The organism is Rapidithrix thailandica, assembly GCF_039710355.1.
Classification (GTDB): Bacteria; Bacteroidota; Bacteroidia; order Cytophagales; family Flammeovirgaceae; genus Rapidithrix; species Rapidithrix thailandica.
Map to the genome: position 1 here is coordinate 1 of NZ_JBDKWZ010000017.1, position 115,343 is coordinate 115,343.

The 115,343-nt window shown below is 40.4% G+C and carries 87 protein-coding genes, 1 tRNA gene and 1 pseudogene (1 of these 89 running past the window's edge); 44 read left to right on the forward strand and 45 right to left on the reverse strand.

From position 1 onward, the window contains the following. Nucleotides 1-756: phage integrase SAM-like domain and Arm DNA-binding domain-containing protein (locus AAG747_RS22975; RefSeq protein ID WP_346823587.1), on the reverse strand; the 756-nt coding region annotated here is incomplete at its 3' end. A gap of 946 nt (nucleotides 757-1,702) precedes the next feature. On the opposite strand from AAG747_RS22975, the gene AAG747_RS22980 reads away from it, so the two are divergent. From AAG747_RS22980 to AAG747_RS23000, 5 genes are all read left to right on the forward strand, one after another. Continuing rightward, on the forward strand, nucleotides 1,703-2,746 hold the full coding sequence (locus tag AAG747_RS22980) for a hypothetical protein (protein WP_346823588.1): 1,044 nt from the start codon (nucleotides 1,703-1,705) through the stop codon (nucleotides 2,744-2,746). Nucleotides 2,747-2,896: 150 nt separating this feature from the next. Beyond that, a complete protein-coding gene (locus tag AAG747_RS22985; protein WP_346823589.1) occupies nucleotides 2,897-3,736 on the forward strand; it encodes a hypothetical protein in 840 nt (279 codons plus the stop codon). A 204-nt stretch (nucleotides 3,737-3,940) separates the two neighbouring features. Beyond that, entirely contained in the window at nucleotides 3,941-4,723 is a 783-nt protein-coding gene (locus AAG747_RS22990; RefSeq protein WP_346823590.1) for a hypothetical protein, read from the forward strand. Between the two features lie 879 nt (nucleotides 4,724-5,602). Beyond that, a complete protein-coding gene (locus tag AAG747_RS22995; protein WP_346823591.1) occupies nucleotides 5,603-6,589 on the forward strand; it encodes a DJ-1/PfpI family protein in 987 nt (328 codons plus the stop codon). A 34-nt stretch (nucleotides 6,590-6,623) separates the two neighbouring features. Next, a complete protein-coding gene (locus tag AAG747_RS23000; protein ID WP_346823592.1) occupies nucleotides 6,624-7,166 on the forward strand; it encodes a 2OG-Fe(II) oxygenase in 543 nt (180 codons plus the stop codon). A 340-nt stretch (nucleotides 7,167-7,506) separates the two neighbouring features. Here AAG747_RS23000 and AAG747_RS23005 read toward each other — a convergent pair whose 3' ends face one another. The 3 genes from AAG747_RS23005 to AAG747_RS23015 form a co-directional block, all read right to left on the reverse strand. Further along, a complete protein-coding gene (locus AAG747_RS23005) occupies nucleotides 7,507-8,301 on the reverse strand; it encodes a class I SAM-dependent methyltransferase (protein ID WP_346823593.1) in 795 nt (264 codons plus the stop codon). A gap of 132 nt (nucleotides 8,302-8,433) precedes the next feature. After that, nucleotides 8,434-10,146, reverse strand: coding sequence for a M43 family zinc metalloprotease (locus AAG747_RS23010; protein WP_346823594.1), 1,713 nt, complete (start codon nucleotides 10,144-10,146; stop codon nucleotides 8,434-8,436). A gap of 1,266 nt (nucleotides 10,147-11,412) precedes the next feature. After that, nucleotides 11,413-15,513: a zinc-dependent metalloprotease gene (locus AAG747_RS23015; protein ID WP_346823595.1), complete on the reverse strand. Its 4,101-nt coding sequence runs from the start codon at nucleotides 15,511-15,513 to the stop codon at nucleotides 11,413-11,415. A 1,462-nt stretch (nucleotides 15,514-16,975) separates the two neighbouring features. Between AAG747_RS23015 and AAG747_RS23020 the strand changes: the two genes are divergently transcribed. Next, on the forward strand, nucleotides 16,976-17,389 hold the full coding sequence (locus tag AAG747_RS23020) for a GxxExxY protein (RefSeq protein ID WP_346823596.1): 414 nt from the start codon (nucleotides 16,976-16,978) through the stop codon (nucleotides 17,387-17,389). Between the two features lie 87 nt (nucleotides 17,390-17,476). On the opposite strand, the pseudogene AAG747_RS23025 reads toward AAG747_RS23020, so the two are convergent. Next, nucleotides 17,477-18,733, reverse strand: a pseudogene (locus tag AAG747_RS23025) (aminotransferase-like domain-containing protein). Nucleotides 18,734-19,271: 538 nt separating this feature from the next. Here AAG747_RS23025 and AAG747_RS23030 point away from each other — a divergent pair. After that, a complete protein-coding gene (locus AAG747_RS23030) occupies nucleotides 19,272-20,168 on the forward strand; it encodes an aldo/keto reductase (RefSeq protein ID WP_346823597.1) in 897 nt (298 codons plus the stop codon). A 246-nt stretch (nucleotides 20,169-20,414) separates the two neighbouring features. Continuing rightward, nucleotides 20,415-22,247: a DUF885 domain-containing protein gene (locus AAG747_RS23035; protein ID WP_346823598.1), complete on the forward strand. Its 1,833-nt coding sequence runs from the start codon at nucleotides 20,415-20,417 to the stop codon at nucleotides 22,245-22,247. 79 nt (nucleotides 22,248-22,326) lie between these two features. Here the strand turns inward: AAG747_RS23035 and arsC are convergent, their stop codons facing one another. The 7 genes from arsC to AAG747_RS23070 form a co-directional block, all read right to left on the reverse strand. Then, entirely contained in the window at nucleotides 22,327-22,665 is a 339-nt protein-coding gene (arsC, locus tag AAG747_RS23040) for an arsenate reductase (glutaredoxin) (RefSeq protein WP_346823599.1), read from the reverse strand. 57 nt (nucleotides 22,666-22,722) lie between these two features. Next, nucleotides 22,723-24,471 carry a tetratricopeptide repeat protein gene (locus AAG747_RS23045; RefSeq protein ID WP_346823600.1) on the reverse strand — a complete coding sequence of 583 codons (1,749 nt, stop codon included), beginning with the start codon at nucleotides 24,469-24,471 and terminating at the stop codon, nucleotides 22,723-22,725. An 11-nt stretch (nucleotides 24,472-24,482) separates the two neighbouring features. Next, a complete protein-coding gene (locus AAG747_RS23050; RefSeq protein ID WP_346823601.1) occupies nucleotides 24,483-25,529 on the reverse strand; it encodes a PorP/SprF family type IX secretion system membrane protein in 1,047 nt (348 codons plus the stop codon). Between the two features lie 145 nt (nucleotides 25,530-25,674). Then, on the reverse strand, nucleotides 25,675-26,859 hold the full coding sequence (locus AAG747_RS23055; RefSeq protein ID WP_346823602.1) for a T9SS type B sorting domain-containing protein: 1,185 nt from the start codon (nucleotides 26,857-26,859) through the stop codon (nucleotides 25,675-25,677). A 6-nt stretch (nucleotides 26,860-26,865) separates the two neighbouring features. Further along, on the reverse strand, nucleotides 26,866-28,530 hold the full coding sequence (locus AAG747_RS23060) for a tail fiber domain-containing protein (protein ID WP_346823603.1): 1,665 nt from the start codon (nucleotides 28,528-28,530) through the stop codon (nucleotides 26,866-26,868). A gap of 300 nt (nucleotides 28,531-28,830) precedes the next feature. Next, nucleotides 28,831-30,879 carry a sensor histidine kinase gene (locus AAG747_RS23065; protein WP_346823604.1) on the reverse strand — a complete coding sequence of 683 codons (2,049 nt, stop codon included), beginning with the start codon at nucleotides 30,877-30,879 and terminating at the stop codon, nucleotides 28,831-28,833. 208 nt (nucleotides 30,880-31,087) lie between these two features. Next, entirely contained in the window at nucleotides 31,088-33,220 is a 2,133-nt protein-coding gene (locus AAG747_RS23070) for an adenylate/guanylate cyclase domain-containing protein (protein ID WP_346823605.1), read from the reverse strand. Nucleotides 33,221-33,737: 517 nt separating this feature from the next. On the opposite strand from AAG747_RS23070, the gene lacZ reads away from it, so the two are divergent. Further along, nucleotides 33,738-36,911, forward strand: a complete 3,174-nt coding sequence (gene lacZ / locus AAG747_RS23075) for a beta-galactosidase, LacZ type (protein ID WP_346823606.1) — start codon at nucleotides 33,738-33,740, stop codon at nucleotides 36,909-36,911. 187 nt (nucleotides 36,912-37,098) lie between these two features. Here lacZ and AAG747_RS23080 read toward each other — a convergent pair whose 3' ends face one another. After that, entirely contained in the window at nucleotides 37,099-38,442 is a 1,344-nt protein-coding gene (locus tag AAG747_RS23080) for a Gfo/Idh/MocA family protein (RefSeq protein ID WP_346823607.1), read from the reverse strand. 318 nt (nucleotides 38,443-38,760) lie between these two features. On the opposite strand from AAG747_RS23080, the gene AAG747_RS23085 reads away from it, so the two are divergent. Further along, nucleotides 38,761-39,270 (forward strand): outer membrane beta-barrel protein, encoded by a 510-nt coding sequence (locus AAG747_RS23085; RefSeq protein ID WP_346823608.1) that lies wholly within the window; start codon nucleotides 38,761-38,763, stop codon nucleotides 39,268-39,270. Between the two features lie 180 nt (nucleotides 39,271-39,450). On the opposite strand, the gene AAG747_RS23090 is transcribed toward AAG747_RS23085, so the two are convergent. After that, nucleotides 39,451-41,037, reverse strand: coding sequence for a SulP family inorganic anion transporter (locus AAG747_RS23090; protein ID WP_346823609.1), 1,587 nt, complete (start codon nucleotides 41,035-41,037; stop codon nucleotides 39,451-39,453). 500 nt (nucleotides 41,038-41,537) lie between these two features. Continuing rightward, nucleotides 41,538-43,508 (reverse strand): retaining alpha-galactosidase, encoded by a 1,971-nt coding sequence (locus AAG747_RS23095; RefSeq protein ID WP_346823610.1) that lies wholly within the window; start codon nucleotides 43,506-43,508, stop codon nucleotides 41,538-41,540. Nucleotides 43,509-43,835: 327 nt separating this feature from the next. Between AAG747_RS23095 and AAG747_RS23100 the strand changes: the two genes are divergently transcribed. Then, nucleotides 43,836-44,441 carry a hypothetical protein gene (locus AAG747_RS23100; protein WP_346823611.1) on the forward strand — a complete coding sequence of 202 codons (606 nt, stop codon included), beginning with the start codon at nucleotides 43,836-43,838 and terminating at the stop codon, nucleotides 44,439-44,441. 47 nt (nucleotides 44,442-44,488) lie between these two features. After that, nucleotides 44,489-45,013 (forward strand): hypothetical protein, encoded by a 525-nt coding sequence (locus AAG747_RS23105; protein ID WP_346823612.1) that lies wholly within the window; start codon nucleotides 44,489-44,491, stop codon nucleotides 45,011-45,013. 72 nt (nucleotides 45,014-45,085) lie between these two features. On the opposite strand, the gene AAG747_RS23110 is transcribed toward AAG747_RS23105, so the two are convergent. Further along, nucleotides 45,086-45,682: a Crp/Fnr family transcriptional regulator gene (locus AAG747_RS23110; protein WP_346823613.1), complete on the reverse strand. Its 597-nt coding sequence runs from the start codon at nucleotides 45,680-45,682 to the stop codon at nucleotides 45,086-45,088. 186 nt (nucleotides 45,683-45,868) lie between these two features. Here AAG747_RS23110 and hmpA point away from each other — a divergent pair, with 186 nt between their 5' ends. Further along, on the forward strand, nucleotides 45,869-47,092 hold the full coding sequence (gene hmpA, locus AAG747_RS23115) for an NO-inducible flavohemoprotein (protein WP_346823614.1): 1,224 nt from the start codon (nucleotides 45,869-45,871) through the stop codon (nucleotides 47,090-47,092). A 107-nt stretch (nucleotides 47,093-47,199) separates the two neighbouring features. Here hmpA and AAG747_RS23120 read toward each other — a convergent pair whose 3' ends face one another. Beyond that, nucleotides 47,200-49,206 (reverse strand): alpha-ketoacid dehydrogenase subunit alpha/beta, encoded by a 2,007-nt coding sequence (locus AAG747_RS23120; RefSeq protein WP_346823615.1) that lies wholly within the window; start codon nucleotides 49,204-49,206, stop codon nucleotides 47,200-47,202. Between the two features lie 134 nt (nucleotides 49,207-49,340). Between AAG747_RS23120 and AAG747_RS23125 the strand changes: the two genes are divergently transcribed. Next, nucleotides 49,341-49,874 carry a GNAT family N-acetyltransferase gene (locus tag AAG747_RS23125; protein ID WP_346823616.1) on the forward strand — a complete coding sequence of 178 codons (534 nt, stop codon included), beginning with the start codon at nucleotides 49,341-49,343 and terminating at the stop codon, nucleotides 49,872-49,874. A gap of 475 nt (nucleotides 49,875-50,349) precedes the next feature. Here the strand turns inward: AAG747_RS23125 and AAG747_RS23130 are convergent, their stop codons facing one another. Both AAG747_RS23130 and AAG747_RS23135 read right to left on the reverse strand, forming a co-directional pair. Further along, entirely contained in the window at nucleotides 50,350-52,083 is a 1,734-nt protein-coding gene (locus AAG747_RS23130) for a SulP family inorganic anion transporter (protein WP_346823617.1), read from the reverse strand. A gap of 163 nt (nucleotides 52,084-52,246) precedes the next feature. After that, entirely contained in the window at nucleotides 52,247-52,879 is a 633-nt protein-coding gene (locus AAG747_RS23135; protein ID WP_346823618.1) for a Crp/Fnr family transcriptional regulator, read from the reverse strand. Between the two features lie 330 nt (nucleotides 52,880-53,209). Here AAG747_RS23135 and hisB point away from each other — a divergent pair, with 330 nt between their 5' ends. Then, nucleotides 53,210-54,310, forward strand: coding sequence for a bifunctional histidinol-phosphatase/imidazoleglycerol-phosphate dehydratase HisB (gene hisB, locus AAG747_RS23140; protein ID WP_346823619.1), 1,101 nt, complete (start codon nucleotides 53,210-53,212; stop codon nucleotides 54,308-54,310). Nucleotides 54,311-54,408: 98 nt separating this feature from the next. Then, nucleotides 54,409-54,954 (forward strand): DUF2911 domain-containing protein, encoded by a 546-nt coding sequence (locus tag AAG747_RS23145; RefSeq protein WP_346823620.1) that lies wholly within the window; start codon nucleotides 54,409-54,411, stop codon nucleotides 54,952-54,954. A gap of 97 nt (nucleotides 54,955-55,051) precedes the next feature. On the opposite strand, the gene AAG747_RS23150 is transcribed toward AAG747_RS23145, so the two are convergent. Together AAG747_RS23150 and AAG747_RS23155 are read right to left on the reverse strand one after the other, a co-directional pair. Further along, the gene (locus tag AAG747_RS23150; RefSeq protein WP_346823621.1) at nucleotides 55,052-55,651 is read right to left on the reverse strand and encodes a tetratricopeptide repeat protein; all 600 of its coding nucleotides are present in this window, start codon (nucleotides 55,649-55,651) and stop codon (nucleotides 55,052-55,054) included. A 275-nt stretch (nucleotides 55,652-55,926) separates the two neighbouring features. Beyond that, complete coding sequence (locus AAG747_RS23155) at nucleotides 55,927-56,229, reverse strand: FtsB family cell division protein (RefSeq protein WP_346823622.1); 303 nt, start codon at nucleotides 56,227-56,229, stop codon at nucleotides 55,927-55,929. A gap of 172 nt (nucleotides 56,230-56,401) precedes the next feature. Between AAG747_RS23155 and AAG747_RS23160 the strand changes: the two genes are divergently transcribed. Next, complete coding sequence (locus tag AAG747_RS23160; RefSeq protein WP_346823623.1) at nucleotides 56,402-56,761, forward strand: CoA-binding protein; 360 nt, start codon at nucleotides 56,402-56,404, stop codon at nucleotides 56,759-56,761. A 38-nt stretch (nucleotides 56,762-56,799) separates the two neighbouring features. Further along, entirely contained in the window at nucleotides 56,800-57,702 is a 903-nt protein-coding gene (locus AAG747_RS23165; RefSeq protein ID WP_346823703.1) for a histone deacetylase family protein, read from the forward strand. A 98-nt stretch (nucleotides 57,703-57,800) separates the two neighbouring features. On the opposite strand, the gene AAG747_RS23170 is transcribed toward AAG747_RS23165, so the two are convergent. Continuing rightward, nucleotides 57,801-59,333 (reverse strand): FAD-binding oxidoreductase, encoded by a 1,533-nt coding sequence (locus AAG747_RS23170; RefSeq protein WP_346823624.1) that lies wholly within the window; start codon nucleotides 59,331-59,333, stop codon nucleotides 57,801-57,803. Continuing rightward, nucleotides 59,282-59,986, reverse strand: coding sequence for an N-acyl amino acid synthase FeeM domain-containing protein (locus tag AAG747_RS23175; RefSeq protein WP_346823625.1), 705 nt, complete (start codon nucleotides 59,984-59,986; stop codon nucleotides 59,282-59,284). Before AAG747_RS23175 ends, AAG747_RS23170 begins: the two co-directional genes overlap by 52 nt. 646 nt (nucleotides 59,987-60,632) lie before the next feature. Between AAG747_RS23175 and AAG747_RS23180 the strand changes: the two genes are divergently transcribed. Next, on the forward strand, nucleotides 60,633-61,073 hold the full coding sequence (locus AAG747_RS23180; protein ID WP_346823626.1) for a hypothetical protein: 441 nt from the start codon (nucleotides 60,633-60,635) through the stop codon (nucleotides 61,071-61,073). 83 nt (nucleotides 61,074-61,156) lie between these two features. Here the strand turns inward: AAG747_RS23180 and AAG747_RS23185 are convergent, their stop codons facing one another. After that, entirely contained in the window at nucleotides 61,157-62,158 is a 1,002-nt protein-coding gene (locus AAG747_RS23185) for a TRAP transporter substrate-binding protein (protein WP_346823627.1), read from the reverse strand. 389 nt (nucleotides 62,159-62,547) lie between these two features. Here AAG747_RS23185 and AAG747_RS23190 point away from each other — a divergent pair, with 389 nt between their 5' ends. Beyond that, a complete protein-coding gene (locus AAG747_RS23190) occupies nucleotides 62,548-63,054 on the forward strand; it encodes an META domain-containing protein (RefSeq protein ID WP_346823628.1) in 507 nt (168 codons plus the stop codon). 60 nt (nucleotides 63,055-63,114) lie between these two features. Here AAG747_RS23190 and asnS read toward each other — a convergent pair whose 3' ends face one another. The 6 genes from asnS to AAG747_RS23220 all read right to left on the reverse strand — a co-directional run bounded on the left by asnS (nucleotide 63,115) and on the right by AAG747_RS23220 (nucleotide 68,996). Next, nucleotides 63,115-64,554 carry an asparagine--tRNA ligase gene (gene asnS / locus AAG747_RS23195; RefSeq protein ID WP_430300669.1) on the reverse strand — a complete coding sequence of 480 codons (1,440 nt, stop codon included), beginning with the start codon at nucleotides 64,552-64,554 and terminating at the stop codon, nucleotides 63,115-63,117. A gap of 148 nt (nucleotides 64,555-64,702) precedes the next feature. Next, nucleotides 64,703-65,407 (reverse strand): hypothetical protein, encoded by a 705-nt coding sequence (locus AAG747_RS23200; RefSeq protein ID WP_346823629.1) that lies wholly within the window; start codon nucleotides 65,405-65,407, stop codon nucleotides 64,703-64,705. A 225-nt stretch (nucleotides 65,408-65,632) separates the two neighbouring features. Continuing rightward, nucleotides 65,633-66,088 (reverse strand): hypothetical protein, encoded by a 456-nt coding sequence (locus tag AAG747_RS23205; protein ID WP_346823630.1) that lies wholly within the window; start codon nucleotides 66,086-66,088, stop codon nucleotides 65,633-65,635. Between the two features lie 109 nt (nucleotides 66,089-66,197). Next, entirely contained in the window at nucleotides 66,198-67,166 is a 969-nt protein-coding gene (locus AAG747_RS23210) for a calcium/sodium antiporter (protein ID WP_346823631.1), read from the reverse strand. A gap of 127 nt (nucleotides 67,167-67,293) precedes the next feature. Further along, nucleotides 67,294-67,938 carry a uracil phosphoribosyltransferase gene (gene upp, locus AAG747_RS23215; protein ID WP_346823632.1) on the reverse strand — a complete coding sequence of 215 codons (645 nt, stop codon included), beginning with the start codon at nucleotides 67,936-67,938 and terminating at the stop codon, nucleotides 67,294-67,296. A gap of 95 nt (nucleotides 67,939-68,033) precedes the next feature. Continuing rightward, nucleotides 68,034-68,996, reverse strand: a complete 963-nt coding sequence (locus tag AAG747_RS23220; protein WP_346823633.1) for a zinc dependent phospholipase C family protein — start codon at nucleotides 68,994-68,996, stop codon at nucleotides 68,034-68,036. A 529-nt stretch (nucleotides 68,997-69,525) separates the two neighbouring features. Between AAG747_RS23220 and AAG747_RS23225 the strand changes: the two genes are divergently transcribed. From AAG747_RS23225 to AAG747_RS23250, 6 genes are all read left to right on the forward strand, one after another. After that, nucleotides 69,526-70,035 carry an RNA polymerase sigma factor gene (locus tag AAG747_RS23225; RefSeq protein WP_346823634.1) on the forward strand — a complete coding sequence of 170 codons (510 nt, stop codon included), beginning with the start codon at nucleotides 69,526-69,528 and terminating at the stop codon, nucleotides 70,033-70,035. A 160-nt stretch (nucleotides 70,036-70,195) separates the two neighbouring features. Next, nucleotides 70,196-71,458: a 3-deoxy-D-manno-octulosonic acid transferase gene (locus tag AAG747_RS23230; protein ID WP_346823635.1), complete on the forward strand. Its 1,263-nt coding sequence runs from the start codon at nucleotides 70,196-70,198 to the stop codon at nucleotides 71,456-71,458. A gap of 35 nt (nucleotides 71,459-71,493) precedes the next feature. Further along, nucleotides 71,494-72,420: a ribosome small subunit-dependent GTPase A gene (rsgA, locus tag AAG747_RS23235; RefSeq protein ID WP_346823636.1), complete on the forward strand. Its 927-nt coding sequence runs from the start codon at nucleotides 71,494-71,496 to the stop codon at nucleotides 72,418-72,420. Between the two features lie 69 nt (nucleotides 72,421-72,489). Further along, nucleotides 72,490-72,756 (forward strand): KTSC domain-containing protein, encoded by a 267-nt coding sequence (locus tag AAG747_RS23240; RefSeq protein ID WP_346823637.1) that lies wholly within the window; start codon nucleotides 72,490-72,492, stop codon nucleotides 72,754-72,756. 665 nt (nucleotides 72,757-73,421) lie between these two features. Beyond that, a complete protein-coding gene (locus AAG747_RS23245) occupies nucleotides 73,422-75,614 on the forward strand; it encodes a TonB-dependent receptor plug domain-containing protein (RefSeq protein WP_346823638.1) in 2,193 nt (730 codons plus the stop codon). A gap of 15 nt (nucleotides 75,615-75,629) precedes the next feature. Beyond that, complete coding sequence (locus tag AAG747_RS23250) at nucleotides 75,630-78,368, forward strand: SpoIIE family protein phosphatase (RefSeq protein WP_346823639.1); 2,739 nt, start codon at nucleotides 75,630-75,632, stop codon at nucleotides 78,366-78,368. Between the two features lie 252 nt (nucleotides 78,369-78,620). Here AAG747_RS23250 and AAG747_RS23255 read toward each other — a convergent pair whose 3' ends face one another. Next, a complete protein-coding gene (locus AAG747_RS23255) occupies nucleotides 78,621-78,830 on the reverse strand; it encodes an alkylphosphonate utilization protein (protein ID WP_346823640.1) in 210 nt (69 codons plus the stop codon). A 441-nt stretch (nucleotides 78,831-79,271) separates the two neighbouring features. Here AAG747_RS23255 and AAG747_RS23260 point away from each other — a divergent pair, with 441 nt between their 5' ends. From AAG747_RS23260 to AAG747_RS23280, 5 genes are all read left to right on the forward strand, one after another. Further along, a complete protein-coding gene (locus tag AAG747_RS23260) occupies nucleotides 79,272-80,201 on the forward strand; it encodes a helix-turn-helix domain-containing protein (protein WP_346823641.1) in 930 nt (309 codons plus the stop codon). Nucleotides 80,202-80,299: 98 nt separating this feature from the next. Beyond that, a complete protein-coding gene (locus tag AAG747_RS23265; protein ID WP_346823642.1) occupies nucleotides 80,300-81,460 on the forward strand; it encodes an alkene reductase in 1,161 nt (386 codons plus the stop codon). A gap of 343 nt (nucleotides 81,461-81,803) precedes the next feature. Continuing rightward, complete coding sequence (locus tag AAG747_RS23270) at nucleotides 81,804-82,973, forward strand: alkene reductase (RefSeq protein WP_346823643.1); 1,170 nt, start codon at nucleotides 81,804-81,806, stop codon at nucleotides 82,971-82,973. Nucleotides 82,974-83,001: 28 nt separating this feature from the next. Beyond that, nucleotides 83,002-83,904: an NAD-dependent epimerase/dehydratase family protein gene (locus AAG747_RS23275; RefSeq protein ID WP_346823644.1), complete on the forward strand. Its 903-nt coding sequence runs from the start codon at nucleotides 83,002-83,004 to the stop codon at nucleotides 83,902-83,904. 44 nt (nucleotides 83,905-83,948) lie between these two features. Then, on the forward strand, nucleotides 83,949-85,298 hold the full coding sequence (locus AAG747_RS23280; RefSeq protein ID WP_346823645.1) for a serine hydrolase domain-containing protein: 1,350 nt from the start codon (nucleotides 83,949-83,951) through the stop codon (nucleotides 85,296-85,298). 189 nt (nucleotides 85,299-85,487) lie between these two features. Here the strand turns inward: AAG747_RS23280 and AAG747_RS23285 are convergent, their stop codons facing one another. Next, entirely contained in the window at nucleotides 85,488-86,639 is a 1,152-nt protein-coding gene (locus AAG747_RS23285) for a hypothetical protein (RefSeq protein ID WP_346823646.1), read from the reverse strand. 232 nt (nucleotides 86,640-86,871) lie between these two features. Continuing rightward, nucleotides 86,872-87,870, reverse strand: a complete 999-nt coding sequence (locus AAG747_RS23290) for a GlxA family transcriptional regulator (RefSeq protein ID WP_346823647.1) — start codon at nucleotides 87,868-87,870, stop codon at nucleotides 86,872-86,874. A 163-nt stretch (nucleotides 87,871-88,033) separates the two neighbouring features. Here AAG747_RS23290 and AAG747_RS23295 point away from each other — a divergent pair, with 163 nt between their 5' ends. Next, nucleotides 88,034-88,402, forward strand: a complete 369-nt coding sequence (locus tag AAG747_RS23295) for a VOC family protein (protein ID WP_346823648.1) — start codon at nucleotides 88,034-88,036, stop codon at nucleotides 88,400-88,402. A 73-nt stretch (nucleotides 88,403-88,475) separates the two neighbouring features. Here AAG747_RS23295 and AAG747_RS23300 read toward each other — a convergent pair whose 3' ends face one another. Next, nucleotides 88,476-89,270, reverse strand: a complete 795-nt coding sequence (locus AAG747_RS23300) for a DUF4382 domain-containing protein (RefSeq protein WP_346823649.1) — start codon at nucleotides 89,268-89,270, stop codon at nucleotides 88,476-88,478. 561 nt (nucleotides 89,271-89,831) lie between these two features. Here AAG747_RS23300 and AAG747_RS23305 point away from each other — a divergent pair. Beyond that, nucleotides 89,832-90,632: a hypothetical protein gene (locus tag AAG747_RS23305; RefSeq protein WP_346823650.1), complete on the forward strand. Its 801-nt coding sequence runs from the start codon at nucleotides 89,832-89,834 to the stop codon at nucleotides 90,630-90,632. An 82-nt stretch (nucleotides 90,633-90,714) separates the two neighbouring features. On the opposite strand, the gene AAG747_RS23310 is transcribed toward AAG747_RS23305, so the two are convergent. Beyond that, nucleotides 90,715-91,560: a DUF3108 domain-containing protein gene (locus AAG747_RS23310; RefSeq protein WP_346823651.1), complete on the reverse strand. Its 846-nt coding sequence runs from the start codon at nucleotides 91,558-91,560 to the stop codon at nucleotides 90,715-90,717. A 593-nt stretch (nucleotides 91,561-92,153) separates the two neighbouring features. Between AAG747_RS23310 and AAG747_RS23315 the strand changes: the two genes are divergently transcribed. The 7 genes from AAG747_RS23315 to AAG747_RS23345 all read left to right on the forward strand — a co-directional run bounded on the left by AAG747_RS23315 (nucleotide 92,154) and on the right by AAG747_RS23345 (nucleotide 96,814). After that, nucleotides 92,154-92,921, forward strand: coding sequence for a TatD family hydrolase (locus AAG747_RS23315; RefSeq protein WP_346823652.1), 768 nt, complete (start codon nucleotides 92,154-92,156; stop codon nucleotides 92,919-92,921). A 173-nt stretch (nucleotides 92,922-93,094) separates the two neighbouring features. Beyond that, the gene (locus tag AAG747_RS23320; RefSeq protein WP_346823653.1) at nucleotides 93,095-94,168 is read left to right on the forward strand and encodes an asparaginase; all 1,074 of its coding nucleotides are present in this window, start codon (nucleotides 93,095-93,097) and stop codon (nucleotides 94,166-94,168) included. A gap of 209 nt (nucleotides 94,169-94,377) precedes the next feature. Beyond that, nucleotides 94,378-94,467, forward strand: a tRNA-Ser gene (locus tag AAG747_RS23325). Nucleotides 94,468-94,550: 83 nt separating this feature from the next. Then, nucleotides 94,551-95,396, forward strand: a complete 846-nt coding sequence (locus tag AAG747_RS23330) for a MotA/TolQ/ExbB proton channel family protein (RefSeq protein WP_346823654.1) — start codon at nucleotides 94,551-94,553, stop codon at nucleotides 95,394-95,396. 19 nt (nucleotides 95,397-95,415) lie between these two features. Next, complete coding sequence (locus tag AAG747_RS23335) at nucleotides 95,416-95,751, forward strand: hypothetical protein (RefSeq protein WP_346823655.1); 336 nt, start codon at nucleotides 95,416-95,418, stop codon at nucleotides 95,749-95,751. Between the two features lie 5 nt (nucleotides 95,752-95,756). Continuing rightward, entirely contained in the window at nucleotides 95,757-96,308 is a 552-nt protein-coding gene (locus tag AAG747_RS23340; RefSeq protein ID WP_346823656.1) for an ExbD/TolR family protein, read from the forward strand. Nucleotides 96,309-96,355: 47 nt separating this feature from the next. Next, entirely contained in the window at nucleotides 96,356-96,814 is a 459-nt protein-coding gene (locus AAG747_RS23345; protein ID WP_346823657.1) for an ExbD/TolR family protein, read from the forward strand. 255 nt (nucleotides 96,815-97,069) lie between these two features. Here AAG747_RS23345 and AAG747_RS23350 read toward each other — a convergent pair whose 3' ends face one another. The 3 genes from AAG747_RS23350 to AAG747_RS23360 all read right to left on the reverse strand — a co-directional run bounded on the left by AAG747_RS23350 (nucleotide 97,070) and on the right by AAG747_RS23360 (nucleotide 101,891). Further along, a complete protein-coding gene (locus AAG747_RS23350) occupies nucleotides 97,070-97,849 on the reverse strand; it encodes an RDD family protein (protein WP_346823658.1) in 780 nt (259 codons plus the stop codon). A gap of 185 nt (nucleotides 97,850-98,034) precedes the next feature. Continuing rightward, the gene (locus AAG747_RS23355) at nucleotides 98,035-100,827 is read right to left on the reverse strand and encodes a T9SS type B sorting domain-containing protein (protein ID WP_346823659.1); all 2,793 of its coding nucleotides are present in this window, start codon (nucleotides 100,825-100,827) and stop codon (nucleotides 98,035-98,037) included. Nucleotides 100,828-101,405: 578 nt separating this feature from the next. Next, nucleotides 101,406-101,891 (reverse strand): DUF6702 family protein, encoded by a 486-nt coding sequence (locus AAG747_RS23360; RefSeq protein ID WP_346823660.1) that lies wholly within the window; start codon nucleotides 101,889-101,891, stop codon nucleotides 101,406-101,408. A gap of 622 nt (nucleotides 101,892-102,513) precedes the next feature. Between AAG747_RS23360 and AAG747_RS23365 the strand changes: the two genes are divergently transcribed. Next, nucleotides 102,514-104,943 (forward strand): penicillin acylase family protein, encoded by a 2,430-nt coding sequence (locus AAG747_RS23365; protein WP_346823661.1) that lies wholly within the window; start codon nucleotides 102,514-102,516, stop codon nucleotides 104,941-104,943. After that, nucleotides 104,940-105,287 carry a hypothetical protein gene (locus AAG747_RS23370; protein WP_346823662.1) on the forward strand — a complete coding sequence of 116 codons (348 nt, stop codon included), beginning with the start codon at nucleotides 104,940-104,942 and terminating at the stop codon, nucleotides 105,285-105,287. The genes AAG747_RS23365 and AAG747_RS23370 overlap by 4 nt, the downstream gene beginning before the upstream one ends. A gap of 189 nt (nucleotides 105,288-105,476) precedes the next feature. On the opposite strand, the gene AAG747_RS23375 is transcribed toward AAG747_RS23370, so the two are convergent. The 6 genes from AAG747_RS23375 to AAG747_RS23400 all read right to left on the reverse strand — a co-directional run bounded on the left by AAG747_RS23375 (nucleotide 105,477) and on the right by AAG747_RS23400 (nucleotide 112,202). After that, nucleotides 105,477-107,018, reverse strand: a complete 1,542-nt coding sequence (locus tag AAG747_RS23375) for a polyamine aminopropyltransferase (protein ID WP_346823663.1) — start codon at nucleotides 107,016-107,018, stop codon at nucleotides 105,477-105,479. Nucleotides 107,019-107,217: 199 nt separating this feature from the next. Next, on the reverse strand, nucleotides 107,218-108,090 hold the full coding sequence (locus AAG747_RS23380) for a hypothetical protein (RefSeq protein WP_346823664.1): 873 nt from the start codon (nucleotides 108,088-108,090) through the stop codon (nucleotides 107,218-107,220). A 608-nt stretch (nucleotides 108,091-108,698) separates the two neighbouring features. Continuing rightward, nucleotides 108,699-109,430 carry a hypothetical protein gene (locus tag AAG747_RS23385; RefSeq protein ID WP_346823665.1) on the reverse strand — a complete coding sequence of 244 codons (732 nt, stop codon included), beginning with the start codon at nucleotides 109,428-109,430 and terminating at the stop codon, nucleotides 108,699-108,701. Nucleotides 109,431-109,913: 483 nt separating this feature from the next. Continuing rightward, a complete protein-coding gene (locus tag AAG747_RS23390; protein ID WP_346823666.1) occupies nucleotides 109,914-110,639 on the reverse strand; it encodes a hypothetical protein in 726 nt (241 codons plus the stop codon). A gap of 112 nt (nucleotides 110,640-110,751) precedes the next feature. Next, entirely contained in the window at nucleotides 110,752-111,300 is a 549-nt protein-coding gene (locus AAG747_RS23395; RefSeq protein WP_346823667.1) for a DUF4178 domain-containing protein, read from the reverse strand. 122 nt (nucleotides 111,301-111,422) lie between these two features. Next, a complete protein-coding gene (locus AAG747_RS23400) occupies nucleotides 111,423-112,202 on the reverse strand; it encodes an NRDE family protein (RefSeq protein ID WP_346823668.1) in 780 nt (259 codons plus the stop codon). A 166-nt stretch (nucleotides 112,203-112,368) separates the two neighbouring features. Here AAG747_RS23400 and AAG747_RS23405 point away from each other — a divergent pair, with 166 nt between their 5' ends. After that, nucleotides 112,369-113,019, forward strand: coding sequence for an ABC transporter ATP-binding protein (locus tag AAG747_RS23405; protein ID WP_346823669.1), 651 nt, complete (start codon nucleotides 112,369-112,371; stop codon nucleotides 113,017-113,019). A 17-nt stretch (nucleotides 113,020-113,036) separates the two neighbouring features. Here AAG747_RS23405 and AAG747_RS23410 read toward each other — a convergent pair whose 3' ends face one another. Continuing rightward, on the reverse strand, nucleotides 113,037-113,678 hold the full coding sequence (locus AAG747_RS23410; RefSeq protein ID WP_346823670.1) for a response regulator transcription factor: 642 nt from the start codon (nucleotides 113,676-113,678) through the stop codon (nucleotides 113,037-113,039). An 820-nt stretch (nucleotides 113,679-114,498) separates the two neighbouring features. Here AAG747_RS23410 and AAG747_RS23415 point away from each other — a divergent pair. Beyond that, nucleotides 114,499-115,343, forward strand: the 5' portion of a protein-coding gene (locus AAG747_RS23415; RefSeq protein ID WP_346823671.1) for a SusC/RagA family TonB-linked outer membrane protein. 2,197 nt of this gene lie beyond the right edge of the window; only the first 845 of its 3,042 coding nucleotides appear in the window; it begins with the start codon at nucleotides 114,499-114,501; its stop codon lies beyond the right edge, outside the window.

The following is a 115,343-nucleotide window of genomic DNA, read 5'->3' on the forward strand; positions in this document are numbered from 1 at the left end:
GAAATTGATTCCCCGGCAGTAATAGGAAAACAAAAATAAATTGCGCATTTCCCAGGCCTTACTCCAAGGCTGTAAGGGAAGCTGTTCGATGGCTTTGATATGTTCTTTTTTCAAGGCCCGTTTGGGAGTGGCATTTTTCAACCTACTTACCTTATACCCTTCAAAAGGATAGTACTTTTTTTCTACCAATTCCTCTTTTATCGCACGGTTATAAATGGCCCGTAGCGCCCTCATATAGATACCAATGGTGTTCATACTCAAGCCCTTTCCCAACAACTGCTCTTCCATTTTCTTCAAAAACACGTAATTCAATTCTTGAAAGGAAAGTTTGGGTTGATTGCCGGCTATTTGTCGAAGCGAACGTAAGGCATCTTTATAGGTATCTGCCGTTTTAATCTTCCCCAAATCGATTTTGTCTTGGATTACTTTCTCGGCAAAAGTAAACAGATCAATGGTTTCCCGTTCTCCTTTGACAAGACGTTCAAAGTCCTCAAAGGAGAAAATACCTCCTTCTTCATTGCATTTATGAATGGCTTTCTTGACCTTGGCAATGGTATGATTCAGGTATTCATCGATCAACAAGTATTCAGGGTGCTTTTTCCTTGGACACTTCCGCTGGCTGTCCCAGTGTTTGACACTACTATGAAAACCCGTAGCCACATACTTTACTTTTCGGTGGAGGATATAACGCAGCATGATGGGATGCTCCCCGTTTTGCAAGGTTTTGGATTTGAATAGGACTCCCTGAACTGACATGATGTTTAAACCGGTTTAAACATAGTTTAAACAAAAATAACAAATAAGTACAATGAATGGAAAAAATCAGCAAAGAAAATAATTTACAATGCACTAATAATCAAGTATTTGCAAGTAATTCAATACAATCAGCATACAAGAAAATGCTATCTTACAAGCAGGGGGTCACTGGTTCGAATCCAGTAGGTCCCACGCTGATTATCAAGCAGTTATCTATTTATAGGTAACTGCTTTTTTTATTTGCATACAATTTCACATACAAATACCCGCTTTTCTCCAAGAAAAACACCTTTCCAAAAGACATTCAAAAAACGTCATTTTTACAATGCTAGAAATCTATAAAATGAGGTTGGTCTTTTCTCCATCAATTACATGAAGGCTTGCACGGCTTTTCGTTCAAAGGGCAGGAGATTACAATCACAATTCCTTTCCCAAGAAAAACCGCTTGGAAGCTGTTAAAAACCCGACCTAATCAGATAAGAAATGCATAACCCGTCGAAAAAATATGCCTTCACCGGTGGAATATTACGGCTAGGTATGAGATCTGATTTACATTACTTGGCCATAAAATGTTAGAAAGGCTTCGGTAATATTTCAAAATTTACTGGCCAAAAGAATTCCTATTTGAAGGCAAAAAGAGCAATATTCTGCAACAAGTATCCTTAAAACTATCGCTTTGGCTGCCCTAAAAGCCAAAATCAACAAAAAAGTATGAGGCATAACTTTGTGACCGCAGAGGCGTATATCCCATTTGCTAGAGGACAGTACAGACTTAAGGTATGTAAAAGGCATTGCATAAAAGCAGCAAAACCACAGAAATATACAAGCAAGCAGTTATTAAAATCAGAAGAAAATAAAAAATTTGCTAGATTAGTAGTGAAAATATAGTGTAAATAAACACTACTAGTGGTGTTTATTTGGTTGTTGTGCACAATAATGCCAAACCATGAGCTTACAGATAGTTAACGAAATAATAGGACAATATCAGATAGCAAAAGGAATCACTAAAAATGACCTTGAAAGATTAGCTAACAATCCAAGAACTAAGACTATTCAATTTGTCGATCCTTTAGATAACACGGAAATTGACTTATTGGAAAGAATAGTTTTTTCTAAAAGACCCGATATAACTCTCAGAATTTATGGACATACTTGTGATTTGACTAAATATATTGATAATATCCCATCTCTGAGAAATATTTCAGCTGATTGCTTAATGGATGCGAAAGGTATTGAATCTGTTATAAGATTAAGAAACTTAGAGACCTTAGGTGTTGGGATTTTTAATCTTGACAATTTTGATTTTCTGAATGATATCAATCCAAATATTAAAGCACTATATCTTCATCAAACACGAAGTAAGAAGCCGAAGATCGAATGTATAAATAGATTTACGGATTTGGAATATCTTTATCTGGAAGGGCAACAGAAAGGATGTGAATCAATTAATCAATTGAAAAAGCTTAAAAAAGTTATTTTACGTTCAATTTCAACTCCGAATCTGGACTATTTGCAAGGATTAAAAGAATTATGGTCAGTTGATATAAAACTTGGTGGAATTAAGAATTTTGATGCTTTAAAAACATTGCCAAATTTGAAATACTTGGAATTATGGCAAGTGAGAGGTTTAGGTGATTTATCATTTATTTCAGATTTAATGAGTCTTCAAAATCTATGCATTCGATCACTTAAGCAAGTTCAAAAGCTTCCAGTGCTGGAAAATTCTAGTGCACTTCGTAGAATTTATTTAGAGAATCTTAAAGGATTAAAGGACCTTTCAAGTGTAAAATCAGCACCTGCTCTTGAAGAATTTATATATGTATTAGCCCAAAACCAAGTTCCGGAAAAACTGATCCCTATTCTTGGAAATTCTAAGTTAAAAAGCATCTTTTGTAGATTTGGGAGTATTAAAAAGAATGATGCATTTGATGCTGTGGCATTGAAATATGGAAAACAGATTTATAAATATAATGAATTCAAATACAAATAATTACTGTACACAATACATGGGATAGTGCATGTGGGTTTCAGAGGTTTTCGAGCGCTTGTGGCTCGAAAAAAAGGTCAGTATATCTTGACAGGAAAACGCCTCGTAATCCCGTACGGCACCATACCGCCACCGTTAGGGTCAATTAAGCCAATGAGACAGATTTTCATTCTAACCATACTATTAGCGACTAACCCAATTCTTTTTGCGCAGAAACTTCCAAAGTTCATCCAAGAAAGAATTGAGTTTTGTGACGCCAATTTCTCAGATAACCAAGCAATTCAGCTTCGAAAGGAGCTAAATGAACTTGAAGATTACTTTGTGAAAAAAGGACTTTTAACTGATAAAGCTGGAAAGAGCTACCGGGCTGTCTATGAACGAATAGCGAAAGAGAATGATCTGAACTTTGAAATTGATACAACTTTTGAACTGTTAGCCGCTCTTGAATTTGAAGTCTATACAGGCTGTTTTTACAAAGTGCTAAGCCCTGAACAACTATCCGAACTGACTTTTAAAGATCAGGAAGCTGCAGAGCGAATAGCAGAAGGTTATGAAGGTGATGTTACTCCAGGAATAGTTGCTCAAAGAATTATTGATAATTTAACCGTTGATGACTTTAAACTCGAGTTCTATAAGGTGTCCTCACTCCTGACTTTTTACCGAATTGCCCATCCAGCGCCAACGTTGGACTTCGGATTACTAGAATTCAGCAAGAACATGGATTCGAATATCAAAACAATTGAAATCGTTTTGAATGAAAATAATAGTATTAAGATTGGTAATAGCACTATGAGCCTTGATGAAGCAAAGCAAAGAGTCTTTCAATTCTTATTAACTGACCCGAATAAAAAAGGAGTGGAATTATCAGTATCAAGAGATGCGTCTTATGAGTCTTATATGGAATTGATTGAAATGCTTAACTCTGTTTATTCGGAATTAAATAAGAAATTTGACAATGTGGCTAAAAACATTATAATCAATGAACCAAAATGAAAAGGCCCTAACATTTGCTATTAGTCATGGGGTTTCCATGAGGTTGGATAGTTGAGTGCCGGTTGTAAATTTCTGAGCAATCTTTAGCTTTAGTAGATAAAAATCTCCACGCCTAATAACTAGGTGTTGTGCTTAATGATGAAGAACATAATCTACATATTAGGAATCTTATTGATTTCTTGTAATTCAAGTCCCAAAAATGACGTGTCTGAAATAGCCAAAAAAGGCATTAGTGAAACTGATAGCATCAACATTACTAAATCCGAATTTGACCTAAATGGCACTTGGGGTTTGACAAACTATTTCGATACAATTATTGAAAGTAAAGAATTAGCTAAGTATCGACTTCAATCACCTACTTGGTTCGCAATACTATTAGAAATAGAAAACGATTCACTTAAAAGTTTCGGCTCAATTGTCAATGACCAATATTTGATTAAAAGAGCAACAGATACTCTAACAACTTTGATGTCTAATGTATCGGGTGACAAGTGGTTTCTAGTTCTTAAAGAACCTGAATTAAAACTGATTCAGTATCCTAATTCGGAAAGGGTTGACTCGATAGTTTACACTTTCAGAAAAAGAGATGACTTAAGTTATTTCTCGAAATTCAACAAGGATTTCTTTATAATTGGTAATAATGTAATCGACTATTTCAACAAACAATTATTCGAAGGAAAGTACATTAATACAGGGACAAATAAAGAAATTGTATTTGGTGAAAATGGACAATTAATAGGAATTGATGGATTTGATTCATATGAAGTACGAAACTACTTTGGAACTTTACATATGCATAGAAACCTTGACGTCATTACATTTAAGAACAAACATAATAACAAGTATAAACAATATAATTGGGTGTTTTCAGATGATGAATTGCTTCTGACCGAATTTGTTTATGAGAAAGTAACTTATGATGGAAAAACCTATAATGGAGACTACTTGGTTTTAGGAAAGGAGGAAATAAAGTTGAAAAAACATTAAGCACATAAACTGCATTAAAACGCAGTTTGGTTCGCTTAATTTGCAATAGTTATGACTTCATCTGACAACTTAAATGTTTCAAGGATATACTTATTTAATCTATCCTTGAACTCTTTTAATGCGCCATAACGTATGATGCAACAGATGCCCCGAAATCAAATTCTATCATTAAACAACTGAGCTTTCAATGAGCGATAGTTCAGTTTTTAATTTGATTGATGTTTTTACTGATACATGGGTATTAATTTCAGTGGTTCGATTTTCGGCATCCCGGTGGCCGGCATTCCGGTGGCCGGCATTCCGGTGGCCGGCACCCCGGTCAAATAGTCCCACTATTTTCCTAAATGTAGAACCTCCGAAAGTCGGACCTCGCAACAATGACCTTCTGAGGTTCCTGAAATGAAAATTTGCAGCCCAAAAGGATGAAATTTAAATATGCTCTTATTTATCCGGCACTCTTTCTTTGGGAGGTATTATTGCGGTACGTATATTTAGTGGTGAAAACCCTTGGGGATGAGCCTCAACTATTTTATCTTCAAATACCAATTTTAAAATACGATTCAGCTGTGAAAACTAGCTCTGGATTGTTTGTTTAGCATGTGAAAATAGGAGGAGAGAATTGGCCTGTAGACATAGGGGCGAACATCACATGTAGGGACTAGTTATTAGATTTAAGCAAAAGGTTGTATGTAGTTGCAAGGTATGGAAGCTAAATATTTCTAGAAAAGAATGGCCTTACAGAGTCATATTATCACAACCTGACCGGTATCAACGTAAATTATGGTGAACTGAGGCTTTTGAAATGGGGACTTTCAAGACAAAGAATGGGACTTAAACGTACTCTAAATAGTTTTTTGAAATTTTATTAATACTGTAACTATGAACAAAGTATTTTTTTGCTTATCAACCATCTTGAGTTTATATACATTTTCACTTTCGGCACAAAGTAAAGAAGCAGTTGTTTTATTGGAGGGGTTTGATCCTGTTTTACTGGTGGATGGAAAAAATAAAAGGGGGCTGGATGATAAATTTGTAGTCCGGGGAGGCTTCAAATACCTTTTTTCAAGCGAGAAAAATAAGAAAACGTTTGAAGAAAACCCGGGTCTTTACGAGGTACAAAATAACGGAGAGTGTACGTTTATGCCCGGTATCCAAGGAAATCCTGGGATTTGGAAAGTATATCAGAAAAAAATCTACTTGTTTGGAACTGTTCTTTGCCGGGAAAGATTTAATTTGGCGCCAGAGGCCATTCTTCATCCTGAAAAATGTAAGAAGGTCAAGAAAAGAAATGTTGCTATTGTTCTTTATGAAGGAGTGGAATTGTTGGATTTTGCGGGTCCGGGGGAAGTGTTTGCCGCAACACAGACGGTGGACGGACAGTTTGCTTTTAATGTCTTCACTGTAGCGGCATCCACCCAACCGATAGTGAGTCAAGGATTTCTATCTGTTCAACCGGAATATTCATTTGCCAATGCTCCCCAGCCGGATATCATTGTTGTGCCGGGAGGAGATATCCAAAACCTGATGAAGGATGAAAAAGGTATGACATGGGTAAAAATGATTTCTATCAAGGCTGAAATAGCGATGTCAGTGTGTAATGGGGCATTTGCATTTGCAAAATCCAAATTACTGGAAAATAAAAGTATCACAACTCATTGGACGGCAATCAAAGACTTGCGGAAGCAGGTACCGAGTGCAAAGGTTTTTGAGGAGGTAAGGTATATGGATAATGGCCAAGTTGTAACCACTGCGGGTGTTTCGGCCGGAATTGACGGGGCCTTGCATATCGTCGAAAGGTTGTTAGGACTTTCCACTGCAAAATTTACTGCAAGGTATATGGAGTACGATTGGGAGCCGGGTTTATAGTACCATATTTAATAAAACATTCAACAACGTCAAAATGAAATTACAACAACACACTGCTAAAATTTGGAGTATCGAAGGTTTTTTGTCCTCCGGTGAGTGTAAAAAATTAATTGAGCTGAGTGAACAACAGGGGTACGAAGAGGCCAAAGTGAGTATGGAGTCAGGACCTAAGATGATGAAAGGCCTGCGGAATAATTACCGGTTGTTGTATGAGGACCCTCAAATGGCTCATGAACTATGGCAAAAACTGGCTCCTTTTTGTCCTGAAGTGATCGAAGGCTGGGAGGCGGTAGGTTTGAATGAGGTGTTTCGCTTTTACCGTTATGATATCGCTCAACGGTTTAAGCGGCATATTGACGGAAGGTTTAAGAGAAACTCATATGAAGAAAGCCGGGTGACTTTTATGATTTATCTGAATCATGATTTTGAAGGTGGAGAAACCAAGTTTGATGAGGTGACGATTGTTCCTAAGGAAGGGGATGCGTTGTGCTTTATCCATGAGCAAAAACATGAAAGTACACCTTTAAAAAACGGACTGAAATATGTACTCCGGACTGATGTGATGTACCGCAGCTAAAATCAACCTTTTTGCGTTTTTTTATATTGAAGTGAATTAACCTTTTTCTTTTTCCTAAAAAATGTTTCAAAAAGTGCCTTGATGAGCCGATTTTGATTTCATGTTCGGTCAAAAACTATATGTTTAAACCACTTCATTTTTCAGAGATAAATATTTCAGGTGTTAGCCGATTTATCAATTAACATAAATGATTGAAAATACTTTTGTCTGAAACCAGGTTTTGTGAGTGTCAAACCAATAAATTATTTGGAATACAAATGTTTATTCTACCCACAAGAGATGTTGTATTATATTCAATAAGAACCCGCTATCCAAATTAATGGCGGGCTCTTAGGGTTCTTTAGTGGTGGGATTTTTGGGCAACTACAGAATACAGCATGGGGATTTTTTGCTCCAGCCCTTTGATTTGAAATTTCCCTTTTTCAATTTCTATTGTATTGTCAAAGCAATCATAAGGAGAGTAGTCCCACTCTTGAAAATGCCGGATACTGAGTCCCGTTTGAATCAAGGCATTGAGAACCTTTGCCAAACCATGATTCCATGAGACGGATTTTCCTTGAATTTCGGCTTGGGGGTTTGCATAAGTGCCCTGGGTTTCTTCAATAATCGGTTGGGAGTCGGAATAGTGATATTCTATTTTTTGGAAGTCATTACTAAACATCCATACCACAGGGTGAAATTCGACCATGATAAAACTTCCGCCTGGTTTCAAAAAATGCCGGATGGTGTTGGCCCATAAGTCCATATCAGGAAGCCAGCCTATTACCCCGTACGAAGTATATACGATGTCGAACTGTTCATCAAGTAGTTCATGAAGGCTATAGATATCACTTTGGATAAAGCGTGTGTTTGTTCCGAGTGTTGACTGTAAATGTCGTGCCTTTTCAATGGCTTTTTCCGAAAAATCCACCCCGGTGGCTTCTGCTCCATGCCTGGATAGAGAAATGGTGTCCATTCCGAAGTGGCATTGCAAATGAAGGATCTTTTTGTCTTTGATATCCCCTAATAAATCCAATTCAATACTGTTGAGGGCATCTTGCCCCTTCAAAAAAGCGTCTACAGCATAAAACTCCGATTGAAAATGGAAATCGGTTTTATCGTTCCACAGTTGTTTATTGATTTGAAGGTAGTCCATGGTTTTATTCATTTTATCGTGATTGACGGAAATATCAAAAATAAATAAAAGAGCAATTTCCACAAATATGAAAACCCATTGAACATGTTGATTCTGCTCAATGGGCCAGGTATTAAACTTATGATAATTATATTACTCAATCAAAAACTTGTTAGTGATCGTTTGACCTTGTACTTCTGATTTGATCAAATACATCCCTTTGGGATAATTGTTCAAGTCTAGTTCCAATTGCTTTTGAGGACTGGCCACTTCCAACATCTGTTGAGATATCTGCACACCACTTGCATTAAGAATGGTGATAAGAACTTGCTGGGTGCCCTGTAGCCCTTCTAAATATAAAGTTGCTGATTCTCCTCCTTCCAAAGGGTTGGGATATATTCTTGAGGTCAATTGTACTTTGTCTGGCTTCGTGACGGTACCCGAATAGCTAGTGCTATGCAAACGGTTGAGGTTGTTGAGGCTGTTGAGAATAAAAACAGTGTAATCTTCCACTTCACTAAAATACTCATTTCCACAAGGAGTAGGGGTCGCTCCATACACGGTTCTGATCCTCATTCGTGTACTGTTTACGGCTGAAGCTGGGGGAGTCACTTGGGCCGTGTAGGAAGATGCCTGCCCTGTAGCACTTAACACTTCTTCGTTACTGCTGAAAGTCCCATCTCCATTCCAATCAATCCAAGCTTTAAGAGCCGTTCCGGCCCAGGAGGCGTGGAGGGTAATACTCAAGTTCTCACTGGTATTTATCGAAAGTTTTGCTTTTAAATGCGTAAAATCCGAATATCCATTTGTTTCATACCCGGAATTGGTATTTTGTAAATTACCTAAACTGACAGATTGGATGTATTGGCCATTGGGGGCCCCGTTACTCACAGAACAATAAGCCGGAGGAGCCGTGCCAGTCGCAATTAAATTGGCCGGTTGCCAAAGAGGTTCCCGGCTGGGGTGTTGCAGGGCGGCCAGCATCCGGTCCACTTGACCTTCGGTAAACATGCGGTAACATTCGCTATAGTCCATATAGTTTTCCCCGTTGGGAACTCCGGCTCCCGGACAACGTTCCGTATTGGTATTGCAAAAGCCAAAGTTATTTGTTGTGGCAGGAGTATCGTCTACATGGTCTCCGGGAGCATTACATCCAGTGTCAAACGTATGGACTAAGTTCAACCAATGGCCAAATTCATGGGTCAAAACACTGCGAAAGTTTTCATCGGTATTATAGCCCAGAAATCTACCGTTATAGACGACCCGGTCCAGATTGTTGTCGGATCTAAAGGTATCGGGATACCAAGCTACTCCAGAGTTATGGGTACTCCCATCATCGTACAAATCCAACATGACGTAGATGTTCATGTATTTGTAATTGTCCCAGGCATACTGTTGGATTTTTGCGTTATACCCCCATCCATTTCCAAACCCTGCTTCTACTGGGTTAAATGTAATTCCATTGGTAGGATTGCCTTGAGGGTCTAAGCGGGCCAGTTTAAATTCTATATTTAGGGTTTGTTTAATGAGGGAAAAAGGAGCAGCAATCTGATTCCAATCCTCATTTAAACCGTTAAAGTCCTCGTTCAGCTTGTGTAAAGCGTTCTTGATGACATCTTCATCCACTATACTTCCTCCTTGATTTACCCCAAAAACATGGAAGACTACAGGAATGATATAGGTTACCTCTTGAGCCTGTTGCTTTGAAAGGGATTGTATGAAGTTTTGGCTAAATAGCTCAAACTGTGCGGCATTCTCTTTTGCTTCAGGGTGTCGGAGGTAAAACTTTTCCATTGCTTCGTCTGTACCGCACTTGATCTTATCCTGAGCAAAGGCGATGGAATGGAGCAAGAGTACTGTTGTCAATAAAAAGCCGAATCTCTTTGAGAAAGCAAGAAGAGGTAGTATAACAAGTTTTTGTAGATTTGGAAGACGTTTATTTTTCATGATTGATTTTTTAAAAGTTTAAGATGGTAGTGTTCAACATACATAGCCATTCTAAGGCAATGTTGAAAAGTGATTTTGCCTGTAATATGATGCGTAATAGGAGTGATATAGCAGTTATAAGTAAATTAATGTAACTGTATGGCCATAAGTTGGGTGGTTTTTGGGGTTGTGTTAGTAGTAAGTATTTTGAAATGCAATACAGGTGTTATTTGATGAATACGTGAAATAACGTACTGCTCTGAACAGTAGAAAGCTTGTAAGTCCTCGAGGATAAATTAATACCTCAAAATAAACAATACCTATTTTGTGGTATTGTTTATTTGTGCAAAATAAAGAAATAACTGGAATTGTAGTAAAATAAATATCTTTATTTTTGTTGTTTGTTGTTCTGTGTCTGTAAAGGCTTATGAATGTGTTTAATATTTTTTTGTAAAAGATATTGATAATGAAGTGCTTATATCTGTTAATTGACTTCTATGAATATTTTTTGCAAAACTTAGGATGTCAAACTTCCATGTTCTCCCATTTCCTTTGCAGAGGGGGCCTTCACTAAAAAATAAAAAGACCCTTATTCATGCAACAAAAACCGAAGTAGAGTCAAAAGATCCATTTCGGTTTTTATTTATAATTGTATAATTATTCAAAGGTATTAAGGGTATGTTTTAATTTCATCCTTTGGGCCAGAAGCTCCCATTTAAGGAACCTCAGCTCATTATTTTGAGTGGCCAGCATCCCGGTGGCCGGCATCTCGAAAGTCGGACCAAAAAATCACTATGATGAGAACTCTAAACTGAGAATTTTTACCCTCAAAAGGGCGGTTTCTCAAGGGAGAACCTCCCGCGGGGCGGCCCCCGCAATGAATTTTAAACATGCTCTTAGTTGAGGTTGTGTTTGGGTTTTATAATTCAAAATTCCACAACCTTTTTTCCTTCCAAAAGCGTTTCACCCATTTTATTATAGGTGTTTTGTTCAATTTGTTGATTCATAGAAAGTTATGGTATAAATAAACCCCGAAGCAACTAAGCTTCGGGGTTAGTGATCAATTTTGGATATTGTTTTAGTTGAAAACTATTTTTCTGGTGTCTACTGATTGACCATAAATACTATATTGAGAAGCCTGAAGTGGGCATTTTCAATCCAAAGGTCAAAATTTAGACATGCTCTTAAGTCACTTCAATGTTTTAACTATTCGATCAAAAACTTTTTAGTAGTCATTTGCCCTTGAACTTCCGATTTGAGCAAATACATCCCTTTAGGATAATTTGATAAATCTAATTCCAATTGCTTTCTTGTTTCGTTTGTATCCAGTGTTTTTTGTAAAAACTGTTTACCTTGAGTATTGAGAATGGTAATCAATATTTTGTCATCATTTTGCAGTCCTTCTAAATTGAGGCTGATGTGTCCTTTGGAAGGGTTCGGGTAAATGAGCAATTGTAAAGAAGCTTTTTCCGAAAAACCTGAAAGGCCGGAATGTGCTATTTTACCACTATTGCCACTAATGGAAATAGTATAATCTTCCACTTCACTAAAATACTCATTACCACAAGGAGCCGGAGTATTTCCGTACACAGTTCTGATGCGCATACGGGTGGCATTGACAGACGAAGCGGGTGGAGTCACTTGTGCCGTATAGGTAGTACCTTCGCCATTGGCACTCAACACTTCCTCTGCATTGGAAAAATTGCCATCACCATTCCAATCGATCCAGGCTTTGAGGGCTGTTCCTTCCCATGAGGCATGCAAAGTAATGTTCAGTGTTTCACTGGCAGCCGGAGAAAGGTTTGCAGTGAAATGAGTAAAGTCAGAATAGCCGCTTTCCTCATACCCGGAATTGGCATTTTGTAAATTACCTAAACTGACAGATTGGATGTATTGGCCAATCGGTGCTCCATTGCTTACATTACAATAAGATACGGATTTTACATTGATTGTATAGTCTTCCACTTCACTAAAATATTCATTACCACAAGGAGTCGGAGTGTTCCCGTATACGGTTCTGATTCGCATGCGGGTGGTATTGACAGCCGAAGCGGGAGGGGTCACTTGTGCCGTATAGGTGGGTCCTTCGCCATTGGCACTTAACACTTCCTCCGTATTGGAAAAATTGCCATCACCATTCCAATCGATCCAGGCTTTGAGGGCTGTTCCTTCCCATGAGGCATGCAAAGTAATGTTCAGTGTTTCACTGGCAGCCGGAGAAAGGTTTGCAGAGAAGTGAGTAAAGTCGGAATAGCCGCTTTCCTCATACCCGGAATTGGCATTTTGTAAATTGGCAAAACTGACAGATTGGATATATTGACCATTGGGGGCTCCATTGCTCACTTCACAATAGGAGCTGTCGGGCAGGGGGTTTACAGTAATGTAATCCACTTTGGTTTTGGTGGCAGTTCCTTGTGAGTTACTTACTGTTAAGGAGACAGGGTAAACGCCCGGAACAGAGTAAATAACTTCAGGGTGTTGTACCGCGCTTTGTTCTGGTGTTCCTCCGGAAAAAGACCAAGCCCATGAATTGGGAGAAGCGCTGGAAAGGTCCGTAAAATACACCGTATCTCCTACACTAACGGTAGTGGCATTTGCCTGAAATTCAGCTTCGGGTGCTTCGGGGCTTTGATCAATTTCTTTTTGACCTGCCAGGATCGGGAAACCGGGGCCTTGGTGAAATGCATAATCATGTAAGGAATATTCCGTACCGGAGGCATTTACCGAAATCCGGAACCATCCATATTGAGATTTCCCTTTTTCATTGGTAAAATGAAAACCCATGTAGCCTGTTTTTCCATCCCATAGAGTATAGTCGCTTGTGCGGATATTGTGTTCATCCGGGTATTCTCCTCCGTCTACCCAATTGTTCTGATCGGAAATGGTATCATTATATTGTAATAAGGAGATATTACGGTCTTCGCTTTGACAGACCATCGGTTTGGTATAAGTTTCAAACCGCAAATTCCCGTTGTCTACCCAACAACCAAAAGCCGTATTTGAACCCGCTACTACAAAACGTTTCCAGGTATTTGTACTGTTGACGGTGATGTCTTCAATATCAGTGTATACGATTTGATAAGGATTGTTGAAGTTCAGTTTTATTGTTTGTTTTCCTTGACGAATAAGATCCGAAACCTGCCCTCCTTCGATGACAGCATCTAAAAATTCGATTGTACCATTTGTCACACTGCTTGCTGCGTTATGAGAAAGGGCTTGACCTTGGAAAGAGAGCGTAGCCTTATTAGGAGTATTGACGGTAATTTGTACTTGCAGGCCTTCCGGAATGTTGGAAGTTGTGAAATGCGTTCCTTCAACCAAATTGCCTGTTACTGCAAAGGCAGCTCCACCTTCGGCCGTGATAGATGTAGTGGAGTTAATACTACCGTCATTGATATCATCTTCTTCAAATTTGGAGGTCAGGTATAACAGGGCAGGGCCAAATTCGCTGATTTCTCTTTGTCCTGCAAGTATTGGAAAGTTAGGCCCTTGATGGAAGGCATACTCGTGTAAAGTGTATTCCGTACCGGAAGCATTGACCGAAATCCGGAACCAACCATAGAGTGTTTTGCCTTTGTCATTTGTAAAACTAAATCCCATGTAACCAATATTTCCGTCCCATGTTGTGTAGTTATCTGTCCGGATATTATGTTCGTTCGGGTAGGAGGCTCCCTCCACCCAATTACTTTCGATGGAGATTGTATCGTTGAATTGCAAAAAGCTAATGTTGCGATTCTCATTTTGACAGACCATCGGTTTGGTATACGTTTCCAGGCGCAACTTCCCATTGTCGTACCAACAACCGTAATCTATATCGGTACCTGACAGCACAAAATACTCCCAAGTATTATTACTGTTGACCGTAATGTCGTCAATGTCAGTATATACGATTTGATAGGGGTTGTTGAAATTCAACCGGATTGTTTGTTTTCCTTGGTTGAAAAGGCCTGAAGTTCCACCCGTTATGGCAGCATTTTGAAACGCAATAATGCCATTGTCGATGCTATTGGACAGTTGGTGAGAAGTCGCATTTCCTTGAAATGAAACTGTGGCAGTGGTAGCACTATTCACAGTGATTTTTACTTGCAAGCCCTCCGGAATATTGCTGGTAGTGTAATGCGTTCCTTCTGTTAAAGTACCTGTTACTGCAAATGTGGCCTCTTCTTTAGCAACTATTTGAGCCGTAGTGCCAATGCTTCCGTCATTGATATCCGCTTCTTCAAATTTTGCATTAGAGTATAAGAGATGAGGACCCAAGTTTTCCAAAGTACCTGTGGCAATCAAATTGCTCTCCTGCCAGAGAGGTTGCCGGGTAGGGTGTTGAAGTGCTGCTTTCATTCTGTTTACTTGACCTTGCGTAAACATGCGATAGCATTCGCTGTAGTCCATAAAGTTTTCACCGTTGGGAATTCCGGCCCCTGCACAACGTTCAGTACTGGTATTGCAAGTCCCCGAATTGGCAGTAGTGGCCGGGGTATCGTCCACATGATCTCCTGGAGCATCACAACCATTGTCAAATGTATGTGCTAAATTCAGCCAATGGCCAAACTCATGAGTCAATACTCTACGGAAATTTTCATTGGTATTGTATCCCAGATATCGCCCGTTGTAGACCACCCGGGCCAGGTTGTTGTCCGACATATAGGTGTCGGGATACCAGGCTACTCCTGAGTTATTGGTAACACCGTTGTTGTACAAATCCAGCATGATGTATACATTCATGTACTTGTAATTGTCCCAGGCATATTGTTGGATTTTTGTATCATACCCTCCTCCGTTGCCAAAACCGGCTAATACTGGATTCAGGGTGATTCCGGTAGTGGGATTACCCTGCGGATCGATGCTTGCAAGCTTAAACTCTATGTTCAATGTCGCTTTAACGGGTTCGAATAAACCGGAAACCTGGTCCCAGTCATTATTCAAACCTTTAAAATCTTCATTTAACTTTTGCAAAGCATATTTCACCGTATTTTCATCTACCGTGCTACCCAATTGATCCGTACCAAAAATATGAAAGACAACAGGAATAATATACGCCTCTTCTTGGGTTTGTTGTTTGAAAGTGGATTGGATGAGTTTTTTACTAAACTGTTCAAACTGTTTTGCTTTTTCTTTGGCTGCGGGATGTTGGCGATAAAGCTCTTGCATGACTTGGTCCGTCCCACATTTTACCCCTTCTTGTGCGTGAGTAATCAAAAAACTAAAGCAAAAAAATAAGGTGAGAAGCAGGCAATAGGTCTGTGTATAGGAATACAGAAAATAAGACACGGTCAACCTCTGTTGAAGTGTACAACATTCATTGTTCATATTTACATTTTATTTATAAAGTGAAAATGATAGTTCAATAAAGGCACAATAAGGCCCTGGGGCAAAGCTTTGAAAGCATGCCTAAATACAAATAATTGTAACAAAAAGGGGAACGACCAAAACACAAAGTTCAGGCTGTACCTTGTTTTATACCGGTATTTTGTAATTTACAACTAATAACTGTTTGGTTATGGTGAAGCTAAATGTGTTAGCAAAGTACGCTTTTAATTTAGTCGTTCAAGGTATAGCTAATATGTCTTGTCGAAAGCCGGTTGAGCTATTTAAGAGGTTTGCAGAAGATATCTTCTTTAAAGTAATGGAGTGTTAAAATTTTTTCGTGTGAAAAGGTTTGAGTAAAAGTAGTGAATAGATAAATACAGGGTTGATAAGATTTTAACCGATTTCTGTAGGATTTTGCTCTTTTAGTAGTAATAGGGATGAAATAAGGTGAAGTCGTTGTGTTTTGTAGTGTTAAAAATGAACCAAAGTAGGTGCATCGTTTACATAGTAGTTTGTTGTTTATCAGGGTTTTAATGTTATGTTTTCTAATGTTTCTATGTGGTTTAAAAATAATTGAACCACAGTAGGCACATAGTAGTTTGTTGTCTATCAAGGTCTTAATGCTACGTTTTCTACTGTTTCTATGTGGTTTAAAAATAATTGAACCACAGTAGGTACATAGAGCACATAGTAGTTTATTGTCTATCAGGGTCTTAATGCTATGTTTTCTATTGTTTCTATGTGGTTTTAAAAATTGAACCACAGTAGGTATATAGAGTACATAGTAGTTTGTTGTTTATCAAGGTTTTAATGCTATGTTTTCTAATGTTTCTATGTGGTTTAAAAACTGAACCACAGTAGGTACATAGATCACATAGTAGTTTGTTGTCTATCAAGGTCTTAATGCTACGTTTTCTACTGTTTCTATGTGGTTTAAAAATAATTGAATCACAGTAGGTACATAGTTCACATGGTAGTTTGTTGTCTATCAGGGTCTTAATGCTATGTTTTCTATTGTTTCTATGTGGTTTAAAAACTGAACCACAGTAGGTACATAGAGCACATAGTAGTTTGTTGTCTATCAAGGTCTTAATGCTATGTTTTCTATTGTTTCTATGTGGTTTAAAAAATGAACCAAAGTAGGTGCATCGTTTACATAGTAGTTTGTTGTCTATCAGGGTTTTAATGTTATGTTTTCTATTGTTTCTATGTGATTTTAAAAATAATTGAACCACAGTAGGTACATAGAGCACATGGTAGTTTATTGTCTATCAGGGCCTTAATGCTATGTTTTCTATTGTTTCTATGTGGTTTAAAAATAATTGAACCACAGCAGGTACATAGAGCACATAGAAAGTTTTTATACATAAAAATTCTGATCTCTTTGAGTGATCGTGAATAAACATATATACCTCATATAGGTTAAAAAAATATAAGGTTTGTAAAAGCAAAATTGATTGTTATGGTAACGAAAAAGTATCTGAAACAACTGACATATGATGTATTAGGAGCAGCGATTGAAGTGCATAAACATTTAGGGGCAGGTTTGTTAGAAAGTGTTTATCATAAATGCCTTCTTAAAGAATTTATTGAACAAAGTATTCCTTTTCAAAGTGAAGTAAATGTACCGGTTCAGTACAAGGGACTTGAAGTATCCACAGACTTACGTTGCGATTTTTTTGTACAGGATATTTTAGTCGTTGAGTTAAAAGCCGTAGACAGCATTTTGCCGATACATGAAGCTCAACTTTTAACCTATATGAAACTTTTGAAAGCCCCAAAAGGAATACTATTGAACTTTAATGCTGTCAATTTATTCAGGTGTGGTCAGAAAACATTTGTAAATGAATATTTTACCTCACTTATAGAGGGATAATGATATATATATAGAGAGAGAGAGAGTTTTAAAAAAAGAAACTTTGAAAAGGGTGCCGGCAATATGCCGGCACCCTATATATTTTCATTAGCTTTTGATAGCCGTTTGTATCACTTTTCCCAAGCGTTGAATACCTTCTTGTATATCAGTTTCTTGGGCATTGGAAAAATTAAGACGGAAGGTGTTTTTTCCAGTATTATCCAAATAGAAAGTGCTTCCGGGAACAAACAATACTTTCTTACGAACGGCTTTTTGCACCAGGCTTTCTGTGGAAAGGTGGGAAGGGAGAGTAGCCCATAAAAACATTCCCCCGGATGGGTCCGTTATTTCTACCTCTTTGGGAAAGTATTGTTGAATGGCGGTTTGCATCACTTCTTTTTGGCGATGGTATTTCTCACGGATGATCTGCAAATGACTGTCAAGATCATTGGATATCAAGTATTCGTGAATCACTCTTTGAGAAAGATTATTACTGTGTAAATCAGAAGCTTGTTTCGCAGTCGTGAGTTTTTTGATAAACGATTTGTTTGCTACCATCCACCCCAATCGCAATCCGGGAGCGACAATTTTGGAGAATGAACCCAACAGAATGCCTTTATCTCCAAGATATTTTTTGATCGGTATTAAGTCCGCAGGGTTTTCAAAATACAACTCGGAGTAGGGGTCGTCTTCCACTACCAGCATGGAATGTTGCTTTACAAGCTTGGCCAAGCCTTTCCTTTTAGCAAGTGAATAAGAGATACCGGAGGGGTTTTGGAAAGTAGGCAATGCATACATTCATTTTATAGGTTGGTGAGCCAATAACTTTTCGGTGGCAGATAGGTCAATGCCATCCTTCTGCATATTGATGGTATGAAATTGAGGTTGATAGGTTGAAAATGCTTGAATAGCGCCTAAGTAACTAGGTCTTTCGAATAGTACCGGATCGTCAGGGTTGATAAAAACCTTGCCGATTAAGTCCAGCGCTTGTTGTGAGCCGTTAGTGATTAATACTTCCTCAGGGCTAATTTCCATTCCAAACCGTTGAGCATAACGTTGGCAAATCCATTCCCGCAAAGGGTAATGTCCTTCGGAGATCCCATATTGTAAAATAGCTCCTGGATCTTTCCTGAGTACTTTTTCCGTGGCTTGTTGAATGGCTTTGGTAGGGAAAAAGTGAGGGTTAGGCAATCCTCCTGCAAAGGAAATCATGGAAGGGTCGGCAGTTACTTTCAGGATTTCGCGGATAAAAGAAGCCGGGATTTGTTGGATACTTTTTGAAAAATAACATTCCGGTTCGAATTCTGTAAGGGCCTCCATTTGTTTAGATGTGTTTGGGTTTAAAATAAAAAAGGTCCTGTTCATGCGGGGTGAACAGGACCTTAGCGTTGGAATAATTTGCTGATATCAGTCGGTTCACCCCGGGGCATATCCTGCCACGGCTGCTGCTACGACTAGAGCGACCAGTAGAAGGGCCAGTAGAGAAATATGGAAGGTGAATACTAACATCTTGATTTGAATTATTTTATACTGTTTTAATATGACTTCTTAAATAGGGTAATATACTTTTCTTATCATTTATAAATAAAAAAAGCCGACCCTTTTTGGGGCCGGCTCAGAATCTCAAATTCCTTTATGATTAACAATACCATCCCCCTTTACTCTTGAAGAGTACTGCGACTACCACTGCGGCCAGGACGATATGTAAATTTTGCATTGTCATTATTTGTAGCCGCAAGTAACATATAATTTTTGGAAAATAAAATGAAGAGTAAGAAAATTTAATGAAGAACGATTAGCTCCTTTACTACTTTTCCTTAGGAAGTCAGTGTAGGTTCCGGAAAGTTTTATCCTTTTCAAAAGGATTTTTACCTTTACTTAAAATGAAATAAAGGAATCTGATATGAACTATAATACTTTAGGAAAATCCTCATTGGAAGTAAGCGAAGTCAGCTTTGGCTGTATGTCTTTGGGCGATGATCACCGGGAGAATATATTGCTTTTGCAAAAAGCGTTGGATCAAGGAATTAATTATTTCGATACGGCGGATATTTATCAGAAAGGGGAAAATGAAGTATCCTTAGGCAAAGCGTTTAAGGAAAAAAGAGAGCAAGTCATTATTGCTACCAAAGTAGGCAACCAACCCCGGCCTGATGGGCATGGTTGGGATTGGAACCCTTCCCGTGATTATATTTTAAAATCAGTGGAAGAGAGTCTGGAAAGGTTACAAACAGATTATATCGATCTTTATCAACTGCATGGGGGCACCCTGGAGGACCCGATAGATGAGACAATTGAGGCGTTCGAACGCTTGATCGAGCAAGGTAAAATCCGTTACTACGGCATTTCTTCGATTCGACCGAATGTTATCCGGGAGTATGCGGAACATTCCAATATAGTCAGTGTCATGATGCAGTATAGCTTGTTGGACAGGCGGCCGGAAGAAACCTGTTTACCTTTATTGGAACAAAAACAAATCAGTGTGGTGACCCGGGGAAGTTTGGCCAAAGGCTTATTGGTTGACAAAGAGCCGGCTCCTTATTTACATCATACTTCTTCTGATGTGCAAAAGGCAGCTGAAGCAGTACAAGCATTAACCGATGAAAAAAGAGGTGCTGCCCAAATAGCTTTGAAATTTGTATTACAACATCCTGCGGTTGCTTCTGCCGTAGTGGGCATCCGTACTTTGGAACAATTGGAAGATGCATTGAAAGTAACACAGTCGGAAGGGCTGTCACAACAAGAACTGCAACAGTTACAAGAGGCCATCAAGCCTAGTCTCTATGAACTGTACCGTTAGTTAAGTTTGCGAGAATTAGCATATTATACAGAATTAGTTGGATTTAGTATTTACAGGTAGTAAATAGCAAATTATACATAATGATCGTATATTGAGCTGAACTTGAATTTTTGAATAACATATTGCGATATGAATTGATGAATTTGTATTCTACTTAAAAGCGTATGTACCTTCCTGCTTAATCCATATTTTTAATGTCAGGGAGATAGCACCGTATTAACCATTTCTAACTACAAAAAATAAACAATGGGAAAAACCAAACTATTTTATGCTTTACTCATGAGTGGGCTCACCGTGGGAGCTTGTACCACTACTTCGTCAGAAAAGGAGAAAGCATATACGAAAGAAGATATTGCTGCAGAATCGAAGAAAGCCAATGATTTCTTTGAGAAAAGTTTTAATGAAAAAGTAGACAGAAGTCCTACTTTTCAAACGTATTTAGGTATTAAAAAAGATTATGACAAATGGGATGCCTTGACTGAAGAAAAGGAACAAGAAGAGCTGGAAATTACTAAGAAAGAGCTGACCTACTTAACGGATTCTATTCATTTCGAAGGGCTTGATGCCCAAACTCAATTGAGTTATAAACTATTTAAGTTGAATGCCGAAAAGGAAATTGAAGGGTTTAAATACCGGCATCATTCCTATCCGGTCAATCAAATGTTTGGGTGGCATTCGCAAGTGCCTTCTTTGTTGATCAATATGCATCAAATTACCAATGCTAGTGATGCTGAGGCCTATATTACCCGGCTGCAAGGTGTATCGACTTTGTTTGATCAACTTATTGAAAGCCTTAGAATCAGAGAAGAAAAAGGGATCGTTCCTCCTAAGTTTGTATTCCCAATGGTGATTGATGATTCCAAGAACATCTTGAGAGGAGAGCCTTTTGAACAGGGGGAAGCCAGTACACTTTGGGCTGATTTTTCCAGAAAAATGGAACAGTTGGATATGGATAAAGGAGAAAAAGGCAAGTTGATGGATGCGTGTAAGGAGGCTTTGGTGAATGATTTGAAGCCTGCGTATGAAAAGCTAATTGCCTTTTTGGAAGAGCAAGAAACCCGTGCAACTACCGAAGACGGGGCTTGGAAATTTCCGGAAGGAGAAAGTTTTTACAATTTTGCTTTGGGTAAAACCACTACCACCAATCTTACAGCCGAAGAGATTCATCAGACCGGTTTGAAAGAGGTGGAGAGGATTCATGGTGAAATGCGCGAAATTATGAACAAAGTAGGCTTTGAAGGAGATTTACAGGCCTTTTTTGCCTTTATGAAAGAAGATGAGCAGTTTTACTATCCTAATACCGATGCCGGGAAGCAGGAGTATCTGGATAGTGCCAAAACAATTATTGATAAAATGGAGGCACGGCTTGACGAGTTATTCTTGACCCGCCCGAAGGCAAGAATGGTGGTCAAAAGAGTGGAGGCTTTCAGAGAAAAATCTGCCGGTAAAGCTTTTTATCAAGCCCCTGCACCGGATGGTTCCAGACCCGGAACTTATTATGCTAATTTGTATAACACGAAGAATATGCCCAAATATGAAATGGAAGCCTTGGCCTTTCATGAAGGCATTCCCGGGCACCATATGGATCGTACCATTTCGCAAGAGCTTACCGGAATTCCCAAATTCAGAAAGTATGGCGGATATACAGCTTATGTAGAAGGATGGGGCCTGTACTGTGAGTTTATTCCTAAAGAGATGGGTTTCTATCAAAACCCTTATTCGGATTTTGGCCGGTTAGCGATGGAGTTGTGGAGAGCTTGCCGTTTAGTAGTGGATACGGGTATCCACACAAAAAGATGGACCAGAGAACAAGGAATTGAATATTATATGACAAACACTCCTGGTAGTGAGCGGGAATGTGTACGAATGGTGGAAAGACATATTGTGATGCCCTCTCAAGCTACAGCCTACAAAATTGGCATGTTGAAAATCTTGGAATTGAGAAAATCGGCTCAGGATCAATTGGGTGATAAATTCGATATTCGGGAGTTTCACGATGTGGTACTAACCAGTGGTGCCGTGCCTTTGAATGTATTGGAAGATTTGGTAAATGATTGGGTAGCTTCTAAAAAAGCGTAATTGAAATTACACTGAAAACAAATAAAAAACCACTCTGTTTGATTTTTTTTACAGGGTGGTTTTTTTGATAAAAAAATTATTACAAAAGTTCAGAGACTTTTTCCGGAGGTCTGGCTACTACGGCTTTTTGTTCCGTAATGACGATAGGCCGTTCGATAAGACGTGGAGTATTTACCAATATTTCAATCCACTCTTCATCGGTAAATTCTTTTCCTTTATAGTGTTCTTTGAATTCCGCTTCCCCTTTCCGGATGATTTCCTGAGGAGAGAGATTTAGTTTTTTCAAAACTTGTGTTAGCTCTTCTTTGGTAGGTGGAGTTTTCAGGTATTCGACTACTTCGAGCTCAATACCTTTTTCTTGCAAAATATTTAAAGCTTGCCGGCTTTTGGAGCAACGAGGGTTATGATATATCTTCATTGTAGTTTGTGCTTTTTGCAAAGAAACTAAATATGCAGAAGCTGTCAAAATTGGCGGTTAATAAGAGAATAAAGTCAGACTGACTCTGAATGCCAAAATCCGGTCGAATCGAAACTTATCCGTATTGTCAAGGCTGTTATAAAACTGAGCATCGATGGGATGCAGGTTTAATTTTTTTTGAGGAGATTTTAATTTGGTCATAATATTATGAGCAATCCGGTCAATGCTTTTCCGGGCAAAGAGAGGCAAGTTATTATAAAACAGTTCGTCTTCCTTTCGAATATCATCTAATTCTCTACTGGAATACAGTGAAATGGACGTTTCAATTTTGTTAAGAAGGTTCTTTTTTTGTTGTTCATCAATTCTTTGATAATACACCTCATCGTTGGCAATATAAGGTAGCTTTACACCATAGATACGGGCCGCCGTTGCGTATGATATTAACCGGTGGTGGTAATCATCGGAAAATACCAATAAGTCATCCTGAGGTTTTTTCGCAACTTCTTCCTGTATTTGATTGATAATTTTGAAAGAATAGATATCAAACTTTCCCAGACTACCCGGTCTATTGGAGGTGACAAATCCTAACTGATCGCCTTCAATGTAAAAGCAATCGTCATAAGAAGAATTAAAAGGGGGACCTAAATTTTCAATGTTCTTTTGGAGTACATTGTATTGATAGATATCATAGCCCCCAATACCTTTATGACCGTTAGAGGCAATAAACAAATCTCCATTTGTAGAAACAAACGGGGAGATTTCATTAAACCTTGTATTGACGGTATTCCCCAGGTTGGTAGGTTCACCCCATTGACCTTTTTCATTTTTTGTGCTGAACCAAATATCAAAACCTCCATACCCCCCTGGACGATCAGAACTAAAATATAATGTATCAGCTGTAGCATTAAGTGAAGGGTGTTTTGAACTGGTTTTTGGAAGATTAATCCACCGGTTCAATGCCAAGGGGGTTGTCCATTTGCCATTGATAAAACTGCTTTTGTATATTTCACAGCCTCCGCCGTCTTGTCTGCAACTTGTTAAGTAGAATTCATTATAAATGGCGTCATAAAACCCGGCACCTTCCTCGTACTCACTGTTCAAAGCATTTAACATATCATGTTGATGAGATATTTGCCAATGTGAAGTGTCAATGGCTTGTACAAGGTGGAATTCGCTGAAGTGATCACCGTATTTATTTATTGTTTGACTCTCATTATTTGAAAACCTTCCGGAGCTAATAAAAAAAATAGAATCCCCCTGATATAAAGTCACTGAATAATCATTAAACTCGGAGTTGATAGTTTCCGGTAGTCTTTGGAATTCGTGCATTGTTGTTTCGTTAGCCAAAAGCTTTTTGACCCAACCGGCATTAGATACTTTTAATTTGGCTTGCTCCAGGTATGATTGAAAGTGGATACTGTCTTGCTTTAGTAGTTGTGCCTTATAGCTTATGAATTTTTCAAAATAAAATACAGCCCGGTCAATGTTTCCGAGTTGTTCACTCATTAAGCCTGTATAGTAATAATTCAAATGATTTATAGGATTAAGAGAGGTTGCTTTTTTATAGTGTTCGAATGCCTGGTGGTATTGAAACAATACTCTGTAACATTCCCCTGATTTAAAATAGGCTTGAGCATTTAGGGAATCTAATTCTAGCACTCTTTGGTAAACCAGTAGAGATTTTTGATAATCCTCATCTGAAAAATACTGATCTGCTTGTTTAAAATAAGATTTGAAATGTTGAGCTTTTGCACTCAAGCTTATCATATACAAAGCAAATGAAAAGAGAAGAACGATCTTTTTCATAAAGATGTCAACTATAAAAATGGGGTTGAAAATTTAATGGGTTTGCCTTTCCTTAGTTTATAAGACAATGAAAATTCGAAGGTGTTGCCGTTGGAATAATATTTTAATGAGGAAATGTTTGCGTCATAAGAAACACCGAAGGTAAAGTTGTCCCATTGTAGTCCTGCCGAAATAATATATGCGTCTTTGATCCGGTGCCATGCCCCTAGGGAAAGCAATATTCCGGGGGAATCCATATTTAGCACTTCGTCTCTTAACTGAACACTCGCGTAACAACCTAAATCCAATTGAGAAAGCCGGTCCTGATATTGCAATAAGAAATTCGGACTAAGGATCAGTTGATAATCCGCTATGGAGAAGTTGATTCCTCCATGGTGCTTCCATTTAATGGGCATCCTTACAGGAGTACCCTCTTCAAAAAGCGATTCGTTAGGGCGGTTAAGGTTCGAGAGTGCTATTCCCAAATAAGCACTAAATTCAGTTTTGTAATCATCAGGATTGCTATCATATAGCCAAAATAGTCCTGTATGAAACAATGGAATAGTCGTTTTAGCTTGAATAAAATTAATGGAGGGAGCTATGCTTTGATCAAAACCTATGGAAGGGACATATTGTGAGCCCCAATTAAAATCATCAATTTTATATTGTCTTTGTAATATTCCTCCTTGCATACCGAATGCCAGTTGGTGAGTGGCTGTTTTGTTTAACAACAATTTACTCGAAGTCGAAATTAAAACAGCGGTTGAGGTAAATTTACTTGTAGAGCCTGTAGATTGGTTTAACAAACTTAATCCGATACTTCCCAGATGATTTTTAAAAGTAGTTTTCTTATTGTAAAGAGGAAGAATAACGTTGGCTTGAGTACTTTGGGTGGTAGTATGAAAATCCCGTTGGTCATTTCTGTAATTTACACCCAAATAAAGGTCTTTTTCTAAACCTGCTAAGGCGGGATTTAAATAAACAGAAGATGCATAAAACTGAGAAAAATTGACATCCTGAGCATTTGCATTACAAAAACATGATACCACTACAAGAAAAAAAGAAACTACTGTTTTCAAAATACCTCCAGGTTAAGGGTGATTGTATGCAAGTTGTGAAGAAAAAGAAATATTTTCTTGAGGGAAAATCATCAATTTTTTGATACTTCCCACTACCTGGTCTAGGCATTTGTACCTAAAGGTGGTTATGTAATATTTTTGCCACTCAACGAATGACTGTGACCTTGCCCGCTTTTGAAAATTTATCTCCGTATACCGTGCCTTGAATCACATAATGATAGACTCCCGGACTCAAGTATTTTCCGCTATGAATATTGATACCGTCCCAACCTTCTTCATTCATCTGGTGAAACGAATTTGAGTAGAACACAATGATTCCTCTATGGTCAAATACTTTAAAATGAAAATCATCCGGAATTAACCTGTTTACAAATACCTTTACTACTTGGTCTTCCGGATGTGGAGCCAAGGGGGAGAGAGCATTGGGAATGAATAGGGTTATATCTGTAGATGGAATGCCCAATGTAAAGAATGATTCATCGGATATTCTTATTTGAGAAGTGATCAATGCAGACGTTAAATCTCCTTCATGGCTGCCTCCTAAATTTCGAAAGCCTATTGTTTCGTCCAAACCCGCTACCACCAGATCTTGTATTTGCTTGGGTAGTAGGCTTTCATCCGGTTGATAGTTTAAGGTTAAAGTGGCTGAATCGAGGTTTCCCCCAATGATGAATTTCTCCCAATAGTATTGCGTTGATATTTTTTTTAATTCTTTAGATTCATTCGTAAACGAATTCGGTTGGTGAATTTCAAAACCCAATACAGGGTTATTTCCTAAAATGTTGCTTAGATATACAGGCGAGTACATTCCGTTGATTCCTATTGGATAGAACTTATCCGTAGTCCCTTCATGAAAAAGTATGCCTTCCACATATGATTCCTCATCACCACCTTCGATGATGATGGCATCGGATAGAATCAACCTAGCACCCGTGTCCGGTCGAACAATTCCTTTTAAGAGCTTCAAAGAGTTGTTGACAAAGACTTGTCCCCGGAAGTATTTGTGACCTACACCGTTAACCTCTATTTCATGTATTGTATCTTTTTTAAAATCAATACTTTGATCAGTATCGCCATGAATGACGATTGAGCCTGATTGAGCATTGAAAATTCCTTGGTTAATGAAATTATTATTGACGTATATTTTGCCCGAGTTGTGGAGGGTTCCCTCATTTAAAACATTGCCTTTGGCGCTTAAAACGGCATCGGGGCCAATTGTAATTTCAGCACGATTTACAAAGTCATTTTCTTGAGAGAAGCATTTATACGAAAAAAGTGAACCAATAAAGGTCAGTATAAAAATTATAGAAAAAACTGAATTCGAATTCATGAAGATTTATTTTTTTGCCTGGGAGCCTGTCATCCCTATGTAAGCCTTTATTTTTTCCAGTTCATTTTTCAATTGGGTATTTTCTTCTTGTAATTGGCGAATGGTTTCATTGGTTACTTTTTCCATTTGATCATTTTGTGCCTTAAGCGATTCGATGATGACCGGAATCAACCCTATATAATTTACCGTTTTAAATCCGTTGGAATGTGTTTGTACAAATTCAGGAAAGACCTTTTCAACTTCTTGAGCAATAAGGCCTGTTTGCATTGTTGGGTCTTGTAAGCTGGATTGTATTCCATCTTTCCAATGGTAATGAACCCCATTCAAAAGGAGTAATTTGTTTAATGCATTTTGAATAGGGTGAATATCTTTTTTGAGCCGGAAGTCGGAAGACATAGACAAGTTTCCACAATAGATGGTATTGCCTACATAAAAGTTGTCATTAATATACCCGTCTCCATTAACGGCTAAGATTAAATTAGAAGGGTTTACTGGTGGGGTCGCAATATTTACTCCGGTAGCATCAAGTTTGGCAGAATTCCCGTTGTGATTGAAATTGGCAGGCCAGGTAGCGTAGCCAATGGCTATTCGGTTGGCATTGAATTTATCAAACTGACCTAAATTAAAAAGGGTATCTAGTTTAACCTTGGTTAAGGTAGCTCCTGAAGCAGAGTACACCGGCAAAAAGTCCTCTCCCGTAGGAGAAATATTTTCCGAAAGCCCGTTAATATCTACAAACAGGCTGTTATCAGAATCGAAAGCCAAACCGGCATTGCTTTTAATGATATTGTGATGAAGCATTGCATTTTCAACGGCATTGTTGGATAAAGAAAGTTCTCCCAGGCCGTTTAAGCTTGCATCTCCGGTGATTGATACTGTGTTTAAGGTGCCTCCATTGGAGATTAAGATTGCACCATTAGAACCTCCTGAATAATTCAGGTCGAGTAGTTTTGCTGTGGTTAATAGCGGTATATCACTGGCAATGAGTGAGCCTCCAGCTACAACTCTTCCTTTCGCATTCACAGTTACTTTGGTATAGGAGTTTGGGGAAATACCTGTGTCGGTGAGTTCTAGCTCAGGAAAAGTTCCGGTCAAGTCGCCTGTAGCTGTGGTAGAGGTAGTGATTGCGGAATTTAATTTAGCTCTTTCTGCATCCGTCATGATTTTTCCACTTCCTATATCCGTGATATCGATGATTTTACTACTGGTTAATACAGGAATGTCAGCAGCCGATAAGCCACTGCCTGCTAAGGCTCTTCCTTTTGCATCAAGGGTCAACTTGGTATAAGTGCCTGGGGTAATACCCGTAAGTTTTAATTCCGGGTTAGGTAAATTGCCTGTGAGGTCCCCGTCAACAGGTATGTTTAATTCTTGGTTAATGATTTCCAACCATTGTCCGTCATGCCAGTAATAAAACTTCCCTTCATCAGTATCAAACACTAACATGCCGTTTTCCAGAGAAGTAAAACTGGTAGAAACTTTTTGACTTGTAGTCAGTCTTGGCACTAATAGCCCCTGGCTTCCGGAGGGTGAAACTAATTCCAATACGGCATTTTCATTAGGGGAAGTTGTATTGATCCCAACCGAGCTTTGACCAAAGACATTTACATGGCCAATGGCTGTAAAAAGAAAGAAAAGTATATAGGGGACTTTGTATGTATGAACCATCATTGTTTATAATTAAAAAATCATTTGGTTAACCTCGATGCTTTATTAGAGTAACGTTCAAAAATCCTTTTTACATGAATGCTCCCTATAAATATTAGAGTTGTCTAAAAGCAACTTTTCAACGGTTTGTTTTGTCTTCTTTAAATAATTATATCAGGATTTTATATCTTTATACTCAAGGGTTTATGTCTATTTCTTATAAAAGAGAATATTGTTTCTGACTAAAAAGGTATACGTCAAAAACAAAAAAAGCCACCCTACTTGTTTGTAGGATAGCCGAAAATATTTGAAAAATTCAATTCTCTATTTGGATAAACTATGTTCAACTTTTTTGGGTAATGAAATAATGAATTCGGTTCCTTTACGCTTTTCACTTTTTACTTCTATGCTACCGTGCATCTGGTCAATAAGCATTTTTACAATAGATAAGCCCAGGCCTGTTGAGCTTTCTCCCCCGGTAGGTCGAGTGCTTAATTTTTGAAATTTTTTGAACAATAATTTCTGCTCATCTTTACCGATGCCTTCCCCTTGGTCTTTTACGGAAATGACGAGATATTCTTTTTTCTCCCAGATGTATAATTGAATTAATTTGTTTTTAGGAGAGTACTTTACCGCATTTGAAAACACATTATCAACAATCCGTGTGAGCTGATTAGGGTCTGTATATATTTTTAAATTAGGGTTTTGTAGACTTAGGTTTAATGAGAGTTCCTTGCGTTTCAAGTCATTGTCATACCCTTTCACCAAGGTGTTAATAAAGTCAGCGACTACAATTTCCCTTATTTTAATATCCTCAAAGCCTTGCTCTAACCTGTTCCAGTCCAATATATTTTTCACAATGTATTTTCCTTCCTTGACTACATTGTTGATCATACTGGTATATTGCGACTGTTCTTCATTGAGGTTGCCGACTAACGGCATCAATTGCATCAAGCCTTCCACTTTTGCCAAAGGAGCTTTCAAATCGTGAGCAACAACTCCCATCAAGCTGTTTTTTTCCTCGATCAACTCTTCCAGTTTTTCATTGTTCGCTTTTATTTCAACATTTTTCTGGTGTACTTCTTCTATAGTGGAAGCCAATTGTTTATTCAAATATTCTACTTGTTCTTTTTGCTTTCGAATCTTATTTGCTAAGCGGTAGTAAACAATAACAATGACTAATAACAAGAGAATGATCAGTGTTGCCAATTTCATTGTTTGATAGAACTTCTTTCTATCTTCCATATTCTGTTGTAATAGCTCTTGGTTTTTTGCCTCGGCCCTGTCCAGTCGTTCTTGTGTAACGGTATTGATAGAATCCTTTGCAGAAATCAGGAGTTTTAAATTTTCGATTAATTGGTTGGTTTGAACTACCGACTCATTGAACGCATTTTCATTTTCTTTGATTAATTTTTCTACCGAACTGAGATACACAGAAAGGTATTCCTTATTCTCAGGGCTGAGCTCCTGTTCTTTTTCAATTTTATTGGTCACGCGCTCCAGTTCTTTTTTGAGGGTAGAGTTTGTGCTTAAGTATTGGTCCCGGGCATTTTTAAGCTCTGAAGCAATCTCTTGAAAATCCAGGCTGTCCAATTGTGTTTGAACAAGTAATGGAGTCTCTTTGGTCAGTAGTTTTAATGTAATCCGGTTATATGTGTGGTCCAGGGTCAATATATTGTATTCTGAAGAGGAAAACTGGTCAATCTTATCAAAGAATAGGGCTTTAAATGTGCCTTTGTTATCTGTTATATAACGTTTCCGGTTTAACTCCAACTGTATGCCGGGTAAAGGCTTATTTTGATTGTCAGTGACTTGTACGGTAATTAACTTTCGCTCCTGTGCAGCTTTGTTTACTGAGTTACTCAATCGAAAGGTTAAAGCTTTTCCTTCATTGCCGATTTCTATATTTTCTTTTGCTATTTGTTGGTTTTTAATCTTGAAAATAAAAGAATCTTTATGAAGGGGAATATTTTGTGGAACATTCAAAGAAAATTTTCCAAAACGATCGGTTTCGCTGGAAAATTTTATAGAGTTTGTTCCCACAATCACCACGGTTTCAAACCGGATTGGGGCGTCTTTTTTGTCATAAGCTTCACCCTGGATGACATATCCGGAGGTCCAGGTTTGAATAAGTAAATGCTTTGTTGAAGTGTCCAAAGTCCAGTCCATAACCGCATAGCCTTTCCGGTCGATGGTAATTTGACGGATAGAGTCTGCAGTATTGGGCAGTTGAAATGTGAATTTACCAGTTTTATCACTTTGTACTGTGATGTTCTGTTCTAAGGTAATTTGAGAGTGTACGGGTAAATTAAAATTATCAATAATTTCTCCCGTGTATTCAACTTGCGATTGTCCGGCTCCTTTCATAGGCATGCACAAAAGAATACCAATAGTTAGTAGAAGGACCTTATTGGACTTTCGTAGGATATTTGTGAATATGTTAATTTTGCTCGTCATTATTAAAAAAAAAATTAGGCCATACTGGTAAAAGAAAAAGGGTTATTTAGGATTTAACGGCTAATAGATGAGTTAGAGTTTTCACTTTTACATTGTCGAGTTGTTTGTGTTTAGTCGTTTGAAATTATTTAAGCTTTAAGGCCTTTTCTACAAAAAACATGTCGACAAGGCCTTTATTTTTTGCCTCGATTTTTCCTCGATAGGTACATTGAAAAAAGTCCTGGATGTACTGATACGTTTCTCCTGAAATGTTCACTTTTCCAGTTTCACTTGATGATTCCATCCTGCTGGCTACATTCACCGTATCTCCCCATATATCGTATACGAACTTTTTCTTGCCGACTACCCCTGCTATCAGAGGGCCTGTATGGATGCCGATTCTGACTTCAAAACTTAGGCCATCAGGCAAATTCTTTTCTTTTTCTTTATTTTTCATAAATTGTTGTATTTCCAGACCGGCAAGTACCGCATCAATGGGGTTGCTCGGGTTCTGATCCGGAAGCCCTCCGGCACACATATAAGCATCTCCGATGGTTTTAATTTTTTCCAAATGGTGCTTTTCGATAATCTCATCAAAGGCAAAAAAGTATTCGTTCAATTCGGCAATTACTTCTTCCGGCCTGAGCTTCTCCGCGATTTTAGTAAAGCCTCTTATGTCAGCAAACATCACTGTGGCTTGTTCATAAAATTTCGGAGTGGCTTTCCCTTTTTCTTTTAACTCAACGGCAGTGGTTTTGGGCAGAATGTTCAAAAGCAAATCATCAGATTTTTTCTTTTCCAATTCCAGTACCTTATTCTGATATTCGATTTGCTCTTTTTGCTGATGAATTTCCTGACTTTTACTTTGAATTTCTTTTAATTTATACGACAGTTCAATAGTGGCCTCTTCCAGTTTGTTGTTTGCGTGTTGCAATTGATTTTTTTGTCGTTTGATTTTTTTGGCTGACCTGAAATACACCAAAGCCAGTAAGGATATCAAACCTGAAAAAGAAAGGGCCAACATCAAGCGGTTTCGAAACTCCCGTTCAGCAGCTTCTTTTTCTTTTTGTAAGGCGATATTTTTAGCCGTCATTTCATTCAACCTCTTGTTGGCCAACAGGTTTAATGAATCCTTTTCCAATATGATGGCCTTTAACTGAGAGATCAGGTCATTGGTTCTGTTCTTTGATTTTTCAAAAGCCTTTTCATTGTTTTTGGCCATCCCCTCTAACGACCATAAATACTCTTTTAAATATGCCCTCCGGGTATCTGTAATCGTATCTTCTTGAACCAACTTATCTTTCACCCTTTGAATCTCCTCACTCAAACGTTCGTTTTTCTCTATCAACAGATCCTTGATTGTGGTCATCTCCGCAGCAATCTGCTCAAAATCCTTCCGGTCTTCGGCCATCAGGTGTTGCAACGTATCTCCGTAAAGAAGCAAATTGCCATGCAACTTGCGGGAAACCTTTAACAGTACCTCAGAGTCTTTCCGCTCAACTTGTTCTAATGCAAAGCCCGAAACAATAAATTTCTGGTCGTTTTGATAGAGTTTGCCCGGCAAAGAAAACTGTCCTTTATAATCTGTTAAATACACATTGCGGTTATACACTACCGCAATATCAGGGACCTGTTCCTCGCGTTCATTAAACACTTTTACGGTGACCTGAGTCAATAACTCCGGTTGTTTATTGGAAACCAATACTTTGCTATCATGAGTATTGGTCGCAGCGCGTTGAAAAGTGATTTTTACAAAACCGTAATCAGGCCGGAAACGCAAATCTTGTAAGGCTATTCTGCGGTCATCCACATAAAAGGAATGCTCTTCCGTTACCTTGGTGTTTGGGGGAATACTTACTGTAAATTTCCCATGTTGGTCTGTAGTTGTATGAAATGTCGAGGAATGTCCTGTGATCGTAACAGGGAAATAGGTTACCGGGCTATCTTGGCGATCTGTAACTTCTCCTCTCAACAAATATCCGGAAGACCAAAGGATGATTTCTAAAAAAGCTTGCTCTTGGCTATAATTATAATTCATCAGTTTATAGCCTTCTATTTCTACTCGTACCTTGGATTCTTTTTTTCGAAACGTATAGTCATTCACTAGTTTAAACAAACCATTGTCATCACTTACTGATTGTACCCCATCTATATGGATATGTACATTTTTGACCGGTAAACCAAATTGGTCAATTACCTGCCCTGTAAGAGATTGCCCAAGAGCAACATTAGCGAATATTACCCCAAATAATAGGAGAATAAAGGATTTGGTTTGCAATTTTTTCTCTTTGGTTTAATCAAAAAAGTTAATGCCTGATAGTCAGGTGTATTTTTTTTGTAAAAAATGAGAAAGGTAATTGAGCAACGAATAAAATTGGAGGTTCTTATTGAGTAAATAATTATGCTCAAGGAACATACCAATTTGAGTAAGAAAAAATAATGTTGGGAAAGAAGGCTCAACGAACTTATTTAAAGTTCGTTGAGGGGCTACTCTTTTGGTGATAAAAAAATCTCAGTTTAGAGTTCTTAGAAGATCATTTCGGTGGTCCGACACTTCGGTGGTCCGACACTTCGGTGGATCAAAATGTCTGGTCACTCAAAATCCTGCGCTGAGGCTCTTGAAATGGGAGTTGTTGATCTAAAGAATGAGTTTTAACTATGTTCTTATACGAGGAGGGGCAGACAAAAAACAGTTCAAAAAAACAAGGCTTTATGTAACAAGTCCTCTCCGTTTCAATATCTTAGCATTTATTGAAAAATACATACACAATTTACTACTACAAACTCATTACAAAATGAAAACAAACGCAAGTTTACACTTACTATTATTCATGCTATTATGCTTTTCGCATATGCTAAATGCTCAAGAACAACCTGATTGGGAAAATCCTAAAATCTTTAGGGTAGGTACTGAAAAGCCTCATGCTACAGCCATTCCTTTTCCGGAAGTACAAACACTATTCTCAAGTAAAAGAGAGCACTCTCCTTATTACAAATCTTTGAATGGCACCTGGAAGTTCAACTGGGTGCGCAAGCCGGCAGACCGGCCCAAGGACTTTTATAAAGAAGGATATGATGTGTCCGGTTGGGACAATATTCCTGTGCCTTCAAATTGGGAAATGCAGGGATATGGCATCCCGATTTATGTAAATGTCCAATATCCTTTTCCGAAAAATCCTCCGTATATCCCTCATGAATACAACCCGGTGGGGTCATATAAGCGGACGTTCACGGTCCCTAAAGGTTGGGAAGGTCGTGAAATTTTTCTACACTTTGGTGCCGTGAAATCAGCAGCTTACTTTTGGGTGAACGGACAGAAACTCGGGTACAGTCAAGGGGCAAAAACGCCAACGGAATTTAACATTACTCCTTATTTGAAAGAGGGGGAGAACACCTTGTCCGTGGAAATTTATCGATGGTCGGATGGCTCTTATCTCGAAGATCAGGATTTCTGGCGTTTAAGCGGTATTGAACGGGATGTGTATTTATGGTCTGCTCCAAAAGTTCATATTCGCGACTTTTTTGTAAAAGCCAATCTGGTAGACAATTATTCAAATGGCCAACTTAATGTAGAAGTAGAGTTGAATAATTATCATCAGAAAAAGAAAATTAAAAATTACCGGTGTACACTGCAACTGTACGACCCGCAACAAAAATTGGTAGGGGAGAGTAGTCAGTCTTTTTCTCTCAAGAAAAACGCTAATACACAGTTATCTTTCTCACTGGCAATTGATAACCCAAAGAAGTGGTCGGCCGAAACGCCTCATTTATACCAAACCGTACTGATTGTAAAAAATGATGAGGGTGGTATTGAAGAAGTTATCGGGTGTAAATCAGGTTTCCGTTCGGTAGAACTCAAAGGTGGACAGATGTTGGTCAACGGAAAGCCTATTTTGCTCAAAGGGACCAACCGCCACGAACACGATGAGTTTAGAGGGCATGTAGTGTCTGAGGAAAGTATGATTGAGGACATTCGCTTGATGAAGCAATTTAACATCAATGCCGTGCGGACCAGCCATTACCCTAATGACCCGCGCTTTTATGAACTCTGTGATGAATATGGCTTGTATGTATACGATGAGGCAAATATAGAGTCGCATGGTATGGGCTATGGAGAAGAAAGTATAGCCAAATTTCCGCTCTGGAAAGAAGCCCATCTCGACCGTGTTTACAACATGTTGGAACGGGACAAAAACCACCCTTCGATCATCGTTTGGTCAATGGGAAATGAAGCCGGTAACGGTGTAAACTTCGAAGCTTGTTATGATTGGATGAAGGAGAGGGATAATACCCGTCTGGTACACTATGAGCGCGCCATTTACGACCGTAATACGGACATTATCGGTTTGATGTACTCCGGAATTGATTACATTGAAAAATATGCCCAAAAAGAACAGGACCGTCCTTTTATCTTGTGTGAATATGCGCATGCGATGGGTAATAGTACCGGAAATTTACAAGAGTATTGGGACGTGATTGAGAAGTACAAGCACTTACAAGGCGGTTTCATTTGGGATTGGGTGGATCAAGGAATTGCGCAATATACACCAAGTGGTGAAAAGTACTGGGCCTTTGGTGGAGACTTCGGGCCAAAAGATGTTCCTAGTGATCAGAATTTTTGTATGAATGGTCTGGTATTTCCCGATCGCAGTATTCACCCTGGAATTTGGGAAGTGAAAAAAGTGTATCAGTATGTGAAAATCAAAGCGGTAGACTTGGCAAACGGAAAAGTGGAAATCAGCAATGCTTATGATTTTATATCTTTGAAAGGGTATGATATTCACTGGTCTGTGAAAGCCGATGGGAAAGTGATTCGTTCGGGTGTACTTGAATCTCCTTCGGTGCAACCGGGACAAAGCAAAACATTTGATATTGCTTATGGTGCTATTCAGCCGCAATCAGGCGTGGAATACTTTTTACATTTCAGTGTAAAACAAAAGGAAGAAGCTCCTTTGGTTCCTGCCGGATTTGAAGTGGCTTCCGAACAATTAAAATTACCTTTCGAAAAGAAAGTAACTCCGGTTCAAATCGCTTCTTTGCCTACATTGACCTTGGAAGATGCCGGTGAACAAAGTATTATTCGTGGCGAAGAGTTTACCATCGTAGTGGACAAAGCTAAAGGTCAATTGGTTTCTTATAAATACCAAGGCACCGAACTGATCAATGCGGCTCCTGCTCCTAACTTCTGGAGAGCTCCAACGGACAATGACTTTGGTAATAACCTGCATAAACGCGCAAATATGTGGAGAACTGCCGGGAAAAATCGAGATTTATCTAACTGCACAGTAGAGCAAATCAGTCCTCAACAGGTTACGGTATCAACAGCATTCGAATTACCGGAGGTGAAATCAACCATAACTGTACGATATACGGTGTTTGGCAATGGAGAAGTTGAAATCTATAACGATTTGAAAATCGGAAAAGAGGACTTACCCGAACTACCAAGGGTAGGGAATTTAATGCGTTTGCCTTTGTCTTTTGAAAAGATGGAGTGGTTTGGCCGTGGACCATTTGAAAACTATTGGGATCGTAAAACTGCTGCTTTTGTAGATCACTATCAAAGTACGGTATCTGAGCAATACGTTCCTTATTCCAGCCCTCAGGAAAACGGAGGGAAAGAAGATATTCGTTGGGTGGCATTTGAAAATCCCGAAGGCATCGGCATCCTGTTTACAGGAGCTCCTTCTTTTAGTGTCACTGCCATGCATTATACCCCGGAAGACCTTACGCAAGAATCCAGAGGAGTGAAGCATACGTATGATCTGAAAAAGAGAAACTTTATTTCCTTAGCCATTGATTATAAACAAATGGGTGTTGGAGGAGATGACTCATGGGGAGCCCGCACCCATAAAGAATATACCTTGCCTGCCCAAGATTATTCTTATTCGTACCGGATGCGTCCGTATTCCAGAGGAATGGAACCTATGCAACTATCCAAAACGGTATACCCTTCAGGAGATAACCAGTAATTGATTTCTATGTATATAAAATAGAAAGAGGCTGTTCCGGAGATTTTCCGGAACAGCCTCTTATTTATTTCAGTTCAGTTGAAAAACGAACTGAGAAAGTATAGAAATTGACTTCTTTTCTCAATCCTTGAACTCTTCTATTCTTCAATCCTTCTATCCTTCAACTTTCCAATCCCTCTACCTTAGATTAATACCTGGGTTCCCAACCTTTTTCATAGGTTCTGCCCCACATTTGCATGGCTTCTCCGTCTCCTAAAATTTTTCCGGTGTTCGGATCAATCAGAAGGTTACGGCCAACCTTTTGTGAAATATTTCCTAAGTGGCAGAGCAAGTTACTCTTATACCCTTCATCAATAGGGGAGTTTTGCTGTTTGCCCTCCCGGATGGCATCCAAGAAATTACTCATATGTTTTACATCCAGACTTCCTCTGCCGACCGTGTCTGTGGTGGCACTGGCATCATTTTCCGTAATTTCTTTAAGTTTATTGCCATCCAAATCCCAGGCAATATAAATATTACGGTCGAGTAGGATGGTCCCTTTAGTTCCATGAATAGTAGCACCTCTGCCCCGGTTGTGATATTTAGACGGGTTACAACTTTTACCTTCCCATGTAATCATTTTTCCTCCCTCAAATTCAAAGTTGGCGACTTGGGTATCGTAAAATTCCCAGTCATCGTCAAAGTGGTACCTTCCTCCGTTGGAAGTTACCTTAGTCGGATATTTTACGCCCAAGGCCCAACGGCAAATATCGATTTCGTGGGTACCGTTGTTATTGATTTCGCCGGTGCCCCAATGCCAGAACCAGTGCCAGTTGTAATGCACCCAGATATCTTGGAAATCCCTGCGTGGAGCCGGGCCTTGCCATAAGTCCCAGTTGAGCCATTCGGGGGTAGCTACTTTTTTACCTGTACCAATGGTTCCCCTTTTGTTAGAATACCAGGCTTTGCCAAAATACACCTCACCGATCAAGCCCTCCTGAATATCCAGCATGGCTTGGATGGAAGTAGGAGCAGAGCGCTGTTGGTTGCCCATTTGCACCACTTTTCCATGCTTTTTTTGCGCTTCTACCAGCCATTCTCCTTCCTGTGGGTTGTGGCAACAAGGTTTCTCTACATATACGTGTTTACCTGCTGCAACTCCTGCAATGGCCATCGGAGCGTGTAAGTGGTCCGGCGTAGCGATGGCAATGGCATCTACATCTTTAATTTCTAACAGTTTGCGGAAATCCTCTTCGGTTTTAGGTTTTTTGCCAGTCCTTTCGGAAAAGAGTTGAATGCCCTTTTCCATCGCCCGTGTATCCACGTCACATAAATAACCGAGGGAAGTGTTTTTAGAGTCGGCAATCGCGTGTGTCAAAGCCTGTCCCCGGCCATTGATCCCGATGACAGCAAAATTAACCCGGTCATTGGCTCCTAAAATATTGGCATATGATTTCGCTGAAAACGAAAACGCCAATCCCATGCCTCCAATGGCCGATTTTTTCAAGAAATCTCTTCGCGCGTTAGTCGTACTTTTCTTTAATTTTTTCATTTTTAATTGACTAGATTATTGAATATGATCCTTCAAAGGTTAATGTTACTACAGTGCTCACTAAAAAACAAACGATTGTCAAAATAAACTTCCCAGTATATAGTTGTTGGCCTGTCAATATCTTACATTATGTTTTTTCTTCCTAAAATTTGGGATAAATGCTTATAAGTGTCTGATTATTATGACTTATACGTTTTGTTTGTCGCCTTGTAAAAAGCTTAAATGAAATTTTGCAATAGTGATTTTGTGTGAAATTTTTATAACCAATTAAAAACTTACGCGTATCAGAGATTAAAACTAAACTAAAACAAAAAACGCATGAAAAAATTAATCACAACTTTTGTTCTGGGGTCTTTATTTGCCATCTCAACAGCTTTTGCACAACAAGGTGTCATCAATGTAGGGGGTGGACTGGTTTACGGTTCGGAAATCGAAAACTTGGGCCTTGGAGTGAATGGACAGTACTTTTTTACGGATAATATAGCGGGGCAGGCAGAAATCAATTTCTTCTTCCCGAAAGAACAAGGCGCTATCAAAAGCTCACTATGGGACATAAGCTTGAATGCCAATTATGTGTTTGATACGGACATTGCTGTCAAACCTTATCTGTTAGGCGGATTAAATATAGCTTCGGCAAAAGTGAAAGCAGAATCCATTTATGGGGATTTCACGAGTACCGATACAAAAGTTGGTTTAAACATTGGGGGAGGAGCCGATTTTGACATTGGAAAGGCCGTGACTCCTAATGCACAGCTCCGTTATGTGATCGGTGATTATGATCAATTGGTCCTTTTATTAGGAGTGAAATTAAATATCGGAAGATTATAAACCCATAGGAAATATAAGAACAAAGCCCTGGCAATCTTTGACTGCCAGGGCTTTGTTGTTCCTTTAATTCAAATCGAAAGAAAGGCTTCGGTCCTTTACCTCCCTAATCCTTCATCCCTCAATCCTCCATTCTTTCCTTCCTCCAACCCCTCATCCCTTCAACCCTTCATTCCTTCAAAATTAAGTAGGGTCTTGCATCACAAAGTAGCGAGGGTCATCGGCTTCTTCAATGATTTTTACATTGACAAGTTGATTGGCTTTCTCCAATAAATTCCGACAATCTTGACTCAGGTGTTTAAACTCTACCTTTTTCCCGACTTTGGCATAGCGTTCACTCAAGGTATTGAGCGCTTCAATGCCGGAGTGGTCCGCTACTCTGGATTCCAGGAAGTCAACGATAACATGATCAGGGTCGTTTTGCGGATCAAATTTGGTTTGGAATAAAGTAGTGGATCCAAAGAATAGAGGTCCCCATACTTCGTAATGTTTGATGCCTTGTTTGTCAACCTTCTTTCTGACACGGATTCGTTTGGCATTTTCCCAGGCAAAGGCCAATGCGGAAACAATTACACCGGCAAATACTGCAATGGCCAAATCAAAGATAACCGTTAAGGCAGAAACCAACACAATGACTAAAGCATCGGTTAAAGGTACCTTATTTAAGGTTTTGAAAGAAGACCAGGCAAAGGTGCTGATGACCACGACAAACATCACCCCTGTGAGGGCTGCAATAGGGATCATTTCGATTAATGAAGAACCTACTAAGATAAATACCAAGAGGAATAAAGCGGCTGAGATGCCGGAAGTACGTCCTTTCCCTCCCGAATTGACATTGATCATACTTTGTCCGATCATGGCACATCCACCCATACCACCAAAGAAACCCGTGATGATATTAGCCGTTCCTTGGGCCACACATTCTTGATTACTGTTGCCACGGGTTTCGGTTAACTCATCAATTAGCGACAAGGTCATTAATGATTCGATCAAACCGATGGCCGCCAGGATGGCTGCATAAGGAAAGATAATTTTTAAATTTTCCCAAGTAAGATCCACCATCGGGATATGAAAATCAGGGAAACCACCTCCTACGGAAGCTTTGTCTCCTACGGTAACGGTATTAAGGTTAAACCCGATGACAACCAATGTAACGAATACAATGGCGACAAGCGAGGACGGAACAGCTTTGGTGAGCTTGGGAAACAAATAGATGATGGCCATCGTCAAGCACATAAGCCCTATCATGATTAGTAAGTCTTCACTCACCATGATGTGAGAAGTCCAAAGTGAATAGAAGGATAGGTCTAATTGGAATAGGACTTCTGCATTTGGTATTTTAAAAGAATCCAGTTGTGCTACAAAAATTACAATGGCCAAACCGTTCACAAACCCAAGCATTACCGGATGAGGAATGAGACGGACGAATTTTCCCAAGCGCAACAAGCCGGCACCAATCTGCAAGATTCCCATTAGCACGACCGTAGCAAACAAATATTCTACACCATGATCAGCCACCAAAGATACCATTACGACAGCCAATGCCCCGGTGGCTCCGGAAATCATACCGGGTCTGCCTCCAATCAAAGCAGTAACCAAACCTACAATAAATGCTGCATACAAGCCGACCAGGGGCTCTACATCCGCCACAAAAGCAAAGGCCACCGCTTCCGGTACCAGTGCCAATGCAACCGTCAGGCCAGACAGTAGGTCATCTTTGAGGTTTGCAGGTTTTCGAACTTCAATGTTGAAAAACTTCGGTTCTTTCATAGTTTGTATTAATTCTCAATAAGTAAGTAATTGTTCACCTTTCAGTCTACCTGTTACCCGTAAACAGTTATATAGCGTTGGGTAGCGATAGCCATTATAAAAAAAACAGGTAGCCGTTCGCCACTACGAACGGCTACCTGTTTCATATTTACCAATGATCTTGTCAATGTTAGTGTTGATTCCGGAGCACGATTTTCCGGTGCTTTCCAATCCCTTCAAATTGTCTTTTCTTTTGTGATCGCATGTTTGCGAAGGCATCCAAAGCCATTCAAACATGCTCTTAGTCAATCAAATGAATCTGCAAAAGTAACAGGATTTTAGAAAAAAACTACTAGAGGTAATAGATATCATTAAGGGTAGGGAGGGATTTTGAAAAGCTGGTAATGAATCAAACTACAAACTTCCCAAAGTTTAATTCCCTCCCTTTTAACTTACATTTCTCTATGCCTCAGCTCTTCAACCCTTCCCTCATTCCTTCAACCCTTCATTCCTTCAACCCTTCAATCTTTTCTAAGCCTGGCTACCCAACCTCCCCCAGGAGCAAGGTGAATGTTTAATTTGGAATTTTTAGTAACCGTTTTACGGGTTTTCTTATAATCTTGTGCATTGCGGTCAGCATTGATTCCATCCTGATAGATATCCATTTGGTAAGTTTCCCCCTCCGGCAAAAAGGAAAAATCCACTTCCAAATCCCGGGCAGTCCAATTGGTCATGGCTCCCATATACCATTCTTCCCCATGTTGGCGAGTGATTAATACGTAATTACCCACTTTGGCATCCAAGACTTTGGTGGCATCCCATACCACCGGTACTGCTGAGAGAAACTCCATACATTCCGGTTCTTTACGGTAGTGTGTAGGGTTGTCAGCCAACATTTGCAAAGGGCTTTCGAAGACGACATACATGGCGAGCTGATGACAACGGGTGCCTTGGCTCATCGGTTTGTTAAACACGGGTTTAAAGTTCTGCTTGGTAGCATTGAGCATGGCCCCGGGGGTATAGTCCACCGGGCCGGCTACCATCCGGGTAAACGGAATGACCAGGGCATTTTGAGGGTCTGCCGTTTCTCCCCACTTACTTTGTTCCAAACCTTTTACTCCTTCACGGGTAATTACATTCGGATATGCCCTCCGGATTCCCGTAGGTTTATACGATCCGTGAAAATTGACCAACAGTTTCCGTTTGGCGGCTTCCTTGGCTACTCTATGGTAGTAGTTGACAATTTTCTGATCGTCACGTTGCATAAAGTCTACTTTGATACCTTTCACACCCCACTTTTCAAACTGGTTTAAGGCCTCTTCCAGTTGATCGTCCAGCGTTTTCCAAACAACCCAAAGGATAATAGCTACATTTTTTTCTTTGCCATAGGCAATCAATTCCTCCATATCAATTTCAGGAACCACACTCATTAAGTCACCTAACTTGTACCAACCCTCATCCAGGATAATGTACTCCAAGCCATAGTCTGAGGCAAAGTCGATAAAATATTTGTACGTTTCCGTATTGACCCCGGCCCGGAAATCCACTCCCGAGATGTTATTGGCATTCCACCAGTCCCAGGCTACTTTTCCGGTTTTGATCCAAGAAGTATCCTCGAGTTGAAGGGGTTTGGCCAGCTGATACACCAGTTGGCTTTCAATCAGGTCTCCGTCCTCTTCCGCGATGATCAGTACACGCCAAGGAAAACTGCGCTCACCTTGTGTTTTTGCCATGTAGTCAGCGCGTTGTTCCACTTTTACATCCCGGTCATTGGTTTGTTTTTCCTCTAAAGCTACCTTCGGGAAAATGCCTTGAAATCCGTGTGAGGCATTGTCATTGTTTTTTAAAAACATACCGGGATAATCTTCCAGATCAGCTTCCGTAATCAATACTTTAGGACCGTTGTCGATTTCGACTAAAGCGGGAATGGAGCAAAATCGCTTTCCGTTAACTTCACTCATAGGCAAATGCAGATAGGTACGTTCCATATGTGTCATCATATCCGTTTCTTCAGGAAAGTACATGGAGTGATCTGCATTGAAGTTAAATTCCACTTGTTCATTGGTTACTGTGAGGGCTTCTTTCCGCGAAGTGGTGAAACGGTATGCAACACCGTCATCATATGCCCGGAATACCAGTGTATAATCTCCCCGGAATTGTAAGGTCATTTCTTCGAAGCGGTCGCTGATGGTGGCGCTTTTTTGGCGGATGACAGGCGCCAAGCTCCGGTTGACAGATTGTCTTTTTACTTTTCTTACTTTCGGGTGGGTGCCCAATACTTCCCCCCCTTCCAAAGCCATGGAAATGCCCGAGGGCGAAAGCAAGAGCTCTCCGTTAAAGTGCACCTGGTAACGGATGTCTTCCTCTACACTGATCTTTACTTCGATTTTTTGATCCGGTGATTGTAAAACATACTCCTTGCCCATACTTGGTAAGGTTGCAAGAAACATCAGGCAGGAAAGAAGCCCTGCCAGAACATTCATTTTTTTCATTGTTTAAATTACGAATAGTGAAACCATTTATCAATACCTCTTGGGTAATGATGATTATTTAAGTGAATCACAAAGAAATAGAATGACAGGGATAAACAAAAGGTTGATAAATGATTGAATGTGGCTTTTTGAAAACGATTGGGTATAAAGTGATTCTGTCTTTTTAAGAAAACCGGATTTTGATAAAAAAATGCTGCTTGCAAGAATAAGAAAGCTTGGAGAGCTTAAAACGAGGTATTTTTCCGGTGTGAAAAACAGACCGGTTATGATCTTCATTATTGAAACATATTTGCTATTATTGGTCTTCTTTACAAACCTATCTCCTAAATGATAAGATTATCGACAATGTTTATGACTTTTTTCTTGTGTACTTTATGCACCTATGCACAGGAATCTCCTACGTATTTAAAATTCAAGAAAAAGAGAGACTATTTTGAAGGATATATTCTTACCAAAGATTCTGTAAAGTACAAGGGCTTAATTCAGGACTTATTTTCGGAAAAAAAGAAGAAGGCCAATGAAGTAGTATTTATTACCAAAAAGGGGATGAAGCAAAAATATGGTCCGGAAGGATTACTTGAGTGCGGCTACTTATCCAAAATATTTGTATCGGATGAGAGCAGTTTTTATGAAGTGGTGCATAATGGTCCTCGCTTGGTTTTATACAGAAAGTATAATGTGTTTATTTATGGATATGGAGCAGGTCAACGATCATTACATGTGAGTGATAAAAAAGACTTTTATCTCAAAAAACGATCAGAAAAGAAATTTATAATTATCACAAAGAAAAACTTTACAAAAGAGCTAAGTGAATATTTGCAGGATTGTCAAGCTCTAATCTCCAAAATTAATAGCAAGACCTATACTTTTAACGATTTGGAGAAAGTCGTTAGAGATTATAATTGGTGTCGTTTTTTTCGAAATACGGATTAACCTCAGGTTTTACTACTTTTGTAAGACTATCATAAAATCCAAAACGTATGAGATTTTCAGCAATCGCAAGTTTACTCCTTGCCTTGGTGTGTACGGCTTGTTTTGAAAAAAACAGGGAAGCCAAACGGCAAAAAGCCGAGTTGGAATGCACCACCAAAACAAAGATCGATGGATTTAATATCCTTTTTATGGGCTATTTTCCGGAAGATGCCAGCGAAATAAATGTACGAATCAAAAGAGGAAACACATTGGTAAAACAGTATTCGGATACTATACCCTTGGTCATTGATGACTCCCTCCGCCACAGCAGGTGGTACCGTCTGAACCAGGAAATCCTTTTAACCGATACGGTTTTACTATCCATCGACAATGGAGAAACCAAAAAGGTGTATGATTTTGAATATACGGTGCGGCCTTTATTTACCATGTTGAGTCAAAACTGGGCATGCCTGTTTGATCGTTTGACGGTGGATGGCAGTGTAGAAGAGGGGGGAGCCGTTATATTTGAAAAAGAGGGCTGGAAGATACTGGACCGGGAAGATTTTGAGATATATTACAAACAAAAAAGATGAAAAACACATAGACCAAGCCGTTACAGGTATTCTCCTCTTTTCAGTATAAAACTTTCGTCCTCTAAACTTGCATTAATAATAAATTTTTCGTTTGACGATCCGGATAGTGCCTTTTTGTTGTAAGGCTTTGACCGTACGGATGACCGTTTCTACCCGGAGGCCTATCAAATCGGCAATTTGCTGCCGGGTGAGATCTACTTTAAAGGTAAAGGTGCCTTCTATCTGATAGACTTCTTCTTTTAGGTATCTCAACAAATTGAGAATGCTGTATTCCGGAGATTGGGAGGTGATACTGTTGGCGATAATGGCTTTGTAATAAAGCCGTTCGGAAAGACTTTTCATGATATCGATCAGTACATCCTGTTGGGCATGGATCATGTCAAAAAAGCGGTTTTTGGGAAGCCGGATCAATTGACTGTCTTTCAATGCAATGGCATTGGCCGGATAGGGTAGGTCATTGATTAAAGGAGGCTCCCCAAAGCTTTTTTTAAACCCGAAAATCCCTTGGATAAACTCATTGCCGTGGGCGTTGTAGTGGTTCATCTTTATTGCCCCTTCTTTGATTTGGAAATAGTACCGCGGAGAATCTCCTTTTCGGAAGATATACTCGCCTTTTTGAATTGTTAGTACCGAGGCTCCGTATTCCGACAATAATTCTTCACTGATCATACTACAAATTTCCGTAATAAAATATGGAAATACGCGGCTCTTCAAACTTATTTTGAAAGGTGAAAAATACCATTATGATTAGGATCATAAAAATAGGCTACCGGGACAAATAGATTTGCCAATATGAATTAAAAGCACTCAGAGACATTGGCTTGATTTTTTTGTTGAATTGTAAATTTTAATCCAATGGCAAGTACCAAAACGATACAAATCGTCAAACAGACAGAACCTGTGTTAGCCAAATACAAAGAGGACATTACCAGTACATTTTATAAAAACTTATTTGAGCAACACCCTGAGCTGAAAGATATTTTTAATATGACACATCAGGCAAATGGACTACAAGCCAAAGTGTTGGCCAATGCCATTTTCCATTATTCAAAATACATAGATCAATTGGAAATGCTGTCAGGTGCTGTAGAGCAAATTGCGCAAAAACATGCGAGTTTGGCAATTAGCCCTGAAATGTATGATATCGTAGGAGCAGGGTTGTTAGAAGCCATCAAAGAGGTGTTAGGCGAAGCAGCCACTCCGGAAATTATCGAAGCCTGGGCGGAAGCTTATGGAGACCTGGCGGGTATTTTTATTCAAAGAGAAGAACAAATTTATAAAGACTTTGAAGTCAAGCCCGGGGGGTGGAGAGGTTATAAGTCGTATGCCGTAGTGAAGAAGGAGGTGGAGAGCGAAACCATTACGTCTTTTTATCTGAAACCTTGTGATGGCAAAGGCTGCCCGGAGTTTCTTCCCGGTCAATATATTTCCGTACGGGTTAAAGGTGATGCCCATAGCCACACACGCAATTATAGTTTGTCTGACTCCCCGGGTAAGGATTATTTAAGGATAAGTATTAAAAAAGAACCGGCCGTAAAAGACTTTGCTCAAGGGGTAGTTTCCAATTACTTCCATAAAGAAGTGGAAGAAGGAAGTTTGATCAATCTGGGAATTCCTTCCGGAGAATTCACCTTGAAGCCCGGAGATAAACCTGTGGTGTTGTTGAGCGGTGGAGTAGGAGTGACTCCTTTAATGAGTATGTTAAATGCCTTGATGGAGCAAGGAAAAAGAACTGTATATTTTTTACATGCCGCTAAGAATAGCGGTACCCATGCGTTTGCTTCTCATGTACGGCAGTTGAGTGACCAGTCCGGACTGCTAAAAAGTTATGTATTTTATGACGAGCCTTTGGAAAAAGACCTTTGTGGAAAGGATTATGACTATCAAGGATTGGTGAGCGAGACCGTATTGCGAAGTATTTTACCTTCTGTAGAAATGGATTTTTACTTTTGCGGCCCTACTCCTTTTATGCAAAATATTTTAAGTATACTCCGGGAATTAGGCGTAGCGGAATCCAACATTCATTACGAATTTTTCGGTCCTTCGGAAGAGCTGAATGCCGTGCCTTCTGTGGAATAAAATCTCTGAGAGGCTTATAAAAAAATCTCTTGTTCATCTATTGTGAACAAGAGATTTTTATCTGTTTTGAAACCGCAACAACAAATTTGACGGAACCGGTTCTTGTTTCAATATTCCCGTAAGGTTTTGAGTTTTTCGCGGATACGGTTTTTCGGTAAAAAATTTTCTTCCAGGTTTTTGGAAAAGGGAACCGGAGTATCCAGGCTGCCTTCGCGCATTACCGGGGCATCCAGCCATTGAAAACAATTTTCACCGATCCAGGCGGCAATTTCACTTCCAATGCCTCCAGTCAGACAGTCTTCATGACAAACCAATACTTTATTGGTTTTGCGAACACTTTCCATCACCGCTTCTTTGTCCCAGGGCAGCAAGGTACGTAAATCCAGGATATCGGCTGCAATGCCCAGCGCTTGCGTAAGTTCCAGCGCCCAGTGTACCCCCATACCATAGGTAATCACCGAAAGCTCATCTCCTTGAGCAACTAAGCGGGCTTTACCGATTGGCAGGTTGTAATAGCCTTCGGATACGCTTTCAGTCATAGAACGATACAAGGCTTTGTGTTCAAAATAAAGTACGGGATTGGGATCTTCGAAGGCAGCGGTCAAAAGCCCTTTGGCATCCTCCGGAGAAGACGGGTATACGATTTTCAAACCGGGCGTATGAAAAAACCATGCTTCGTTGGATTGGGAGTGATAAGGGCCGGCACCCACGCCCGCACCGGTAGGCATCCGGATCACGACATTGGCCTTTTCGCCCCAACGGTAATGGGATTTTGCCAGGTTGTTGACAATTTGGTTAAACCCGCAAGAGACAAAATCCGCAAATTGCATTTCGACCATGGATCTGTGGCCCGAAATGGACAGTCCCAGACTCAAACCTAAAATGCCGGATTCGCACAAGGGAGTGTTGCGTACCCGTTGTTTGCCAAATTCTTCCACAAACCCTTTGGTTATTTTGAACACACCTCCGTACTCAGCAATGTCTTGTCCCATCAGTATTAAGTTGGGAAAACGTTTCATACTTTCATAAAGCCCTTCCGTAATTGCATCAACAAAGCGAATTTCTTTCTTTTGAGTAGCGAAGGGCACCGGGATATAGTGAAAAGGGGCGTAACAGTCTTGTAGCTCTTTGGTGGTATGGGCCGGTGGTAAGGGTTCGGCAAAAGCTTCTTGTAAAGCTTCGGCGATTTCGGATTTGATTTGCCGGCTGGTTTCTTCTTTTTGCGAAAGGGTTAATGCTCCTTGGTTGAACAGGTATTCTTCATAGCGAAGTACCGGGTCTTTTTCTTGCCATTTTTCAAATAATTCCTGAGGGACATAGGCGGTGCCGGAGGCTTCTTCATGTCCTCGCATGCGAAAGGTCATGGCTTCGATCAGTACCGGACGGGGATTTTCCAGGATGCTTTTCCTGTAGTGTGAAACGGTATGGTATACCTCCAGTATATTGTTGCCATCAATTTGGACAGCATCCATTCCATAACCAATGCCTTTGTCAACCAAGGAGGTACAACGATATTGCTCCTTGGTAGGAGTGGAAAGACCGTACCCGTTGTTTTCAACCAAAAAAATGACAGGCAGGCCCCATACGGCAGCAATGTTCATGGCCTCGTGAAATTCGCCTTCGGAAGTGGCCCCCTCACCGGTAAACGCCAAGGTGACCTTGGGAGCCCCTTTAAGTAAACTGCCCAAGGCGATGCCATTGGCAACAGAAAGCTGCGTGGCCAGGTGTGAGATCATACCAACGATATGGTGTTGTTTGCTGCCAAAGTGAAAGGAACGGTCCCGGCCTTGCGTAAAGCCTGAAGTTTTCCCTTGAAACTGTCCGAATAATTGCCTGAGTTTTACCTCCCGGGAGGTAAACACGCCCAGGTTCCGGTGCATAGGAAGAATGTACTCATCCGCTGCCATGGCCTCTGTAGCGCCCACGGCAATGGCTTCTTGCCCGATGCCTGCAAACCATTTGCTGATTTTTCCTTGCCGGAGGGTTTTGAGCATTTTTTCTTCAATCATCCGGGGCTTTATAAGGGCCTTGTACAGCCGGAGTAAAGTGGCAGCCTCATAGGAATATTTTTCAAAATTAACGGGTAGTGGGACGGTTGTGTTTGAGCTGTTCATTGGTAGAAGTGCTAAGTTTAGGAAGAAAAAGAATATACTTCTTTTTACTGAGAATTCCTGTAAATTAGAAGTGGTAATCAGGTGTTTTTACTGAAATTTGAAGGTACGGAAAAATCAATGAAGAAAAAAGTCATATGATACTTCAAATAACTCTGGATCTTCGACTCCGGCCGCTTTGTTTTGAGGACCACCGGGAAATGGCGCGGCTGGCGAACAACCGGAAAATCTGGCGGAATTTACGGGATTTGTTTCCTTCTCCTTATACCGAGGAGGATGCCAAAGAATTTATTGCGATTTATCAAGGGGAACGAATGCCTCCTACGTTTGCTATTGAGTATCAAGGCAACTTTGCCGGTGTGGTAGGCCTGGTCCCTCAGTCGGATGTATATAAAAAAACTGCCGAAGTCGGTTATTGGTTGGGAGAGCCGTATTGGGGAAAAGGTATCATGACTCAGGTGGTAAAGCAAATTGTACGGTATGGCTTTGAACAATTGGGCTTCTTACGTATATTCACCGGCGTTTTTGCTTATAACCTGGCCTCACAACATGTACTGGAAAAGGCGGGTTTTGTGAAAGAAGCGGTGTTTAAGAACGCCATCTTTAAAGACGGACAGGTTACTGATGAGGTGAGATATGGAATTTGGAAAGAAAGCGATATCTCCGAATAAAAAACTCCGGTAGCCAGTAGAGCCCCGGAGTTAGTATTTTATTTAATTTAGCCGATTATATAATTGTTAATAGATGTGGTTCAACGTTTGGCGTAATGTTATGATGAATACTTAAAAAGATACCGTCAGTGTTTTGGGGCTGCCTCTTGCAGTTCAGCTCTTGCACTGACGGTACTACATCAATAAAACATTAACATTCTCATAAGTATCCCCCCTTCATAGCTGGTTAAAAGTTTGACGATCTTCGAATATTAAGTATAGTTGGAAGTGTCAGGGTTTGATACTTTTTAAAACAAAAAACACTTGCATTCTTCTGCTTTCATAAATAAGACAGCCCAAAACCTCGGAAAGACAATTTGCTCTACGTTAAATTATGTTAAAAGTCTAAAGTGTGGAGTGTTTTGGCTAGAAAAACAGCTTGAAGTTGATGCGTATTGTTGCATGAGGAAGCACTCGCCTTTAAAACCGTACCCTGTTATTTTTTATGGGTATTGGTCTGTAAGGCAAGTTTTTGTTTTTCACTAAGGGGGGCGCTGACATGGTGATCAAAGTGATCGATGGCATCCTGAATATTCATAAATACGGCATCTTTGCCAATTAACTCAATCAGACCACTTTTAAAAAATACATCTCTGACAGGACCAATTACTTTGGAAAAGTAAATACGGATCCCTTGATGTTGCAAATCTTTGACCAACTCTTTCAACATAAACACAGCACTGGAATCCAAGGCGCTGATAGGCTCAGCATGGAGGATGATCAGGCGGAGCTTCCCTTCTTTTTTTTCAAGCAATTGATAAATCCGGTCTCTGAAATAATTAGCATTGGCAAAATAGATAGGAGCGTCAAAGCGGAAGACCAGAAGATCTTCCCGTTCCAAGGCCTCCGGGTAGCGATCCACATTGCGGTAGTAGTCGGTGGTGCCGATTTTTCCCAGGACGGCAGTATGCGGATAAGCGCTGCGGTAAATAACCATTGCCAATGACAAAACCACCCCGGTGGCAATACCTTCCTTTATACCAAAGGTCAAAGTAACCACAAAGGTCAAAGCGAGCATAAAAAAATCGGTCCGGTCACTTTCCCATAAGTTTTTCGCTTCTTTAAAATCTATCAAACCCCAGACGGACACTATAATGATAGCTGCTAAAACGGATTGAGGTAAATAATAGAACAATGGGGTTAAAAACAATAGTGTTAAGGCTACTACAGCGGCACTGATCAAAGAGGCTATTCCGGTTTTTGCTCCTGCCTGGTCATTGACAGCCGAGCGGGAAAAACCTCCGGTAGTTGGAAATGCCTTAAAAAAAGAGCCGGTTATATTGGCCATTCCCAAGGCGATGAGCTCTTGATTCGGGACGATTTCGTAACTTTTGTGTTTCGCTTGCAAGGCTTTGGCCACCGAGATGGCTTCCATAAAAGCGATGATGGCAATGGTAACGGCAATGGGAAATAGTTGTGTGAGGTTTTCCCATTGTAAATTGGGGAGGCTGGGAGAGGGAAGTCCTTTGGGCACATCTCCTACAATGGCAAGACCATAAGTTTGTAAGTGAAAGGCATACACCAGTATACTCCCGGTAACAACGGCCAGAACGGCTCCGGGTAATGAAGGGGCCACTTTTTTAAGTAATCTGATCAAGAAAATAGCCCCAAGTCCTAGCAAGAAAGTCGGCCAGTGAATATGAGATATGTGTTCGAATAAGTAGGTGACAATGACATGCACCTGATTACTTCGAGGCATTTCGATGCCCAACAAATGTTTCAACTGGCTCATCCCGATGATGATGGCTGCGGCTGAAGTAAATCCGCTGATGACGGGCCGGGAGAGAAAGTTGACCAAAAAGCCCAAACGTAAGATTCCTAAAGTCAACTGAATGGCTCCTACCATCAGGGCCAGTGTAATGGCTAATTGAATATAATTGTCCGAACCGAGCACTGCCAGTTGTCCAACCCCTGCCGCGATCAGTAAGGAGTCCGTAGCGATCGGAGCAACGGAAAGTTGGCGGGAAGTGCCCAGAAGAGCATAAATTCCAAGGGGAAATAAAGAAGCGTATAATCCGTAAATGGGGGGCATACCGGCTAACATTGCATAGGCCATTCCTTGTGGAATTAATAGTATGCCCACGGTCAATCCGGCACTGACATCTCCTTTTAAATTCCCTTTTTGATAGCGTGGTAACCAGTCTAGTATAGGGATGAATTTCTTCAGCATAATTTATTCTCTTGCTCAGGTACCCTGCAAAGGTAGTGGGAGGACAGAGCCAGGTCAGTAACTTTTGTTACAAAGTAGGGAGTTGGTTTTGACCGGTGACAAGACACTTTTTCCTAAGTGCCTTAGCTTCCTATGGTTATAGGATTTAAACTTTGTAAAAGAACTATAGTTTTAATAATTCGAGTTTATTTCTGGAAAGCCGGATATACCCCTGTTTTTCCAACTGTTTTAGCAACCTGGAAATCACCACTCTGGAAGTGTTGAGTTCATAAGCAATTTCCTGATGCGTGTAATGGATTGTGGTGCTTTTGATGACCATCGCCTTGTCCTTGAGGTATTTCAACAGCCTTTCATCCATCTTTTTGAATGCGATGCTATCAATCGTTTCGAGCATTTCATCCAAACGGAGATTATACGATTGAAAAATAAACCTTCGCCAGGAAGGGTACAGGGTGAGCCAGTGATCCATATAATGTGTCGGAATCATCATTAACTCGGTATTGTCTTCGGCTACGGCCCGGATTTCACTTTTCTTTTGTGCAATACAACAGGTAAGCGACATGGCACAGGTATCCCCTCCTTCCAGGTAATATAAAAATAGCTCATTGCCTTGTGCATCTTCCCGGATAATTTTGATGGCCCCGGTCAATAACAAAGGAATGCTTTTAATATAATCTCCCACTTCTATAAGTACCGTTCCTTGAGGGATTTTACGGTATTGAGCCACCTTGTTGATTTCTTCTATCAACTTTTCTTCAAACAGAGTCCCATAGTATTCCCGAAGCAACTCGATCATAATTTTACAATTTAAGGCTTTTATAACAGCTTGTTTGGCGATTTGCCTATCAAAGATATTCAAGGGCCGGAGGATTTGCAATGCTATGCCCGGAGCTTAGAACTCTCACAAGGGATACACAAGCGGGTGCTTGCCCTTTGCTTTTCTTCGTGTATTTTTGTAAGTATGCCGGTTGGAAGGATTTATCTGTACGGATATTCACAAAGTTTTTTTCCGGAGGGGTTCCATGAATTCTTGTTGATAGCCATCCGAAAATTTTGTTTATCTGCTTACCTTTCAAGGAATTGACAAAAGAACGTCCATGCCGGAGGAAAAACGAAAAGTAATAGTATGAAAAAGAGAGTTTTATTTATTGATCGTGACGGTACGATTATCGTAGAGCCACCCGTGGACTTTCAGGTGGATTCCTTGGAAAAATTGGAGTTTTTTCCCGGGGCAATTACCAATTTGCATAAAATTGCCAAAGAACTGGATTATGAATTGGTTATGGTGACCAATCAAGACGGCTTGGGGACTGCCTCCTTCCCTGAGGATACGTTTTGGCCAGCGCAAAATAAAATGCTGAAAATCTTGGAGAACGAGGGGATAGAGTTTACAAAAATTCATGTCGATCGCAGTTTCGAAGAAGACAATGCTCCCACCCGGAAACCTCGTACAGGGATGCTTACGGAATACTTTGATGCCGAAAAGTACGATTTGGCGAATTCCTATGTAATTGGTGACCGGCCTACTGATGTCGAATTGGCTAAAAACCTGGGCGCACAGGCCATTTTCCTTGCGGAGGAAGCACATACAGAGGCCGCGCTAACAACATTAGACTGGGCGGAAATTTACCGTTTCCTGAAATTGCCGGCCCGGAGTGCTACGGTACACAGGGTAACCAAAGAAACGGATATTTATATACACCTGAATCTGGATGGAAATGGTAAAAGTGAGATCAGTACCGGCTTAGGCTTTTTTGACCATATGTTGGATCAGCTTTCCAGACACTCAGGTGCGGATTTGGAAATTAAAGTAAAGGGCGACCTTCAGATTGATGAACACCATACCATTGAAGATACGGCCTTGGCTTTGGGCGAAACGTATTTTAAAGCCTTGGGAGATAAGAAAGGCATTACCCGTTATGGTTTCCTCTTACCAATGGACGATGCCCTGGCACAAGTGGCCATTGACTTTTCGGGGAGAAGCTGGCTGGTATGGGATGCGGAGTTTAAAAGAGAAAAAATCGGTGAAATGCCCACAGAAATGTTTTACCATTTCTTTAAATCCTTCTCTGATACGGCTAAGTGCAACCTCAATATTAAAGTAGAAGGGGATAACGAACACCATAAAATCGAGGCCATATTTAAAGCTTTGGCCAAAGCAATTAAAATGGCGGTAACCAGAGATATTGCAAACAATCAGGTGCCTTCTACCAAAGGTGTATTGTAAAAACTAAACACCGGGAACAGAAGGAGAGGAGGGACATGGTGACAAACTAGTGCTCCGTCTTTCTGTTTCTTTATCTTTCAAAACCCTTATTAAGATTTATGGCGAGAGTATTTGGTTTATTGATCCTGATCAGTGGCTTTTTGTGTCAAGTTGTAATAGCGCAAGAATTTGAAACAAAACCCCGGAAATACCCGGTAGGAATGAGTAATTATAAAGAAGGGGGGAATTACATAAAGGTGACTTACGGCAGGCCCAAGCTCCGGTATGAACGAAGCCTTACTTTTGGGTACAATGTGCCCTATGGAAAAATTTGGCGGACAGGAGCGGACGATGCTACGGAAATTACCTTTTCTCAACGGGTAAAACTATTTGATCAGGAATTGGAACCGGGGACGTATACCTTGTTCACCATTCCGGACCAGGAAACCTGGACGGTCATTTTAAACAGTGAACCGGGACAGTGGGGCTTATACAAATATGACCCGGCAAAGGATGTGTTGAGGCAGGAAGTCCCCTTGTACAAGCCGCCAAAAGTATTTCAAGAGTTTACCATCCATATGCAAAAATCGGAGAAGGGTGTGGACATTGTCGTCTTGTATGAACGGATTTCTATTCGCCTGCCTGTAGAATTTATCGAAGAGTAAAAACGAAAAGCCTGTGAATAAACCATCACAGGCTTTTTGACGGATTCGCTTGAACTGAGTTCGCTTGATTAAAAACATCAGTTAAGCAGGCCCGCTGTTATTTACAATACTTTTGAATGGCATCGTTGGCATTCTTCTCTCCCAGGTTCAATGCCTTTTGCAAATCGGCACAACCTTTTTCTTGTTTCTTTGCCTGTATGTTGATCACCCCCCGGTACAAATAGGCCCCGCCTAAGTTTTTGTTATAGCGGATTGCGTTGTTAAAATTTTCCAAAGCAGGGCGAAATTCCCCCTTCTGATAATGGGCCCTTCCCATAATGAAATAAGCTTCGGCATGATTGTTTTTTAAATTCAAAACCGATTGCATATTACTGACAACGGCATCGTATTTCTTTAATTTAAAATTGATCATACCCATCCCCATAAAATAACTGGTTTCATTCGGGTTGATCTGAGCCGCTTGCTTAAAGTCTTCGTAGGCTTCTTCGAGTTGCCCTTGTTCTTCATAAGCCCGGCCCCGGTTGTAAAAAGTCTCTCCGTCTTTTGGGTGTTCTTGGATGTAATCAGTATAAGCTGAGATGGCTTTGTCGTACTGTCCGGAATGAAAGAATTCATCCCCTTGCTCTGTTTGGTTTTTACTGCAACCAAACAGCACTATGGCAGTGATAAACACTGCGATTTTGGTTAAATAATCCATAAAGTGATAGTGGTATGAATTTAATGTTGAAAAAACTGATTGCAAAATTAAAGAGAATAGAGGCGATTGGAAAATATATTCAAAGCCCTGTAGAAAGGATAAATAGAAATGATTGTTTTCAAACAGCTGATTATTAGTTGCTTATATATGCTTTAGGGGTAGTATTATAGAAATGTTAAAATACTATAAAAAGCACGGCAAATTTTAATAAAGAAAGAAGCATCGGTAAAATCAGGGTTTTCAAGGGAAGGCTTAATGATTGGGAGAGAGGCTGATTATTCGGATTCTAACAGGTAAATTTTTTCTCCTTTCTTTTTAAAAAGGTACTTCTCCCGGGCAAATTTTTCCAATTCAGACGGATCACTATTTAACTCTTTTAAGTTTTTGTGCATCTCTTCAATACCTTGTTGGTAAAAGGCTTTTTCACTTTCCAATTCTTCAATACTTTTATCCAGTTTCCTTTGGTTGGTCAGACTATTGGAATCAAAGAAAATCATCCATACCAAAAACGATACCCCTATTAAGAAGTAGAAGTTTTTGATAATGCGAAGCAGAATATTGGAGCTTTGTGATTTCATACTACGAAGATAGAGATTATTTCCTATTATTTCCATATTTCTGAGAACACTGCCAATCCACTGCAAAGCAAAATAACACAGAGTGAAAATTTCGGCAATAGTAGCTACCTTTGAAGAGCATTTAAACAATCAATGAACGCCATAGATTGTTTTCAACATCAAAGGACAAAAGATGAAAAGAACCTTAATATTAGGTGCATCCCCCAATATCAATCGCTACGCTTACAAAGCGGCCCATATGTTAAAAGAATACGGGCATGAAATTGTAAATGTAGGCATCAAAAAAGGAGAGTTGGCAGGGGAAAAAATTCACAACCATAAAGCTGTTTTTCAAGGGGTGGATACGGTTACATTATATATCGGAGCGCAGCACCAGCCAGAGTGGTATACCTATATCTTGGAAACCAAACCTAAACGTCTGATTTTTAACCCGGGAACCGAAAATCCCGAATTGGCTTCCTTGGCAGATGCGCATGATATTGAAACACTGCAGGCTTGTACATTAGTGATGTTATCTGTGGGAAATTATTGATTTGGGCTTTTTTAAGCCCGGCCTTCTATTGATCTATGATGCTTAAAATAGCCTATTCATCCATATACCGGCACCCACTGCCCGATGAACACCGTTTTCCGATGATTAAATACGAACTGTTGCCAGAGCAATTGTTGTATGAAGGGACGGTAAATGAGGAGAATTTTTTCGAGCCGGGAGCCATCAGTGAGTCTCTTATCATTTTGTCGCATGAGGCTGATTACTGGCAACGTTTGCGCAATTTGCAATTGACCCGGAAAGAGGAGATACGCACGGGCTTTCCCCATTCGAAAGAGCTCATAGACCGGGAGCAAGTGATTTGCGAAGGGACACTGCAATGTGCCCTTTATGCTTTGGAGTATGGGGTTGCCATGAATATTGCCGGAGGAACACATCATGCATTTACGGATAGGGGGGAGGGGTTTTGTTTGTTAAATGATATTGCCATTGCCGCCAATTATCTTTTAAAATATCACCATATAAATAAAGTATTGGTAGTAGACCTGGATGTACATCAGGGAAATGGCACAGCTCAAATTTTTCAGGACAATCCCCAAGTATTTACTTTCAGTATGCATGGAGAGCGGAATTATCCATTACAAAAAGAGCGGTCGGATTTGGATATCGGTTTGCCGGATGGTACGGACGATCGCGCTTATTTGAAAGTTCTTTCTTATCAACTACCTAAACTGATAGAAGAAGTAGCCCCTGAATTTGTCTTTTTTCAATCAGGTGTGGATGTATTGGCCTCCGACCGTCTGGGTAAATTATCCTTGACGGTTCAAGGGTGTAAGGAGCGGGACCGTATTGTGTTGGAAGCTTGTAAAACGAACCGGATTCCGGTGATGGCAAGCATGGGAGGTGGGTACTCCAGTAAAGTGAGTCATATTGTAGAAGCCCACGCCAATACCTACCGTTTGGCCCAGTTTTATTATTTTTAGCCTTTATACTAAAAGCTATTTCTAAAATGGAAGTAAAACTTAGTGAAAGAGCACCCTGTCCCTTTTCTTGATTGGGTGTCAGCTTTTCAATCATTATTTTATGGGATTCCTATGTTGTATTTACCGGGGGCCAAAATGGCATTGGGATCCAGGCATTGTTTCAGTTGGTTCAATACGTTTTGGTAACCTTTTTTTCTAGGGGAAAGGTATTGATACTTGCCAGAGCCGCTCCGGTAAGGGTGGAACCCCGCTTCGCTCAGTACTTGTGTACATTCCTTGTAGAACGTTTGCGCTTTTGCCATAGAACTTTCGGTCTTTTCATAAGTAATATTAGCTATCATGATAAAAGACCTGGGGTTGATAGAGGTAAAGGTTACCCTGTATTCGTATTGGTGTTTTGCAAATAGAGCTGCGGTGATGTCTTGCATTTTGCAAAGGCTGTCGGCCGATGCCTCACTGACTGCACAAATCCATTGGAAGTGTTTGGGAAGTTTGGATACCTGTATTTCAGAAGTATCCACTTGTTGGCTCAGTAAGGTCTGAATAGGGCTGTCAGAAGGAATGCCTTTCATTAAGTCAAAAGCATCTTTGATCACCGGATAGGTGTCTATAGGAGTAATATATTTATCTACCCACTGAACGAAACGCAAAAGCCGGTCGGTAATAAACCATATTTTACAATGCTTAAACTGTGTGTTGAATGCCTTTCGAATAAGCTTCTTTTTAGCATTTACAATACTTGCAGGGCCTGAGAGAGAACCGCTCAAGTTCCAGGCTCCTACATAACGGTTGTTTTCATCGCCAACCGTCCGGGTTTTATTGGCAATATGGACCGTACTGTTGATAATATTTTGCAAGCGTAATTCCCGGAGGGTATCCACCAGTTTAGGAAGATCATTTTCTACAGGAGTGGAAAAGATAAACATACAGTTTTTTTCCGGTTTAGGCATTAGTTCTATGGTTACTTCCGTAACAATGCCCAGATTGGATTGAGAGAACAGACCTTCCAATACAGGGCCTAGTCCCTGCCGGTATGTATGCAATGCGTTGGCATGAGTAAAGCAACCGAATCCTGTTTGGATCACATCCGCATTGGGAAGGACCACTTTCATATTGACAATTCTGGAAAAGCGGTCGCCATAGTCCGTATGTCCGAATCCCCTTTCCAGCAGGTTGCCGACAATACTTGCGTTGCTTCCGGCTCCGGTTACATCCATTGCCAAAGGCCTGCCCGGATGTTTTTGGAGGGTTTGATAGAGTTGGGTTTGGGAAACTCCTGCCTCTACTGTAGCATAACATAACTCCGGATTGATAGCAATAACCCGGTTCATCAAACTCAGATCCAGGATGATTTGGCCTGCGGATGTACCTTGTTTGTTGCCATAGCCAAAGTTTTGACCACGGGAGATCGGGAATAAAGTGAGTCGCTCTTCATTGGCGAATTGAACCAATTGGCTAATTTGTTCAGTAGTGTGGGGGAATACTACATACATTGGGCGGACGGTATCTCCACAACTATTTAAACTGTATTCAACTACCGTCTGCCGGTCAAACTTGACATATTCCTCTCCACAAATTTTTATGAGGCGATGAGTAAGGTACTCTCGCTTTTGAAGCTTTGCAGGTTCCATGTTTCCTGTAGGAATTTGTCAAGTTGGGTGTTGGCATATTTTTCCGGAGCAAAATCAAATCGTTGGTGAAACAGGTCGGTATAAGGAGCCTTTAACGCATCTAAAATGAGAGGCAGTTGAAGGTTTTTGACTTTTTGATGGCTGGCATGAAGCAGAACGACCGGAGCTTTTTGTAAACTTTTATAAGCGCTGAGTTGGCTGACCACCTGATACCCGAACAGTCTTTCAAAAAACTTGACTTTGCGGGGGGGGACACCAATCACCAAGTCGGCATTTTGATGGTAGATGCTATACTTTCCGATATATCCCATCATCCGGATAATATCCATTCCCGAGCAACGAGGGTCTTCTTGGGAGGCTGATAATCCTACTTCGATCAAGGTTTTGCCTTGGCTGCGTAGCCCATCAAGCTCTGGTTTGAAGACTTTATCCAAGGGGAGACCATTGCTGCTATCCGCCACGGCTGAGATCGTACACAGGCACTCTTGGTCCTTTATACCCATCAGAGTGATACTATTAGAGGATATGTATTCAGGAAAGGTAAAAAGTTGATAAGGGTTTGGATCGATAAAATGGTTTTTAAGATATTGCCTGTAGACAATACCCCACGAAGCTTGCACTTCCTTTAAGCTTGTTGCAATTGAAAAGTTCATTTGATTCAGTAGGTTTAAAGTAGTGGAGATTAGCGATCTCGCATACTGCTTTTGGGCAAGTTAGTGGGATTATTGGGGTAATAGTTAGTGATAAGAGGTATAGTATTTCACTAAATAAATAAATTTTTGTGTAATGAATGCAACTTTTTCTTTAAAAAATTTAAAATTAATAAATACCTGAAGTGCAAATAGACTAAAAGTTAAAAAAAAATACCTTTAATTTGGGGGAGTAGTATTGTTGGGCTTCTGATAAATAACCTTCTGAAATTAACAAATAAGTTGAACAAATACAGTGAAATAGATGTTTTTTATTTTAATTCTTCGAGGGGAATTCAAAGTTTCATTGGATTTAGATTTACTTGGAAAAAACCTGTGGAAATGCTTTTATTTTTACTGATTTAGTATTAAATTTCATGAAGCAAGCTTTAGCAATTTTTTCAACTGCTAATACCATCTTGATTAAAAAATCTTCACAATTTTTGTTGTGTACGCAAGGTCAGATTATCTCTTATCAACACAAAAAGAGCGGTAGGGTGCGCGCATATCTTATTAGGTCGAACCGGATCAACATAAAAGTAGCTGTATTTACTTATTCTTTAAATACATTCTTTTTAAGTTTTTAACTACTCAAAAACCATCAAAACCCATGAATAGGACAAAACAAGTGATTTCCATTTGGGATGAAGAACTGCAATGCTTTTTGGAAAGTTGGTGTGGCTATGTTACCTCAGAAGAAGTGACCAAGTGCTCTGAGGGAAGTAATCGCATGTTTTTTATCAACAATAATGTGACCTTTGTTTTGCGTAACCCTAAGGATAACAAAGAGCACGACTCTACGATTAGCTGGTTGGCAAAATATTATTGGAACGATATTAAATACAATAATATTACCGAGTTTGCCCTGGTAATCAATGATGCAGATCCCGAAAAGTCCTTAGTGGCAGAGCGCCTAAAACGAAGTTTGAAAATGAGTAAAGTCAATATTAAACTAAAATGCTTTGCAAATGTAGAAGCTGCCAGGGCTTGGCTAAGTCAAATCAGGCCGTTAGCAAAATCGAATACCCAAATGTCAGTTTTTTATAAATAAAGATTGTAATACTTTGTATTATCCTAAAAAACCAAAGCCTCTCTAACAGAGAGGCTTTGGTTTTTTTCGGTCCCGGTTTGAGATTAGGATTTCTTTTCGGTGATCTTTTGAATCAATTTATAAATACTTGTATCTTGTTTATAGTTTTCATACATAGGTTGTACCTTATCTACAAAGGGGACCTTGTCGGTATAAATCACTTCCACTCCTGCTTTTTTTACGGCTTCCAGGCATTCTTTTTCGGATGCAGCCCATAATTCCCTCTGCTTAACAGCCGATTCTTGCACCGCTTGTTCCAACCATTGTTGCTCTTGTTCGTTAAGTTTTTCCCAGATGTGAGTGCTGATCAACAGGACATCGGGAAAAGAGGAGTGTTCGTCAATGGTATAATACTTACAAACCTCATAGTGCCTGGAAAAATAAAAGCTTGGAGGGTTGTTTTCGGCTCCGTCCACCACACCTTGTTGTAAGGCGGTGTAAAGTTCTCCGTAGGGGATAGGGGTGGGAGAACCGCCCAAATTGCGAATTAAATTCATAGAACTTACACTTTTCATGACCCTGATTTTCATACCTTTCAGATCATCCGGTTGATTGATAGGGCGGTCAATGGTATAGAAACTACGACTGCCGGCATCGTAAAAAGTGAGTCCTCGTAGCCAAAAAGGGGTGCTGGCCAGAAGAATTTCTTTTCCAACTTCTCCATCCAACACATCAAACCGGTGCTCCCGGTCTTTAAAGAGATAGGGAAGTCCCAGGATTTTGTATTTCGGAACAAAGTTTTCCATTACTGCACTGGACACTTTGGTCATCGCCAAGCTACCTATTTGTAATAACTCTACACATTCCCTTTCGGCACAAAGTTGACCACCGGTATAAATTTCGATTTCCATTTCCCCGCCGGAGATTTTTTGCAAGCGTTCGGCCATGTACACCATGCCTTTGTGCACAGGGTGAGAGGGGTCGTGCCCGTGGGCAAGCTTTAGTACCCGCTTTTTATGATGTTGACAGCCGCTTGCAGCGATCATGAGTGATAGTAGGCAAATGGCAGTAAAACTTCTTTTCCACATATTTTTTTTCGTTTTCATTACTTTACTTTTTTCTCTTAGAGAAAAGATCACCCTTGTGGATGGGAGAAGAACTCTCTTGATATCTCAGAAATAAATATAGAGGAATTATCTTGAATTATACCATTATATTGAAATTTTAACAGGTAATTTTTTATTATAAAAATAATGTATTTAATATTTGTAATGTTGAATTTATTTAAAGGCTTGGTCTCCTTGTCTGCAGCTTTTAATTAACCGGAAGGGAATTTTATTTAGTTGATATTACTTCATAAAAATACATAAAGTGAGAAAATAAAAGAGAGAGTTTTTGGGTATCCCTTTGTGGGTTTACAATTAGTCGGTCTATGTTTGTAGGAGCATTTTTAATGCATTCAGAAAACATATTTAGTGATTCAACAAAAACAGTTATGAACAAACAATTAGTAAAACAGACTTGGGCACTCCTATTATTCATAGCATTTGCTAGTGTTCAGTGTAGTCAAAATCAAAAGGAAGAATCCAAACAAATTGTGGAAACAAATTTGAAAACATTAGTAGGTGACTGGAAACTCGAGGGCATCTACCGGAGTCAAACCCAACAACTTGAAGGGCCTCCTTCAGGATTGGAAGTGAACCTGAAAATAGATTCCGTCTCATTAGATAACCAGGCCAATGGAACGATTAAATTCAATGGCAAGGGGCCTATTAATCATTTTTTCGGAAAATGGAATGTGGAAAACGGACAGATTCAAAAGGGAGAGAAACCCGTAGGAGCAACTGAAATGGCGGGGCCTCCTGAAGCGATGAATTATGAAGGGGACTTGTTTAATTTGTTTATCAATTTTGATGAAATCAAAATAGAAGGAGAAAAAACGACTTTGAAAAATCAAACCTCCGGAGACTATTTGCTTTTTCAAAAGGCGGAGGGAAAATAAAAAATCAAATGCTTGCTCAATAAAAGAGGGTGGCCTTGATCAAGGCCACCCTCTTTTAAGTTAAAAGTTAGCGCTTTGTGGCGTTCTTGGGAAGGGGATGACGTCCCGAATATTACTCATGCCTGTTACGAAGAGTATCATACGCTCGAAACCTAAGCCAAAGCCACTATGTGGAGCCGAACCGAACTTGCGTAAGTCCAGGTACCACCATAGCTCTTCTTGAGGTACATCCATTTCTTCCATTCGTTGGATCAACTTGTCATAGTTATCTTCCCGCTGAGAGCCTCCGATAATTTCGCCTATACCTGGGAATAAGACATCCATCGCCCTAACGGTTTTGTTATCATCGTTCAGCTTCATATAGAATGCCTTGATGTCTTTAGGGTAATCTACAACAATGACGGGCTTTTTGAAGTGTTTTTCTACCAAAAAACGCTCGTGTTCCGATTGTAAATCGATGCCCCACTCTACCGGATATTTAAATTTCTTTTTCTTATGCGGCTTGGAATTCAATAAGATCTCAATGGCTTCGGTGTAAGTCACGCGTTCGAATTTGTTTTCCACCACAAAATTCAACCGTTCGAGCAAACTCATCTCATTGCGCTCATTTTGAGGTTTCTGCTTGTCTTCATCAGCCGCTCTTTTGTCCAGAAATTCCAAATCGTCTTTGCAATTTTCTAGTGCGTAGCGTACCAAGTATTGAATGAATTCCTCGGCCAAGTCCATGTTTTCCCCCTGTTCGTAGAAAGCCATTTCCGGTTCTACCATCCAAAACTCCGCTAAGTGCCTGGAGGTGTTGGAATTTTCAGCCCGGAACGTAGGGCCGAAAGTATAAATTTCTCCTAAGGACAAAGCACCGGCTTCCCCTTCTAGCTGTCCGGACACGGTGAGGTTCGTTTCTTTTCCAAAGAAGTCTTCTTTAAAATCAACTTGCCCTTCTTCGTTTTTAGGCGGGTTGTCAGCACTCAAAGTCGTTACTCTGAACATTTCTCCGGCTCCTTCTGCATCCGACCCCGTAATGATAGGTGTATGCAAGTAATAGAAGCCCTTACTGTTAAAAAAATTATGAATGGCAAAGGCCAGTGCATGACGCACTCTGAGTACGGCTCCGATGGTATTGGTTCGGGGACGTAAATGAGCATTGTCCCTTAAAAATTCAAATGAATGCTTTTTAGGTTGTAGAGGGTATTTCTCAGGGTCAGCGATTCCATAGACTGTTAAATTCGTAACAAGCATTTCCACGGATTGTCCTTTTCCTTGCGATTCCGCAACATTACCCCTTGCCGAAATACACGCTCCGGTAGTCACATGTTTGACTTCCTCTTCCGAAAATTGAGTCAGGTCGACAACCAACTGTAAATTCCGTATGGTTGAACCGTCATTTAAGGCAATAAAAGCAACATTTTTACTACCTCTTTTGGTTTTTACCCAACCCTTTACGGTGGCATCCTGGCGGGCTACGCCTTCGTCCAATAACTCTTTAATTTTAATCCGTGTCACTTTATGTATTTTTTAAATGATTTTGCAACGATGAAAATAAAAAGAATCCCTCGAAATCCGAGCTGATTTCGAGGGAAATATCTTTACAAAAAAAACAGATTTTAGACTTTATTCAAAATTCTCGACCAAGAAGCAGGGGGTAAAGGGCTTAACGTTGGATGATTAATTCGCTGGCAATGCCATCCTGTTTGACCAGGTCCCTGATTTTATCCCAGGCGATGCGAATCTCTTTTTCACAAGTTTCCGGCTGGGAAGTGTTTTCATCCAGGGTCACAATAAAGTTCTCGTCTTCCAGACAAAAATTGCTCAACAGATGATCCTTTTTAAATTTACATTCTTTTTCCTTGTCTTGGATGAGGTATATCAGGCGTTGTTTGAAATCCGCATCGGGTTTGAAAATATCTTCGATTTTGATCAGTTTTCCTGTGCGCAGGTCAAAGTTGAACGTGAGAAATAATTCTTTCGGTTTGTCCAGGCCACTGTAATAAGAGCTTTTTATAAATTTAAGACTTAAAACATTGCCCCGTTTGTAATAGGTTTCATAATTCAGGTTGAGCCAACTATATCCCGCATCGCTTTTTCTGTATTGTTGGCTGGTATTTTTCTCGGTAAAGTCAGTAATGGCCATACTCATGACCTTCTGTATGCCTAAGTTTACTTGATGATTGATAGAGGATTGCGGGAAGTGTATGATGGGGTAAGTAATGTTAAGTTCGTAAAGTTCTTTGACATTTTCTTTATTAAAGCCCTTTTTTTCAATTCGTATTTCACTGCCTGAAAAGTATTGGGCTACAGCTGAAAGGCTGGTAAACATAAATACAAAAAGAAGACAGAAAGTAGTAGATTGTCTCATGAAACTTTACAATAGTCGTAATTTGAGTGGCTTGTGATATTTAGTAAGTCAACGAGCCGAAGATACAAAACTTTTGAAATATCCCTTTAGAATTTACTCAATGCCATAAATTATGTTCCTTCCGGAGGAGGGGGGTGTACCTGAAAAAAATAGCCAAATGGCAAAGGCTTGTTCAAAAAATAATCCCTGTTAAGGAGTTGAAATATAGCGTGTTTTCTGTAAATGTTATTCGATAAATTGATGAACGAATTCTCTCCCTAAATAGAAATAAAAACCTGTGTGTACCGTAGCCCAAAACAGAGAACTAAAGAGCATATAGGTAAAGATTTTTTTGTTTTTTTCTCCGAATGACACTACTATGATGGCTCCGCCCGGAGGTGAAAATAACACAGGGGTAAGAAAAGTGATCCCTAACAAACCGTACTTACGCCAGATAGAAACTATTTTCCGGTTTTTCTTTGTAAAGCGCTTTTTATTTTTTGCGAACTTCTCAATAAGCTTTTTACGCAAACCAGCGCCAATATAGGTGATGAGTATTACAGTACTCATGATGCCGGCTGCTGTAAGTAGGATGGTTTCCAAAATAGAAAGTTCAAATACCAATCCCATGATCGGGCCAAAAGCTGCCTTAAGCATGCTGGAAGAATATACGATCAGGTATTTATAGAGTAGTTCTTGCATGAGCAATGATATCAGACGAAAAGAAATAGCGCTTGTATTATTAAAGTTGTAAGGAGTGCTCTGCCTTACAGAGGGCCAAACAACCCAATTCTACAAAGGTATTAATCTTTTAGATACTGAATATGGAATAGGTATAATAAAAATAGATGGCTAGCAACAAGCCTCCTTGAATACGCCCTATTTTCCGGTTGAAAACCATCATAGGGAGTATAAAGAGTGTGATGCCTAGCATCCACATCATGTCATAATCTATAATGGAGTTGCTCACGTGGATGTCTTTAATAATACTGGTAATTCCTAATATCGAGAGTACATTGAAGATGTTGGAACCCATTAAGTTGCCAATGGCCAAATCGGTACTTTTCTTGATAGCGGCTACTATAGAGGTAACCAACTCTGGTAAGCTTGTACCCAATGCCAATACAATAAGTCCTATAATGCGCTCCTCGATACCGATTTCCAAGAAAATATCTTTTGCGGCATTGACAAACCAATCCGACCCGAAATACAAACCCACACAACCGATGGTCAGATAGACAATATCCATCCCCCAATGTAAGGGGGAGTTTTTTTCCGGGCTTTTGTCTTCCATTTCAGCGCCAATGTTTTCAATTTCTTTTGCGTTGGTTTCTTTTCGCGATTTGTGAATTAAGAAGCCAATGTATGCCAGCAAGATGATGACAAAGAAAATGCCTTCGTTTCTTTGCAAATACCCTTCGATTACCAAAATATAGAGCAAAAAAGAGCTGCCCATTGCCATGGGCCAGTCGAACTTAATACTGTCCGAGTTGACTTGAATAGGAGAGAAAACAGCGGTGATTCCCAGTACCAATGCCAAGTTGCAGATGTTGGAACCAATAACATTGCCCATGGTCATATCCGGGCTGCCAGCCAATGCAGATTGGATACTGATGAATAATTCCGGAGAAGAAGTTCCAAAAGCGACAATGGTAAGTCCTACTACCAAAGGCGTAATTTGGAATCGTAGTGCAATACGGGAAGCTCCTCTCACAAGAAATTCTCCTCCGGCAATTAATACTACTAATCCTATGATTAATAAAATGATTTCTTGAAACATACTAGAATTGGCAAAATTGTGATTTTATGATTTAAATCCCCTTAGAAAAAGCCATGTTGATAATAGTAAGCTGAGCACATACTCAACTTTTACATATATGTACTACTAAATGAACCGGATAGTTTTGCTAAATTTTTTCCCCGAAGGCTAGGTCGCCTGCGTCACCTAAGCCCGGTACGATGTAAGCATGTTGGTTTAATTGGGGATCCACAGCTCCAACGTATAGCGAGAAGTTACTCAAGTGTTTTTCTAAAAAGTCGATACCAGGTTGGCTGGCTATGGCACTAAGAATGAGTAATTCTTTTGGAGAGTTGCCTTTGCAAATGGCTTGGTAGGCCGAAAGCAGGGATTTTCCCGTAGCAATCATTGGGTCTGCAATGATTAATATTTTGTCTTTGATGGATGGACCTGCCGTATAATGTGTGCTTACCGTCAGATGTTCCGCATCTCCGTCTTCATTGCGGAATGCACCAACAAATGCGCTGTCAGCTTTATCGAAATAATTCAGAACACCCTGGTACAAGGGAACCCCCGCTCTTAAAATGGTCGCAATGACAATTTTAGTATCGATAATTGCGCTAGGGCTTTTTCCTAAGGGTGTTTGGATTTCCGTGGGTTGGTAAGAGAGGTTTTTTGAGGCTTCATAAGCTAATATACCTCCCAACTTTTCCATGTTTTTACGAAAGCGTTGACTGTCCTTTTGTACTTGGACATCTCTTAGCTCTGCGATGATATGATTTGCAATTGAATTAAACGTGCTGAGGTTAACCATATTCAGGTTTATTTTTTCGGAATTGTAAATATAGGAGATGAAAGCTAGAATTGAGTGGGATACGAAGGCATTTTGAATGTATTCCGGTCAATTTACTAGAAATCATGGGAGCGTGTGGGGAATTTGCCTTTTTGAATGGGCTTTATTTTAGGGGAATCGGGCGTGTTTTGATCGAGCTTATCCAAATCCGGTTGTCCGGCATCTACCCAGCAAGTATACCAAAAATCGCCTACTAAACGAATGGCCTTTTGCATTCGCCTTTCTACTTGTCCGTTGAGGCATTGATGGTATAGTTGGCAAAATTGCCTGCTATACACTTTGGTTGAAATGCCATTTTTATCCTCAAAACTATACTTATTGTGCTCTCCTATGGATTTGGTACTGGTTTGTTCAAAGCTAAATACACTGTCTAATGCTTGGTGGGCTTCGGTGACAGCTTCCCAAATCGCATCACCGGGATGATCCAGGTACCGGGCCTTTCCGATGAAAAAGTTGAATTTCTGTGAGTACAATTCCGGTAGCCGGGATTCCCAAAGGGCATGGATCCCTTCCTGACCGCTGAGTTGTCCGTTATAATTTTCAGTGGTATGTAAGGGTACGTTTGCATCCGCAATATAATGTCCGATTTCTGCCGACAGCTTTAGGATTTTCTCGGTGTTCCGCTCTTGAAAAGCTTTCGTCAAGCGGTATTTCATGGTCAATACATGCCATGGCACAATTCCATATTTGTACAAAGTGTCCTCCGAATACAAAGCTGCCGCGTCTTTCCAGGATCTCGGCATGGAGTAAATGGCATCGACTCCATAATGGTCGATATCGATGTAATGCCTGGGGGCTTCTTGCTTGATTACATACCTTCTGGCATCAGGGTTTACGGCATTCTCAGTGATATACTGAATATGGTTTTTATAAAAAGGCAGCATAGAAGAGGGCAATGTAAATACTGCCATCCGGTTGATGGTTTTATGTGCGTAAAAACCCCACTTAGCTTCATAGAAGCCATCAAGGTTGCCATTTAAACAAGATAAAAACACAAATAAAATTATAGCACTATTCATGGTTTAAATAGTAAGTATTTTGTTTATAATATAAAATATTTTTGTTAAACAATTTAAGGGGTGCTATAAGTATCTACGCTTCTTTTCTACTATATTTTAGTGAATTTAGGACTTATTCTTACATTTTGTTCTGCTGTTATAAATGGATAGGTGTAATGTTTTTAGGCGTATAAAGCCTTATTATCTGGGTTTTTGTGCTTTTTATTGAAATTTTGATGTGCTTTTTGTGTGTGTGATGTGCATTTTTTTAGCTCTCTTCTTAAATTTATAATATGAGATTCCTGGTATTTTTCTATCGATGATGCAATAAGTGAATTTATTGTGTTTTTTAATTAACTTTTTGATTATCAATTAATTAACTTGTTAATTGTATCTAGTTTTATTTACTTATCATTTCGATTACCTTACACATGTTGAGCTATTTTGTTTAATATATTATTATATTTATTAAACAAAATTTTTGGAAATGAATAAGGCTTTCAGTAGATTAGACTTATCAATTTTAACATAAAACTAAAATCAAACGACCATGAAAGCCTTAGAACTTAGCAGCTCAATCGACCAACTTACCATAGCTTTAAAACCCTTTGCCTTAAAACTGACCAAGGATGTAGACGAAGCAAATGACTTACTACAGGAAACTTTATTGAAAGCATACTCCAACCGGGATAAATTTGTGGAGGGGACTAATTTGAAAGCCTGGTTATATACCATTATGCGAAATACCTTTATTACCAACTATCAACGGTTGGCGAGGAAAAATACCTTTATCGATACCACCGATAGTTTGCATTACATTAACTCTTCCGAGCATTTAACCCAAAACCTGGCCTTCTCAAAATTCTCATTGGCGGATATCAATCGGGCAATTGACAATTTGGACGAAGCCTACAAACAGCCATTTGTCATGTATTTCAGAGGGTTTAAATACCATGAAATTGCAGACCGGTTACATATACCGATTGGTACTGTGAAAAATAGAATCCATATAGCCCGCAAAACATTGAAAAAGAAATTGAAAGTATATGCTTCTAATTAAGAAAAAGAGAAAGAGGTAGAAGCCGTCTTCCATAGGATCTTAAAAAAAATGCCCTGGATAATACTCATGCAGGGCTTAAAACTTTACATAGAAGCAAGCCGGAACATCGGATTTTAATACCTTTGCCCAGTTGTATCATCTAGTTGAATCAAAGATCTACATGTATATACTGGGAAAACTTCTCTATAAGGCAGGGCTTATGAGTTATTGGGCACTGATTAAGTTTGCTTCAATTTTTCATGCTAAAGCCCAACAATTTGTTCAAGGACGTAAAGAAATATTTACCAAGCTTGAAGTTGAGGTCAAAGGCAATCAATCTCCTATTGTTTGGGTGCACTGCGCCTCCCTTGGAGAGTTTGAGCAAGGGCGTCCGGTAATCGAGCAGATCAAAAAACAGTATCCCTCCTATAAAATCCTTCTTACCTTTTTTTCTCCCAGCGGATATGAAGTGCAGAAAAACTACCCTCATGCTGATTTTATCTGTTATTTGCCCTATGATTCGGCTGCAAATGCCCAAAGGCTGGTGGAAATAATTCGGCCTAAGTTGGCTTTTTTTGTGAAGTATGAATTTTGGTATTATCATTTGAAAGCGCTGCATCGAAAAAATGTGCCTGTGATGTTGATCTCAGCCTTTTTTCGGGAAAATCAATTATTCTTTAAAAAGAATTATGGTGCTTTTTACCGAAGCTTATTAAATTACTTTGAGCATTTTTTCGTGCAGGATGAAAATTCGGCCCACTTACTAAAGCAGATAGGTTATGATAATGTGACTGTTGTAGGGGATACAAGGTTTGATCAGGTAAAAAAAATTGCCGAAAGTAGAAAATCGCTACAATTGGTAGAACAATTCAAAGGTGACAAGTCGCTGTTGGTAATGGGAAGCAGCTGGCCGGAAGATGTAGCGGTGGTGTCAGAAGCATTGAAGAATGACTTTCAAGGCTTGAAAATTATTGTAGCTCCTCATGAGATTGCCGAGGCAAACTTGCAGAAAACCGAACAGGCTTTTTCCGGCAAAAAAATGATCCGGTATTCGCAGGCAGAAGGGCTTGATTTGGCCGGATACGATATGCTGTTGATTGACAATATAGGTTTGCTTTCAAGTATCTATGGCTATGCCGATTACGCTTTCGTAGGCGGGGGGTATAAGCAAGGGGTGCATAATACATTGGAGCCTGCCGTATTTGGAATTCCGGTGTTTTACGGAGATCAGTATTATACACAGTGGAGAGAGGCAGACGAATTGGCCCGGCAAGGCGGAGGATTGCCTGTGAAGAATGCGGTACATTTTAAAGAGAAAATGCTTGTGTTCTTTCATCAACCGTTAGAGAAAGAAAAAACGGGCCGGAAGGCCCGGGCTTATGTATACGGGCAAAAAGATGTAAAAGACCAGATTCTGGATTATTGCAGTAAATACTTAAATTAGAATGTTTAATTTCATTTTATTAAAATCAAACCAACTTGAAAAAAGGATTTGTAATTAAATCTACCGGCTCTTGGTATGAGATCAGGGATGATGAAGGTAAGGCATATAAAGGGCGGCTTCGGGGGAAATTTAAGCAAAAAGGTTACAAAGTTACTAATCCGATAGCAGTGGGGGACTATGTGAAATTTGAACTTGAACAAAGTCAAGAGGGTACCGTTTTGATTACAGATATTCTTCCCCGTGACAACCATATTATCCGCCAATCCACTCATCGCAAATGGCATGGGCATATTATTGCCGCCAATATGGATCAGGCTATTATCCTGGTGACTTTGTCCCTTCCTCGTACGTCTTTGGGGTTTTTGGATCGGTTTTTGGTTGCTGCAGAAGCATATGATATCCCCGCAGTGATTGTGTTTAATAAGATTGATTTGTTGGATGAAAAGGCCGAACAAGAAATGGGTTATTTGATGGACCTGTACAATAGTATTGGGTATAAATGTTTGTCCTTATGTGCTTTGACAGGTAAAAATGTAGAAGCGTTCATCAAGGTCATCCAACATAAAAAAACGTTGATTGCCGGACACTCCGGTGTAGGAAAATCCACCTTGATCAACCGGGTCAATCCGGAAATACAACAAAAGACAGCTGAAATTTCCACTTTTGCCAATAAAGGCAAGCATACCACTACTTATGCGGAAATGTTTGAAATTCTTCCGGGAACTTTTTTAATTGATACTCCGGGAATTAAAGAACTAGGCATTATGCATGTGGAAGAGAATGAACTGGGTTTTTGTTTTCCCGAAATACGGGAAATTCAACAGAACTGTAAGTTTTATAACTGTACACATACACATGAGCCCGGTTGTGCCGTTTTGGAAAAGGTAGAAAATGAGGAAATTGCTTACAGTCGTTATTTAAGTTATTTAAGTATCTTGGAAAATGAAGATAACAGGCGCTAGCCTGAGATAAATATATTGTTTAATAGTCTCGCATATGTGAGCAACTTTTTTTTATTAAACCTAAGATCAATGAGAGAAGTTGTATCAGAGAAAGTAACTATACCACAATCCTCATTAATTGACTATTTGGTGTACAATTACGAGAAGCGTGAATTACATGTAAAATTCAAAAGAGGAAAACACAAGGGGCAACTAAGGATGTACCATGGGTTCTCCCGAAGTGAATATGAAGGAGTGGTCAATGCCGAATCACCCGGAAGAACATTGCTTAAATACTTAGCGCAAAAGCGACCGAAACACGGAGGTTTTTTTAGCAAATTAAAATCTTTCTTCTAAGTAAAAAACTTGTCTCTCAGTAATTTTGAGAGGTAGCTCTGCTTGAAATAATTTCTTGTTTGTTAAAGCAGAGTGCCTGCTTGGTATTGCCAGAATTGTAGCAAATACAGTTACAATTCTGGTTTTTTTATTTTAGAGATTGAAATGCTGCTCCGTTGTGTATTTAGAAGAAGGCGTATAATAAAGGTTGGAGCGTATCCACGGATTTCATTTTGAAAACAATTCAAGGGTTATCTGCTGTGAACGTATGCCCGGTAAACATATGGAGAAGAAGAAAATGCAAGTATTTATTTTATATAAAATAGTACTTCCGGGTTATGTGTTCGACTACTGCTAATGTCATTAAAATAATACCTGTTGCAAATAGTGAAACTTGAGAGGTTGGTATTAGTGATAGTTAGAGGATTTTAGGTATCTATGTATTTTTAATTGCTTGAAATATAGTGTGCTGTGTATTTTATTCGATTGCACTTATACGTTTTTTTATACTTGTGTGAATAAAATTTTTAATAAATTTTATACTATAAAATAGGTAAATTAAATTTGGTAAAACCTTTGCTTTTGCAAAGAAACACTTCTTTTAAAAAGCCATTGCCTAATAATATTCCGAAAGTACAAGCGTATTTCATAAGACTTTTTTAAACTATCATGGAATTGCGAAATATATGAAGTACGCTCTTGCATTGTTTTATATATGCTTAGGAGGTGGTTGGTGTGTGGCACAAAATAATAACTCATCGACAAATTTTAATTCAGATTCTCTTTATGAATTTTCGGTCAATGAAATTTTAAATCTGCCAGTAGAGGACGGAATCGATATTGAAATTGTCTCAGCTTCCAAAAAAGTAGAGAAATTGTTTGATACGCCTCTTTCTGCTACCGTTTTAACCCGGGAAGAAATTCAAAAGGCCGGTTGTACTTCTATCATGGAAGCGATGCGCCTCGTGCCTGGTATGGTGGTCCGGGAGCAGACAAACGGAAATTACGATATACATCTGAGAGGCCTTGATAATGTGCCTCCGTACAGCCTGACCCCCGTATCGGTCAATACAACTACACTTGTCATGATTGATAACCGTCCGGTGTATAATAACTTTTCCGGGGGAACTTTGTGGGAAACGCTTCCGGTAGATATCAGTGATGTGGACCGGATTGAAATCATCCGTGGACCTGCCTCTGTGATGTTCGGCCCTAATGCGGTTTCCGGTGTGATCAATATCATTACATTGCGGCCTGCTAGACAGGGAGTATCCTCCTCTGTAAATGTACAATACGGTTCGCGGAATTCATTGCTTGCCAATGCTTCGGTAAGTTACAAGGTCAATGAAAAAATAGGTATCCGGTCCTCATTTAACCGCCAATTGCGTAAGCGGCAGCAAACGGATTTCTATAACTTCTATTCGGGCTCTTACCTTCCATTGGACTCAGTGAGTAACCCGGAGGGGTTTGCTTTTGACAAAAATGATTATCACGAACCTGAGTTGGCATTGGATAAAACGGCCGCCAATGTATACCTGAGTTACCAACTGAAAGAAGATAATTATTTACAACTGAGTGCCGGAGTGGAAAACTCAAAAGCCCACAAAGCATATTCCGATAATCAGACAACCGCTCTCACGCCCTCTCACTCGGATACCCGGTATGTGAGTTTATCGGGAAATTTACTGGGAATTCGCCTGCATGGAAGCTATTTAGAGGGAGCGCAGGACTTAGGTGGGGGCGCCAAGTACTCTTTCCATACGGAAGATGTGAATGCTGAATATACGATCTCTCTCGGGAAAAAGCTTGAAATTGTACCGGGTATAAACATGCGGTATAACACTTACCAAGACGATCAACACGCACTGTTGAAAATGCTTGGGGGAAAAAAACAACATATCTCCACGATCGCGGGCTCTTTGCGTTTGGACTATCAGTTGACGCCTCAACTAAGACTGTATTCCGGTGGCCGGGTGGATAAATTTAACACACCGGATAAGGCATACATCTCTTATCATGCAGCACTCACTTATAAGCTGAATGAAAACCATTTGCTAAGGGCCGTTGTGAGCAAAGCTTACCGTACCAACTTCTTTGTGGACTCTTATATGGATCTTACCTTGAGCGGATTCATTCCTCCTAACATCGTACCCGTTATCCGGCTGAAAGGAAATGACCATTTGGAATTGTTGAGTTCGCAGCTTTTTGAACTGGGCTACCGGGTAAATGTGATCAAGAAACTACAATTCGATGCGGAGTTCTTTCAATCCTATACTCATGATTTCTCCAATACGATAAACATCCTCAGCAAAACACCGGAGTTAGATCCTTCTACAGGAAACCTTGTAGTATATGAAGATATTCAAAACCTTAATATTCCATTGACTGTCAAACAAACAGGATTGACCCTCAGTGCAATCGTCATGTTGAAAAAAATTCAACTCAGACCCTTTTTAACCTTACAGCAAACGAGGTTAATGGACTTTTCGCAGTCTACGTATGCACCCGATGCCATGCCATCTCCCGGAAATCCTGATCCGGGCAAAGAAAATTATTTGCTTACAAAGGATATTGAACATAAAGGTACACCGAATTATTTCGGGGGAGTGTTTGCCGGATTCCGTCCGTTTGCCAAGTTGGATATCGGTTTCACTTCTTATCTATATGGAAGCCAAACGTACTATCACCTTTTAGGGCCGGATGAAGGCTTTGAAGTGCCTTCTAAAATGCTGATCAATGCAAAAGTAGCCTATAGGCCCACGCGCAAAATAGCTGTTTTTCTCAATGCTAAAAATTTGCTGAATGACCGCTCTGTTGAGTATGCGGCTGCGGACCGGATTGGGTTTAGTGCCTTTGGGGGGATGAGTTTGGAATTCTAAAAAAGACAATCACTTATGAATAAATATAATTGCTTTTGCATTGTATGGGTTTGGCTGTTTTCAGGGGTGTTTTTTCACATAAAGGTATATGGACAAACTGTACAAAAAGGTGAAGCAAAATCTCTGGACGAACTTATTACCAGTGGCGAATTTTTTTTGAATAATGAAAAGTATATAGATGCCTTTACACAGGGAATATCGATTGTAGAAGTTGCTAAAGAGAGTCAAAATCTGCCTGCTCAAGGGAGAGGCCTGTTAATGACAGGAAAGGCTGCGTACAGATTAAAAGATTACCCTACGTCTCTGAATTATTTATTGAAAGCTCAAGCTGTCTATGAGCAACTGAATGATACGGAAAACAGTGCCAATGCACATCAAATGTTAGGTAATATGTATCTGGACTGGGGAGCTTTTGAAAAATCTCAGGAACATTTGACAGAGGCCTTGGCTTTGCATAAAGCCAACCGGGACACTTTGAAACAGGTGACGTCTCTGCAAAATTTGGGGCAAGCATATGTAAAAACTCAAAATTATTCCAAAGCCAATGGAGTGTTTCAGGATTTGCTGACTCTTCAAAAAACGATTGGCGATAAAAAAGGAGTGGTGCAATCGCTGAAAAACCTGGCTTCTTTATCCGCCTTGGATAATAACTATGAAGGCGTCATTTTCTATAATGAAAAAATTCTGGAGGAGAATGAAGATGTACAAGATCCGGTGATTGCCGTCAATACACATAACAACTTGGGGTTGTTTTATCTGAAAGAAGAGAATAAGGCGGAATCCATCAAGCACTTTCAAGAAGCTCTTCGTCTGTTTAGTACCCATGAAGGTACACTGGGGTTAACCGAAGACCGGCAAGCTACCTTGTTGATCAATATGGCAGTGGCCAAATCCCATTTGTTTGACTTTAAAGGAGCTCATGAATACTTTGAAAAAGCCTTGGAGTTAAGAGAACTTCAAGAGCATGAACAAGGGCTTGCAGAAGTACATAACTTTATGGCGGCTAATTTTTTGGTAAGCAATGATTTGAAAGCTGCGTACCGCAATGGTATCAAGGCGGTGGATTATGCTTTGGCAGCCCCTGCAAAGAAAGATTTGGCAGATGCTTATCATATTTTGTCTGAAGTATTGGCCCGGGAAGAGGATTATGAGCAATCGCAGTATTATTATAAAAAGCACCAACAAGTAGAGGAAGAGCTACAGAAGGCCCGGCAACTCCGGCAAAAAGAACTGGAGCGAAATCAAAGAGAAGCGGAAAAAAAGGAAAATGAACTGAAGTTACTGATTGCGGAACAAGAGAAGCAAGCAATGGCCATGAGGCAATTGCAACTGGAAGGCAAACAAAAAGAACAAGAACTGGAGTTGTTAAAACAACAGAAGGAATTACAAGAATCGAGAATTAAAGCCGAACAACTGGAACGGGAGCGGGTAGCCCAAGCCTTGGCAATAGCCCGGCAGCGCCTGGAAGCCGAAAAGAGAAATAAAGAGATTGTCGAATTGCAACGTGAGAAGCAATTGCAGGAGTTGCAGTTGCGACAAACGGAGTTAGAAGAAGCGCAAAAAGCCAAAGCCATAGAATTGCTTACGGCCGATAAAAAACTCAAGGAGCAAAAACTGAAAGAAGAAGAGACACAGCGGAAGTATATGTATGGTATAGCTGGGATATTGGGCTTGGGGTTGACCATCATTGTCATTGGCTTGTTGCAAAAACAGAAAGCCAATAAGAAATTGAAGTTTCAACAAGAGCTGATTCAGGAAAAAAACAAAGAGCTGGTGGCCAATGAAGAAGAGTTGAAACATAATATGGAGGAGTTGGAAGCAACTCAGGAAGAAATGGCCTTGAAACAAAAGCAACTTGAAAAGGCAAATGTAATTCTGGAAAAAAATGAGAGCAAACTAAAAGACTCTTTGGAAAAGTTGCAGGAAAGTGAAAGTAAGATCAAAGCGCAAAACGAAGTGCTGGAAGGAACTTTGGGAGAATTGGAGGCTCAAAACCAACGGATTACACATAGTTTGAAATATGCGGAAAGAATGCAGGAGGCCATTCTGCCCACTGCATTTCAAATCAATGAAATCTTTGACGAGCATTTTGTGATATTCCGGCCAAAGGACATTGTTTCCGGGGACTTCTATTGGTTGAGTCAGGTAGAGAAAAAAGTATTTGTGGCAGTTGTGGACTGTACCGGGCACGGAGTACCCGGAGCGTTTATGTCAATGATTGGTAATACCATTCTCAATCAAGTGATCAAAGAAGAAAATATTCATTCTCCGGAAAAAATACTGGAAGCCTTGCACCTCCGTGTGGTCGATGCCTTAAAGCAAAAAGACAGTCAAAATATGGATGGGATGGACATCGGGTTATGCTGTATTGAAAAGCTGGAGAATGAAAAATTTAGTCTGAAATTTAGCGGAGCAAAATGCCCTTTGTTTTTATGCCATAAGGGGGAAATTCTCAAAGTTTCCAGCGACCGGAAGTCCATTGGAGGTAGGCAAAACAAAAAAGTTTTGACATTCAATTGCGAACATTTGTTGTTGGAAAAGGGTGACATACTTTATTTAACCACTGACGGTATCATTGATACGGGGAATCAGCAAAGGGAACGGTTTGGGACTAAACGCTTGTTGAACTTGCTGAACGAATGTAACGATCGCCCTTTATCAGAACAAAAAGTGACCTTCCTGGAGGCAATAGACCGGCATCAGGGTAATGCAGATCAGAGGGATGACGTAACCTTGTTTAGCTTGAAAGTATAAAAGCCAAGAGGCTGTTCGAAAAGTCTAAAAAAACATAAAATGCCAAGTAGGTTCTAAGTCACAAAGAGCTCCAAATAGTGGGAACTCATATCCTGCCGGGCATTTTGGGAGTATCTCATCAACGGTATAAGCCTCCGTGCTTTTGTTTCTATATATCGACTTTTTAGACAGCCTCTTGGTAAAATGAAATTTAGCTTTGGGCCTAGCCCCCGTTCATGGGTTTTTTCTTGTTCTTTACAATGAAGTGGTGGGTCATGCCTTTTTCAAAAAGCAAGTTTTAAGCACAATTGTGCCTTTTCCTATACGGCATTCCACTTCTTCGGAACTGGAAGTAAGGCGGATATTTTTGATGGTGGTCCCTCGCTTCAAGTTCATTGAGGAGCCCTTCACTTTTAAATCTTTAATTACCCTTACTGAATCGCCATCGTTCAACAAAGTACCATTACTATCTTTTACTTCCATGATGATTGTGTTTTGAATTGATAAATTTTAGTTAAGAAGCCGGATATTTCTCTTTGAGTACTCGAAAGGGAGAAATACTTACCTCTGGAAAATGCCCGCAAAGCTACTGGTATTCGGGAGGAATTAGCTATTGACTTTTTCGATTTTTTTTATAGCAACAGGTCTTAGAAATAGAGTCTTGTTGAATTGTGATTATTTGAATTTTAAATAGGAATTTTTGTATATTTAAGAAGGAGCCTGAAAGAATTCTTGATTTTTTTCTACTAAATGATTGGTAATGAGGTCAGTCTTTTAGAAGAATTTTGCCGAACTTACTTTGGGTAAATAGGCTTATTTGTAATAGCAGTACAGGCATGATGTGAACAGAAAGGGATAAATGAACGCATATTGACATTTGTTAAGAACAAATGCAAAGAACCCACAACCTCTTTAGATTGGACTATGAACAAAATTAAAAACAAACCGATTCCCATTTATAAAACTCATAAACATTATATACAAGAGCAGAACGCTCCGCAAGCCTCTGTTGAAACTTCTGCTACCGCTTTACAGCATTTTGAAATCCACCCCCGGCAAGCGTGCAATTCCAAAGTGAATATTCACCGGATTGATTTTTATATGATCTTTATTGTGACCCGGGGAGAAGGAATCCACACCTTTGGCCTGAAAGAGCATTATATCAAAGAAAATATGTTGGGATTTATCGGGCCAAACATGTTTTCGTCCTGGGAATCGGTGGGAGATGAACAAGAGGGGTATTTTTGTACGTTTTCCGAAGACTTTTTTAATATCGGAAGAGAGAATAAGCACTTTCTGAACGAATTACCTTTTTTTCAATTAGATGGAGATGCAGTATTGCACCTTACCGATGAGCAAATGCGCTACTATCTGTCTCTCTTCGAATTAATGCATTGGGAATATTCCAATAAAAATGCCTATTCCGATGATGTGTTGCGGAGTCAGTTGCAACTGCTTTTACACAAAGCATATGCTCAGTACCGTGTGGAAGAGTGCCGTTGTGACAAGCCCAACCTCCCAAGTATCAGACTTTTAAAAGCTTTTACGGCTTTGTATCAGAAGGATTTGAAAGTGATTCACGAAGGAAGAACGGTGGCGCTCAAAAAAATGTCGGAGTATGCCAGAGAACTGGGTGTTTCTCAAAATCATCTGAATGATACGGTAAAAGCGGTTACGGGTAAATCGGCCGGGCAGCTTATTAAAAGCCAGTTAATTAAACAAGCTACCGTATGTCTGAAAGCTTCCACAAAAAGTGTAAGCGAAATTGCCTATTTATTGGGTTATGATGACCCTTCTTATTTTGCCCGGTACTATAAAAGTCAAACAGGGCAATCACCATCGGATTTAAGGTAACATACAATCCAACTTGACTTTACTATCTCATGATTAGCAATGAAGTCAATTCCCCGGTATTACAACTAAATCATTTATAAATTAAAAATTGACAAACAATGGAATCAGTTAATCCGAATACAGAGAATGCCTCTGCTCAAGAGGATATCTTATTTACAGAATACCAAATAGGGCCTTTTACCACCGGAAACAGAATTGTAATGCCTCCCATGTCGCGAACGAGATCGGGGAAAGGCAGTGTGGCAACGGATATGATGGCCGAATATTATCGTCAAAGGGCCTCTGCCGGTTTGATTATTACAGAAGCTACACAAATTAGCCAACAAGGACAGGGCTATGCCTGGACTCCCGGAATTTACACACCTGAACAAGTGGAAAGTTGGAAGAAAGTAACTCAAGCGGTGCATCAGGAAGGAGGGGTAATTTTTGCTCAATTATGGCATACCGGCCGGGTTTCACATAATTCCCTGCAACCTAACAACCAATCTCCGGTTTCTTGTACAGCCAAACTAGCCGAAGGGGTGACGGTATTTATTGATCCGGAAGGCAAAGGACCGGAAGGTGGTGTAGGAGGGATGGTTCAACATTCCGAACCCAGGGCATTAAGCATCCCGGAGATTCAGGAAGTTATCCGCGATTATGCTACGGCTGCCAAAAATGCCATCGCAGCAGGATTTGACGGGGTAGAACTACATGGAGCAAATGGTTATTTGATTAATCAATTTTTGGTTTCTCAAGTCAATGACCGGACGGATGCATACGGAGGTACTCTGGAAAACCGCCTGCGCTTTATGAAAGAAGCAACCCAGGCAGTGGCAGAGGCCATTGGTAAAGAAAAGGTGGGGGTTCGCTTGTCTCCATTGATTACTCTGCGCGGCACAATTGATGATAAGCCCGAAGAAACCTATTTGGCGGCTGTCAAAGCCTTGAACGATATGGGTATTGAGTTTATCCATATTGCCGAGGCGGAGTGGGAAGATGCTCCGATCATGGATGTAGCGTTAAAGCAAGCTTTCCGGAAGGCTTTTTCGGGAACCATGATTTACTCAGGAAAATACACCAAAGAACGGGCGGACGAAGCACTTCAACAAGGCTGGGCCGATATGATCGGTTTTGGCCGTCCGTTTATTGCTAATCCGGATTTGCCTTCTCGCCTCAAACATGGACATCCGTTAACAGAAGGCAATCCTGCGACTTACTTTGGAGGTGGTGCCGAAGGGTTTATCGATTACCCGGCTTTTGAAGAAGCCACGGTTTAATCAAGAAAAAATTACCTCGCCATTAAAGAACCCAGTGACGGTTTATGTAATCATTCTTGCCTTCCTGCGGTTTGGCAAATGATGAAAACATATACTTCTCTGGAGGAAGAAGTATACTTTGCTGTTAAATATTTTTATACATCAGAGCATGTTTAAGTTATTTCAAAAAACTTAAGCATGCTCTATATCTTTATAGACTTTGAGTCTCCCTGTTAGTTATAATAATTTCTGTGACCTGTAGAAAGTACTGGTCTAACCGTAAATTCTCCTAACATCAGGGCTAATATGCCTGCTAATTTTGTCCCGTTAAATTGATTTTCTTTCAAATAAAAGCCGGATAAAAATGGAGAATATACAGTTGGGAAATAAGCATAATCCCGCCACAATCAATACCTTATTTACAAGACATCAAGTAGGTCCTTATGTCATAAAGAACCGGATCGTGATGCCTCCTATGACCCGTTCGAGAGCAGGAGAAGGGAATGTCGCCACCGGCTTGATGGCTGAGTACTATCGACAGCGCGCTTCTGCCGGCTTGATTGTATCGGAGGGAACACAAGTCAGTCAACAAGGGCAGGGCTACGCCTGGACGCCGGGTATTTATTCACCTGCGCAAGTGAAAGGTTGGCAAAAAGTGACCCGGGCAGTACATCAAGCCGGAGGGATCATTTTCGCCCAGTTGTGGCATGTGGGCCGGGTTTCTCATACCTCTTTACAACCAAACGGACAGGCACCTGTATCTGCTTCGGCACTCTTGGCCAAGGGAGTGAAAGTTTTTATCGATCCGGAGGGGAAAGGACCGGAAGCAGGAGTTGGGGAGATGGTACAGCACTCTTTGCCGAGAGCTTTGAGTATACCGGAAATTAAAGAGATCGTTCATGATTTTGCAAGGGCTACTAAAAATGCCGTCAAATCGGGATTTGATGGAGTTGAATTACACGGGGCAAATGGTTATCTTATTAATCAATTTCTGGATTCGCAGGCCAACCACAGAACGGATGTATATGGAGGGACTTTGGAAAACCGGCTACGCTTCTTAAAAGAAGTAACCCAGGCGGTGATAGAGGTGATCGGCAATGAAAAAGTGGGAGTAAGGCTGGCTCCTTTAACCACCCTTCAGGGAGCAGTGGACGATCGTCCTGAAGAAACGTATTTGGCTGTGGCTGAGCTTCTGAATGACTTGGAGATTGCCTATATCCATATTGCCGAAGCCGATTGGGAAGATGCGCCTTTGATGAAAACATCTTTTAAGAGGGCTTTACGAAAGGCCTTTTCCGGTACGATGATCTATTCCGGAAAGTATACCAAAGAGAAAGCTGTAAGCGCTTTGCAAGAAGGCTGGGTTGATATGATTGGTTTTGGCAGACCCTTTATTGCCAATCCGGATTTGCCTTACCGGCTTAAACATGATTTGCCTTTATCCGAAGGAGATAGAACGACATATTTTGGAGGAGGGGCCAAGGGGTATGTCGATTATCCTTCGGTTCAGGTGGAAAACATTCCAAACGCATAATATTTTTTCATCTAAAATTGTATTCATCATGTCTATCAAAAGTGTATTTATTACAGGTGTTACAGGCTACATTGGAGGTTCGATTGCACAGGTCTTATTACAAAAGGACTATAAAGTGTATGGACTGGTACGCAGTGAAAAAGCCATTTCGCAATTAAAAGATCAGGGAATTGAACCGGTTTTGGGTGCCATAGAGGCGGTGAAAGTAATTCAGGAATACGCCTCGAAAGCCGATGCGGTCATTAATGCGGCCAACTCTGATAATCCTTATATCGTGGAAACGGTATTGAATACCTTGGAAGGAACCGGGAAAACCTTCATTCATACTTCTGGTTCCAGTATTGTCGGAGATAAAGCCAATGGAGAGAAAGGTGAATTCATCTTCACGGAAGATGTACCGGTAGAACCCTTGTTGGAAAAAGGTGGGCGAGTGTTGATAAATGAGCGGATTTTAGCCGCAGCAAAACGAAATATCAGAAGTATAGTATTGGTACCTACTATGATCTACGGACAAGGGCTTGGCTTGAAAAAGGAGAGTATACAAGTGCCCATGTTGATGGATTATGCCCGGCAAAAAGGAGCTGGAGTATATATTGGTCGAGGTGAAAATATATGGTCAAACGTACATATTGCCGATTTGGCCGAGCTATATCGATTGGCGCTTGAAAAAGCCGTTCCGGGATCGTATTTCTATGTGGAAAACGGGGAGAATTCTCTGGGAGAAATTGCTAAAGAGATAAGTGAAACCCTCGGTTTTCAAGGGAAAACGCTCTCAATCGATATGGATGAAGCTATACAACAATGGGGAGCGGAAGCAGCGCATTTTGCCTTAGCTTCCAACAGCCGGGTGGATGCGACCAAAGCCAAAACTGTTTTAGGTTGGCAACCTAAGCAACATACCTTGTTAGAAGACATTGCTTCTTCCAAATAATAGAGTCAAGAGAAAACCTAATATCCTTACGGAAACTAATAACCATGAAAAACTATAAATTAAAACTTCAAATATTGATTTCGCTCTTTGTATGGAGCGTGTTAAATGCAGTACTTTTTGGAAGCTCTGCATATGGACAAACCAAAGCAATAAAAACGCCCTTGAAAATTGAAAGAGACCTGGCGGTTCACGGGATGAGTCAGGAGCGCTTGAGCAAAATTGAAGGGTTTATCACGGAACATATCAAGGCAAATCATATACCCGGAGCCACGGCTTTGATTCTCCGGAAAGGGCAAGTGGTGTTTCACAAGGCTTTTGGCTATGCCGATGTGGAAAAGCAACTACCGATGCGCACTGATAATATTTTCCGGATTGCCTCTCAGTCTAAAGCAATTACCAGTTTAGGAGTGATGCTGTTATGGGAAGAAGGAAAGTTTTTATTAGACGATCCGGTGTCAAAGTATATTCCGGCCTTTGGGAAACCTGCCGTGTTGGTATCCTATAATAAAGAGACGGCTTCGTATACTACAGAACCTGCTCACAGGGAAATTACCATTCGCGATTTGTTGCGGCACACTTCGGGTATCGCATATGCTGCCATTTTCAGTGACGAAACGATGCAGGCGATTTATGCCAAAGCGGGAGTGCCCAGTGGTATTGGTACAACGACTTCTACATTAAAGGAGAAAATGGAGTTGTTGGCAACCTTGCCCCTTCAACATCATCCCGGAGAGGCTTTTACGTATGGTTTGAATACGGATTTACTCGGGTATTTGATCGAAGTTTGGAGTGGACAGCCCCTGGATGTCTTTTTAAAAGCGCGAATTTTTACTCCTTTGGAAATGAGGGATACGCATTTTCATCTACCTAAAGAAAAGCATCACAGGCTGGTCAGCGTTTATGAGTCAAAAGGAGCGGAACTGATCAAGGTCAAGCACCCTATTTATGAAGGCGTTGACCCGGATTTTCCGAAATTGCAAGGAACGTATTTGTCCGGAGGAGCAGGGCTAAGCTCTACCGTAGAGGATTACGCTAAGTTTTTTTCACTCTTTTTGAATAAGGGGGGTTATAAAAATAAAAGATTGCTGAGTAGAAAAACCATTGAATTGATGTTAACCAATCAATTGGCAGAAGGAGTGGCTACATCGCCTAAGCCTGCACAGCCTCCTCATTTTCAGTTCGGATTGGGCTTCGCTTTGGAAACCACCCAAAACGATCATTTATTACCTTTCAGCCAAGGGTCTTTTGGTTGGGGAGGAGCCTTCAATACTCATGGCTGGGCTGACCCGGAAGAAAATTTGATCGGATTGCTTTTCACGCAAGAATATTTATCTCCGTATTGGCGTATTGGCGAAGAATTTAAAGTATTGACCTACCAGGCGATTGTGGATTAACCAAATCCATGTTGGTAGATGATGATAGTGGCTGTCTAAAAAGTTAATAGATAGCTACAAAGACACTAAGATTTACACAGAAATAAACTAATTATAAATCAAATATTTGTGACTTAGAGTCTTCGTAGTATTTTATGTTTTTTTACTTTTTAGACAGCTTCTTGGTGTTGAATGAAAGCTCCGGTGAGATTACCTTAAATCCAAATAGAAAGGTAAAGTGATATTTTCTTCCCAATCGGTTTTACCGTTTTTTAAAAGTTCGATTTCGCCACTGAAACAACCTTTTTGCGCAGGTTTGAAGCTTACTGTAATTTGCTTGGACTCACCTGCCGCCAGCGAAATATTATTTCCTCCGTTCGGTATCAGTGCATCTTCATGAGCCGTCTCTTTATACAGTTCCATTACATGCTTATGAAAACTAAACTCTACGGTTTCTGAAGCATTGTTTTGCAAATTGAATGTGGCTATCAAGTCCAAAGGATTGTGGTCCTGGCTCTGAAACGCCAATGTACTTCTATCAACGGATATATTACCGGTGCTTTCTTCAGTAATGATCATGTTAAAAAGACAAGGAGAACCTTCATACAGATCTGTGTGTTCTGGGTTTCCTTGCAATTGAGGGTACCATAACGTTTTCACCGTGTAGGATCCGGCCAAAGCCAATTCGGCTCTTGCCCTCGTTTGAATGTCCAACTGTTCATTGGGTAAAAGTCCTGTTTTCGGGAAATTAGCCATGGGCGTAGTGAAATTAAACCCTACCGGAATATGGGCGGTAGCTTTAATGTTGAGGAGGCTAAGAGGTTGGTTGCCTACGTTTTGAATACTGCCTCCGTTGACATAGTGCATTTCGCTTAATTCGATAAACTCACCAATCGACCCTTTTTCAAGAATTTTGAAAGGTTGTTTTACATCCACAAAAACTTGATAAGTTTTATTTTTATGTCCTTCATTTCCTTCTACTTCCAGAAACATCTGTTTAGGATAGGTATAGTCCAGTTCCAAGCCGGCAGTAGGATAACTCTCAAAGTCACTGCCTGGATTTTGACGATAACGGATATGCTTTCCGTTGAATGTCAATTGTGCGGTGAGTTTATCAAAACCGATGCCTGATGGGACAAAAATGAAAATCTGGTTGGTTTCTCCCTCATTGTTTTGAATGAGTTCGGCTTGTAGGTCTTCCTCTAGTTGGGGGTTGACTGATTTGGGAAACTGAAATGCAGTGATTTTCGAAGCTCCGGGGCCACCGTTTTCAGGGGTAGGATCAGGCGTTTCTTCATTGGATGAACAGGCATATCCCAATAAGGTAATGAAGAGCATGTATAGAAGTGTACGGTTTTTCATAGGGTTGAATGAAATTTGATTAGGTAAATAAATTGTGTGTGCAATTTCATAGAGATGAAAAGCATGCAAAACTACCACCCCTTTTCTGAAAAATAATAAAGTTTTTTATGTAAGGTGTGAGCTTTTAATAAAAGGCAAGAGCGCTATTATATCGGTTTTGACTTAAAAAACCGGAAAGGGGAAGGGTGTACTGGTGTACTGTAAAAAGTTATTAATCGATCAAGAAAAGGCTTTATTTAATTAAAACAAAGCGGCTGTTTTGCCTACGGTAATTTAACGGGGTAGTGCCTGTGTGTTTTTTAAATATTTTCCGGAAGGATGCCACATCTTCGTAGCCGATTTGTCCAATCAGTTGTTCGATGGTAGTCGTTTCCATCTCCAAAATTTGTTTGGCTTTTTCCACTTTTGTCCGTTGGATGTATTCTTTAGGGGTATTGCCTGTTACTTGTTTGAATTTCCGGATAAAGGTACGGGTACTCATGGCTACCTCATTTGCTAAGTCACTTACTGATAGTTTTTGATCGATTTGTTTTTCAATCAGGTGTTGTGCTTTCTGGATAGAAGGTAAATCCAGGGTTTTGTGAATGCCGAAAAGTGCATAGGTGACAGGCCGGTATGGGGAATCATTTGGATTTGCCAAGTAAGAGTTGGAGAGCTGTAGGGCTGTTTCTTTGCCACAGTATTTTTCAATAAGGTAAATTATCAAATGCACAAAAGCATAGGCCCCTCCGCAAGTATAAAGATCGTGATCTTCTACAAAAATTTTATCCTCTATCAACCGGACTTCCGGAAAGTGCATCCGGAATACATCGCTTTTCAAGCGGTGGGTAGTGGCCGATTTGCCAGTCAATAGGCCTGTTTGTGCCAACAGAAAAGCACCCAAACATACCGAGGCGATAGGCGTTCCCCTATGTTGTTGTGTATTCAGCCAGGCAATCCAGGAGGAGGGCTGGGCCATAAGTGCTGGCAGATTTTCGAGATCGGGAGCCGGCAGTACAATCAGGTCAATTTTTCCTATACTTTCTTTTGTGGTATGAGCAAGCAGGGTAATCCCTCCGGCTGCATGGATGGCGGTAGAATCCCAACCCAATAGTTGGATTTTTAAATACCGGTTGTTTGTTGCATTAGGAAATACCCTTTGGTGGAGATGGCTGGCATGCTTTAACATATCATAAATGCCGATGGCACTACTGGAAAGGACTCCGTCATATACAGGAATGACAATGTTCATAACATTAATGTTAGGACAGTAAAGATTAAGCCAGTTGTTTAATTTATAAAAATATTGGCATAAATTCCATTAAATTTGGCAAAAATACCGCGGATATCCTATAAAAAATTCCATTATCTTTAGCAATGTTAAAATATGTATCATTTTTATAAAGCGTACAATTATGAATTCAATCGGTTGGTTTGAGATTCCTGTACAGGATATGGACAGGGCGGTAAAGTTTTATGAAGCTGTATTTGGGCAGAAGTTACAGCTGAGTGAAATGGATAATTTCCAAATGGCTATGTTTCCTTGGGAAGAAGCCGGAGCCGGAGCTTCCGGTGCCTTAGTAAAAGGGGAAGGCTACATTCCCAGTCATCAAGGAACAGTGGTCTATTTTAATTGTGCCGAAGGTTTGCAGCAAGAGCTCGACCGGGTAGAACCCAATGGTGGGCAGGTACTAATTGCCAAGATGTCTATAGGTGAGTATGGATTTGTAGCACATTTCGAAGATACGGAAGGCAACCGGGTAGCTTTGCATTCTATGGAATAGAGCACAAACCCCACTTGGCACATTTAACCAAGTGGGGTTTGTTAAGTCCCTTTTATTGATTTGAAGTTTTTTGTTAATCTGCTTCCACAGATATTTCTCCTAAGTTGCTTACTTCGCCGGTTTTGACATGTACATCTTCAATGACTACTTCATCGTAGTCAAACAGGTTTTCAGGAATAATATTTACTTGGTAAGTTCCCGGTTTCACCCCTCTAAACAAGAAATTTCCCATAGCGTCAGGGTACGTCCCTAAGGTATCCGTACCTTGAATCGCCAATACTGTTGCATCTGCTTCCAAAGGAACAATCCAACCTTTAATACTTCCGCTGTTTGCTTCGGCAGTCGCACGGATGACAGGTTTCAAATTATACTTTCCTGAGTTACCTGCTTTTACCACAGAGCGTGCAGCGTCAAAGTCTAATATTAATGTGTAGGTGATCCCCTCTTTTAATTCCGCATCAATGTTTAATTTTAAACCGGATTGTTGGCCACTAGGCGTTTTCAGCGGAAGGATATCGTCACCGATTTTTAATGAGTTATTGTCTCCTACTACTAAGCGCAATTGATGTACGGTACCTACCGGAAGTATTACGTCAGCCAATAAGGTATCGGACCCGGCAGTGAAATCCAATAAGTTGTATACGCCAGTGTGTACACCATCCAAGTCCACCCAACCTTCTTCTCCATCAGTAGTATTGATTCTGATACCTTGAATATCCACGTTCACTTCATCGTAATCAGCAGGGGCATCTGTTAACTTTACTTGAAAACGGGCCGTACTGACTTCATCGTCATTGTTACAGGCTGTTAAGCTCAAAATCCCCAAAAGCATTACTGCTTGAAAGATTAATTTGATTCTTGTCTTCATAGTGGCTATTCACTTTTGTTGATACAATAATTGTAAGAATAATATTTAATCTTGTAATGTTACAAGCTATATGCCATTAGGCTTTCTTCTTGTAATCATGGAAATTTTATACTTCTCTGTAGAAGTATTGGTACAGGTTGTGGGAAATAGGGACAGCTTTCGTTTTTTTGAAAAGCCATTTTATGTGGTATTATGAAGTTTTTTTGGATACTCTATAGAATTACTAAGAGTGCTCAATATGAGTTAAGTACAATTTTTTGTTTTTTACATAAAGTTATTATACTTAGCTCTGGATATTGGGTTATTTAGTTGATAATCAGTGTTTTATATAGCCTTTTGAAGGCGGGTAAGGGGGGACTTATTGAGTTGTAAGAAAAAACTGGAAATTTGTTCAGGTTTTATGCCGTATAATTACTTAATTTTGCCCAGCAATTTCATCATTACAACTATCTTCAATCATACACTAACTAGGGATGCTTTTTGTGTTCCCTATTTTTTTGAGAAGCATTTTTTTTAATTCAAGTATAAATTTTCAACCACCTTAAAATCAGTTTATTTATTATGAAAAAACTAACCCTGTATTTTTTTGCCTTGTTATTCGCAGGTTTTTTTGCCTCTTGTAGTGATGACGATGATGATGTGCTTCCTCAAGATAAAGTAAAAATTACTGCTCAAGGATTTGATGCGAAAGAAACCATCACTCTGAAAGAAGGAGAAGTAATCAAAAGAGAATTTAGAATTGTTTCTGAAGAGAAATTAAGCGCTTTGTTAATTACCTCAAATGGTGGTGTGAGTGAAGATTTGGCAAAAGATGGCGATGCGAAAGGTAAAAAAGATTTCACCTTTGATTTGGCTGCTGTAGGAAAATTTGCTTCTATCAAAGAAGGAGAATATGTATACACAATCAAGGCTACTGACAAAGATGAAAATACCCAAACACTAACTGTGAATGTGGTAGTATCGAATGATCCTGAAACAACGTTGTTAGATGCTGCTAAAGCTTTTGAATTCAAAAGAGAGGGCGGTAACGATGGTACGGGTTTAGAGGAATTCGGCCTTGCCTGGACTTCTAACACTACTACTCATGCCGTGATCAAGAAAGGGGCTGACAAATTTGTGAAATTTGATGATGCTGAAAAGTGGGAAAGCATTACTACAAAAGAAGCTTTGAAAGCTGCTGTAGATGCTGCTACAGGTATCACTGAATTTAAAGAAATAAAGTCTACTGAGAACGGTACTTACAATTTTGTAGTAGCGACTCAAAAAGGCGATACTTATTACATCTTGCACATCACTAAGGGTGAAGTAACTTCATCCGGAGCCGGTACTACCATTACTATCACAGGTCAGTACAAAATGTAAGCATCCGTTTTAAGTTCTTCATAAAAACAAAAGAGGCTTGGTGGAACACCAAGCCTCTTTTGTTTACTATGGAAAAAAGGTTTCACTTTTTCTTTTTCGAGCGTTTGATATCGCTTTTTAGACCTTTGTATTGGACCAGGTCTACTTTTACTGCTCCTACAAACATTTTTGCTTCAATCTTTAAAGGGACCCGGTTCTCATCATTGGTGACCCAGAATTTAATCGAATGTTCTCCGTCAAATAAAGAGTTCTCTGGCATCACAGGAGACATGACGTAACAGTCGATCTTACCGAAATTAGAGCGTACTTGGTCTTTGCCTAAATACTTTACCTTAAAGTCATAAACCTTGTCTTCAAAAAACGCAGGCATAGAGATATGATCTCCTTCACGCAAGCGGTCAAACTCAATGGTTCGCAAGTAATAATAGCCGCTGATGATGTCTTGGGCATATCTGGGAATTGTGAAGGATTCCAAGGAATACTTACCATTTTTTGTTTGCTCCACTTTTGCCGTTTGCTTTTTATGGTCAAACCATGTCGTTTCCTTTAGCCGATAGGGAGAGCTGGCCACAGGGCCTTCGGTGATGTCCCGGTAAAACTTATGCGGCATGATGGAAGCTGTGTCGATGTAAGAGACCCAGGTATCTTTGATATTCATGACCATACCGAAAGTGCCGATGGATTTCCCTTCTACGGTTACTTTATAACATGGACGATTGTTAAGGGAATGAACAGCATTGTCTAAATGAATCACTGCTTTGCCGGCAGTAAAAAAACCGTAGGAGGCTTCATAAGTGAGCTCTTCTCCTTTGGAAAAATCACTGTTTTTCAAAGAGCGGAATTCTTCTTCGTCAAACAGCAACTGGGAAGACTGCCGGAAGGAAGTACATAAAAGAATTAGGCAAAAAAGCGTTGCAAGCCGGTTCATTGTCATTATGTTTTTATTGTTTTAAATAGTATTCAAAAACAAATCATTGAAATGGATAAGGTTAATTTGTATTACTGTCCTTAAAAGGAGAGCCAGAGGGAATTTTTCCACATATTTCAAATGCTTGTGCAATTCATTCCTATATATCATAACTGGAATCAGTCCTCCTTGGATATCTTGCAATTACAAAATTACGATTTCTGCGAATTTGTTTTTGAATATCCTGTGATTCTTTTATGAACCTTAGAGTATGTTTAAAATTCTTTTTTGGCGGTAAAAATTCTCAGTTTAGGGTTCTTAAAAATACTAAACTGAGGTTGATGAACTGAGTATTTTTGACCCAAAGGGTGAAATTTAAAGATGCTCTTAATGGAAAGGGAAATAGAGAGTTGTCTACTTGTTTCATTTTCTTTATTGAGCCGCCTGTATTTATATGACAGGTTAAATATATTTGCCTCCGATCTTAAATAAAAACAATCAGGGGAAGTTTTTTCAGAATCAATGGAATGCTTGGCTGAGCCTGATTTTTTTCCAGGGTTGGAAATTGAAGTGATAGACATAGTACATTTTTATACGTAACAGACATTCGACAAATGATAGATTCTCACGCACATATATATTCTTCCAAGTTCAGTAAGGACAGAGAGAGTGTTTTACAGCGGGCACGTGAAGCCGGAGTTACCCAAATACTCATGCCGAATATCGATAGTAGTTCTATCGTAGCCATGTTTGGAGTAGAAGATCAGCATCCTGACTTTTGTAAGTCAATGATGGGCTTGCATCCGTGCTCAGTCAAAGAAGATTTTGAAAAAGAATTGGAAATTGTAGAAATGTGGTTGTCAACGGACAAGCGCAATTTTGTGGCGGTAGGGGAGATGGGGCTGGACTTATATTGGGACAAAAGCTTTTACCCCCAACAAGCGGAGGCTTTTAAAATACAGGTTGCCTGGGCTAAAAAATATGCATTGCCTGTTGTGTTGCATGCACGGGATGCCATGAGCGAAACGATTGCCCTTTTAGAAGAGTTGAAAGATGAAAAACTGACCGGGGTTTTGCATTGCTTTACCGGCAGCCTGGAGGAAGCGCAACAATTAATTGAAATGGGGTTTTATTTGGGCATTGGCGGAGTGGCCACTTTCAAGAAAGGAGGTTTGGATAAAGTGCTTCCCCATATCCCATTGGAACAGTTATTATTGGAAACGGATTGTCCTTATTTAGCTCCGGTACCGTACCGCGGAAAGCGCAATGAGCCCGGTTATACACGCTTTGTCGCAGAAAAAGTAGCGGAATATCAACACTTGGATATACAAGAGGTGATTGCCCAGACAACAGCAAACACCAAGCAACTTTTTAAATTATAAAAGCGGACGTTTCTCATAAGGTTTGCAGGGAAGAGAGGGAGGCCGGCATCCATTTATGGAATCGGCCCGGCCTGAAAAACGAAGGAAATTAATTATTTGGGTAGTGGATAAAATTCGTGCGAAATTGTTTAATTTTCCGGCTTAATTGGAACAAATTTTACTAACAAAAGCCAATGACGCAATACTACAAAACCGTAAATATCAACACTGCATCTCCGGAAACTTCTGACACTTCTATTCTGATTATCTATACCGGGGGGACCATCGGTATGGATTATGATTATGAAACCGGAAGTTTAATTCCCTTCGATTTTGAGAAGATCATGGAGAAAGTTCCTGAGTTAAAGCGGTTTAACTTTGAACTGACGGTGCTTTCCTTTGAACATTTGATCGATTCTTCGGATATCAAAACCAGGCACTGGCTCAACCTGGCGAAAATTATTGAAGACTTTTATGATGAATACGATGGTTTTGTAATATTGCATGGGACGGATACCATGGCTTATAGTGCATCCGCTTTAAGTTTTTTGACTGAGAACCTGGGCAAACCCATAATTTTTACCGGAGCGCAATTGCCTATTGGAGCTTCCCGTACCGATGCCCGCGAAAATTTAATTTCCGCCTTGGAAATTGCATCGACTCAAGAAGAAGACGGTCGTCCACTCGTTCCGGAAGTCTGTATTTATTTTGATCATTACCTGTTGAGAGGCAATCGGTCGAAAAAAGTGCAAAGCATGAACTTTACGGCTTTTGAATCACACAACCTTCCTCCTTTGGCTGTAGCGGGAATCCATATAGATTTTAATCACGGACTTTTAAGGCCGGATCCCGAGGAACCTGTGCATATTTATAGAGAGCTCAACGAGAATGTAATTATTTTAAAATTATTTCCGGGCATTAACCAGGCATACCTCGAGTCCATTTTGAGCATTCCTAATTTAAAAGGGGTGGTGATGGAGACCTATGGCTCGGGAAATGCCCCGACAGCTCCTTGGTTTTTAAATTGTTTGAAAAGAGCGTTGGACAAAGGAATATACATTTATAACGTTTCCCAATGCAGTGGAGGGCACGTCTTACAAGGGCGCTATGCCACCAGTAAACACCTGAGTGACATAGGAGTAATCAGTGGCGGGGATATTACTTCAGAGGCAGCCATCACCAAAATGATGTTTGTGCTGGCCAATGAAAAAAGAGAAGAAAAAATCAGATGTTTGTTAACAAACTCGATTCGGGGGGAAATCAGTTGAGATTTTTTATATATATTCGCTCCTTAAGTAAAGCAAAGAAGTTGCTTATAGCTTGGAAAAGGGCAAATCTCTTACAACAAAATATTTAATTGTAAAATTTGCATAAAGCTATTTTTATTAATTTATTTGTGCGTTCGATAATTAAAAACTTCTCAAAGAATTGTCCTATCAACGCCAGCTGCGTGTTCTTTGAACAATGAAATACAAACGGAGAGGTGACCGAGTGGCTGAAGGTGCTCGCCTGGAAAGCGGGTGTACTCTTAATCTGGGTACCGAGGGTTCGAATCCCTCTCTCTCCGCTACAATTTTGAATTGAAAATTGAAGTTTGTTTAAACTGGTTAAGTACACAAATCAAACGTATTGAAATCTAAACATTTAATTATGAAACGATTACTTGCATCTCTGTTGTGTTTCTGTGCGCTGACTATTGGGGTGAACTTTAGCCTTATAGCACAAGACGAAAACAACCAAACTGAGGAGACTGCTTCTGAAGCTGTTGAATCAACACCTACTGAAACTCCTGTTTCTAACGCTAATACGACTGAGGTAACTCAAGATGACGTAGAGAGTGGAGGAGAAGAAAGCTTTCACCAAATCGTCAAAGACAAATTTATCGAAGGTGGACCTTTGTTTATGGGGGTCGTATTGATCTGTTTGATTTTAGGTTTGGCTGTGGCAATTGAAAGAATTATTACCCTAAATTTAGCTACCACTAACACTAATAAGTTATTAAACAATGTAGAGAAAGCTTTGGAAGAAGGTGGTGTGGAAACTGCTATTGAAGTAACTAAAGCTACTCGTGGACCTGTCGCTTCTATCTTTACTCAAGGTTTGATGCGTTACTCTGAAGGTATCGAAATGGTAGAGAAGTCTATCGTCTCTTACGGTTCCGTAGAAATGGGACGTTTGGAAAAAGGTCTTGTTTGGATCTCATTGTTTATCTCATTGGCTCCGATGTTGGGTTTCATGGGTACGGTAATTGGTATGATCGGTGCCTTTGACTCTATCGAAGCTGCGGGTGATATTTCTCCTTCATTGGTTGCCGGAGGTATTAAAGTTGCTCTTTTGACAACTGTAGCCGGTTTGATCGTTGCGGTTATCTTGCAGTTGTTTTACAACTACTGTGTCTCTAAAATTGACTCTTTAGTGAACAGAATGGAGGATGCTTCTATCTCTTTAGTAGATATTTTGGTGAAGTACAACCTTACGAAGAAATCTGTTGCTTAATTAAAAAAGAAATAGCTTTATGGATATAGAAAGTATAACTACCGGTACATTACTTCCTCTAGCTTATCTTCTTGTTGGTTTGGCCATCTTGGCAGCGATTGTAGGTTTTGTGTTGAATGCTGTAGCCAACCCTCAGAATTTAATGAAGAGCGTAGCGGGAGTCGTTCTATTGCTAGTACTGTTCGGACTCGGATACGGATTGGCAAGTAATGAAGTCACTGCAAAAGCCCTAGAGTTTCAGGTGAATGCCGATTCATCTAAGTTGATTGGTGGAATGTTGATTATGATGTATGAATTGCTGATTGTCGCTTTTGTAGGAATTATTTTTACAGAAATCGTTAAGCTCGTAAAATAATTATTATGGGACGAAAAAATAGAGAGGAAACAACCGTCAATGCCAGTTCAATGGCGGATATTGCATTCCTGCTCTTAATCTTTTTCTTGGTTACTACCACAATCGCCTCTGATAAGGGGATTGCGGTACTGCTCCCTCCTAAAAAAGAAGATCAGCAGGATGTGAAGATCAATCAGCGTAATATTTTTAAAGTGCTGGTTAACTCTTCCGACCGCCTTCTTGTAGAAGAAGAACCTACTGAGGTGGAAGAAATCAGGGAAAAAGTGAAAAAATTTGTAACGAATAACGGAAAGGATCCTAAGCTTTCTGAAAGCCCGGACAAGGCGGTCGTCTCCTTGAAAACGGATAGGGGAACCAGCTACGAAATGTATATCAGAGTATACGATGAGCTGAAAAGAGCCTATAACGAGCTGAGAGCGGCCCATGTGGGATTGACATTGGAGCAATTCAATGAATTAGATCCTAAGGACCCTGACCAGAATGAGTTACTAGAGCGAGCTAAAAAGGCATATAAGATTCAAATCTCTGATGCCGAACCTACTGACGTAGGTAACTAAACAAGCAGCTGGACGTTTTTTATCGAATTTGAAAAAAGTTAGAAATTATGTCTAAGTTCAAGAAAAAAACAAAAACCAGCCAGGAGATCCCTACTTCAGCTCTTCCGGATATTATCTTCATGTTGTTGTTCTTCTTTATGGTGACAACAGTGATGCGGGAAACGGATTTGTTGGTAGAACAGAGTTTGCCAGATGCTACTCAACTGCAAAAGCTCGAGAAAAAATCCCTGGTGAGTTACCTTTGGATTGGAAAACCGAAAGATATAAGTAAATACGGAGAAGCACCTAGAATTCAAGCGAATGACGTGCTGATTCAACCAAAGGAGATTCCTCAGTTTGTTTTGCAAGAGAAAGATAAGTTGGATGAGGTAGAAAGAGACAAAATTACCATTTCACTCAAAATTGACCGTGAAACCAAAATGGGAATTGTCTCAGATGTAAGACAAGAATTGAGAGAAGCAAATGCATTGAAAGTGAACTACTCAAGTGTGAAAGGACAACTGTAACACAGTAGCTTTCTTTAAAGAATAGTAAAAAGGTCTTTTGAGCAATCAAAAGACCTTTTTACGTTTTACACTCTTTTGGAAAAATACCTAGTGCAGAAGTGGCTATTGCAGGAGGAAAGCCTCTTGCTGATTGTGATGATGACAAAAAATAAGTGGGATGAAAAGGTGCTCTCTTAAGTGTTATGCTGAACCCGGGATTGTAGAATAATAGTGCGGTGAATTGCCTATGTTACAGTATCTGAAAGTGAGAGGTTGTTAAGAGGTAGGTGTTGGAGATTCTTTCTGCTCTTTTGACGTATATAAAACCACTGTTTCACAAATCTTATCGTGAGTCGTTTGGTGATTTCTGTCCCAAAAGACTTGAAAAAAACCGATCAGAAATAAAGATGCGGAAGCCGTATATCCGGAGACTCTTTCAAAACTCATCCATAAAGACATCTTTTTACCATCGAGTCTTGTCACTCTGATTTTCATAAAACGCTTTCCGGGAGTTTGTCCGTTCCATTTCCAAGTGAATAGGGCGAAATAGAACAGTCCCCCGACAAACCCTGCAAAAATTTTCACTTCTGACATCACACCTACAAAAGGCTGCATGAGCAAATTGGCTTCGGATATTTTGTTGTATTCAATCAGGGAAGAAGGAAAAATAAGACCTGCCACAAAGCCAAGAGCCACAACAATAGAAACCACATAGATAAAAATGATGAAAAAGCGGATGTACACACTCAGGTAATTTGTAAACCCTTTGCGTACGCGTTCTTCCACATCCAGTTTATCCAGTTCATAATCCAGTTTCGACAGGGATTCATTCAATAAGGAACGGCTTTGGGATAAAACTCTTTTGGTCTTCCCCTTGACAAATACCAATACCGTGAATAGCAGAACCGCAACCGATAGGTATTTTACACCCAATATAATCAGGGCCCAGTCAATGGCATAGGCCACTAGCCTATTGGAGAAACTGGCTAAATGCCTTTTCTGAATATTCTCATCAATTTTATGAGCAACAAATTGTTTGGGCTTTGTATTTAGCATATTTATAAAGAAACTTAAGATAATAGGAAGAGGTAAAGTAAGCATGATAAACACCCTGTACCTCAAGGGTATCTTCCCGGATAAGCACCTTTAATTTGCAAAATAGCAAAATTATAATGTAAAATAATAGCAAACCGGCAGATCTCTCTGCCGGTTTGCCTGAAATAACGGAAGCGGTAAAAAGGCTAATTTTGATTGTTGCCGGGGATCACACTTACCCAACCCTTCAGGTTGACTTCTTCCTCCTTCTCAAACAAGCGCCTGAAGAACACCTTAGCATGATAATAATAAATTCCGGAAGGTACCATTTTGCCATTTTTATCCCTGCCGTCCCATAAGATATTAATATCCTGATCCGTAGAATACATTTCTTCTCCCCAACGGTTATATACTGTAAATTCTACCTTGCGTACAAAGCGGGGGCAACGGAAAGGAATAAACAGGTCGTTTACTCCATCACCATTGGGTGTAAAAACATTGGGCAGTTCATAATAGGGGCAGTTATCATTACATTCGATATTGGAAAAAACACTCTCATTGCCCCGTTCATCCAAAGCCGTTACGGCATAACATCCGGCCAAGGAGCTTAAATTTTCATGAAGGAAAAAGGTATCCGGTACGCTGATCAGAAATTCCAATTGGGTGCTGTCACTTCTGGGCGAATAATAGATATTATACATTTCAATGTCCTGGTCGCATTCGGGCGACCTGTCGTTGGTCCATTTCAAGCGGTTGGTATATAAAGTGTCCGTACATAAAGAGGAAGGATCGGCTTGTGCGATAAAAGACGCACAGTCTAAGGTATCTAATGTGAGGAAAGGCGGACAAGGCGGGATGGTATCCAATAGTTCGTCACAAATTACTTGGGAATAATTTTCCAGCGGTTCAAAAATTTCCGGATTTTCATAGGTGCCGATCGTTAAAACACGGTAACAATATTCTTCATTTTCGACCATCGGTTCACCGGCTGCGCTCCCGTCATCGGTATACATAAATCCGTTTTGTACCACATCCACACTATCCAAAAATACCATGTTGCCCGGATCACTCGTCCGTTTTTCCCGGAAAATCGCATGCTTTCGGAATGCACTGGATTGGTTGTTCCAAGGCACATCTGCTTCCCAACGCAGCGTAATCGATGAAACGGAGGCTTCCGTTTCCAATCGTACCGAGGAAGCCGAAGCCGAAGTATCCACTACACTGCCATCAGAGAAGAGTATCACACGGTAGTTGTAGACTAACTCTTCGGTATTGAGTCCGGTATCATTGTAAATCGTATCGTTTTCACCAAACAGGCCGCCTATGGGGGTTAAGCCTGCGTCTCCATCGAATCCTTCCGCCCGGATTAAGCGGTAGGTGTAGGGTCCGGGAAACAGGTCCGTATCCAGGTCAATGGCTTTGGTCCAGTTTACCAAAATTTCCCCATTACTGATATCCGTTTCTTCCACACTTACTTTCGTGATATACGGAGCACTGGAAGGGATAAAAGCGCAAACCTCCATGGAGGCAAAGCTTTCTCCACCCTTAGGGCCCGGAAAAACGGCAAAGATACGGTAACAATAAGTTCTCCCTTTTTCCAAATTACTATCCACAAATTGGGTTTCTCCTATATCTACTTCACCTACTTTTTCATAGCCTGTGTAGGGGGGGAGTCCGGTTTCACAAGGACCCGGGTCAAATTCAAATGAACCGGTGCGTCTCCAAATAGTCATTTTGGAGGCATTGGAACATTGGTAGTTTTCCCAAGTAAGGCTGATGGAGGCATTGGCTTCATCCGGGTCGGCAATTAAGGTATCCGGGGGCGGGCCGAGGACAAAGATGCGCCAGGTTTGCAAATCCGCCAGTCTGCCTGGAAGGTCCAAGGCTTTAAAAGTAGCCTGGTAGGGTTCTTCTCGTACATCGTTACAGGTGGTTTCCCACCGGAAAAGCCCCATTTCAAGGCCATTGGGTGGTTGTAAGCCAAAGGTATCAAAGGTAGCACTGATCGAGGGTGGGGAGAGGTCAAAGATTCCCCCCGGTTGCGTATCCCCGTTATTATTAGGATCGTTGGCGGCCGTGAGGATAATACGATCCAGATCAGGGTCCCTTCCAATGATGGTATCCGTCAGAATCTCCCCGGCAATAATACAAGTATCCATGGGGACAATGACTTCCGGCCGGTTGTTTTCACAATCTTCCACAATGATTTGCATATCCCTGTTTACGCTTCCTATCAGAATGCCATTTCGCCACTCATCCACAAAAAAGGCCACATTGTATTCTCCGGGTACCCCAGGCGAATTCCAAACCAAGTCTCCGTTGACCGGGTCAATAGAAAAGAGCGGAGGTGTACTCCCATCTTCTTGTTCTGAACTCCAATTGGGGTTGTTGGGAAAAGTATAACTCTGCACATCTTGTCCTGCACCTTGTTTGCTAACGGTAATTCTGTAAGAAAGGCTGTCCCCTTCCGCATCAAAAGCCCCGGGGTTGTGAATAAAACGCTGCCCTACACATGCTTTGTCAACGGGGGGAATGAGCAGTATCGGAGAAGTATTATTTCCCAAAGCGGGAGAAATGACAAACCGGGATTCTATATAAAAGGGGGTGTCTCCGGAGGCAAACATATTGTTGATACCATTGTTCCGGTTGCGCTCAAAGTAACTGACCGAATAAGTACCTGCCGATGGAAAGCAAAAAACGGTGTCATAGCGAAGCACTTCTGTAGTACCATTGTTAATTAGCCCTAAAGAAGTGGGAGGAACCTGGAATATGTCCAGTGGCGTAGAGGTACCTACGGTTCTGAAGATAAATTCACCCGGAGCGGCAGGCACCCCTTCTGTATCCCGGTAAAGCATCACCGTAAAATGATAACATAGATTGCTTTCACCTTCAATGCGTCTAGCGGTTAAGTCTCCTGCTCGGATATGGGTTGCATAAAGGGATGGGACAGTACCAAGAAGACTTAACAGGATGAGTATAGCCAGTCTTAACTGATTCATCGGTTCTGGGTTGAGTTGGACGGAAATAAAAATTATTCTATAGTGCCGGACAGCTTTGGGCCGGGTGTAGAAAGTGTTTGGAAAAATGTATTTTCTTAGGATCTATCTTTGTTGAAATAAATTAATGGATTTTTATTTCTAATGCAATAAAAACCCCTTTCTTCTTGTGACGGAAGATGCAAGATGCGGCTCAAATTATCACTTGTTAACCAAAATGTACGGAAAACAATCCTCCCCTCTTTCTGTAGTGTACAAGTTATTATGGTTGGATTTTACAAAGGTGGCAGGTAGAAAATACCTTAGGATTGTCGAGTGGAAATCCCCTGTTTTTAATTCAAATTGCAAAGGCTTGCTCCAACCATTGGGTGGATGCGTGAGTGAAAAGAAAGTTGTAGGAGTACATAAATATAATGCTCTCCGAACTAATAGAAAGCTTTGCATTTTATTAATACATACACATATTCCTTATTAAGGGCTCGGTTTTGGTTCTTCAAAGGGCAGAGTCTTTTGGGGAAAGCCATGAGAGGCTGATGGAGAAAACCGGAGTGGTCAAGCGCCTGTCAATTTGTTTTCCGGGATTAAAAATGAAAGGTCTCCTTGGCTTGGTCTTGGGATAACAGACCGCTTTTATGATTTTCCAGGTATTTGAAATGGATGATATTTTTCTGATCATCAAAAATATTGAGCAATACCGAATTGCCGACTTCTACCTTTTTAAGCTTTTTGACATTGGGTACTTCTTGATAAATCCAGATGGCTTCAAAATCAGTTTCATTACCAATATAAGTGGGGCTTTTGGTTTTGTTATTGACTTTAATCCAAAAATGCTTTTCTATAAACTGTTGAATGTAGGCCTCCTTGTCCGGGTGAACATTTTCCGAGCCCAATTTGAGTTCTACACCCATTTCTGTTTTCACTGCGTTTTCAAAATCATCCAAAAAGATCTTATGTGTAATTTCCAAAGACTTATGGTTGGCATTGTATTCAATGTTGCTGATCCCGATATGAATAGGGTGGAAACTTGCCAACAAATATGCGATATAGAGAATGGTGGATACGGGCATTTATAAAACAATGTTTAGTTGAGAACCGGTTGAATTTTATAAATCAGATGAGTAATCAATCATTGGCAAAGGTACAAGAAGTACCAAGGGAATTATCACTCTCCTGGGTATTTTTTGTATTCATCCATCAACTGGCATGTTGCTATGAACCATAGCAGCCGGACACATACGCATAAGTTTTTTATCGAGGTATCCCTTGCCATTGAGTCTTCATTTGAGAGGCGGGTTAAAAAAAATATAAGAAAAATCCATTGTATTTGACAGACCAAAAGAAGATTGCTATATTCAACAAGCAAATTTTGACAATGAGACCGCACCAAGTTGAAACCGGTCATCGTTGGCCGTGGATTAATAACCTATAACTTACTACTTTCATAATTACCATACTGTTCGTCCGGCTACACTAGGTAGGCAATGTGGCTGTTTGCATTTCCATGCATTGAAAAATACAGCAAGGAAGGCATTGGTATTGCTCCTGTTATTTCTACACTTTGTACATTTACAAGTCAAGTGATAAATGAGAGAGCCTTTGCAAAGTACTTATCAAGTTGATGTATCTTATCTTGCACTAACAATCATTCTATCCTTTGAAAAGACATGTACCATACAAATCCTTAACCGAATGAAAGTGTTAAAACTGATCGTTTCGGCCGCAATAAGCGTAGCATTGATTGCGGTGTTGAATATGAAAATGGGAATGGCCCCTCCCTTGGGGAAATTTTTAGATCCGTTTCACGGGTTCTGGCAAAACTCGGAAACCATGGATATCCGCTGGAAACAGCAACTGACTGCCGATGGTTTACAAGCCCCGGTCAAAGTAGTGTACGATGACGTGATGGTGCCGCATATTTTTGCCGAAAATGACGATGACCTCTATTTTGCACAAGGGTATGTTACCGCTCAACACCGCTTATGGCAAATGGAATTTCAAACCCATGCCGCTTCCGGACGACTTTCGGAGTTGGTAGGTGATAAAGCCCTGGAATTTGACCGCAGACAAAGAAGACGAGGGATGGTGTTTGCCGCTGAAAACTTTATTCAACAATTAGAAAAATCTCCTCAACTGAAAAAAGTAGCGGAAGCATATACGCGAGGAGTGAATGCGTATATTCAGGGCTTGTCGTATGAAGATCTTCCTTTGGAATACAAACTGTTGAACTATCAACCCGAAGAATGGACTTTGCTGAAATGTGCCTTATTCCTTAAGTACATGGCGAGTGACTTGACCTTGTTTGAGTTGGACCTGGAGTATACCAATGCCATGAAGCTATTTGGTAGAAAGTATTTTGATATGCTTTATCCCGATACTGTGCCCGGTCAAGATCCTATTGTGAATGGCATGGCCCAATGGAATTTCGAACCTACTAAGGTGGATACGGTGAAGGGTGCATTTGCCATAGATCAATTTGTGGCCACAGAAAAAAATGCCAAACCCCATCCGGATAATGGGAGTAATAACTGGGCTGTGGGAGGAAGTAAGACGCGATCCGGAAATCCCATATTGTGCAATGATCCTCATTTAGGCTTGAACTTGCCTTCCATCTGGTATCAGATCCAATTGCACTCCCCGGAAGGAAACGTCTATGGTGCTTCCTTGCCCGGGGTACCTACGGTGATCATCGGTTTCAATGAGCAGGTAGCCTGGGGCGTTACCAATGCCAAACGCGATGTGGTGGACTGGTATAAGGTGGAGTTTAAGGATGATTCCAGGGAGGAGTATAAATTGGATGGCGAATGGGTGAAAACCCGAAAGAGGGTCGAGGAAATTAAGTTACGGGGCAGTGAGTCTTATTACGATACCGTTTGCTATACAATCTGGGGGCCTGTATTGTATGACGAAACCTTTGAACCTGCCAATGGTAAAAATGGCTATGCATTCCGCTGGATCGCTCATGACCCTTCCGAAGAGATGCATACGTTTTATAAGTTAAACAAAGCCCGAAACTATCAGGATTATTTGGATGCCTTGGACCATTATACCTGTCCTGCACAAAACTTTGTGTTTGCGGCAACCAATGGGGACATTGCAATGAAAATCCAGGGGAAATTTCCTGTAAAGTGGCCCGAACAAGGGAAATTCTTAATGGACGGAACCCATTCGGTCAACGCTTGGCAAGCCTACATTCCCTCAACGCAAAATGTGCATCACTACAATCCGGCAAGGGGCTTTGTGAGTTCTGCTAACCAGTACCCCGTAGATACCGGATATCCGTACTATGTGTACGATGCCCGGTATGAACAGTACCGCAACCGCCGGATCAATCAGGTATTGGACTCTTTACAACAGATCACAGCGGAAGATATGATGAACCTGCAAAACGATAACTATAACCTGATTGCTGCCGAAAATTTACCCTTTTTGCTCCGGCAAGTGGAAAGCTTGGAAATGAATGAAGAGGAAAGAAAAATCTATGAGGCGCTGCAACAATGGGATTTCTTTAACGAAGTGGATGTTGCCGGGGCTGCTTATTTTGAAGCTTGGTTTGATGAATTGAAAACTCTGGTATGGGACGAAATGCAAGGAAAATCGATAGCCTTGGTATCTCCTTCTCATTATACTACCTTTCAATTGCTGAAAGAAAATGCTGACTTTGAGTTTTTTGATGTGTTGAGTACTCCCGAAAAAGAAAATGCCTGTAAGGTGATTCAAATGGCTTTTCAAAAAGGGGTAAAGCGTATTCTCTCATGGAAAAAAGAACAGGGAAAAGAGATGGTGAAATGGGGGGATTATAAAGGAACTTATTTGCAGCACTTGGCCCGTTTAGAACCTTTTAATATCAGAAATGTACAAAACGGAGGTAATCACAATATTGTCAATGCGACCAGTGAGCGGCACGGTCCTTCTTGGAGAATGGTGGTCGAATTAGATCCGAAAGGTGTGAAAGCTTGGGGAGTATATCCGGGGGGACAATCCGGTAATGTGGGCAGTCCGTATTATAACAACCTGTTGCCTTACTGGGAACAAGGCAAATACTATCCCTTGCTATTTATGCAATCTGTTGAAGAAAAAAGCGAGCGTATTATTTTTGACCAAACCTTACAAGCAAAATGAAATTCTGGACTTCTATTCTATCAATCATCATTTTAGTAGTGGCATTAGAGTTAGTACTTCCTTGGTGGAGTATTGGCATTGCAGCTTGTATTGGTGGTTTGCTCAATGCAGAAACCCCGGCCAAAAACTTCCTGATCGGTTTTACCGGGGTCTTTTTGGTGTGGACGGCTTATGCCTTGTTTATTGACTTCAACACTTCTTCAATCTTGTCCGGTAAGGTTGGCGAGCTATTGTTTTTGCCCTCTCCCATACTCCTGGCTCTGGTGACGGGCTTGTTAGGGGGTATAGTGGGAGGGTTTAGTTGTTTGACCGGAAGGCTTTTGAAAGCGGTGGTTAAAAATTAATTTATAAATAGGTCAAACCCCGGAAGTCATTTTGTGGCTTCCGGGGTTTGACTGAATGTACGGCAAAATAAATCTTTTTTAATTCGCCATTTCCTTTTCTATTACAACTTGCAGAGTATTGGTAACCAACTATTTGCTATTTTGTCCTTTCACTCATTCATCAAGTAAGAACCAAAAATGCAAGAGGGTCTAATACAGGTCCCAATTACCGGTTCGATAATACCCCGGCAATACCGGATTGTGTATGGTATTGACCTGTACGGCACTGGAATCCATAGGAATCACACTTTTTCCAAAAGACGAAATTTGATGCATGGCATCATTATTCAACCAACGAGTGGGAATCGAGTCAAACGTCATAGATTGTAAAACCGGCTTTAACTTTTCCTGTGGGACGGATTTACTTCCGATTACCCAGCCCCATTCTCCCAGGGTAAGTACTTGGTTGTGCAAAGGCAGTGCATTGAATCCCGCTTTTCGAATCGTTTTTTCCACACAATAAAAAGCCCGGGTCGCATAATAAGGACTACCGGCTTGCACCACGATGCTTCCATGAGGCCTTAATTGCTTGTAGCACATTTTGTAAAATTCAAAGGAAAACAAGCGTCCAAGCTCAATGGATTTGGGATCGGGAAAATCGACAATGATTACATCGTAAAAGTTTTGGCTATTGGCCAGGTACGTATACGCATCCGTGTTCAACACTTTTACCTTAGGATGATTTAAGGCATTTTCATTGAGTTCGGTAAAAATGGGGTGGTTTTTTCCCAGATCTGTTACCTTTTTATCCAAATCTACCAAGGTGATGGATTCTACTTGTGGGTATTTTAACACTTCACGGGCGGCACAGCCATCTCCACCACCCAGGATAAGGATATTGACCGGATGGGAGGCTAACTTCATCACCGGGTGCACCAAAGGCTCATGGTAAAGCCACTCATCCAAGGTGCTGAGTTGTTGGTTGCCATTCAGGTAAAGCCAATAATTATCTTTCCACTGAGTGACAATGATTTTTTGGTATTGAGATTGATCGGAATAAATGATTTTGTCTTTATAGCGTTTTTGCTCACCAAAGAGAATGATGGGTTTCGAAAAGCCGAGTCCGGCCAGTAAAATCAGTACAACACTTGCTGCCGAAAACAGGATTTTCCTTTTTTCCTCCTCTTGAATCAGGTATTTCAGCTTAAAATACAGGAAAATGGCCACCAAAAAATTAATTCCTCCCAAGATAAAAGGCGTGTAGGTAAGCCCCAGATAGGGCAAACCGATAAAAGCGAAAAAGACCCCTCCGATCAGGCTACCGTAATAATCGTTTTCCAAGGCCCCGGAAATATTGACTTTCAAGGATTCGAATTGATTGTTGATCCGGATAACCAAAGGAATTTCCATCCCGATTAAAAAACCGATGGCAATACTCATGGAATAAATCAAGATCCCATTATAGGTGGCATAAGCCGCTACGGTGTAGGAAATCAAAGCACTAAAAGAAACCAACAGGGTCAGAATAAATTCGATCAGAATAAATTTCCCTAATAAATTGTTGTTGAGAAATTTACTCAGGCGGCTTCCTAAGCCCATGGCAAATAACATGATCGAGAGGATCATTGTCCACTGAAAAGTGGAATTGCCCAAAAAATACGTGGCCAGGGTGGAAAGAATATACTCCGCAACAATTCCGGACAAACCCGTAGCAAATAAGGCTACTTTGAGAATATTGGCTTTTTTTAACATAGGGTAACGGTGAATGGTTTTTTTGACCTGATCAATCGTATGCTCAGGTATTGTACATACTACTAGAGAACTTCTTTGTAAGACGTTTGATTTACGATGTATCTTGCAACCGAAAGTTCTCTGCACTACATAAAAAACCCGAAGAACCGGTAAGCTCTTCGGATAAATTAAGACTTTTGCAAAGTTCGTGAAAAATCTTCTATTTTCCGCCACTTGAGTAGGAACGGGATCGGGTAGAAGAACCGGAACTGTAACGAGAGCCGGAACGGGTGCGTACAGAAGAACTCGAACGGGAATTGGCAGAAGAGCCGGAATTATAACTTGAACCAGCACTCGAACGTGTAGGAGAACTATGTTTTAGCTGGGAAGTAGAAGTCATAGAAGAAGACCCTGAGCGAGTACGTGAGCTAGGGCCTGAAGAGCGGGTCACCCGGCTTTGAACCCGGTTCTTAAAGCTGTTATTAGGGTTTTGCTTAGCGACTACGGACGATCTGGAACCGTATTGCGGTAAACCGGAAGAAGTGGTTCTTCCGTAATACGGACGGCTACCCCGGTAGTTGTATTTGTAATTTACATAATAAGTACGGTAGACCGGCCCGGCCATTAAACCCATCATATTGCTCATAAAGGCATATTGTCCGTAAAACTCCCAGAAAGATTTTCCCTGACTATCCGTGGCCCACTTTCCGTATTGATCATTTCCTACATAGCGAGAATAGCCCGGAGGAGCGGTTTGTTTAGTCACTTTTCCGTCTACTTTCGACACAATTTCCATCCCCATATCATCCTGATGCTCGTTAAAAAGTCCTTCATCCACTTCGTACCACTCGGTGATTTCCTCGTAAGGTGTTCCGTCCTCTTTTTCTTTGATGAGCTTATATTTATGCTGATAAACATCGGAAAAAGACTCTTCCACATCCATATCGTACAAGATAATGGTAAAGTTCTTTTCCTTATCCATCTCGAGGATTAAGGTATCGATCGGAGATTTGACAAACTCTTTCCCTCCGCAGGCGCCTAAAAATAGCAAGTATACAAGTAAGGGTAATTGCTTAACTGTTGTGTGATACATACGTTTGATAATGATTATGAATAGTTATTAATTACAAGGGGTAAGTTGGTTGATTTGTGGATCAATGATTCATAACTGAGTCGATCGGGCTTAGCACTTCAAGTATTCTTCCTGATATGGAGCATGTTTCAATTTCATCCTTTGGGTCAAAAACTCTTTTTGTAGGGTCTCCCGTGTTGCTTTTTGAGGGGGTCGGTACCTCAAAACGAATTTTACAACAGGCTCTTACCTATATTTTCTTCCAAGCAACTAAAGTTAATTTTTTTTCAACTTGCTACCTTCGGTTAAAGTCAGAAAGCTTACCTTATTGATGAAATAAAAAAACTTCTTCAGGCTTACTGATGCTTCTCTGGTTCTTTACAAATCTTTAGACCATATTCTACCTCAAAACCTTTACACAAATCGGTAAGGTGAATTTTGGCAAGCTCATAATGAAACCCTTAGAAAACCGGATGGCACAACCTTATATTTTACCCTTTCAAAGGTAGTCGATTTTCTGAAAAAGGCCTTCGGTTTTCATTTATATCGATTTTACCACATTAAAAAATCCGAAGAGTATTTTAACTCTCCGGATAAATTAAGACTTTACAAAGTTCGTGAAAAAGCTACTATTTTCCGCCTCTTGAGAAGGAACGGGAACGGGTAGAAGAACCAGAACTATAGCGTGAACCAGAACGGGAAGAACGGCTTACCCGTCTCTGTACCCTGTTTTTAAAACTGCTATTAGGGTTTTGCTTAGCCACTACGGAGGATCTGGAACCGTATTGTGGCAAACCGGAAGAAGTGGTTCTTCCGTAATACGGACGTCTACCAAGGTTATGGTAATTGTATCTATAGTCCAAATAAGATGTACGGTATACCGGCCCGGCCATTAAGCCCGTCATATTGCTTATAAAGGCATATTGTCCGTAAAACTGCCAGAAAGAGTTACCACTGCTATTGGTTGCCCATTGTCCGTATTTTTCATTTCCTACGTAACGGGAATAGCCCGGAGGTGCGGTTTGTTTAATCACTTTTCCATCTACTTTCGAAACGATCTCCATACCCATGTCATTCTGATGTTGGTTAAAAAGTGCTTCATCCACTTCAAACCAGTCGGTGGTTTCCTCATAAGGTGTACCATCTTCTTTTTCTTTGATGAGTTTATATTTATGCTTATAATCTTTAAAGAAAATTCCTTCCACATCCATGTCGTACAAGATGATGGTAAAATTCTTTTCCTTATCCATATTGCGGACTAAAGTATCGATCGGAGATTTGATAAATTCTTTTCCTCCGCAGGCGCCTAAAAGCAACAAGCATAAAACCAGAGATAATTGTTTAACTGTCGTGTTATGCATAAGATTGATTATGGTTATTAATTTACAAGAGCCAAGTCTGTTGACTTGTAAGTCAATGAATGATTAACTATACTTTTTTGGGAAATCTCTATAATGAGGGAGATCTGACTGTTTTATCCGGGTAAAATATTACAGAATTCAGGCCAGACTCTTCGAGTGTTCCCACTGTTTCATCTGCTTCCTCACTTAAGCGACTGAAGTTAATTTTGCTTCCAACTGTGCATCAGAAAGGTTCTCTTGTTGAAGCTAAGTATCTACCACAAAGCCTTTACAAAAACAGGTAAGATGGATTGTAGCAGGGTTAGTATGAAACCAGTTTTCTATGAAAGAATCTAATCTTGAGTTTTACCGTTTCAAAGGTAGTTGATTTCTTAAAAAGGCTTCCTTTTTTCATTTATATTGATTTTACTGCATAAAAAAATCCGAAGAACCAATATGCTTTTCGGATTTTTTTAGCACTTTACAAAGTTCGTAGGAAATCTACTATTTTCCGCCACTTGAGAAAGAACGGGATCGGGTAGAAGAACCGGAACTATAGCGTGAACCAGAGCGGGAAGAACGACTCACTCGGCTTTGTACTCTATTTTTAAAGCTACTATTAGGGTTTTGTTTGGCAACCACGGAAGATTTGGAACCGTATTGTGGTAAACCGGAAGAGGTGCTTCTTCCGTAATACGGACGGCTACCCCGGTAGTTGTCTCTGTAGTCTACATAAGAAGTACGGTAGACCGGTCCGGCCATTAAACCCATCATACTGCTCATAAAGGCATATTGTCCGTAAAACTGCCAAAAAGAATTGCCACTGCTATTGGTTGCCCATTGTCCGTATTTTTCATTTCCTACGTAACGGGAATAGCCTGGAGGCGCAGTTTGTTTGGTCACCTTTCCATTTTCCTTCGAAGCGACTTCCATCCCCATATCATTCTGATGTTGGTTAAAAAATGCTTCTTCCACTTCGTACCAATCGGTAGTTTCCTCATAAGGTGTACCGTCTTCTTTTTCTTTGATGAGCTTATATTTATGCTTATAATCTTCGAAAAAAGAACCTTCTACGTCCATGTCATACAAGATGATGGTAAAGTTCTTTTCCTTATCCATGTCGCGGATTAAGGTATCGATCGGAGATTTGGCAAATTCTTTTCCTCCGCAGGCGCCCAAAAGCAGCAAGCATAAAACCAAAGATACTTGTTTAACTTTTCTGTTATGCATAAGATTGATTATGGTTATTAATTTACAAGGGTCAAGTCTGAAGACTTGTAGGTTAATAATTAAGTAATGTACTTTTTTTGAAATAGTCTGAAATACAGTGATATATAAAGTATTATCCGGGTAAAATATTACTGAATTGCTCGGGTTCTTCGAGTACTCCTACAGACGCTTCAAATTCGTCTTCTCCCCATTGCTCAATATTCAGGGCGTATTTTTCGGAATCATCGTAATAGTCCCAAGTAATAAATTCGGACCAATTTTCATTGTCAGTATTCCGGAAATACCCCGGGCGTTCACTTTCCCGGTAATACGTTTTTCCTTCATATTCAATTTTACGAGGGGGTTTGCCTTTGTTGATCAAGGACTCTTCTACCCCCTCATCCAAGCGGCCGAAGTTGATTTTTTTCAGCACTTGTATTTCTAATTCGTCATCCTCGTCTAAACTCAGAAAGATGGTTTCATCAGAGCTCACCAACTTAAATTCATAGGAAAAGTAATTGTCTCCCCAGTCGTATTCGTATTCCTCCGCCACTTCCCAAGTCTTTAAATTATAATCTACCACAAACCCTTTACGCAAGTCGGTAAGGCGGATATTGGTGGGATCGTAATGAGGTCCTTCTTCCTTTTTTTCTTTTTTCTTTTTAAAAAATCCAAATGGCATGATGTCAATTTTTTTTACCCTTTCAAATGTAGTCAATTTCCTGAACAAGGAGAAAAGTATCACCGGAGTGATATGTTGGTTCTATACGTAAAATAACGCTTTACAGATACAAAACCTCCTATTTAAATAACTTCCGTAACGGCCAGGTTAAAAGAATGGGAGGTTTCTTGGTATTGTTGACTGCCTGGTGTATAGGTCCGTTCGGTAAACATCACTGTTTTTTTGCGGTCAATGGTGAGCACGGTAGAACAACGGGTGCCATACCTTTCCATTTTGATAAATTTAGGCGATAACTGCCGCTCCATTTCCAATCCTACTCCTGTCTGGGGTAGTTGGCTGTCCGGGGCCATTTCCGTATCGTAGAGCATATCTAACAGGGGAGTGGCAAAAACGCGATGTTGTTGGATAATTTCTTGCAATTGATGTCTCCCTTTGGTCACTTTGGGCCAGTTGGTGTTTAGTAAATGGTTGCTCAAACCATAATAACCGGGGGGTAATCGTAAAGGAACGCCTTCCTTGTTCGAATAGTAATAGAGTTGTTCAAAAGTACCCACCAGTAAGTTAAAGCCATTGTAAAGGGAAGGCTCGTGCGGAAGATTTTCAAGGTAATGTTCAGGAGAAGAGTGTCCGGTGAGATAATCTAATGTTAAATTGCCTCGGGTAGGAGCATCTTTTATAATAGCTTCCGGGTCACGATAGTTGGTAATGGCCGAAAAGCGTCCTTCTTGAGTCATCCCCAGCCAGGTGCCACCGGCTTGTAAGTCTTTTCCTGCCAATAAGTTGGGCTGCTCTTCCCAGAAGTTTGCAGGGAGAGTAGGACGTTGGTAAAATTCATCCCGGTTGGCCGCCAGGATGAGCCGGTAATCGGGATGGGTGTCCCAGGCAAAAAGTATCAAACACATAGTCGTTTTTTGTTTTTGTAGTACACTGAAAACTCTCGGAAAAAAAAATCGGATAGCGTAAAAAAAATAGATTTTCGAAAAAAACTTCATTTTTTATGCCATAGCCCGTATTTTCAAAAAGTATATTCTCATCAGGTATTGTTTTTATAGACTCAACAAAAATTTTATGGCAACAATTCTGGAAGTTAACCAATTGCGAAAGTCCTTTTTCACCCCAATGGGAGAACTTGTGGTATTGCAAGATATTACTTTTTCCGTACAAGAAGGAGAGTCTTTGGCAATAGTGGGAGCCTCCGGAAGTGGCAAATCTACTCTGTTAGGACTTTGTGCCGGACTGGACCGGGTATCGGGAGGGACAGTGAGCCTCACCGGATTGAACCTGGCCAGTCTCAGTGAAGACGAACGGGCTTTGTTGCGAAGAAAACAAATGGGCTTTGTTTTTCAAAGCTTTCAGTTGATGCCTACATTAACGGCCCTGGAAAATGTTGAGTTGGTTGTGAATATGAACCACCATCGAAAAGAATCACAGTTATCCCGGCATATTTTACAAAAGCTCGGACTGGGGCATCGCTTGCATCACTATCCGGGGCAATTGTCGGGAGGGGAGCAACAAAGGGTTGCCATCGCCCGGGCTTTTGTCCTTCAGCCCAAAATTATTTTTGCCGATGAACCTACCGGAAACCTGGATGCTCTTACGGGATGTAATATCATCAACCAACTCTTTGATTTGAATTCCGAGCATGGAACCACTCTGATCGTAGTGACGCATGATGAAGCCTTGGCGGCCAGAGCCAAAAAAGTATATAGATTGGATTAACTACCTTACCCAGCTTATCAAATTAATTTTTCGCTCAAGGCTTTTTGGATAGCTTCCGACCGGTTTCGAACCTGTAGTTTATCGTAAATATGCTTGATATGAGTTTTGACGGTTTCTTTGGAAATAAATAATTTCTCGGCAATCAATTCATAGGTATTGCCTTGGGAAACTTCGGTCAGTACTTCTGTTTCTCTTTTGGAAAGCGGTGAGTGGGGATTGCGCTGAAACGACTGTACTACCATTTTGGCAATGACGGCACTCATAGGGGCTCCGCCTTCCATGATTTTCCGGATAGCTTCCACCAATTCCACGGCCGATACATTTTTCGTCAGGTATCCTGTAGCCCCGGCACTTAAGGCATTGAAGACCATTTGATGTTCCGTATGTACGGAAATGATGATGATACTGATCTCCGGGTTCATTTTCCGGATTTTCCGGATGCCGTCAATGCCGCTCATCCCGGGCAGTTCAATGTCCAATAAGAGAATATCCGGAGCATCTTTATGAAGTCTTTTGAGGGCATCTTCACAGTTGGGGTAGGTGCTGACAATGTGAAAAGAGGGAATGGTGTTCAAGATAAGGGCAAACCCCTCTCTTACTTCTTTGGTGTCTTCAATAATGACGATGTTTACTGGATCCTGTTGTAGATTCATTTTCATGAGTACGTTTTTAGATGGGTGGCATTAAATTGATCATGGGTGGAAAACGGCCGTCTGTATAAGCTGTTCGCCAAATGTATTTTTGTTAATTTCTCATCAGCATTTTGCTGGACAACGCAAGTACTGGCCTTACCGGCTCAACCTAGCTTGTAAAAAGGAAATATCAACGTCCATCAAAAAAGTATTGGCGATGGGTGTTAGGTATGCAAGTGTTTAAAAAGGTCTTGATGGCTCAAAGGCAGTAATTGGTAATTTCCAAGAAAAAGTAGAACCTTTTTAGGTAAATGTAAATACCCCAGAATAAGTGAATTTTAAGAATGAAATGTACTTTTTGGTACTGTTGGCAATAGTGTATCCCTATTTTAATGGGATGTTTTAGACTCTTGAATCCTTTTATTTATTTGGTAACAAGGTATAAACTATCAATAGTTCTGTAAACTACCATTTTATAATGAATTTTTCTAAGCTTAAAAAATCCACCTTTTCAGGTGATTTATCCCTTTTGATTTATTTCCAACTTTGCTGGTAGGAAGCATAAAAGAAATCCCATTTTTTAACCATGCTTCGTGTGTGCTTAATTAATTAACTATTCAGTACTGATTTTTACATCATCACCCATACAGGCTAATCCCCTGTAAGAGGGGGGAATGTATTCCCTTTGTAAAAATGGCTTAGCGAAAAACAAAAATTAGCATTCAATACATACTAAAAGGACAAGTGCCTGTATCAACAAGCGGGCACTTGATCGGTCATAGATTATCCACAACTAATTATTGAGTTTACAAGAAATTTCTAATTACACCTTATATCTAATAAACTTATGAAGAGATTACTACTCAATGTAATTGGAGTAAGTCTGTGTTTACTATGTATGCAGGCCTATGCCCAAGAGAGGACTGTAACGGGGACGGTTACGGCTTCGGAAGATGGCGCACCGTTACCGGGTGTCAGTGTATTGGTGAAAAGTACGAATACAGGAGGAGTTACTGATATTGATGGCAAATTCCGTATCGCTCTTTCCGAAAACGCGGAAGTACTGATTTTTAGCTTTGTCGGATATGAAAGCCAGGAGGTAGCCATTGGCAACCAATCGGTGATCAATGTTAGTTTGAAGGGCTCGGAAAAACTACTGGAAGAAGTAGTGGTGGTAGGCTATGGTACCCAAATCAAGCAGGACCTGACGGGGAATATCGCCAAAGTCAGTGGGGAAGAAATTAAAGAAATGCCCGTACAGAGTTTTGAGCAAACCTTACAAGGGAGAACCACCGGGGTATTTATCGAATCATCTAACGGGAAACCCGGGGAGGCGATTAAAGTCCGGGTGCGGGGCTCCTCTTCCGTATCGGCTTCCAACCAACCTTTGTATGTGGTGGACGGAATTCCGGTGACTTCGGAAAATCAAGGGATCACCAATAACCAACCGACCAACCCTTTAGCCGATATTAATTTCAATGATGTGGAATCCATTGAAGTATTGAAAGATGCTTCTGCGGCTGCTATTTACGGTTCGCGGGCAGCCAATGGGGTGGTCATCATCACCACCAAAAGGGGGAAAGCCGGGAAAACAAAAATCGATTTGAGTTATCAAACGGGTTTTAGCAAACCGACCAATAAAATTGGCTTTCTAAATGCTGCAGAATACCGCGAACTCTATACGGAAGCTAC

What these genes read in the sequence shown, in the direction of transcription:
- AAG747_RS23065 (WP_346823604.1), bottom strand. Translation starts at nt 30,879, where the DNA reads ATGCCTATGAAAGGAGCCGGACAATCGCAAGTTGAATACACGGGAGAA.
- AAG747_RS23230 (WP_346823635.1), top strand. Translation starts at nt 70,196, where the DNA reads ATGTATATACTGGGAAAACTTCTCTATAAGGCAGGGCTTATGAGTTAT.
- AAG747_RS23410 (WP_346823670.1), bottom strand. Translation starts at nt 113,678, where the DNA reads ATGAAAATGAATCTACAACAGGATCCAGTAAACATCGTCATTATTGAA.
- AAG747_RS23120 (WP_346823615.1), bottom strand. Translation starts at nt 49,206, where the DNA reads ATGAACAGCTCAAACACAACCGTCCCACTACCCGTTAATTTTGAAAAA.
- hmpA (WP_346823614.1), top strand. Translation starts at nt 45,869, where the DNA reads ATGGCAAGTACCAAAACGATACAAATCGTCAAACAGACAGAACCTGTG.
- AAG747_RS23085 (WP_346823608.1), top strand. Translation starts at nt 38,761, where the DNA reads ATGAAAAAATTAATCACAACTTTTGTTCTGGGGTCTTTATTTGCCATC.
- AAG747_RS23400 (WP_346823668.1), bottom strand. Translation starts at nt 112,202, where the DNA reads ATGTGTTTGATACTTTTTGCCTGGGACACCCATCCCGATTACCGGCTC.
- AAG747_RS23210 (WP_346823631.1), bottom strand. Translation starts at nt 67,166, where the DNA reads ATGTTTCAAGAAATCATTTTATTAATCATAGGATTAGTAGTATTAATT.
- AAG747_RS22985 (WP_346823589.1), top strand. Translation starts at nt 2,897, where the DNA reads ATGAGACAGATTTTCATTCTAACCATACTATTAGCGACTAACCCAATT.
- AAG747_RS23335 (WP_346823655.1), top strand. Translation starts at nt 95,416, where the DNA reads ATGGATATAGAAAGTATAACTACCGGTACATTACTTCCTCTAGCTTAT.
- upp (WP_346823632.1), bottom strand. Translation starts at nt 67,938, where the DNA reads ATGGTTAACCTCAGCACGTTTAATTCAATTGCAAATCATATCATCGCA.
- AAG747_RS23055 (WP_346823602.1), bottom strand. Translation starts at nt 26,859, where the DNA reads ATGAATTCGAATTCAGTTTTTTCTATAATTTTTATACTGACCTTTATT.
- AAG747_RS23270 (WP_346823643.1), top strand. Translation starts at nt 81,804, where the DNA reads ATGGAGAATATACAGTTGGGAAATAAGCATAATCCCGCCACAATCAAT.
- AAG747_RS23045 (WP_346823600.1), bottom strand. Translation starts at nt 24,471, where the DNA reads ATGAAAAAGATCGTTCTTCTCTTTTCATTTGCTTTGTATATGATAAGC.
- AAG747_RS23360 (WP_346823660.1), bottom strand. Translation starts at nt 101,891, where the DNA reads ATGCCCGTATCCACCATTCTCTATATCGCATATTTGTTGGCAAGTTTC.
- AAG747_RS23180 (WP_346823626.1), top strand. Translation starts at nt 60,633, where the DNA reads ATGAATAGGACAAAACAAGTGATTTCCATTTGGGATGAAGAACTGCAA.
- AAG747_RS23345 (WP_346823657.1), top strand. Translation starts at nt 96,356, where the DNA reads ATGTCTAAGTTCAAGAAAAAAACAAAAACCAGCCAGGAGATCCCTACT.
- AAG747_RS23110 (WP_346823613.1), bottom strand. Translation starts at nt 45,682, where the DNA reads ATGATCAGTGAAGAATTATTGTCGGAATACGGAGCCTCGGTACTAACA.
- AAG747_RS23260 (WP_346823641.1), top strand. Translation starts at nt 79,272, where the DNA reads ATGAACAAAATTAAAAACAAACCGATTCCCATTTATAAAACTCATAAA.
- AAG747_RS23375 (WP_346823663.1), bottom strand. Translation starts at nt 107,018, where the DNA reads ATGTTAAAAAAAGCCAATATTCTCAAAGTAGCCTTATTTGCTACGGGT.
- AAG747_RS22995 (WP_346823591.1), top strand. Translation starts at nt 5,603, where the DNA reads ATGAACAAAGTATTTTTTTGCTTATCAACCATCTTGAGTTTATATACA.
- AAG747_RS23370 (WP_346823662.1), top strand. Translation starts at nt 104,940, where the DNA reads ATGAAATTCTGGACTTCTATTCTATCAATCATCATTTTAGTAGTGGCA.
- AAG747_RS23395 (WP_346823667.1), bottom strand. Translation starts at nt 111,300, where the DNA reads ATGCCATTTGGATTTTTTAAAAAGAAAAAAGAAAAAAAGGAAGAAGGA.
- AAG747_RS23015 (WP_346823595.1), bottom strand. Translation starts at nt 15,513, where the DNA reads ATGAACAATGAATGTTGTACACTTCAACAGAGGTTGACCGTGTCTTAT.
- AAG747_RS23300 (WP_346823649.1), bottom strand. Translation starts at nt 89,270, where the DNA reads ATGAAGACAAGAATCAAATTAATCTTTCAAGCAGTAATGCTTTTGGGG.
- AAG747_RS23020 (WP_346823596.1), top strand. Translation starts at nt 16,976, where the DNA reads ATGGTAACGAAAAAGTATCTGAAACAACTGACATATGATGTATTAGGA.
- AAG747_RS23175 (WP_346823625.1), bottom strand. Translation starts at nt 59,986, where the DNA reads ATGAACTTTTCAATTGCAACAAGCTTAAAGGAAGTGCAAGCTTCGTGG.
- AAG747_RS23125 (WP_346823616.1), top strand. Translation starts at nt 49,341, where the DNA reads ATGATACTTCAAATAACTCTGGATCTTCGACTCCGGCCGCTTTGTTTT.
- AAG747_RS23280 (WP_346823645.1), top strand. Translation starts at nt 83,949, where the DNA reads ATGAAAAACTATAAATTAAAACTTCAAATATTGATTTCGCTCTTTGTA.
- AAG747_RS23305 (WP_346823650.1), top strand. Translation starts at nt 89,832, where the DNA reads ATGAAAAAACTAACCCTGTATTTTTTTGCCTTGTTATTCGCAGGTTTT.
- AAG747_RS23160 (WP_346823623.1), top strand. Translation starts at nt 56,402, where the DNA reads ATGAAAAGAACCTTAATATTAGGTGCATCCCCCAATATCAATCGCTAC.
- AAG747_RS23005 (WP_346823593.1), bottom strand. Translation starts at nt 8,301, where the DNA reads ATGGACTACCTTCAAATCAATAAACAACTGTGGAACGATAAAACCGAT.
- AAG747_RS23130 (WP_346823617.1), bottom strand. Translation starts at nt 52,083, where the DNA reads ATGCTGAAGAAATTCATCCCTATACTAGACTGGTTACCACGCTATCAA.
- AAG747_RS23350 (WP_346823658.1), bottom strand. Translation starts at nt 97,849, where the DNA reads ATGCTAAATACAAAGCCCAAACAATTTGTTGCTCATAAAATTGATGAG.
- AAG747_RS23365 (WP_346823661.1), top strand. Translation starts at nt 102,514, where the DNA reads ATGAAAGTGTTAAAACTGATCGTTTCGGCCGCAATAAGCGTAGCATTG.
- AAG747_RS23060 (WP_346823603.1), bottom strand. Translation starts at nt 28,530, where the DNA reads ATGATGGTTCATACATACAAAGTCCCCTATATACTTTTCTTTCTTTTT.
- lacZ (WP_346823606.1), top strand. Translation starts at nt 33,738, where the DNA reads ATGAAAACAAACGCAAGTTTACACTTACTATTATTCATGCTATTATGC.
- AAG747_RS23315 (WP_346823652.1), top strand. Translation starts at nt 92,154, where the DNA reads ATGATAGATTCTCACGCACATATATATTCTTCCAAGTTCAGTAAGGAC.
- AAG747_RS23105 (WP_346823612.1), top strand. Translation starts at nt 44,489, where the DNA reads ATGAGATTTTCAGCAATCGCAAGTTTACTCCTTGCCTTGGTGTGTACG.
- AAG747_RS23255 (WP_346823640.1), bottom strand. Translation starts at nt 78,830, where the DNA reads ATGGAAGTAAAAGATAGTAATGGTACTTTGTTGAACGATGGCGATTCA.
- AAG747_RS23135 (WP_346823618.1), bottom strand. Translation starts at nt 52,879, where the DNA reads ATGATCGAGTTGCTTCGGGAATACTATGGGACTCTGTTTGAAGAAAAG.
- AAG747_RS23220 (WP_346823633.1), bottom strand. Translation starts at nt 68,996, where the DNA reads ATGAATAGTGCTATAATTTTATTTGTGTTTTTATCTTGTTTAAATGGC.
- AAG747_RS23150 (WP_346823621.1), bottom strand. Translation starts at nt 55,651, where the DNA reads ATGGATTATTTAACCAAAATCGCAGTGTTTATCACTGCCATAGTGCTG.
- AAG747_RS23030 (WP_346823597.1), top strand. Translation starts at nt 19,272, where the DNA reads ATGAACTATAATACTTTAGGAAAATCCTCATTGGAAGTAAGCGAAGTC.
- AAG747_RS23405 (WP_346823669.1), top strand. Translation starts at nt 112,369, where the DNA reads ATGGCAACAATTCTGGAAGTTAACCAATTGCGAAAGTCCTTTTTCACC.
- AAG747_RS23205 (WP_346823630.1), bottom strand. Translation starts at nt 66,088, where the DNA reads ATGCAAGAACTACTCTATAAATACCTGATCGTATATTCTTCCAGCATG.
- AAG747_RS23340 (WP_346823656.1), top strand. Translation starts at nt 95,757, where the DNA reads ATGGGACGAAAAAATAGAGAGGAAACAACCGTCAATGCCAGTTCAATG.
- AAG747_RS23240 (WP_346823637.1), top strand. Translation starts at nt 72,490, where the DNA reads ATGAGAGAAGTTGTATCAGAGAAAGTAACTATACCACAATCCTCATTA.
- AAG747_RS23035 (WP_346823598.1), top strand. Translation starts at nt 20,415, where the DNA reads ATGGGAAAAACCAAACTATTTTATGCTTTACTCATGAGTGGGCTCACC.
- AAG747_RS23330 (WP_346823654.1), top strand. Translation starts at nt 94,551, where the DNA reads ATGAAACGATTACTTGCATCTCTGTTGTGTTTCTGTGCGCTGACTATT.
- AAG747_RS23200 (WP_346823629.1), bottom strand. Translation starts at nt 65,407, where the DNA reads ATGAGACAATCTACTACTTTCTGTCTTCTTTTTGTATTTATGTTTACC.
- AAG747_RS23170 (WP_346823624.1), bottom strand. Translation starts at nt 59,333, where the DNA reads ATGGAACCTGCAAAGCTTCAAAAGCGAGAGTACCTTACTCATCGCCTC.
- AAG747_RS23095 (WP_346823610.1), bottom strand. Translation starts at nt 43,508, where the DNA reads ATGAAAAAAATGAATGTTCTGGCAGGGCTTCTTTCCTGCCTGATGTTT.
- AAG747_RS23190 (WP_346823628.1), top strand. Translation starts at nt 62,548, where the DNA reads ATGAACAAACAATTAGTAAAACAGACTTGGGCACTCCTATTATTCATA.
- AAG747_RS23250 (WP_346823639.1), top strand. Translation starts at nt 75,630, where the DNA reads ATGAATAAATATAATTGCTTTTGCATTGTATGGGTTTGGCTGTTTTCA.
- hisB (WP_346823619.1), top strand. Translation starts at nt 53,210, where the DNA reads ATGAAAAAGAGAGTTTTATTTATTGATCGTGACGGTACGATTATCGTA.
- AAG747_RS23090 (WP_346823609.1), bottom strand. Translation starts at nt 41,037, where the DNA reads ATGAAAGAACCGAAGTTTTTCAACATTGAAGTTCGAAAACCTGCAAAC.
- AAG747_RS22980 (WP_346823588.1), top strand. Translation starts at nt 1,703, where the DNA reads ATGAGCTTACAGATAGTTAACGAAATAATAGGACAATATCAGATAGCA.
- AAG747_RS23080 (WP_346823607.1), bottom strand. Translation starts at nt 38,442, where the DNA reads ATGAAAAAATTAAAGAAAAGTACGACTAACGCGCGAAGAGATTTCTTG.
- AAG747_RS23310 (WP_346823651.1), bottom strand. Translation starts at nt 91,560, where the DNA reads ATGAACCGGCTTGCAACGCTTTTTTGCCTAATTCTTTTATGTACTTCC.
- AAG747_RS23385 (WP_346823665.1), bottom strand. Translation starts at nt 109,430, where the DNA reads ATGCATAACACGACAGTTAAACAATTATCTCTGGTTTTATGCTTGTTG.
- AAG747_RS23380 (WP_346823664.1), bottom strand. Translation starts at nt 108,090, where the DNA reads ATGTATCACACAACAGTTAAGCAATTACCCTTACTTGTATACTTGCTA.
- AAG747_RS23225 (WP_346823634.1), top strand. Translation starts at nt 69,526, where the DNA reads ATGAAAGCCTTAGAACTTAGCAGCTCAATCGACCAACTTACCATAGCT.
- AAG747_RS23290 (WP_346823647.1), bottom strand. Translation starts at nt 87,870, where the DNA reads ATGAACATTGTCATTCCTGTATATGACGGAGTCCTTTCCAGTAGTGCC.
- AAG747_RS23355 (WP_346823659.1), bottom strand. Translation starts at nt 100,827, where the DNA reads ATGAATCAGTTAAGACTGGCTATACTCATCCTGTTAAGTCTTCTTGGT.
- AAG747_RS23145 (WP_346823620.1), top strand. Translation starts at nt 54,409, where the DNA reads ATGGCGAGAGTATTTGGTTTATTGATCCTGATCAGTGGCTTTTTGTGT.
- AAG747_RS23320 (WP_346823653.1), top strand. Translation starts at nt 93,095, where the DNA reads ATGACGCAATACTACAAAACCGTAAATATCAACACTGCATCTCCGGAA.
- AAG747_RS23295 (WP_346823648.1), top strand. Translation starts at nt 88,034, where the DNA reads ATGAATTCAATCGGTTGGTTTGAGATTCCTGTACAGGATATGGACAGG.
- AAG747_RS23000 (WP_346823592.1), top strand. Translation starts at nt 6,624, where the DNA reads ATGAAATTACAACAACACACTGCTAAAATTTGGAGTATCGAAGGTTTT.
- AAG747_RS23165 (WP_346823703.1), top strand. Translation starts at nt 56,800, where the DNA reads ATGCTTAAAATAGCCTATTCATCCATATACCGGCACCCACTGCCCGAT.
- AAG747_RS23185 (WP_346823627.1), bottom strand. Translation starts at nt 62,158, where the DNA reads ATGAAAACGAAAAAAAATATGTGGAAAAGAAGTTTTACTGCCATTTGC.
- arsC (WP_346823599.1), bottom strand. Translation starts at nt 22,665, where the DNA reads ATGAAGATATATCATAACCCTCGTTGCTCCAAAAGCCGGCAAGCTTTA.
- AAG747_RS23265 (WP_346823642.1), top strand. Translation starts at nt 80,300, where the DNA reads ATGGAATCAGTTAATCCGAATACAGAGAATGCCTCTGCTCAAGAGGAT.
- AAG747_RS23285 (WP_346823646.1), bottom strand. Translation starts at nt 86,639, where the DNA reads ATGAAAAACCGTACACTTCTATACATGCTCTTCATTACCTTATTGGGA.
- AAG747_RS23390 (WP_346823666.1), bottom strand. Translation starts at nt 110,639, where the DNA reads ATGCATAACAGAAAAGTTAAACAAGTATCTTTGGTTTTATGCTTGCTG.
- AAG747_RS23100 (WP_346823611.1), top strand. Translation starts at nt 43,836, where the DNA reads ATGATAAGATTATCGACAATGTTTATGACTTTTTTCTTGTGTACTTTA.
- AAG747_RS23155 (WP_346823622.1), bottom strand. Translation starts at nt 56,229, where the DNA reads ATGAAATCACAAAGCTCCAATATTCTGCTTCGCATTATCAAAAACTTC.
- AAG747_RS23245 (WP_346823638.1), top strand. Translation starts at nt 73,422, where the DNA reads ATGAAGTACGCTCTTGCATTGTTTTATATATGCTTAGGAGGTGGTTGG.
- AAG747_RS23275 (WP_346823644.1), top strand. Translation starts at nt 83,002, where the DNA reads ATGTCTATCAAAAGTGTATTTATTACAGGTGTTACAGGCTACATTGGA.